This is a genomic window from Priestia sp. FSL H7-0729, assembly GCF_038005685.1.
Taxonomy (GTDB): domain Bacteria; phylum Bacillota; class Bacilli; order Paenibacillales; family Paenibacillaceae; genus Paenibacillus.
This window is the reverse complement of record NZ_JBBOTQ010000002.1, coordinates 402,620-517,962: the sequence shown is the minus strand read 5'-3', so window position 1 is coordinate 517,962 and position 115,343 is coordinate 402,620. Positions and strand designations below refer to the sequence as shown.

The 115,343-nt window shown below is 45.9% G+C and carries 100 protein-coding genes, 1 tRNA gene and 1 riboswitch (2 of these 102 running past the window's edge); of the genes, 19 read left to right on the top strand and 82 right to left on the bottom strand.

The window, feature by feature from the left end; translation table 11 throughout:
- From MHH93_RS08835 to MHH93_RS08800, 8 genes are all read right to left on the bottom strand, one after another.
- On the bottom strand, nt 1–1,825 hold the 5' portion of the coding sequence (locus MHH93_RS08835) for a discoidin domain-containing protein (RefSeq protein WP_500053720.1). 350 nt of this gene lie to the left of the window's left edge; the window shows 1,825 of its 2,175 coding nt (coding positions 1–1,825); it begins with the start codon at nt 1,823–1,825; its stop codon lies off the left edge, out of view.
- A 3-nt stretch (nt 1,826–1,828) separates the two neighbouring features.
- Complete coding sequence (locus MHH93_RS08830; RefSeq protein WP_500053719.1) at nt 1,829–2,515, bottom strand: hypothetical protein; 687 nt, start codon at nt 2,513–2,515, stop codon at nt 1,829–1,831.
- Nucleotides 2,516–2,519: 4 nt separating this feature from the next.
- Entirely contained in the window at nt 2,520–3,092 is a 573-nt protein-coding gene (locus MHH93_RS08825) for a hypothetical protein (RefSeq protein ID WP_500053718.1), read from the bottom strand.
- Between the two features lie 30 nt (nt 3,093–3,122).
- Nucleotides 3,123–3,743, bottom strand: coding sequence for a hypothetical protein (locus tag MHH93_RS08820; RefSeq protein WP_500053717.1), 621 nt, complete (start codon nt 3,741–3,743; stop codon nt 3,123–3,125).
- Between the two features lie 64 nt (nt 3,744–3,807).
- Nucleotides 3,808–4,350 carry a hypothetical protein gene (locus MHH93_RS08815; RefSeq protein ID WP_500053716.1) on the bottom strand — a complete coding sequence of 181 codons (543 nt, stop codon included), beginning with the start codon at nt 4,348–4,350 and terminating at the stop codon, nt 3,808–3,810.
- Between the two features lie 20 nt (nt 4,351–4,370).
- A complete protein-coding gene (locus MHH93_RS08810; RefSeq protein ID WP_500053715.1) occupies nt 4,371–5,132 on the bottom strand; it encodes a hypothetical protein in 762 nt (253 codons plus the stop codon).
- Nucleotides 5,133–5,278: 146 nt separating this feature from the next.
- Nucleotides 5,279–6,037, bottom strand: a complete 759-nt coding sequence (locus MHH93_RS08805) for a hypothetical protein (protein ID WP_500053714.1) — start codon at nt 6,035–6,037, stop codon at nt 5,279–5,281.
- Nucleotides 6,034–8,754, bottom strand: coding sequence for a hypothetical protein (locus tag MHH93_RS08800; protein ID WP_500053713.1), 2,721 nt, complete (start codon nt 8,752–8,754; stop codon nt 6,034–6,036). The genes MHH93_RS08805 and MHH93_RS08800 overlap by 4 nt, the downstream gene beginning before the upstream one ends.
- 269 nt (nt 8,755–9,023) lie before the next feature.
- Here MHH93_RS08800 and MHH93_RS08795 point away from each other — a divergent pair, with 269 nt between their 5' ends.
- Entirely contained in the window at nt 9,024–9,602 is a 579-nt protein-coding gene (locus MHH93_RS08795; RefSeq protein WP_500053712.1) for a hypothetical protein, read from the top strand.
- A 167-nt stretch (nt 9,603–9,769) separates the two neighbouring features.
- Here the strand turns inward: MHH93_RS08795 and MHH93_RS08790 are convergent, their stop codons facing one another.
- The gene (locus MHH93_RS08790) at nt 9,770–10,156 is read right to left on the bottom strand and encodes a DUF423 domain-containing protein (RefSeq protein ID WP_500053711.1); all 387 of its coding nucleotides are present in this window, start codon (nt 10,154–10,156) and stop codon (nt 9,770–9,772) included.
- A 284-nt stretch (nt 10,157–10,440) separates the two neighbouring features.
- Between MHH93_RS08790 and MHH93_RS08785 the strand changes: the two genes are divergently transcribed.
- A complete protein-coding gene (locus tag MHH93_RS08785; protein ID WP_500053710.1) occupies nt 10,441–10,911 on the top strand; it encodes a hypothetical protein in 471 nt (156 codons plus the stop codon).
- A 106-nt stretch (nt 10,912–11,017) separates the two neighbouring features.
- Nucleotides 11,018–11,866 carry a DegV family protein gene (locus tag MHH93_RS08780; RefSeq protein WP_500053709.1) on the top strand — a complete coding sequence of 283 codons (849 nt, stop codon included), beginning with the start codon at nt 11,018–11,020 and terminating at the stop codon, nt 11,864–11,866.
- 203 nt (nt 11,867–12,069) lie between these two features.
- On the opposite strand, the gene pdaA is transcribed toward MHH93_RS08780, so the two are convergent.
- A complete protein-coding gene (gene pdaA / locus MHH93_RS08775) occupies nt 12,070–12,849 on the bottom strand; it encodes a delta-lactam-biosynthetic de-N-acetylase (protein WP_500053708.1) in 780 nt (259 codons plus the stop codon).
- Between the two features lie 96 nt (nt 12,850–12,945).
- Complete coding sequence (locus MHH93_RS08770; protein WP_500053707.1) at nt 12,946–13,356, bottom strand: hypothetical protein; 411 nt, start codon at nt 13,354–13,356, stop codon at nt 12,946–12,948.
- Nucleotides 13,357–13,561: 205 nt separating this feature from the next.
- Here MHH93_RS08770 and cysC point away from each other — a divergent pair, with 205 nt between their 5' ends.
- Nucleotides 13,562–14,200, top strand: a complete 639-nt coding sequence (gene cysC / locus MHH93_RS08765; RefSeq protein ID WP_500053706.1) for an adenylyl-sulfate kinase — start codon at nt 13,562–13,564, stop codon at nt 14,198–14,200.
- A gap of 161 nt (nt 14,201–14,361) precedes the next feature.
- Here cysC and MHH93_RS08760 read toward each other — a convergent pair whose 3' ends face one another.
- From MHH93_RS08760 to MHH93_RS08720, 9 genes are all read right to left on the bottom strand, one after another.
- The gene (locus MHH93_RS08760) at nt 14,362–16,182 is read right to left on the bottom strand and encodes an ABC transporter ATP-binding protein (protein ID WP_500053705.1); all 1,821 of its coding nucleotides are present in this window, start codon (nt 16,180–16,182) and stop codon (nt 14,362–14,364) included.
- Nucleotides 16,179–17,312 carry a nucleotidyltransferase domain-containing protein gene (locus MHH93_RS08755; RefSeq protein ID WP_500053771.1) on the bottom strand — a complete coding sequence of 378 codons (1,134 nt, stop codon included), beginning with the start codon at nt 17,310–17,312 and terminating at the stop codon, nt 16,179–16,181. The genes MHH93_RS08760 and MHH93_RS08755 overlap by 4 nt, the downstream gene beginning before the upstream one ends.
- 52 nt (nt 17,313–17,364) lie before the next feature.
- Nucleotides 17,365–17,847 (bottom strand): lasso peptide biosynthesis B2 protein, encoded by a 483-nt coding sequence (locus tag MHH93_RS08750; protein WP_500053770.1) that lies wholly within the window; start codon nt 17,845–17,847, stop codon nt 17,365–17,367.
- 4 nt (nt 17,848–17,851) lie between these two features.
- Nucleotides 17,852–18,151: a lasso peptide biosynthesis PqqD family chaperone gene (locus tag MHH93_RS08745; protein ID WP_500053704.1), complete on the bottom strand. Its 300-nt coding sequence runs from the start codon at nt 18,149–18,151 to the stop codon at nt 17,852–17,854.
- Entirely contained in the window at nt 18,148–19,095 is a 948-nt protein-coding gene (locus MHH93_RS08740) for an aldolase (protein WP_500053703.1), read from the bottom strand. Before MHH93_RS08740 ends, MHH93_RS08745 begins: the two co-directional genes overlap by 4 nt.
- A gap of 137 nt (nt 19,096–19,232) precedes the next feature.
- The gene (locus MHH93_RS08735; RefSeq protein ID WP_278296013.1) at nt 19,233–19,370 is read right to left on the bottom strand and encodes a paeninodin family lasso peptide; all 138 of its coding nucleotides are present in this window, start codon (nt 19,368–19,370) and stop codon (nt 19,233–19,235) included.
- 29 nt (nt 19,371–19,399) lie between these two features.
- The gene (locus tag MHH93_RS08730; RefSeq protein WP_500053702.1) at nt 19,400–21,331 is read right to left on the bottom strand and encodes an asparagine synthase-related protein; all 1,932 of its coding nucleotides are present in this window, start codon (nt 21,329–21,331) and stop codon (nt 19,400–19,402) included.
- On the bottom strand, nt 21,328–22,596 hold the full coding sequence (locus MHH93_RS08725; protein WP_500053700.1) for a sulfotransferase family protein: 1,269 nt from the start codon (nt 22,594–22,596) through the stop codon (nt 21,328–21,330). The genes MHH93_RS08730 and MHH93_RS08725 overlap by 4 nt, the downstream gene beginning before the upstream one ends.
- A gap of 431 nt (nt 22,597–23,027) precedes the next feature.
- Nucleotides 23,028–24,353, bottom strand: a complete 1,326-nt coding sequence (locus MHH93_RS08720) for an MFS transporter (RefSeq protein WP_500053699.1) — start codon at nt 24,351–24,353, stop codon at nt 23,028–23,030.
- Nucleotides 24,354–24,661: 308 nt separating this feature from the next.
- Here MHH93_RS08720 and yhbH point away from each other — a divergent pair, with 308 nt between their 5' ends.
- Both yhbH and MHH93_RS08710 read left to right on the top strand, forming a co-directional pair.
- Nucleotides 24,662–25,831 carry a sporulation protein YhbH gene (yhbH, locus tag MHH93_RS08715; protein WP_036609998.1) on the top strand — a complete coding sequence of 390 codons (1,170 nt, stop codon included), beginning with the start codon at nt 24,662–24,664 and terminating at the stop codon, nt 25,829–25,831.
- Nucleotides 25,828–27,264, top strand: a complete 1,437-nt coding sequence (locus MHH93_RS08710) for a SpoVR family protein (protein WP_249911246.1) — start codon at nt 25,828–25,830, stop codon at nt 27,262–27,264. The genes yhbH and MHH93_RS08710 overlap by 4 nt, the downstream gene beginning before the upstream one ends.
- A 107-nt stretch (nt 27,265–27,371) precedes the next feature.
- Here MHH93_RS08710 and MHH93_RS08705 read toward each other — a convergent pair whose 3' ends face one another.
- From MHH93_RS08705 to MHH93_RS08685, 5 genes are all read right to left on the bottom strand, one after another.
- Nucleotides 27,372–29,852 (bottom strand): EAL domain-containing protein, encoded by a 2,481-nt coding sequence (locus MHH93_RS08705; RefSeq protein ID WP_500053698.1) that lies wholly within the window; start codon nt 29,850–29,852, stop codon nt 27,372–27,374.
- A gap of 265 nt (nt 29,853–30,117) precedes the next feature.
- Nucleotides 30,118–32,940 (bottom strand): endo-1,4-beta-xylanase, encoded by a 2,823-nt coding sequence (locus MHH93_RS08700; protein ID WP_500053697.1) that lies wholly within the window; start codon nt 32,938–32,940, stop codon nt 30,118–30,120.
- 251 nt (nt 32,941–33,191) lie between these two features.
- Entirely contained in the window at nt 33,192–34,196 is a 1,005-nt protein-coding gene (locus tag MHH93_RS08695; RefSeq protein ID WP_500053696.1) for a LacI family DNA-binding transcriptional regulator, read from the bottom strand.
- 129 nt (nt 34,197–34,325) lie between these two features.
- A complete protein-coding gene (locus MHH93_RS08690; protein ID WP_500053695.1) occupies nt 34,326–35,333 on the bottom strand; it encodes a protoglobin domain-containing protein in 1,008 nt (335 codons plus the stop codon).
- Between the two features lie 241 nt (nt 35,334–35,574).
- Entirely contained in the window at nt 35,575–37,470 is a 1,896-nt protein-coding gene (locus tag MHH93_RS08685; RefSeq protein ID WP_440387912.1) for a PrkA family serine protein kinase, read from the bottom strand.
- 360 nt (nt 37,471–37,830) lie between these two features.
- Here MHH93_RS08685 and MHH93_RS08680 point away from each other — a divergent pair, with 360 nt between their 5' ends.
- Entirely contained in the window at nt 37,831–38,676 is an 846-nt protein-coding gene (locus tag MHH93_RS08680) for a DUF2161 domain-containing phosphodiesterase (protein ID WP_500053693.1), read from the top strand.
- Between the two features lie 109 nt (nt 38,677–38,785).
- Here the strand turns inward: MHH93_RS08680 and MHH93_RS08675 are convergent, their stop codons facing one another.
- The 3 genes from MHH93_RS08675 to MHH93_RS08665 form a co-directional block, all read right to left on the bottom strand.
- On the bottom strand, nt 38,786–39,412 hold the full coding sequence (locus tag MHH93_RS08675) for an FMN-dependent NADH-azoreductase (RefSeq protein WP_215076900.1): 627 nt from the start codon (nt 39,410–39,412) through the stop codon (nt 38,786–38,788).
- A gap of 189 nt (nt 39,413–39,601) precedes the next feature.
- Nucleotides 39,602–40,825, bottom strand: a complete 1,224-nt coding sequence (locus tag MHH93_RS08670; protein WP_500053692.1) for an aminotransferase-like domain-containing protein — start codon at nt 40,823–40,825, stop codon at nt 39,602–39,604.
- A gap of 137 nt (nt 40,826–40,962) precedes the next feature.
- Nucleotides 40,963–41,619, bottom strand: a complete 657-nt coding sequence (locus tag MHH93_RS08665; protein WP_278296026.1) for a response regulator transcription factor — start codon at nt 41,617–41,619, stop codon at nt 40,963–40,965.
- Nucleotides 41,620–42,057: 438 nt separating this feature from the next.
- Here MHH93_RS08665 and MHH93_RS08660 point away from each other — a divergent pair, with 438 nt between their 5' ends.
- Both MHH93_RS08660 and MHH93_RS08655 read left to right on the top strand, forming a co-directional pair.
- Nucleotides 42,058–42,468, top strand: a complete 411-nt coding sequence (locus MHH93_RS08660) for a hypothetical protein (protein WP_500053691.1) — start codon at nt 42,058–42,060, stop codon at nt 42,466–42,468.
- A complete protein-coding gene (locus tag MHH93_RS08655) occupies nt 42,465–43,529 on the top strand; it encodes a phosphodiester glycosidase family protein (RefSeq protein WP_253432883.1) in 1,065 nt (354 codons plus the stop codon). Before MHH93_RS08660 ends, MHH93_RS08655 begins: the two co-directional genes overlap by 4 nt.
- Nucleotides 43,530–43,866: 337 nt before the next feature.
- Here MHH93_RS08655 and MHH93_RS08650 read toward each other — a convergent pair whose 3' ends face one another.
- From MHH93_RS08650 to MHH93_RS08620, 7 genes are all read right to left on the bottom strand, one after another.
- On the bottom strand, nt 43,867–44,883 hold the full coding sequence (locus MHH93_RS08650) for a LacI family DNA-binding transcriptional regulator (RefSeq protein WP_500053690.1): 1,017 nt from the start codon (nt 44,881–44,883) through the stop codon (nt 43,867–43,869).
- A gap of 77 nt (nt 44,884–44,960) precedes the next feature.
- Nucleotides 44,961–47,126, bottom strand: coding sequence for a beta-glucosidase BglX (gene bglX / locus MHH93_RS08645; RefSeq protein ID WP_500053689.1), 2,166 nt, complete (start codon nt 47,124–47,126; stop codon nt 44,961–44,963).
- Between the two features lie 94 nt (nt 47,127–47,220).
- The gene (locus MHH93_RS08640; protein WP_500053688.1) at nt 47,221–48,513 is read right to left on the bottom strand and encodes a type 2 periplasmic-binding domain-containing protein; all 1,293 of its coding nucleotides are present in this window, start codon (nt 48,511–48,513) and stop codon (nt 47,221–47,223) included.
- 45 nt (nt 48,514–48,558) lie between these two features.
- Nucleotides 48,559–48,816: a hypothetical protein gene (locus MHH93_RS08635; protein ID WP_500053687.1), complete on the bottom strand. Its 258-nt coding sequence runs from the start codon at nt 48,814–48,816 to the stop codon at nt 48,559–48,561.
- 53 nt (nt 48,817–48,869) lie between these two features.
- Entirely contained in the window at nt 48,870–49,772 is a 903-nt protein-coding gene (locus tag MHH93_RS08630; RefSeq protein WP_289391845.1) for a carbohydrate ABC transporter permease, read from the bottom strand.
- An 18-nt stretch (nt 49,773–49,790) separates the two neighbouring features.
- Nucleotides 49,791–50,750, bottom strand: a complete 960-nt coding sequence (locus MHH93_RS08625) for an ABC transporter permease (RefSeq protein ID WP_017689585.1) — start codon at nt 50,748–50,750, stop codon at nt 49,791–49,793.
- 11 nt (nt 50,751–50,761) lie between these two features.
- On the bottom strand, nt 50,762–51,526 hold the full coding sequence (locus MHH93_RS08620) for an alpha/beta hydrolase (protein WP_500053686.1): 765 nt from the start codon (nt 51,524–51,526) through the stop codon (nt 50,762–50,764).
- 473 nt (nt 51,527–51,999) lie between these two features.
- Between MHH93_RS08620 and MHH93_RS08615 the strand changes: the two genes are divergently transcribed.
- Complete coding sequence (locus MHH93_RS08615) at nt 52,000–52,911, top strand: serine hydrolase domain-containing protein (RefSeq protein WP_500053685.1); 912 nt, start codon at nt 52,000–52,002, stop codon at nt 52,909–52,911.
- 106 nt (nt 52,912–53,017) lie between these two features.
- Here MHH93_RS08615 and MHH93_RS08610 read toward each other — a convergent pair whose 3' ends face one another.
- The 16 genes from MHH93_RS08610 to MHH93_RS08535 form a co-directional block, all read right to left on the bottom strand.
- The gene (locus tag MHH93_RS08610) at nt 53,018–53,272 is read right to left on the bottom strand and encodes an AbrB/MazE/SpoVT family DNA-binding domain-containing protein (RefSeq protein ID WP_500053684.1); all 255 of its coding nucleotides are present in this window, start codon (nt 53,270–53,272) and stop codon (nt 53,018–53,020) included.
- Nucleotides 53,273–53,438: 166 nt separating this feature from the next.
- Nucleotides 53,439–53,906 carry a tRNA (uridine(34)/cytosine(34)/5-carboxymethylaminomethyluridine(34)-2'-O)-methyltransferase TrmL gene (trmL, locus tag MHH93_RS08605; RefSeq protein ID WP_500053683.1) on the bottom strand — a complete coding sequence of 156 codons (468 nt, stop codon included), beginning with the start codon at nt 53,904–53,906 and terminating at the stop codon, nt 53,439–53,441.
- A gap of 139 nt (nt 53,907–54,045) precedes the next feature.
- Nucleotides 54,046–55,134, bottom strand: a complete 1,089-nt coding sequence (serC, locus tag MHH93_RS08600) for a 3-phosphoserine/phosphohydroxythreonine transaminase (RefSeq protein WP_074094319.1) — start codon at nt 55,132–55,134, stop codon at nt 54,046–54,048.
- 238 nt (nt 55,135–55,372) lie between these two features.
- Complete coding sequence (gene glnA, locus MHH93_RS08595) at nt 55,373–56,797, bottom strand: type I glutamate--ammonia ligase (RefSeq protein WP_074094318.1); 1,425 nt, start codon at nt 56,795–56,797, stop codon at nt 55,373–55,375.
- A gap of 409 nt (nt 56,798–57,206) precedes the next feature.
- Nucleotides 57,207–58,271: a 3-deoxy-7-phosphoheptulonate synthase gene (gene aroF, locus MHH93_RS08590; protein ID WP_036610039.1), complete on the bottom strand. Its 1,065-nt coding sequence runs from the start codon at nt 58,269–58,271 to the stop codon at nt 57,207–57,209.
- A gap of 280 nt (nt 58,272–58,551) precedes the next feature.
- Complete coding sequence (locus MHH93_RS08585; protein WP_017689593.1) at nt 58,552–59,505, bottom strand: 4-hydroxy-3-methylbut-2-enyl diphosphate reductase; 954 nt, start codon at nt 59,503–59,505, stop codon at nt 58,552–58,554.
- Between the two features lie 67 nt (nt 59,506–59,572).
- Nucleotides 59,573–61,033: a sensor histidine kinase gene (locus tag MHH93_RS08580; protein WP_500053682.1), complete on the bottom strand. Its 1,461-nt coding sequence runs from the start codon at nt 61,031–61,033 to the stop codon at nt 59,573–59,575.
- A gap of 1 nt (nt 61,034) precedes the next feature.
- Nucleotides 61,035–61,724: a response regulator transcription factor gene (locus tag MHH93_RS08575; RefSeq protein ID WP_036610048.1), complete on the bottom strand. Its 690-nt coding sequence runs from the start codon at nt 61,722–61,724 to the stop codon at nt 61,035–61,037.
- 174 nt (nt 61,725–61,898) lie between these two features.
- Nucleotides 61,899–63,566, bottom strand: a complete 1,668-nt coding sequence (locus MHH93_RS08570; protein ID WP_500053681.1) for a S1C family serine protease — start codon at nt 63,564–63,566, stop codon at nt 61,899–61,901.
- Nucleotides 63,567–63,713: 147 nt separating this feature from the next.
- Nucleotides 63,714–64,376, bottom strand: a complete 663-nt coding sequence (locus MHH93_RS08565; protein WP_500053680.1) for a response regulator — start codon at nt 64,374–64,376, stop codon at nt 63,714–63,716.
- Nucleotides 64,377–64,394: 18 nt separating this feature from the next.
- Nucleotides 64,395–65,420: a HAMP domain-containing sensor histidine kinase gene (locus tag MHH93_RS08560; protein WP_500053679.1), complete on the bottom strand. Its 1,026-nt coding sequence runs from the start codon at nt 65,418–65,420 to the stop codon at nt 64,395–64,397.
- Between the two features lie 3 nt (nt 65,421–65,423).
- Complete coding sequence (gene liaF, locus MHH93_RS08555) at nt 65,424–66,449, bottom strand: cell wall-active antibiotics response protein LiaF (RefSeq protein ID WP_500053678.1); 1,026 nt, start codon at nt 66,447–66,449, stop codon at nt 65,424–65,426.
- A gap of 196 nt (nt 66,450–66,645) precedes the next feature.
- Nucleotides 66,646–66,861: a hypothetical protein gene (locus MHH93_RS08550; RefSeq protein WP_036610057.1), complete on the bottom strand. Its 216-nt coding sequence runs from the start codon at nt 66,859–66,861 to the stop codon at nt 66,646–66,648.
- A 111-nt stretch (nt 66,862–66,972) separates the two neighbouring features.
- Entirely contained in the window at nt 66,973–67,758 is a 786-nt protein-coding gene (locus MHH93_RS08545; RefSeq protein WP_500053677.1) for a 3D domain-containing protein, read from the bottom strand.
- Between the two features lie 178 nt (nt 67,759–67,936).
- A complete protein-coding gene (gene thrS, locus MHH93_RS08540; protein WP_500053676.1) occupies nt 67,937–69,874 on the bottom strand; it encodes a threonine--tRNA ligase in 1,938 nt (645 codons plus the stop codon).
- A gap of 416 nt (nt 69,875–70,290) precedes the next feature.
- Entirely contained in the window at nt 70,291–71,244 is a 954-nt protein-coding gene (locus tag MHH93_RS08535) for a putative sporulation protein YtxC (protein WP_500053675.1), read from the bottom strand.
- 171 nt (nt 71,245–71,415) lie between these two features.
- On the opposite strand from MHH93_RS08535, the gene MHH93_RS08530 reads away from it, so the two are divergent.
- The 4 genes from MHH93_RS08530 (at nt 71,416) to MHH93_RS08515 (ending at nt 74,868) form a co-directional block, all read left to right on the top strand.
- A complete protein-coding gene (locus tag MHH93_RS08530) occupies nt 71,416–71,820 on the top strand; it encodes a hypothetical protein (protein ID WP_500053674.1) in 405 nt (134 codons plus the stop codon).
- Between the two features lie 293 nt (nt 71,821–72,113).
- Complete coding sequence (locus MHH93_RS08525; protein ID WP_278296048.1) at nt 72,114–72,608, top strand: cation:proton antiporter regulatory subunit; 495 nt, start codon at nt 72,114–72,116, stop codon at nt 72,606–72,608.
- 4 nt (nt 72,609–72,612) lie between these two features.
- Nucleotides 72,613–73,851, top strand: coding sequence for a cation:proton antiporter (locus MHH93_RS08520; protein ID WP_500053673.1), 1,239 nt, complete (start codon nt 72,613–72,615; stop codon nt 73,849–73,851).
- Between the two features lie 111 nt (nt 73,852–73,962).
- Complete coding sequence (locus MHH93_RS08515; RefSeq protein ID WP_500053672.1) at nt 73,963–74,868, top strand: YitT family protein; 906 nt, start codon at nt 73,963–73,965, stop codon at nt 74,866–74,868.
- 276 nt (nt 74,869–75,144) lie between these two features.
- On the opposite strand, the gene MHH93_RS08510 is transcribed toward MHH93_RS08515, so the two are convergent.
- The 6 genes from MHH93_RS08510 to metA form a co-directional block, all read right to left on the bottom strand.
- Entirely contained in the window at nt 75,145–76,158 is a 1,014-nt protein-coding gene (locus MHH93_RS08510; protein WP_500053671.1) for a zinc-binding alcohol dehydrogenase family protein, read from the bottom strand.
- The gene (locus MHH93_RS08505) at nt 76,155–77,132 is read right to left on the bottom strand and encodes an aldo/keto reductase (RefSeq protein WP_500053670.1); all 978 of its coding nucleotides are present in this window, start codon (nt 77,130–77,132) and stop codon (nt 76,155–76,157) included. The genes MHH93_RS08510 and MHH93_RS08505 overlap by 4 nt, the downstream gene beginning before the upstream one ends.
- Nucleotides 77,133–77,362: 230 nt before the next feature.
- Nucleotides 77,363–78,499, bottom strand: a complete 1,137-nt coding sequence (gene mqnC, locus MHH93_RS08500) for a cyclic dehypoxanthinyl futalosine synthase (RefSeq protein ID WP_500053669.1) — start codon at nt 78,497–78,499, stop codon at nt 77,363–77,365.
- A gap of 241 nt (nt 78,500–78,740) precedes the next feature.
- Nucleotides 78,741–79,913 carry a trans-sulfuration enzyme family protein gene (locus MHH93_RS08495; RefSeq protein WP_036669808.1) on the bottom strand — a complete coding sequence of 391 codons (1,173 nt, stop codon included), beginning with the start codon at nt 79,911–79,913 and terminating at the stop codon, nt 78,741–78,743.
- The gene (locus MHH93_RS08490) at nt 79,910–81,097 is read right to left on the bottom strand and encodes a PLP-dependent transferase (RefSeq protein WP_076330270.1); all 1,188 of its coding nucleotides are present in this window, start codon (nt 81,095–81,097) and stop codon (nt 79,910–79,912) included. Before MHH93_RS08490 ends, MHH93_RS08495 begins: the two co-directional genes overlap by 4 nt.
- Before the next feature lie 24 nt (nt 81,098–81,121).
- The gene (gene metA, locus MHH93_RS08485) at nt 81,122–82,039 is read right to left on the bottom strand and encodes a homoserine O-acetyltransferase MetA (RefSeq protein ID WP_500053668.1); all 918 of its coding nucleotides are present in this window, start codon (nt 82,037–82,039) and stop codon (nt 81,122–81,124) included.
- Between the two features lie 236 nt (nt 82,040–82,275).
- A riboswitch (SAM riboswitch) is annotated at nt 82,276–82,399 on the bottom strand.
- Nucleotides 82,400–82,850: 451 nt separating this feature from the next.
- On the opposite strand from metA, the gene corA reads away from it, so the two are divergent.
- Nucleotides 82,851–83,786, top strand: coding sequence for a magnesium/cobalt transporter CorA (corA, locus tag MHH93_RS08480; RefSeq protein ID WP_062833460.1), 936 nt, complete (start codon nt 82,851–82,853; stop codon nt 83,784–83,786).
- 70 nt (nt 83,787–83,856) lie between these two features.
- Here the strand turns inward: corA and MHH93_RS08475 are convergent, their stop codons facing one another.
- The 8 genes from MHH93_RS08475 to MHH93_RS08440 form a co-directional block, all read right to left on the bottom strand.
- Nucleotides 83,857–84,858, bottom strand: a complete 1,002-nt coding sequence (locus MHH93_RS08475) for an HRDC domain-containing protein (protein WP_500053667.1) — start codon at nt 84,856–84,858, stop codon at nt 83,857–83,859.
- 176 nt (nt 84,859–85,034) lie between these two features.
- Nucleotides 85,035–85,913: an ROK family protein gene (locus MHH93_RS08470; RefSeq protein ID WP_500053666.1), complete on the bottom strand. Its 879-nt coding sequence runs from the start codon at nt 85,911–85,913 to the stop codon at nt 85,035–85,037.
- Between the two features lie 76 nt (nt 85,914–85,989).
- Nucleotides 85,990–86,676, bottom strand: coding sequence for an MOSC domain-containing protein (locus MHH93_RS08465; RefSeq protein ID WP_500053665.1), 687 nt, complete (start codon nt 86,674–86,676; stop codon nt 85,990–85,992).
- A 30-nt stretch (nt 86,677–86,706) separates the two neighbouring features.
- Nucleotides 86,707–87,822, bottom strand: a complete 1,116-nt coding sequence (locus tag MHH93_RS08460; protein ID WP_500053664.1) for a phosphodiester glycosidase family protein — start codon at nt 87,820–87,822, stop codon at nt 86,707–86,709.
- On the bottom strand, nt 87,819–88,712 hold the full coding sequence (locus MHH93_RS08455; protein WP_500053663.1) for a 5'-3' exonuclease: 894 nt from the start codon (nt 88,710–88,712) through the stop codon (nt 87,819–87,821). Before MHH93_RS08455 ends, MHH93_RS08460 begins: the two co-directional genes overlap by 4 nt.
- Before the next feature lie 139 nt (nt 88,713–88,851).
- On the bottom strand, nt 88,852–89,217 hold the full coding sequence (locus tag MHH93_RS08450) for an arsenate reductase family protein (protein WP_338592954.1): 366 nt from the start codon (nt 89,215–89,217) through the stop codon (nt 88,852–88,854).
- Nucleotides 89,218–89,624: 407 nt separating this feature from the next.
- Complete coding sequence (locus MHH93_RS08445; RefSeq protein WP_500053662.1) at nt 89,625–90,608, bottom strand: RluA family pseudouridine synthase; 984 nt, start codon at nt 90,606–90,608, stop codon at nt 89,625–89,627.
- Nucleotides 90,605–91,180, bottom strand: a complete 576-nt coding sequence (locus MHH93_RS08440) for a cob(I)yrinic acid a,c-diamide adenosyltransferase (RefSeq protein WP_036610088.1) — start codon at nt 91,178–91,180, stop codon at nt 90,605–90,607. The genes MHH93_RS08445 and MHH93_RS08440 overlap by 4 nt, the downstream gene beginning before the upstream one ends.
- Before the next feature lie 149 nt (nt 91,181–91,329).
- Here MHH93_RS08440 and MHH93_RS08435 point away from each other — a divergent pair, with 149 nt between their 5' ends.
- On the top strand, nt 91,330–91,941 hold the full coding sequence (locus tag MHH93_RS08435; protein ID WP_500053661.1) for a DedA family protein: 612 nt from the start codon (nt 91,330–91,332) through the stop codon (nt 91,939–91,941).
- Nucleotides 91,942–92,023: 82 nt separating this feature from the next.
- On the opposite strand, the gene MHH93_RS08430 is transcribed toward MHH93_RS08435, so the two are convergent.
- The 7 genes from MHH93_RS08430 to MHH93_RS08400 all read right to left on the bottom strand — a co-directional run bounded on the left by MHH93_RS08430 (nt 92,024) and on the right by MHH93_RS08400 (nt 96,281).
- Nucleotides 92,024–92,566 carry a bifunctional adenosylcobinamide kinase/adenosylcobinamide-phosphate guanylyltransferase gene (locus MHH93_RS08430; RefSeq protein ID WP_500053660.1) on the bottom strand — a complete coding sequence of 181 codons (543 nt, stop codon included), beginning with the start codon at nt 92,564–92,566 and terminating at the stop codon, nt 92,024–92,026.
- A 37-nt stretch (nt 92,567–92,603) separates the two neighbouring features.
- Nucleotides 92,604–93,155 (bottom strand): hypothetical protein, encoded by a 552-nt coding sequence (locus MHH93_RS08425; protein WP_500053659.1) that lies wholly within the window; start codon nt 93,153–93,155, stop codon nt 92,604–92,606.
- A gap of 168 nt (nt 93,156–93,323) precedes the next feature.
- Entirely contained in the window at nt 93,324–93,545 is a 222-nt protein-coding gene (locus tag MHH93_RS08420) for an aspartyl-phosphate phosphatase Spo0E family protein (protein ID WP_190945119.1), read from the bottom strand.
- A 188-nt stretch (nt 93,546–93,733) separates the two neighbouring features.
- A complete protein-coding gene (locus tag MHH93_RS08415) occupies nt 93,734–94,942 on the bottom strand; it encodes an aminotransferase class I/II-fold pyridoxal phosphate-dependent enzyme (RefSeq protein ID WP_500053658.1) in 1,209 nt (402 codons plus the stop codon).
- Between the two features lie 13 nt (nt 94,943–94,955).
- Nucleotides 94,956–95,456 carry an Lrp/AsnC family transcriptional regulator gene (locus MHH93_RS08410; protein WP_024628343.1) on the bottom strand — a complete coding sequence of 167 codons (501 nt, stop codon included), beginning with the start codon at nt 95,454–95,456 and terminating at the stop codon, nt 94,956–94,958.
- Nucleotides 95,457–95,616: 160 nt separating this feature from the next.
- Complete coding sequence (locus tag MHH93_RS08405; protein ID WP_500053657.1) at nt 95,617–96,012, bottom strand: spore coat protein; 396 nt, start codon at nt 96,010–96,012, stop codon at nt 95,617–95,619.
- Nucleotides 96,013–96,047: 35 nt separating this feature from the next.
- On the bottom strand, nt 96,048–96,281 hold the full coding sequence (locus tag MHH93_RS08400) for a hypothetical protein (RefSeq protein WP_339240841.1): 234 nt from the start codon (nt 96,279–96,281) through the stop codon (nt 96,048–96,050).
- Between the two features lie 98 nt (nt 96,282–96,379).
- Between MHH93_RS08400 and MHH93_RS08395 the strand changes: the two genes are divergently transcribed.
- On the top strand, nt 96,380–97,606 hold the full coding sequence (locus MHH93_RS08395) for an NAD(P)/FAD-dependent oxidoreductase (RefSeq protein ID WP_500053656.1): 1,227 nt from the start codon (nt 96,380–96,382) through the stop codon (nt 97,604–97,606).
- Between the two features lie 77 nt (nt 97,607–97,683).
- Here MHH93_RS08395 and MHH93_RS08390 read toward each other — a convergent pair whose 3' ends face one another.
- The 4 genes from MHH93_RS08390 to MHH93_RS08375 form a co-directional block, all read right to left on the bottom strand.
- A complete protein-coding gene (locus MHH93_RS08390; RefSeq protein WP_500053655.1) occupies nt 97,684–98,898 on the bottom strand; it encodes an MFS transporter in 1,215 nt (404 codons plus the stop codon).
- Between the two features lie 131 nt (nt 98,899–99,029).
- Nucleotides 99,030–99,596 (bottom strand): hypothetical protein, encoded by a 567-nt coding sequence (locus MHH93_RS08385; protein WP_500053654.1) that lies wholly within the window; start codon nt 99,594–99,596, stop codon nt 99,030–99,032.
- Between the two features lie 120 nt (nt 99,597–99,716).
- Nucleotides 99,717–100,157 (bottom strand): DUF350 domain-containing protein, encoded by a 441-nt coding sequence (locus tag MHH93_RS08380; protein WP_253432772.1) that lies wholly within the window; start codon nt 100,155–100,157, stop codon nt 99,717–99,719.
- Between the two features lie 50 nt (nt 100,158–100,207).
- The gene (locus tag MHH93_RS08375) at nt 100,208–102,574 is read right to left on the bottom strand and encodes an endonuclease MutS2 (RefSeq protein ID WP_500053653.1); all 2,367 of its coding nucleotides are present in this window, start codon (nt 102,572–102,574) and stop codon (nt 100,208–100,210) included.
- Nucleotides 102,575–102,761: 187 nt separating this feature from the next.
- On the opposite strand from MHH93_RS08375, the gene MHH93_RS08370 reads away from it, so the two are divergent.
- Entirely contained in the window at nt 102,762–103,121 is a 360-nt protein-coding gene (locus MHH93_RS08370; protein ID WP_017689637.1) for a phage holin family protein, read from the top strand.
- Nucleotides 103,122–103,337: 216 nt separating this feature from the next.
- Nucleotides 103,338–103,727, top strand: coding sequence for a cupredoxin domain-containing protein (locus MHH93_RS08365; RefSeq protein WP_500053652.1), 390 nt, complete (start codon nt 103,338–103,340; stop codon nt 103,725–103,727).
- Between the two features lie 104 nt (nt 103,728–103,831).
- Here MHH93_RS08365 and MHH93_RS08360 read toward each other — a convergent pair whose 3' ends face one another.
- The 6 genes from MHH93_RS08360 to MHH93_RS08335 all read right to left on the bottom strand — a co-directional run.
- The gene (locus MHH93_RS08360) at nt 103,832–106,540 is read right to left on the bottom strand and encodes a cell division protein ZapA (RefSeq protein WP_500053651.1); all 2,709 of its coding nucleotides are present in this window, start codon (nt 106,538–106,540) and stop codon (nt 103,832–103,834) included.
- Nucleotides 106,541–106,678: 138 nt separating this feature from the next.
- On the bottom strand, nt 106,679–109,132 hold the full coding sequence (pheT, locus tag MHH93_RS08355; protein WP_500053650.1) for a phenylalanine--tRNA ligase subunit beta: 2,454 nt from the start codon (nt 109,130–109,132) through the stop codon (nt 106,679–106,681).
- 108 nt (nt 109,133–109,240) lie between these two features.
- Entirely contained in the window at nt 109,241–110,275 is a 1,035-nt protein-coding gene (pheS, locus tag MHH93_RS08350; protein ID WP_047842255.1) for a phenylalanine--tRNA ligase subunit alpha, read from the bottom strand.
- Nucleotides 110,276–110,688: 413 nt separating this feature from the next.
- The gene (gene abc-f, locus MHH93_RS08345; protein WP_500053649.1) at nt 110,689–112,581 is read right to left on the bottom strand and encodes a ribosomal protection-like ABC-F family protein; all 1,893 of its coding nucleotides are present in this window, start codon (nt 112,579–112,581) and stop codon (nt 110,689–110,691) included.
- A 535-nt stretch (nt 112,582–113,116) separates the two neighbouring features.
- A tRNA-Gly gene (locus tag MHH93_RS08340) sits at nt 113,117–113,187 on the bottom strand.
- A gap of 149 nt (nt 113,188–113,336) precedes the next feature.
- A protein-coding gene (locus MHH93_RS08335; protein WP_500053648.1) for a bifunctional diguanylate cyclase/phosphodiesterase crosses the window boundary here: on the bottom strand, nt 113,337–115,343 show its 3' portion. Its footprint extends 120 nt past the window's final position; only the last 2,007 of its 2,127 coding nucleotides appear in the window; its start codon lies off the right edge, out of view; it ends in the stop codon at nt 113,337–113,339.

The following is a 115,343-nucleotide window of genomic DNA, read 5'->3' as shown; positions in this document are numbered from 1 at the left end:
CTGCATTACCACTTGCACCTCGCCCTGTTCTGTTTGCCGAACCAGCGGTATTAGTTGTGGAAGTCCATGAAGATCCACCACTATAATTCCACACGTTGTCGTCACCAGCAATGATCGTTCCATTCAGTGTTGAGTTAACAATATATTTATCCCATTCATTGTCCTTATCTGTTGTGTTAATACCGCCTGTGAGAAGTCTAAGAATTGGTGAATCTAAACTTGGTATTGAGTCCTTTACGATCAATTGGAACATATCAACTGCCATCGTTCGAACGTATGCTCCACCATTATTTGCAGTGAATACTAGACGATACGTTTTATAATTATCTTTATTCGTGAAGACATACTCCCGATATTCTCCTGTTGACCATGATGTTTGATTGGTCTTGGTTTCAAGCACAGTCCAATTAATTCCATCATTAGATCCTTCGAATCTCCAACTCTTAGCGCTATCCGTACTTGTATTAGAATTCGGTCCTTTTATGCCATATTTATTAATAACTGTTGGTTGCGGGAATGTATAGCTGATCCATGCTCCGTTCCACTTGCTATTCTCCATGAGCCATCCTGCATCTGCGGTATTTTTATCAAAAGCCTTCCATGCTTCAAGGGATGCACTGTAAGTTGTGCTTGCCGCCGCTACACCTTGGGGAGTTGTATTGGATGTCATTGCTGGAATCATGCTAATATAGTATCCTTTCTTCGGAAGTGGAGCTCCACTACCCGAAGCAACACCGCTTGCATTTATTGTATCCCAACTAATACTATGCTGAATGTTTCGATCTGCAATAAGTTTCAATCGACCAGCACGATCTTTGTCTACACAAATAAAATACAAGTCTCCACCTGCACCAGCAGAAGTTCTAATAAATGGCGCTGTCTCTTGACCAAAGAACGCAAAATTCCCCACCACTCCATTATTTGTAGAGTAGTAACAGCGAATCCGTTTGCCAATAGTGAGATCTATCGGATCAGTTACTTCATCAGGATGAAACATTCGTCCATCAAGGTCAATGTCTACAGCATCTATTCTGATGTTTTTGGCTTCAGGAGAATATATTTCAATTGTATGAAGAGAATTTTCAAGCCCCGTTTTTTCGAAAACAAGAACTTGATTTATAGCCGAATTACTATAAAAAGAAACATCGTAAGGAGTACCATCAATAGATATTTTTCCGATAGTGGTTGAGTCTGAATGAGTCATAGTTATCAATCTGAGCTTAGTTCCTTTAAATGTAAAGGTAGCTTTCTTGTTAACTGTATTATTGGAAGCACTGAATGAATTGTTGTAGGAACCCGTTTGTCCTGAAGGATATCTTAACCATCCATCATATTTGATCTCTGAACTTGAATCATCATACCTCTTCCATTTATCTTCAGGGGCAGTTAGAGTATAACCATGAAGATAACCTGTTTCATCAATATCTATAGCATCCATAATAAAGTTAGTACGATTATGCCCTACTGTAATTGTAACTTTGTGAAATCCAAGAGGTAAGTTCGTTTTTTCATAAACGATTGCATTTAATACAGCAGTTCCCGATTTATATGTATTAAATGATTCAGTGACACCATCTACAGTAATCGTATTATCAGAATGTCTATCTTGTGCAATGTCAGATATGATCCTGACCTTCGTTCCATAAAAACTAAATGAAACATAGTTGTTATCTGCGGCTCTGGTTGTTACATTCACACTGCCATTGAAATACTTATCCCCAGTTACTTTGTACCAACTTCCTGTATAATTCAATCCCGCATGTGTATCATCATAACGTCTCCATCCTGATTCTGGTAGTGCCAGCTGGTCTCCTACTGTAGCCATATATTACACCTCCCTGTATTCAAATACTGGACGAAAACCTATATAATTCTGAGATGCTGCGCTTCCTGTAAAAGCAACACCTCTATTGTCATCTCGTTTCTCAAACCCTCGCACTATTCTGCTTGTTGAATTCGCTGTTAAGGTTGTCCCTTTGTTCGTAGTCCATGAACCAAGAACAGGCGTTTCCTTTGCCCAACAAAACACATTATGGTGATGCCAAACATTATCGTCATTAGGTGTAGCCTTGCCACCTAAATTGGACTTCATAATATATTTGTCATATTCATTATTATTGGGGAATGCTCCTAATCCTAATTCCTTCATACTCAGTTTTCCATCCTTGTCTGCATATCCTACTCCACCAGATATACTGCGTACAACACCTGAGACACCACCAAAGGTTTTTGGCAACCCTTCGATAATCTTATTTGCATTCATTGAATCCCAAGTGACAGTATGATGTCTAATGCGATCAGAGATTAAAAGACCTTTATCTACTTTAATAGCGTACCAGTAGTAGTTGTTTAAACTTGTAGTACCCACCAACCCATTTACAGGTATTTCGTTTATTCCTAGAGTGCCATCTATACATTGCTCTCCAGAAGAATCATATCTCCATACAATATAGTCGCCAATCTCCATATCACTTATATTCGATCTCAACTGCCCTGTAGTCGCTGGAACTGCCATAAAATCACCCCTTACTCACTCTTATTCTATCTACTTTCTTAAATTTAGATTTTTCAACCTTTTGACGTAGCACTCTCCCTGTTGGAGTATCCGCTACTCGTTCCATGTTCAATTGATATATTTTCTTTAAGCCTAGTGAACCAGAATCACTTTCAATAAAAGGATTACTGTATTTATCCTTCTGGTTAAAATCGTCTATGTAAAAGTTCGAATATTTCTTTTCTGCAAAAATCTCAATTTTCACCTTGGCATACTTTGCTGGAGATTTAGGACCAGTCACATCTGCTATGATTTCCTCATACGCCCCCCACTCAAAGCCATCCTCAGATGTAGTCCAGTAGATTTTGTATGATGCTCCCCCTACTACATCTACCTTTGCAGCCACACCTTTAAATGATGCGATCTTATCCTGAATCCGGATAGGAGTGGACTCCCAAGACCCATTAGCTGGATAGATTGAATTTCCGTCCGCATCTTGGCTCAACTCTCTTAATTTCAACTTTTGATCCTCAACTACCGTATCTTGAAAATCACCAACTGATACATCTATCTCCAGTGCAATTTCTTGAATCGCCATATTCCCACCACCTATCTCATATCAAAAATCTCAACGAATGTCCCAGTTTATGATTCCAGCATGATTTGCCTTTAACGGGGCTACAATTTGATCTATGACAAAGCCATTTTTACGAATAACCAATTCCCCTGGAAGATTCTGGTCTGAGGTGATTTTAATTTGGAGAAAAGCATTTCCGCTCAGCGGCAGGGAACACACACATTGAAAGTTAATCTGCACATCATTCAAATTCATTGTTTTTTTGTATCCGAAGTTAAAACATTCAATCGTATTATTGAAAGCCCCTGAACTCCCAGGACCTGAGTGCCCACTCATGTTCACATCTGAAGTAACATTCTTGAATTGAATGATGTCATTGTATAAAAAGGTCCTGCCCGTTAGCGGGTATTCTTGCTCTTCACATACGTAAGATACAGAGTACCGATCCGCATTGATATGAAACACACCGTTGGCAACATTGTGATACACGTGAGATCCTTGCCCGATCAATCCAAAAGAGACCAACTTTTCCTTGTTAATATTATAAAAACTGTTTGATTGATGTGTTTGCAAATCAAATTCGCTTAAATAAGTTCCATCATAATAATCTGCAATCCATACATAAGCTTGAGATACAGGTGAGCGCGTAAATTGTGTATTACCTAGAATCACAGGATTTCCCCCTTTTAATAAAAAGGACAGGCTGCAATAGCCTGTCCACATCATTGTTTCTTTTTTACACGTAACGATAGGAGATACGTTTCTTGAACTGTTGCTTGCCACTTTTCGCATTCAGCGGTACTACACATTGAATGGATAGGGTCACATAGTTACCGGCCGCATCTTGAGGATTTCCATTATTACTCACGCCCAAGATTTCTTTCGGCCCGGGTGCAAATGGTGCTGCATAAGCGGTTCCTGTATGGTCTTTAGTTGTCTTGCCTGTTGTTCCGATGGGTTTGGAGAAATCCTTGCCAATACGAGAACTTTCTTCTTCCAGGTCTGTCTCCCCCAAGGAGTCAACCTGAACGTGGAACCAGTTATTCTTCACCACTTCTACATCATGAGCCTCTGTGTCACCAGTACCACCAGTCATATCTCGCGTTGTAATCGTGCAATCTTCCATTTTAGATACGTCCGAAGCACCGTTCTTATTGTTCCATACATTGAAAATAAAAATATCACTTTTGCTATCTGCATCAATAACCTTGTAGTCGAACGGTGCACTAATCTCATTACTATGTGTAGCATCCATCCATGAAATAATCGGTTGTGTCATTATAATCCATCTCCTTTGATTTATGTTCTGATTGTTAATTGAATTGTAAGATGTTGTATATTTGAACCTGCTTCGATGATGTTGATTCTGAAGATATCTCCAGCCTCCACTTTTTTCATCTCAAATGTAGCCTCACCGTCATCTTGATGTTGAAGTGCCTCAAACTTCAGTGGACTTCCCATCACATCCTGCCAGTGAATGAGATCCTTGGATCGTTCAATCCTTATTTCAGTTGCGGTATCTCCAGAAACTCCACAGTAGCCTTTTACATGTAAAATCTCGCCATCGAATGGAAAGGGGGCTAAAACTCCCAGTACTTCCGAATACACCCGAGATTCTTTGCAAAAGACCATAACGCGATCCTGTACTTCCAGCGGAATTTCATTTAATTTGAGATGTTCAGCTGTACTCATGAGCCCATCCACATCGGAATTAACCACCTGAAGGTTTTGACCAAATACATCAATCTCAACCCATGTCTTACCATCATAACGATATCTCTTACCATCCTTATACGTCTGTACTGTCCAGCCTATTTCAGGAGAAGGGTACTGCATACGTAACTCCTCAAAATCAGCAACTGGACTCTGATACACAAGTCGAGTCGTCTGATAAGCCTCTTTTGCTTTTCCGGCAGCCTGTAAGGCTTCGCCAGCAGCCTCCAGTGCACGTTTGATGGCGAGTTCGGTTTCCCCAGGATCTCCAGGCTGTCCAGGACCGCTATGTTTCACCGCTTCTCTAATTAAAGACTCTACATGTGCTAAAGTTATCCCATTTGACATAATTCACCTACCTAAGCGTTATGTAGCATATCTTCTTTATAAGACGGTTTCAAAGTTGATACCTCCCCCATAACTAGGAAACCTGTCTCTGGCTTATCATTAAAGAAATTCTTGAACAACCATGCGAAGCATTGCTGTGTCTAGCTTTAGAGAAGTTTTCTAATTGGACTAATGCCAGCTTTTTTGCACTCCTTGCAGTATTTCATTCGGTTCGATTTTGCCAGCATCCGTTTTCCGCATACGGTACAATTTTTAATATTTTCTCCTTTCCAGCGAGAGTACTCCAACACAAAATCATCGAAGCGAACTAACTGGAAGGCAACCTCACCATGCTCCGCAGCGAACAAAACCTGTACATTCGTTGAATCGACGCGTTTACTTTCTTTGAGATACCCTAACTGAATAAGTTTGTGCACCAATAACCCCTGATCTTTTTTGCTTACCGCCATTTGGGTATCACCATAGATCTCTTTCCATTGATTATTAATCCAATACGTATCATTTTCATTGATTTGATTGTTGATCTTACTATAGACCAGTAAAACAAAGGCCAATTTCTCAAGTCGTTTACTTTTAAGTTGTTTGATCTTTTGAAGTTCTTCGAGTGTTACAGTTACATGATCAATTTCGAGTAGGGTGCTCTGGTTGGCAACCTCCCTTATCTTGATATACTTCTGTGACTGCTTAATGATCCGATTGAGGAATGTATCCCACTGGACAGCATTGTAGTCTGGGTAGTATTGTGTCATGAACTGATTTAATAACATGTACGTATGTTCGGCGTTCTTCCCCTGTTCAAGCCCATATTTAGCTAAACAAATCAACGTTTTGGTTGGCTTCTTATCCATGATCCCATGTGCGATGGCCTGCTCGGCATGATGACGTTCATTCAGAATGATTTTCAAGGGCGCTGCTCCTTCACATGCATTTGGGTCATTTTAAAGGTTCTCCCGGCATATTCAATATCGCCGTCCGGGTCTCTAACCGGATAATGGATGATGTGATCATTGCGAAGCAAAAGATTCCGAATAATCTGATCTCCCGACACATCCCATACAAATTGCTTTGATTTCTCCGTATTTCGATAACACATGTCCACAATCATATTGCACAAATCTTCTTCGTTATTGCAGATCTCCAGCGCCTGCTCCTTAAAGCGTGAAACAAACAACTGCCATCGGGCTGATCTTTCTTCCTTTTTCACCTTGCTCTTACGCAGATTGGTCATATAGCTACGTAACTCTTCGTTATGCATTTGATACAAGCGTTGAATCTCTTTATAACGAACTTGAGAGTATTTTTTGGTACTCATCAATATCGTATGATCAAACAGCCTTGCGGTCTGTTTTAACTTCAACTTGTTGAACTCGTCTTCCACTTGATGGCATAATCGGTTCATCACAGAAGGTGCCTTGGATACAGGCATTCTCTCTTCATACTGTGCCAGGAACAGTTCCTGATTCGGTGATAGCTCCTTCTTTGAATACAATTCATCAATAGTCAAGCCAAATAACTGCAAACACTTCTGACTCGTTTTTTCTACATAGGTGGTATATTCTTTTTTCTGCTCCGGGTCATTGTATATGAAAAAATAAGGCTTCTTGTGTGCTACCATTTTCAAGGCAGACTCGTCCGTTACCGCAGCGCGAATATCATACCAGTGCTTCGGCATCTTTTTACATTCAATCCCTTTGGCCTGGTCAATGGCATTTTGCTGATAATGCTGCCCACACTGAATTCGATACATCATTTCCTGATATTCTGCACTATGCTCCTCATAGTTGGCTAATACATCGAACATGGATGTGATTTTGTTCGTTGTGAAACCGATCAGGTCACCGAAGCTGTCTTTGTTGGCCTGAATCAGATCCTTTTCATACGGAATTTTTTTGGCAGAGGTTTTTTGTACACACACAATCGCATCTAACTCCTGAATTGCCCCAAGAATCGTTTTGTTATCCGTAGTTAAGATCTGATCACTATCCATATCTGCACCATTCAGAGAATGCGTTGTCGTATCCCATGAATTTAAGATCGTGACCGTCTTCATATAGCGATACCAATGCTGCATTTCATCCGTATTCTTGAAACGAAGTACCTTGATATTGTTATGACAAGTCATTGGAGCTCTGAAGCAAGCCACGCTATTAACATGACGCTCATTCCAATAGCTGGAGTAAAACTCACCTGAACTCAGCAGTCCAGTTAAAGGCATACCAAATATGCTCTGACACAATGTATAGGGATCGCCAGATATAATGCTAAAATTGCCTTTGACTCTCAGCACACCGATCTTTGCTTCATTCATTTGTTTGCGTATTAAGGTATGGATTTTGCTCCGTACAAAAGGATCATCTATAAGTCGTGGGTCTGCCATCAGCCCTTTAATATAATCATCCGGACTATTTCTGTAATCATTCTCATGAATATGAATCCCTTTGAGAAATAACAGTGCTTTGCGGTGGTCCTCACCCAGCACATCTGTAATCGAGTCAATTGTGGGACGAATGAGTTCACCAATCTCTTTATCATCCAATTGAAGCGATTGAATGAACTGGTAGTTTAAATGACGCTCGTCCTCCAATTCTTCCGGTGTAACCTTCGTTACACTGAATGTGTAGCCATAATACCCGCAACATAACAGGTAATCGTCAATACTGTTATACGAGCTCCATAGTTTGAGCATGGACGTTGTCAGAATTAAGTCTACTTCTCGAATATCCACAGGGTTACCCCAGGCATCATGCACCATATACTTGCCTGCAACTTGATCTGCAAATTCGTGATAATTAAATGTAAATACCATCCCTTTACAGAAGCTATTACGTATACAAAATCCACTCGGGATATATGCATGTCCCAGTTCGGATGCCCATCGTTCACTAAGTGAAGGAGAGATAAGACCGAATCCGTCACTCATATTCATCTGAATAAGCTCATTTTCCCTACTCTCAATGCGAGGGTACTCGGTCTCGGTGTCATCAATCTGAATGATGTTTGCACCAAATTCGGTTATGCAATCTTGAACAACCAATACAAGTTCGGGATGTGACACAGGTGTACTAGTACTACAAGCCAAGGCCTTGTATGCCTCCAGTTTTGCAGGAACCAACTCCTTATTTGGATCTCTGCCGTTATTCAATCTTTTCTCCAAAAGCGAATGAATATCTTCACTCACATAGATGACCGTCGAACTTTTGGCTCCACCCGTAGTAGCCAATAGACGCTTGTATTTCTTGCCGTTGATAGAGAAGGCTTTTGATGAATTCAGTCGGTCATAGTCTTTATTATTTTCAATGACTACCAACAAATAATCCTCGGCAAATTTCAGATTATTCAGTTCTTCATGCAGTTTTTTCATTGTTCTTTTATGTTCAGCATTGGTTTTCAAGGCCTTTAATTGTTGGATCTCCAGCTTGATTCTAGCCAGATCTTCTTCCCTCTCCCTGTAGCCTCGAATACGATCTATAAAACGAAATACTTGATGATTTCCAATAGATGCCATTTCTCCATTTACGGTTGCTTCTTGATAAGTAAGATGCAGATCATAATTCGCTTTTCTAATTCTGGAAGATGTAATTTTATAAACGTATCTCAATCGATCCTGATATGCATTGCCCATTCCCGATTCCCCCTGTTGCTTCCTGTCCTGATTAAATAAATTATAGATTAGACCCGCACGACTGACGCAGGCAAAGAGGTTGATCAGCGGATGAAAAAGGAAGAATATTTGTTCTATTATGGGGAGAAATTAAGGGGCACTTCGGGAGTTGATTCATTTCGAATCTGCATATTTATGCGCCTCTAGCACTATGATAATTTCATTTTTAATGATATAGTGGATTGAAGCGTTTTTTTAAGCTGACATATCTTTTAACGGGGCTGGGATGAATGAAAGAAACCTTATCCAATCAAGAGGAAATCGGCTTTTTATTTAATGTCGATATACTTATTAAGAGCCGCTCAAATGCATTGGCACTGCAGTCCCTGTTGGAGTTCATAAACAAAGAGGAACAAATTGCGGACTTTCGGATTCAATCCGGCATAGAGCTAGGCAAAATTATTGAAGCGACACTCCAGTCCAAGAAGGACTCTTTCGTCACACTTCACAATGAACGTAAAAAATCACAAGTGAGCGCAGCACAGAAGGCGTCCACTGCAACTCAGACACCTACCTCACCTGCTCCAGCCAAAACACAGAACAAGCAAGAGACACCTGCTAGTGAGAAAAAAGCCTCTTCCCAAACATCCAATGTTTCCGATGGAAACTCGTTTGATGCATGGATTGACACGCTTATTAAAGAAAATCGACTAACCCGGATTGTTGTGAATAACAAGAACGGTAAACATCAGAGCATTCCTTGCCGTATTTTAAATTTTGATCGGGATACCAGCGTGGTGAGCATCTACCATGTAGATGAAAAACAAGTATATACGTTCCGAACTAATGAAATTGATGAGTTTCTGTAGCCTGAGTTTAAGTAATCCAAATCCTTTAAAAAGCAAAAAAAAGCAACTTGTGTGGGGAATTTACATAAAATTCTCACGCAAGTTGCTTTTTTAGTTCATGATTACGAATCACGATATAACGTTATCTTCATATATCCTGATTGGGAACAAAGTGACTCTATGCCTAATCAGGAGCGATCCTTACCTCGTTGCCACACATCGAATGCCAATAACAACCATCCGGCAATGAAGGCTACCCCACCAATTGGTGTAATTGCACCCAGAATCTTAATACCAGAAATACTAAGCACATATAAACTACCCGAAAACACGATAATTCCGATAAACAACAACCCTGCTGCCCACTTAAGTTTCGTCGATGCCCCAAGCTGACCAGCCGTCAAACCGATAATGAGCAAGCCCAGTGCATGAATCATGTGATATTGAACACCCGTCTCATATGTAGCTATGGCCGCTGGCCCAATCGTATCCTTGAGCATGTGAGCACCAAACGCGCCGATCGCCACCGATAGCATGGTCATTACTGCTCCAAGCATCATCCATCTTCGTTGCATGTAAGTTCTCTCCCTTATTTCAACTGCACTTCACTCCTATTATTGTAGCGAATCCACTCCTCCTTTACCAGTCGGGGCGAAGCTTCCAAGATCATATGTCTGTTTGTACTTAACCCACGTACCTTTACCCTATAAATTGTTGAAAACAAGCGTAAATCCTTGATTTTTATCGGTATTTATGGAAAAGTAAACAGGTATGTAATCGTTGTATTTAAGAGATGATCATTACTCTTCGATTAGGTTAATAACACTCATAAGATGTTTAAGGGAGGCAAGTCACAATTATGGATAATCGCGATTCCTATAATTCAGGTTATAACAACACGGATCAGAACCCTGGCCATGCAGATCCATACAATAACAACAGCTATGATGCATACCCTTCAGATCATGAGAGGCATCCGATTGTACCAGTGAAACATTCCGGACCTGGAATCGCCAGTTTTGTTATTGGATTGGTTGCCATCTTGGGTTACATTCTGATATTCTTTATTGCCACCATGGCTATCAACGAGTCCATCGGAGTTCTCACCCCGATACAGGCAGAAGAGATTGCCTTGCATCCAGCAGTGATTCTGGCTTCATTAGCCATTCTGGTCGGCCTGATTCTCAATCTGGCTGGAGGCATTCTCGGAATTATTGGTCTTGTCCTCAAGAATCGAAAAAAAGTTTTTGCCATAATCGGGACCATATTAAATGGAATCATGCTTCTGTTATTCGTTGCACTTATTTTGGTAGGCATGACGCTGATGTAACGGTTTGCATCAGCGTCATGTTTCCTTATAATTAAAATGAATGGGTCTGCACATAAGTATAATTTATATTTTCTTCTAAAAATCATTGTTTTCAAAGGAGATTGACATGTCACGAATCAAAATTTTTGCGGACAGCACAAGTGATCTGGCTCCAGAATGGATCCAGCAGCACGATATCGGCATCATCCCCTTATATGTGGTGTTTGGTGAGGAATCATTGAAAGACGGTGCTGAGATTAAGCCAGAGCAGCTATATGAACGTGTTAGCCATGATGGGCGTCTTCCCAAAACAGCTGCACCTTCCCCCGCTGATTTCATGACGGCATTTCAACCTTACATAGACCAAGGGGATGAAATTTTATATATCAGTTTATCCTCTGAACTTTCTTCTACTTACCAAAATGCACGACTTGCAAGTTCCGAATTTCCGGAAGGTCGCATTTCCGTCATCGACTCAAAAAATCTTTCATCAGGAATTGCTCTTATGGTGATGAAAGCTGTGTATGCAGCCGAAAAGGGGCAGACGCTCAATCAGATTACACACCTGATTGAGGCGATGAAACCAAATGTACGCACCGAGTTTGTCATCGATACACTGGAGTATCTGCATAAAGGTGGACGCTGCTCGGGCATGCAGAACCTGATTGGCAGCCTGCTCAAGATCCGTCCGGTCATCCGGGTAACGGATGGTAAGATGGCACCTGCCTATAAAGTCCGCGGGAAACGGGAGAAAGCTCTGGAGCAAATGCTGAATAATACACTCAGTCAGAAGGATCAGATTGATCCCGACCTTTTGATTGTGGTGCATACCATGGCTGAAGAGGATGCGCTGGACTTGAAGAAGTCTTTACAAGAGCAGACGGGTGCCCGAGTTGAATTGACCACTGCTGGATGTGTTGTATGCAGTCATTGCGGCCCGAAAACGATTGGAATCATCTATAACACGGTTTTATAGTATTACACACAACATCGTATCGTATGACCCCCTCCTTTCTTCTGGATCTGTACGTGGTTACATCCAGTACTTGGACTGGCATACGATATATACGATACAACCAAAAAGGGCATTCCGAGCTTAATCGCTCAGGATGCCCTTTAATATTTTGCTACACTTTAGAATGACCTACATCTGACCCATTGTTCTTTATGTGACGTGAATCAATAACTTTTGGTCCGCAAATCATCCAGACTTTTAAACACGTATCCTTGCTTGCGTGCCTCATCGATAATGGAGCCGAGTGCTTCCGTGTTATCTTTGGATACGGAGTGAAGCAAAATGACAGCGCCTGGATGGAGTTGTTTCAGCACCTGTTGATGTGCATATTGTGCACCACGTTGCACATTGGTATCCCAGTCCTTGTAGGCAACTGACCAGAACACATTCACATAACCCTGAGCATGACTCTCAGCAAGCGTACGATTGTTAAAAATCCCACGTGGTGGGCGTAAAAAGGTGGCTTGTTGACCTGTCAGCCGATTCACCTCCGACTTGACCTTCTCCAGTTCCACTCTGAGCTTTTCATTGGAGATGCGGGTCATATCCGGATGACTCCATGAATGATTACCGACAATATGACCTTCAGCCGCCATGCGTTTAACCAGCTCAGGCTGATCTTTCAGATAATGACCTGTCACAAAGAAAGCAGCTGGCACCTTCTTGGTACGCAAAACATCCAGTATGGCAGGCGTGAATCCATTCTCATACCCGTTATCAAACGTGAGATACAATTCCTTTTGCTTTGTATCCCCCAGGAAAATGGCATCGTTATGTTGTAAAATCGATTTAAAACCTTCCTGATCAATGGAGGGCAGCTGACCGTTTTGACTTTTTTTGAAGCCAAAGTGATACGCTCCGGTAACCGGTGATGCTTCAGCCTGTGCCGGTACCATACTGATGGATAACAGTGCCAACAGTATATATAGAATCATTCGCTTCATTCTATCCGCTCCTGTTCCTGAAAATTCGGTTAGTCGTTTGCACACACGAACACCTTCAGGTAATATGCCACAGGAACAGTTAATGTATGTAAATCCTCAACGATCAAAACGTTTATTTTCAGGTTGCGGCGGAGATTGATGGAACAATTCAAGCAAGGTCTGGGGTTTGCCACTCGAAGCAAGCCATTCCCTCACGGTCTGTATGGCACGAGTCTGTCCATCTCCCCGATCACGCCATGTCAACAGCTCGATTACTTTGATTATCAAGGCGGACATATTGTGATTATCCAGTTCAGACCGATCTGCTCTCAGCTTGTGATACAAAGCCTCCTGTTCCCAATCCAGTAGAATTTCATCACCAATGGTTGGTTTCAAGAGTGTATACGCTCTGTCACAACCTTGACAACGAACCGTGCTAACCTGTTCATCTATAAACTCCGCTCGGACATCCTGCTGGCAATCCGGGCATTTAAATCCCACTTGTATGTTTTTTAGGTTATCGTTCATAATATTGTTCCTCCTGCGATGTGGCATTTACATCATTCAATGCAAAATACGCCTTGCTTATATGCATAATGCTTATGTATGTACTACATCTATACCCGATATTTTGTCGATTCACGCTTATTTCGTAGAAATCCGTAAGGTGCTATAATCTTGTAAATATGTTAAAATATTATACATATCATGGTAGGGAAAAGGCGGGATACTCATGTCAAAGGAAGAGCGCAATATAACCTGGCAATCATCCAGCATCAACAGACAAGATCGGGAGAAACATAATGGGCACCACAGTCGTGCCATATGGTTTACCGGATTATCAGGCGCAGGAAAGTCATCCCTTGCATTTGCCCTGGAGAAGTACCTCTACGACCAAGGCGTACGCTGTTATGTGTTAGACGGAGATAATGTACGTCATGGACTGAACCGTGATCTCGGTTTTACAGCAGGGGATCGTCAAGAAAATCTGCGGCGAATTGGTGAAGTATCGAAGTTAATGGTAGATGCCGGGTTGTTTGTCCTTTCGGCTTTTATCTCTCCTCATGAACAGGATCGGGAGATGGTTAGACAGTTATTTGAACCGGATGATTTTATTGAAATCTATGTGCGCTGTTCAATTCAAGAATGTGAGCGTCGTGATCCCAAGGGGCTATACAAAAAAGCACGCAACGGTGATATCCCGCATTTCACAGGCATTTCCGCTCCCTATGATGTACCAAAATCTCCTTCATTCATCATTGATACAGAGCAATCATCCATTGAGGAAGCCGTGCTAGAGATCGTACAACATTTGGAACAGATCGGTGCTCTCCAGCTTCCGATTCCTTCAAATACAGCACTCGCTCATTAATCCTAATTCATTATACTAACTACTTTACATGAAAGGCGCGCCCATAGTGGCGCGCCTCTTTACGTGATACCATGGCTAGTTATACCAGCGATAAACGAACAAACAGAAGAAGATACAACTACTCTATCCTCCCGCTTGAACGTTTTTTGATGTCTACTTACTTACTGCCCTACAACACCCGCTTGCATATTCAGAAGTTTGCTGAACGTCCCTACCGGATCAGTAGATAACTGCTGGTACCCTCCCTCTTGAATTACCCGACCTTCATCGAGCACAATGACACGATCTGCTGTCCGGATCGTAGACAATCGGTGTGCAATCACGATAATGGTCACATGTCCTTTTAGCCGTTCCAGCGCCTCATGAATGTACTGTTCATTCTCACTGTCGAGCGCACTTGTTGCTTCATCCAGTACCAGTACCGAAGGATTCCGAAGCATGGCCCGGGCAAGCACCAATCGCTGACGTTCGCCCCCGGATAGACGGATACCCCGATCACCAATAATCGTATCCAGACCCTGAGGCAGCTTCCGAACAAAAGCCGCAGAGGAGGAAAACTGCAGAGCCTGCCACATCTGTTCTTCACTTGCATTGGGATCAACAAGACGCAGATTCTCACGAATACTGGTATGAAACAAGAAGGGGTCCTGGGAGACATATCCGATAGAACTTCTCCAGCTTAATAAGCGTTCTTCTGACAGAGGAACACCGTCAATCAGAATACGACCGCTCTCTGGCCTTACAAGGCCCATAATCAGATCTATTAGTGTGCTCTTGCCTGCTCCGGATTTACCTACAATCGCGGTCATGCCCCTTGCGGGAATCGAAGCATGCACATTCTTCAACGAGTACATATCACTTCCCTCATATCGATAGCAGACATCCTCACATGTAATCGATTCCTGAAGTATCATTGGTTGAATCACATGAGACCCAGTCTCTCCAGCTGAAGCAACTTCTTCACTAATCTCACGACTCTTCGCCGTCTGCGCTTGCAGTTCTCTTACCACACGAAACGCAGGCAACATGGAACTGATGTACTCCAGATTGGACTGAATCGCTGTAAACCTTGGCCATAAACGGGAAAAGATAAGGATGATGAGCAGCAGACTTGCAGGAGGCACCGTCATGACACGGAGAGAAAGATAGATAAATGCCGCAATAATGATCGCCGCAGACATCCGATGAATAAGTTGTGTTCCACTGTTTAATTGGCTAAACTGAATGACATTGCGTTCAATCTGTCTGCACATGCGCTCGAACCAGCTTATATGTGAACGCTCAAGCATGTTGCTCTTGATATCCTTAATGCCGTTGAAATGCTCGGTAATACCATTATAATAACTTTGCGAGAATTCAGAGGTTTGGTCTCCGATCTGCTTGGCCCGCTTGACGAATTTTCTCAAGACAATAAATAATAACAATCCACAGACCAGCACTAGTGCTGTCAATTTGGCAGACAACCAGAAAGCTAGACCAATCTGTATCCCCGTAAAGATCAGGGAGGCTGTCATTTGCAGCACAATGCTCGTGCCTTGGCTCACACGTGCAAGCTCAGTCGTTAATATATGGTTAAAATCGGATTTTCGTTTTTGGAGAAAAAATGACCATTGCGCCATGATAATGGCACCATAGGTTTCCATGCGCAGCGTTCGTACAAATTGCTGCTGGATTCGCGTATTACGGATCGTCTGGAGACGCTGCATCCAGGCCTGTCCGTAGACAATCAACACAAAGGTGAACAGTACGAGTAACAATTGGCTATTTTCAGAAAAACGATTCAACCCTTCGCCAAGCCAGGGGATGTTTAAGCCTGTGGAGCCCATCTCAAATATGCCAATCAGACTCAGCATCGGAACAAGCATGTAGATGCCGATCCCCTCCATGAGACTGATACAGATCATTCCTAGCAGATTCCAATATAGAATGGGCCCCGTGACATGGTGCAGCTTTCGCATGAAGTACTTCAATTCCGAGATCATACTTTACCCCTTTCCGTCACCGTATACCTTTTAATTCGCCGCCAGAACCAGAGAAACGGACGCAACGGAAAGTATAGAAAAAACAACGAACGAGGAAGCGGGAATTGATCCACATCCCATGTACTTGGATACAAGCGTTCAATAAAGAAGAACCATTTCTGCTTCGTACTTCGAAGTTTAAACAGATACGATTGATAATTTTTCATATCAGCTGGACTTTCCAGCATGTCATTCATGAACAGTGCGCCTTCACTGGCTAATCGTTTACCTGTACGATCACTCAAGGACATCAAGGACCTGTACGCTGCATCCAGCGGTGTGTTAAATAAATCCGAGGCCAAGCAGAGCGCTTGCGAACCGATCAATAACCGTCCTTCCGCTTTCAGACGCCGTTCTATTTTCTTCACATCAAGTGGCATGCTGCGAATCATCTGGTCGATATCCAGCAACCAGCGTAGTCTGAACCATCCATGCCGCGCTCCATGAGTTACCAGATAAGCCCACAGATCTTCTTGTTCGAGCATGCGGACAGGAGTCTGTGTGTATGAGCTAAACCGGCTGCGTTTCCACAGCAATTCGAAATCCGTTTCTTTGCCCGAATCCGGGTTAAGCCGCCAATGAATCTCCACTTGAGTCTTCTTGACCGGATGGGTGTAACAGATATGATGTTCCCGCCATTTCCAACTACGAACCGTATGCGTGCGCTCCTCTTCCTTGGATACGTAACCTAGGGTGGCAAGAATACCTTCAGCCGCTTCCACATCATCGAATGGAATCAGAATATCCAGGTCTTTGGAGGTACGCATCGATACATCACCATAGAGATCATGTGCGAGCGCCGGTCCCTTTAGTGTAATATTGCGGATGCCGCGTTCACGAAAAGCTCCGCACACCTGCTCCATCTCAGCTGTCAGATGTAACATGCGAAACGTATTGGCCGTATATTGTTGTCTCAGACTCTCCATAACATCGGCAGGAATGATCACCGAGTTCAATTCTTTCATTTTCACGTAAAGTACAGAGTATAAGCGGTGATGATAGACCAGCCGCAGAAAGAGTTGCCAATCCGTTCCCTTCAACTGTGTCTTGAGTTCTTCAGGGGATAGAGCCGTCAGATCACCTCTAATCATGCTCAAAATCAGCTTAAGCTCCTTCGGAAATCCTGACGAATAGAGTTCACTTTCATGTATCATAGACAATCTCCCCAGATCCCTTCTCCGGACACCGTTTGCCAAACACGCCGACAACCGTATATTGGTCCATAGTATCAGCTCCGGTCACGATCAATTTACCACTTCGCAGCCAGGCATGAGCCATCATATGTCCTTGCTTATTCCGTGCAGTCCCCATATATAACGTACTTTCTATCTTGCGTCGCTCAAGCATCTTCATCCCGGCAATCGCCATCACCAGGCAGCGGCTTTCCCATAACGTATATTTGCTGGCGATCGAAATCGCTTTGGAAATATTCCGTATAGCGATGATCTCACTGCGATCGAGTCCTGTCATCGGCGTTTCAACCATGGGTGTACCTAGCCCTGGCGCGATTTTGGCAAATGGCATAGCCTTCTGTATGCGTGCCCAGCCAAGGAAGAGATAGGCCTCCCATACCAGTCGACGCATCGACCGCGGGAGCGAGAGATAAGCCTTTATTTTTCTCAACATCATGCTACACTCCGCGAGTAACGTCGATCAAATCTTCACGGGACAGATGTTCAAGAAACTGTACCACCTGCTCACGACACACATCCGGCTCAATCTCATATTCCGCAGCAAGTACCTCAACCACTTCTCCCAGCGTGCGTTCTTCTTCGATCAGATCCCAGATTCGACCACCGGTACTCCCGAGATTATAGTATTTTCCAGAGCTAATGCTCATCATGACTTTCTCACTGCCCATATCACTCACCAGGTTGCCTTCCTTCCGGATAACCCGATCTTCCACATTCATCGGCGTAGTCGCTGTCATTGTCCTGTATGCACTCCTTTACGTATATGATCTGTGATCCGATCCACCATCGCAAATGCTGTAAACTCATCACCCGTTCTGACCAATCTGCCAATCTCCACACTTGCCGAAAGTCTTGAAGCCGTCTCGAACAGCCACTGTGCCAATCCCTGTCTTGCAACGAGTCCACCGCGGAACGTATGCGAGCATAACAGATGCAATCGTTCTAGCCCAGTCACTTCAACCAGCTGAACGGATGAATGGTTTGCCTCCGGTTGTGGAGCAAGTTCGAATATCCCAGCTAGCGGTACAGCCATCTCATGAAAATAGTGTTGAACAGGGATCGCATACTTCGTAATCTCTGCGTGAACCGTTGCATAATCCTGTTCCTTCATGCCGAAACCATCCAGACTTGGCTGCCATAATTTCTGTTGTGGATAACCAGGTGATACGATGGCTCTTCCCCCGGCATCCCAAGTCAGTGCCACAACATCATCGGTAAGAAGCGGATATCCGCGTGATGCCAGTGCGGCCGACAGTGTCGATTTGCCTGCTCCCGAATGTCCGACAAATGCGTAAGCCCACCCATCAATAACCACTGCACTGCCATGTAGTGGAAGAATGCCACGCTGCATCATAATGACTGCCATACATGTGCCCAGGATGAATAATCTGACCTTTTTCTCATCTGCACCCGGTATAGGGGATACGACAATGCGCTTTCCTTGCTCCATTAGAAACAGACCTGTATCTTCGATTTTGAAAAAAAGGCTGCCCTCTCGCGCCACAAAATTGTCGTTGCCTACATCCCAGCACTCCCACAATGGCGCCAGATCTGAAGACTCGATGTGTACATCCACTCCATCAAAATCAGCCTCCGCATTCTTGGGTGCGACCTGTAGTTCAGGCATTCGAATCTGGCTCGACCAGCGCAGACCATACGCTACATAATGCACAGGCAACAATGAACGACGCCTCCTTCGTAATAAAATGGAAAAAAAGCCCTTATATTCATGTTGCTCAATATAAGGGCGGAGGCGAAAGCTGGATTGATTCCATTTCCGCCCTTTAAGTATGATGACACTTCATAACACTTAACAACTTAGGAAGTTGGATCGTACAGATCCGCATCGTGAACGGTTACCCAGTCAATTTGTCTGTAGCCAGTACCGGCCATCGTTTGATTGACTTCCAACACTTCAAGAGCTGGAGCTTGCCATTCTTTCTTTTCGTTTTGCATTGTATTCACCTCCCTTCATGTGCACATGGTCAAAATTTGCGAATAAAGCGGTACACAATCAGACTGTGCATCATCAATCGCAGATCGGGATGTGAAGCAAGCTCTGGTCTCGGACTCGGAAAGTTGGCTAGAGCAGATTTGATACGCTCCGTGTTTAATATGCCTGCCACCTTGCTGTCAGAACACAACGCACGCAACTCGGCCGTAAAGGCATCCCAATTCGGAATGATACGATGCAGCCAATCTGCCGGCTGTACACCCCGTACTCGCTGATTCAGCCTGACCTTGTCAGGCAGTTCTGGCGAAGTAGCGCGGCGAATTAATGAACGATCGGTCCCTTGTTTCACATATTGCTCAATCGGTACGGATAAGCAGAATCGAATGACTCTCACGTCACTGGTCGGGTCACGTTCCCAAGCCCGATAACGGAGAGAACATTTTGTAGCTACTGCACCATTTTTGTTCGCAATGGCCAGATTATTGAATTTCTCAGCACGGACCTTGAGGGCATCTGCCTGGGCACCGCCTTGTAGAACTATAATGGATTTGAGTCGTTCCAGCACACCCGTTCTTTGCGCAAAATCAGGATGGATTAACTGCACGGATGCGGCTTGGCTGGCTCCTTTGGCCTGAGCCTTGAACCAATCCGGATATGCCTTTCGCCCTGTGATCTTGGCTATACGGGAGAAGGGCATGCCGGTCCGTTCACTATACTGCTGCATCTCACGGAACCAGCGATACCAACGGCCACCTTTCAGCAGACTGGCGTAATAATCCAGAGCCGGCCCCCAGGAGATGGTGAAATTGCCACGTGCCCCTGTGAGCAGGATGCCTGCATCTTGCTGGCTCGCTTTTTCATAGAATCCGCGAATCCAGAATGAATTTTCAAAGTATTTATAAGGCATCTCCATAATATCGAGCCAGGTATCTACTTCACTAAGTGGACTTCTGCCTTCAAAATCAAGGTAGTTCTCCGTGATATTACCGACGTGATTAATCGTGGAACGTATGAAGGGCCTCTCGTCGGCCAGCAACGTTTTCGACGTATAATCTGTGAAGTCCGGTACGGGAACATAACTGTATGCTTGCAGCCGTTTGCCCTGACTTCGGAGTGTTCCGGAAGCAAAACCAACCACGGCTCCCGAGTCCAATCCCCCACTTAATGCAGCAGCCACCTGCCTGTGGGTTCGGAGTCGTGATCCAACCGCCTGCCCAAAGACCTCACGAAACGCTTCTACATACTCACCATCCGATTTAAGCCTTAGAGGTTCCACTTCATTCCAGCGATGATATTGCTTCAGCTCGAGTCTCCCATCCCGGAAGACAAGTGTATGTGCAGAAGGCAGCTGGCTTATTCCCCGATATACGGTAGAATTGATATCTGCTGAATCATGCATGTCGGGAATGGCAAGGAATTCGGACAGCCAGGTCTCATCAAGTTCTTTATGTACCCCTTCAAGCCCAAGCAACGGATTCATGAGTGTGCAGAAAGCAAATCGTGAACCATCATGTCGGTAATAGAAAGCTCTCATGCCGGTAATGTCTCTCGCTGCATACAGTTTACGATTCCGCTCATCCCATATGGCGAATACAAAATCCCCCAGCAATCGGACAGCCACATCGTCTCCCCAGCGCTGATAGGCACGCAAGATCAGTTCACTATCCGCCAACATAGCAAGTTCAGCTCTGGATATCTGTAATTGATCAGCCAGTTGTTCCCGATTATCCAGAATGGCATCTGCTGTGATCGTCAGACCACTTTCCTCATCAAATAAAGGCAATTTCTCGCTAACCGATTCCGGTGTAATCCATTGGGCATGACAGCTAAGGAAAGCCTCGTTGCCTTTCCACACTCCTGTTGTATCCGCAGGGATATGCCCAAGGCTTGCATACAAGCGCCAGCTGTCTTCCCATAGCGCCTGCTGACCATCGTTGTGAACAATTCCTGCTATGGCGCTCATGACTTGCCTCCCCGTAGAATTTTGCGCTGTGAAGCCCAGGCGCTGATCTGATGACCAAATGGTACCCATGATTTGATACGCTGTATTTTGCTCTGAGCAGAAGCCAGCTGTACTTTCAAGCGTTCTCGCTCACTGTATCCCCGCTCCAGACGATGATCTGCTGCCCTTAATGCGGCTTGCAGCTGTCTGATCGTTACCAGCGCAGCCAGCGTGGGGTCTGTTTTTTCCGGTTCTTCGCCAACGTGGTCATTAAGATTTCCAGGCATATCATGAACAACAGAATCTGTCGGCTGCATTCGGTATTGCGGTTGCCACTGGCAACCGGTCGCTACTGTCAACTGATGCGTGATACGGTCGATGACCTCTTGATCAGGACTTGCATCATACTGTACACCCGTCCATTGTTCGGCCTCTGCGAGCTGTTCGCTGTATCCCATCCGGTGGAACAGATCTGCCCCCATCACACGACAATACAGTTCAACTTCATGCGGTTCCAATATGTTTTTCCAGTTGTTAACCGAATCTCGGTGTGCTTTTTGATGCGAAGAGAGGAAGGGATCACCCACGCCCATACTGTAGAACATGTCAGACTTGGCACTGTCCAGAAACTGTCCATACTGCTCCATACCTTGTTCATATGAGATTCCCAAAAACGCGCATAGTTTCTCAAGTTCTTCCTGAGGACGGGACACTAATCGTTCATATTGCAATTCATATGCATTGGGATGTGGTTTGGCAAAATATTCATTCAAGCGGAGCATTCCAAGTGTGAGATCCACGGCTTTCATATTTAATTTGGAGCTCTGCAGACTATGAATCAGATCGAATCCTTCACCTGTGTGACGATTTACCTTTTTGAATGATGCAGCTATGGCCAGAGGATTACGCTGGAGATGAATGCGCTTGGACTCAGGGAACAGACGATCCAGCCATTCAAGCATGTAATAGTATCGTGGGGATTTATCAACGATGAAGTCTGCTCCGCTCCCTTCAAGGAATCCATTGTAGATCTCAAGAGCAAAACTTCTGCACGCCTTTTCGAAGACATCCTCGGATACCATGGCATTGTAGAACTGACGAATGATGGAGCTACCACCATAAGCGCGTGAATCAGCCTTGGGCAAATCGACAAGATTCATTAGAAACCACATTTCCTGGGTGGCAAATATACGACTATGATTTTGCAGCATGACGGTGGATAAGGAACTACCACTGCGGGGAACACATAGTAAGAAAACAAGTCCGTTACCTTGAGCATCGATCAATGGCAGCCTCTCCTCTGTTCATTAGTATAAATGTGTAGCCGGGATAGACCAGACTCTACCTTTGTGTTTGGCGAAACGAGTAATATGCACGCTATAGATCAGTATTTTGCAATATTCCGTCGGAAGCTAACCGGGTATGAAGCAAAACACATGGTTACATTCGACAACTTTTAGATACACTATGTATTTATAGCTTTACTCTATGATACAAAATGTATCATGTCAATCTTTTATTTTCACCTTTTCATAAATTGTTACTCTTTCACTGTATTCTGCTGTCTGTCGTTTAATCACTTCATCCTATCAATCTTAATAAAGTTGCATAAATGCGAATAAGCTTCAGACATGTTCTGTAAGGAACAATGCCTGAAGCCATGATTATTCCAACAAGAAGTTGGATATGACATCTATCAACAACTAACCAGTAAACCCTACATTTGGACTTTTCCCAGCAGAGTTCCGACACTCCCCTTACGCCCTTCTTCCTCATCTGCTAAGGTAGCATCCTGCAACCCCTGCTGCACGTTCACAGTTAACAATACAGCAATGCCCGCTACGAAAAAGAAGATAAGTGACAGAATTCCCCAACGTGTGGAACCTGTGATCTGCCCAACATAACCAAATACAAATGGACCGAAGATTGAAGAGAATTTGCCTGTAATATTCACAAATCCAAAATACTCACCTGTTCTGCCAGCTGGCATCAGATTGCTAAACAGGGAACGAGCTGTGGATTGACTTACACCCTGCACGACACCAACCAACCCGGCGAGCAGATAAAAGTGAATCGCTTGTGTCATGAAATAACCAAGAATTACGATACATATGTATACAGATAAACTAAAGATTAAGACCCGCTTCGCTCCCCAGCGCTGTGCCCAGGCTCCCAGTAACAATGTGCATGGGAAACCAATAAACTGGGTTAACAGCAGCGCGAGCATCAAGTCGGCTGTACCTATGCCTATACTTGTCCCGTAGATCGTAGCCATCAGAATAATGGTATTAATGCCGTCATTAAAAAACCAGAAAGCCACCAGCATACGGATTAACTGGGGAAAATGCCTCATCTGACGAAAGGTTTGCCGCAGTCTGCGAACTCCAACCGCAGCATACCCTTTCCACGAACCAGGCAGATCCGGTGATGCTGGCCGTCTCGGAGCATGGCGAAAGATCGGTATCGAGAACAAAAGCCACCACAGCGATACGGAGATAAAGGCTAGTCTTGTGCCTGCCAGTGTACTGTTCATCCCAAACCAGCCCGGTTGCTGAATCATCAGCATGTTCACCGCAAATAGCAAACCTCCTCCAATATAACCATACGCATACCCTTTGGAAGATATCATGTCTCTACGTTCCACAGGTACCAGATCCGGCAGCATGGCATCGTAAAAGGTATTGCCACCTGCAAAACCAATCGTAGATATGATCAGTAAGGCGGAAGCAAGTAACCAGTCCCCTTCTCCAATTGCGCTGAATCCCAATGTGGCAAGGACACCAATGATTGCAAATACACGCAGGAAGTCGCCCTTTCGTCCTGACAAATCAGCCAGCGTACCAAGCAGCGGTGTTAGCAGAGCCACACACAACATGCCAATGGAATGGGTATAGGCCAGATAGGAAGCCGCGGTATCCGTATCCAGTGTTGCGGCAGCCACCGAAGCATAGAATACGGGCAGCACTGCCGCCAGTACAGTTGTCGCATAAGCCGAGTTGGCCCAATCATACATAATCCAAGCCTTGATCGCCTTTTTATTCACATAAATCCTTCCTTTGCATGCATCTCTATATTAGTGCGAGTTCAAGAAGTCCCAGTGGGCCCTTCGAACACCTCTATCAGATGCAAGATCGATGTCTTTCTCCTATTGTAAAGGAAGGATAGCACACTTGTTCACTGTTTATGTAAAAAATGGAGCCGTTCTGTTCTGACGACTCACCTAACCTCTGAGGTGAACTTGCGTAATTGTATCATTTTATATCCACTCTCATCACATATCGTCCTCGCCCGTGAATATACTTAATTACCGACAGGCCAAACTGTGCCGCGTAATCAATGGGGGGTGCCTACATGTCAAATTCACACCAGCCTTACTCGTTCGTCGTGTCGAAGGAAGATTGGTCGCTTCACCGCAAAGGGTACCAGGACCAACAACGCCATCAGCAAAAGGTGAAAGATGTCATCAAGCAGAATCTGCCTGATCTGATTACGGAAGAAAACATCATTATGTCTGATGGAAAACAAATCATCAAGGTACCAATCCGCAGTCTGGATGAGTACCGTTTTGTGTATAACTACCAGAAGCAAAAACATGTCGGTCAAGGAGATGGTGACAGTCAGGTCGGAGACGTCATCGGTCGTGATCCCTCTGCTTCGCAGAAACCCGGCAAAGGCGAAAAAGCCGGTGATCAGCCTGGTCATGATATTGTGGAAGCCGAAGTTAGTATTGAGGAATTGGAAGATATGCTCTTCGCTGAGCTGGAATTACCCGATCTGAAACAGAAAGATAAAGACCTGATTGAGACACATACGGTGGTATTCAACGATATTCGCAAAAAAGGCATGCAGTCCAATATTGACAAGAAACGTACCATTCTGGAGAATCTTCGTCGTAATGCAACAACCGGTACGCCGGGCATCCATCATATCAGTCCGGATGACCTTCGCTACAAGACATGGGAAGACAAGATTATTCCACAATCCAATGCCGTTATTATTGCCATGATGGATACATCCGGGTCCATGGGTTCGTTCGAGAAATATTGCGCGCGCAGCTTTTTCTTCTGGATGACCCGTTTTCTACGCCGTCAGTATGAGAAAGTCGAGATTGTTTTCCTCGCCCATCATACGGAAGCCAAGGAAGTAACCGAAGAAGAGTTCTTTACCCGTGGTGAGAGCGGAGGCACCATCTGCTCCTCTGTATATATGAAGGCACTGGATATTATTGACAGTCGTTATCCACCTTCAAGCTACAACATCTACCCTTTCCACTTCTCTGATGGGGATAATCTGACCTCGGATAACGAACGGTGTGTGAAGCTGATCGGTGAGTTAATGAAGCGTAGCAATATGTTTGGATACGGCGAAGTCAATCAGTATAACCGCAGTAGCACACTGATGTCGGCTTATCGTCATATCAAGATGGATCAGTTCATGTATTATGTGATCAAAGAAAAAGGCGAAGTGTACAAAGCTTTGCGCAGCTTTTTCCAGAAACGGGAAGGAGGCAGCGTTAGATGACAGATGAGATCCGCGACCTAGAATACGCTATTGCCGAGATTATGGAGATTGCCAATGGATTCGGCCTGGATTATTACCCCATGCGGTACGAAATCTGCCCATCGGATATTATTTATACATTTGGAGCCTACGGCATGCCAACCCGATTCAGTCACTGGAGCTTCGGCAAAACATTTCATAAGATGAAAATGCAATACGATTTTGGACTCAGCAAGATTTATGAGCTTGTCATCAACTCCAACCCTTGTTATGCCTTCTTGCTGGATGGCAATTCCCTGATTCAGAACAAATTGATCGTAGCCCACGTACTGGCACACTGCGATTTTTTCAAAAACAATGCCCGCTTCTCCAAATCCAACCGTAATATGGTCGAAAGCATGGCTGCTACGGCGGATCGGATCAGCAATTATGAGATGGAGTACGGAACGGAAGCCGTTGAAGCATTTATCGATGCTGTAATTGCCATTCAGGAGCATGTAGACCCACAACTGATCAAACCCCGCCATTTGGACAAACAACGTTATATGGAGATGAAAATGCGGGAGCAGCGCGGAGAGAAAGCACCACGGCCGGAAGGTCGCTATGATGATCTATGGTCACTTGATGACGTGCAGACGGAAGAAGCACCCGCTGAAGGTATTCAGGTCCATCACTTTCCGCCTGAACCGGAGAAGGATGTCATGTGGTTTATTCAGGAATTCTCAGAAGTGCTGACCGACTGGCAGCGGGATATCATGAGTATGATGCGTGAGGAAATGTTATATTTCTGGCCACAAATGGAAACCAAAATCATGAACGAAGGCTGGGCATCCTACTGGCATCAACGCATTATCCGTGAGCTCGATCTGAACAGTGAGGATACGATCGAATTTGCGAAGCTCAACTCCTCTGTCGTGCAGCCATCCAAACAAAGTCTGAATCCGTATTATCTGGGACTCAAGATTTTCGAGGATATTGAACGGCGCTGGGATAATCCAACCCGTGAAGAACAGGAACGTTGGGGCCGCAAACCAGGGCAAGGTCGTGCCAAAATGTTCGAGGTACGTGAATTCGATTCCGATACCTCCTTTATCCGCAATTACATGACCAAGCAATTAACCGAGGATCTCGACCTCTACGTATTTGAGAAAAAAGGACCGGACTGGAAAATCACCGACAAGTCCTGGGAGAACATACGGGATCAACTTGTGTTCTCACGTGTCAACGGGGGTTCCCCTTATCTGGTCGTGCAAGATGCGGATTATCTGCGGACCGGGGAACTCGTGTTGAAACATCAGTATGAAGGCATTGAGTTGGATCTGAAATATATGGAACGCACGCTGCCTTATCTGTATCGCCTCTGGGGACGTACCGTACATGTGGAGACACGTGTCGAAGATAAACCGATCTGGTTTACGTATGATGGTAAGAAACACCACCGCAAGTTTATGTAAGGTTATGATAAATGCTTATATCGTGAACGATATCATAAAAAGATAAGATACCAAAAAGCGGCAAGTTCCCGAGATACACGGGGACTTGCCGCTTGGCATACAAAAAATTAGGAAGGTAACGCTGGTGAACCAGTCCCCTGCAATCGCAGCGGCACAAAAAAATCATGCTCCACTTCACTTGCTGGCAGCGGACGACTGAAATAATATCCCTGAATCTCACGGCAGTCATTCTGCATCAAAATATCCAACTGGTCTTTCGTCTCAATGCCTTCAGCAATGACTTCCATCTTGAGATTCTGAGCCATCGATATAATGGTCGCTACAATTGCCTGATCGCTGTGACTCTCTGTGATGTCCGTCACGAATGAACGATCAATCTTGAGCTTATGAATCGGGAAATGCTTCAGATAACTCAGTGAACTGTATCCCGTACCGAAGTCATCCAGACTGATCTTGACACCCAGTGTCGTAAGTTCAGTCAGAATGGCCGTCGATACTGTTGCATCCATCATCATGCTCTCCGTAATCTCCAGCTCCAGATATCGGGCTTCCAGTCCTGTCTCATGGAGTGCATTCTTGACCTGCTCTACCAAGTTGGATTGATGGAACTGCTGGCTGGACAAGTTAACCGATACCGGAATAAGCGGTCCGCCACTGGCATGCCATAGCTTCATCTGCCTGCATGCTTCGCGCAGCGTCCAGTTACCAATCTCATAGATCAAACCTGTCTCTTCTGCTAGTGGGATGAACACATTGGGTGCGAGAAGACCTTTGAGTGGATGATTCCAACGAATAAGCGCCTCCACACCAATCATGCGGCTATCCTCGGTACGAATCTGTGGTTGATAGTACAGGACCATCTCATCGCGTTCCAGTGCTTTACGAAGATAACCCTCCAGCTCAATGCGTTCATAGAGTTCCGAATCCAATTGGGCGGTGTAGAATTGGAAACCGTTCTTGCCGTTCTTCTTCACTTCATACATGGCGGAGTCCGCATGTTTCAGCAAAGCATCCACGCCCACCCCATGATCGGGATACATTGCAATTCCGATGCTGGCGGTCACATAGAAGTCATTTTCCTTCAATCGATAAGGTAATTGAATGGCTTCAACAATCTGTTTTGCAAGTTCTGCCACACGCACTTCTGTCGCTTGATCCTGTGTCACAACAAGTGTGAACTCATCGCCGCCCATCCGGGCCAACATGACATTCTCCATAGCCAAGGGATCAGAATCTTCTATAGCTTTCATGATCCGGTTGCTGACTTCTCTTAGAAACACATCTCCAATGGAATGTCCCAGCGAGTCATTAATCATCTTGAACCGATCTATATCCATTACCATAACGGCAAAAGAATTTCCTTTTTCTTCTGAATCGTGAATCGTACAAGCCAGCACATCATCCAACTTGCGCCGATTGGGCAGTCCCGTCAACGGATCATGCAAAGCCTGGTGACGAATGTTCTCCTGAGCTTGCTTCTCTTCCGTAATATCCTTGATCAGAATGTGGCTTCCCACATGGTTACCATCAATGACTACAGGAACCACAACAATACTAAGATCCAGAAGTTCACCCTGTATATCTCTCATCTTAGCCATATAATGCGCCTGCTCCAGCTTATGATCATCCCAATCGATGGAATCGAATTCACTGATCCATTCTATATCGATCTGCTGAACAATCTCATCAATGGAACGATTCATGACCCTTGTTTCAGGATAACCAGTGATTGTCGTTACCGCAGCATTAATGCCTTTGACAATGCCTTCCTTGTCTACTGAAATGATCGCATCCGAATGATTATGATACAGAGCCTGATACCATTGCTCATTCTCATGAATCCGTTGATCCTTCTGAGACATTCGCTGATTGATATATATCCCGAATAACGTCAAGCCCAAGGCAATAAATGTGCCCGATGCGATCAAGTAGGCAAGAATGCCTGGCTCAATCTGCATCCCCGAACTTGCCATTGCGCCATGTGAATGATGGAACTGTGCAGCTGACATCCCGGTATAATGCATGCCAGAGATTCCAACCCCCATAATGAGACCACTGCCCATCTTGTAAACCCAGGTATGTCTGGATTGATGATAACGGAAGAAAAACATGAGCCACAATGCCGCAAATGAAGCAAGTGCTGCAATCAGAATGGATAACACCACTCTGCCTGGTTCATATGTAACCGGAGTCGACATCGCTGCCATTCCCACATAATGCATCGAGCTGATTCCTGCTGTCATCAATACTCCAGCAATCATGAGCTTGCTAAGTCTGCCCGCTTGTCTACCCGCGATGTTCAAGGCCACCCCCGATGCGACAATAGCAAGTAGAACAGATAAAACAACCTTACCGGTGGAATAGGAAACTTGCGTAGGCAGAACAAAAGCCAACATACCTACGAAATGCATGGACCAGATTCCCAGCCCCATCGAGACTGCGCCGCAGGTAAGCCATACATTCCGCGCCAACCCGCTAGCCTGACTTACACGGCCTGCAAGGTCAAGGGCAGCGTATGAAGCTAACGATGCAATAATATAGGATAAAATAACAAGTTCTAAGTTGTACGTACCATGTAGGTGCTCCACTCACTCTGTCCTTTCAACCGGGAATTGCCTCTTATGTATGCAAAAATGTAAAAAAGAAGCGAGTGCGCTGTCTGGATGACAGGCACTCCCTCCGCATCATTTGACTCTTGACCACAGGCTTGGTTGAAGCCGTTGCCATACATTGGAACCCGTTTATTTGAATGTATATAGTCTAAACGTCCTAGCCTTTAAAATCAACACTTATTTCCAGAAATACGCTGTTAACTAGCTGACATTCTCAAATTCTAATATACAGCTGAATATTCTATTTGCGCGTCAGGAACAGACTGCCAAATTCGGATGTATCTTGATACGAATTACCTGATGAATCACTCCAGATGGACACACTGCTTCGTTTGCCATCTCCCGCGCCATCATCATTGACTTGAAGATCGAATCCAATCCATCTTTGCCCATCGGCACGAACGCTATCTAGCGGGATTGCCACTTCAACTGTGTACCCTCCGCTTGTTAAGCGGGTAGCTGATTTGAAGCCTTCTTTCCGTGCATTTCCTCCAAAAGAAGTCTCATTATCAAAATTTACCCGATACTGAGCGTCATCCTCCTGATAGAACGTTGTCTGATCTTTGTTCTGGTCAATAAAAATCTCGATCGAATCCTGCTCATGTGCATTAGAACTTAATTTGCTTCGCAACGGATCTTTCACATCTGCCAACACGTAGAGGTATTTCTCATCCCACAACAGCTGTGCAGTCGCCGTTGCACCTGAGTTTCCAATGACCCAAACATCCGTTTTAACAGATGCAGCCTTTTTCCAGATGTCATCCTTTTTCGCATCAATTACGGGTTTGCCATACGTAACCTTGGTTTGTTTCAATACAGAACCCAGCTTCAGTTTCCCGCGGTTGGCTGGTTTGTCAGGCTGCTGATTGGAAATATCATTCCAAACAATGGTCGCTGTCTTTCCAGCAGCATATTCATCCGTAATCCGAAAATCCAGAGACAAGACCTGCCCTTCGGTAAGTAAAGCAGCTGACATAGGCAGTGATGCGTATACAACATAACCTGTTTTGGTCTCCTGTACGTTGTAAGTATTTTTATCTTTGCCTTTACCGCCATCCCGTTTAAATGTATATTGACCATTAACAGACGGCGGATTTTTCTTCTTGGCAGACAGATCAGCTTCAGAAATTGCATCGCCTGTCCCCTTGACTTCTTCCGCGAGGAAAACCTGCACCTGATCCCCTTTGCGACGTGTGGTATCCTTCACTTCCACTCGTAAATTCACCTTTTTGGCATCCCACATCATGCGAGCCTCACCCGTAACCGCAGATGTACCATCTGCCAGATGATTAATTTCGAGTCCTTTCACAGCACCCCAAAGAATATCTTCCTGTCCTTTGTGATTCGGGAAAGTAGGGCTGGCCTTAAGTGCTGTCCACTCATTACGATAGATCGGAAGAGTGGTAGCGTCCACCAGTGCCCAATAGGCCGGTTTTGCTTTCAATTTACGATCAAACAGCAACGGTGCATCTTTGCGTCCTTTGACTGGATGATTGTCAAGCCACGTCCCATCATCCGCAAGTCCCCATACAGTAACACTGTCCATTACGCCGCGTTTTCCCAACTCGTCGAACAGGTCGAACAGTTCACGATAACGGTAAGCTTGTTGCAACATTAATTCATCTGTGACAGGCATCTCCAGTTCAGAATTACTTGAATAGATCGAAACGTCCAGCTCTGTAACCTGTACATTCACACCAAGAGCAATCACTTTCTCAAAAGCCTCACGAATGAGCTTTACATCCGGTCCGTACATCGACACATGCATCTGGAATCCAACCGCATCAATTGGTGTTCCTTTGGCAAGCAGCTTCTCTACAAGCTTCACCATATCATTCACCTTGTTTCCATTGCCCTCCATTCCATAGTCATTAATCACCAATACCGCATCAGGGTCAGCCTCGCGTGCATATCGGAAAGCCAGCTCAATGTAATCACTGTCATCTCCATCGCCATCTACATCCCCTATAATGTCTCTCCACTTGGAATTACTGGCCTCATTCCGCAAGCCGCCTCCGTCCGAGATGACTTCATTGACGACATCCCATGTATGAACCTTTCCTTTATAATGAGTGACGATGGTCTGAATATGATTTTTCATCCGTGCAAGCAACTGTTCTCGCGTGGCAGGTTTGGAAGCATCATTCGGATCGGTAAAGAACCAGTCCGGCACCTGACTATGCCATAACAGCGTATGACCTCTTACCTCCATGTCATTGGCTTCGGCGAAGTTCACCAGACGATCCGCCTCTGACCAGACAAACTGCCCTTCCTTTGGTTGCATCGCATCCATTTTCATAAAATTTCCGGCTGTAATACTATTAAAATGTTTCGTCAACAACTGGGAATGCGGATCTTCTGCATCCAGTGCAGATTGGTCGATCGCCGCTCCCATTGCATAATGTTGTCCCACAACATCCACGAGATTCGGAATGTTCGGCTCAATTTCAATTTTTTCGGCTTCCGTAATCAGAACATCATCCACGTAAAAAGTAATCGTATCGGCCGGCGTCACTTCCGCTGACGTCTTCCATGGAGTCTCTGCATACATCCGGAATCCGGTGATGCCACTATTTTCCCCAGGGACCACCACATCCGCCTCGATTTTTTTCCACTGTCCTTTGTTCAAGGTAGCAGAGGCAAACGTAGCATATTCAAGACTTGAAGCGTCATTATTGTACTCTTTCTCCAGTGAACCGTTAATGACCTGACTGTCGGGTCCTTCATCGTACATGGCCCAAAATGAAATATGAACCGTGCTGCCCTTCTGTACATGGTCTATTATTTCAATTAAGGGTCCATGGAACGTTTCGGTACGGGAAGAGGTTCTCAGACTGCGTGTGCTGTCGTGACCTACTTGCGTTACAATCTCAAGCTTTTCACTCGCACGTGGACGCCATTGTCCCAACACACCATCTTCAAAATTAGCCTCAAACAGTACTTCATCTTCGCCAGTCTTAACGTCTGCCGCTTGAGCACGTGTCCCTCCTGTTCCCACACTCGGGAACAAACTGAGGATCAATACAGCCGACAAGCACAAGCTCCACCATTTTCTCAAATGCATCCGATCTCCTCCTTGGTTGGTTGTTTGTAGTCTGTGAAGAGTAACCTTTGTTCTGTCATGCGCCAGCCCTTTACAAGATCGTTGTGCAGGATTGGATAGACGTTATTAAATAAAAATTGTAAGCACTTTCATTATACGATTGCCAACAAACTTTGTTTACCCGTTAAACTATAGGACTTATTCTAAAATCTTCAGAATAATGTAGAACGGCAAAAAGCACAGCTTGTCAGCTGTGCTCCGTGTCAATGTCTCTACACTTTTAAAGGTGCTGTCGTCTGACGAATCACCAGATTGGAAGGTTCCGTCACAACGGGAGGAGAATAAGCCGGATTTTCAATCATGGCAATCAGATATTCGATGGACTTAATGCCAATAGAATAGATATTCTGATTCACCGTAGTTAATCCAGGTTTAAATACCTCAGCATAATATGTGTTGTCGAACCCGACAACCGAGATATCTTCTGGCACACTCAGTCCATGCTTTTCAATCTCATGAATGGCTCCAAAGGCAGACATGTCTGATGCACAGACAATCCCTGTTGGTTGATCCTCAAGTGCCAGCAATCGCCGGGCAGCCTTGCTTCCCCCGTCGAATGAATAATCGCAGACCTCCAGATATACTGTAGAATATGGAATGCCGCATTCTCGCAACCCTTCCCTATACCCTTCCAATCGCAGATTAGCTACGGCGGGGCCAAGTGTCCCTGAGATATAAGCAATTTTGCGGTGCCCAAGCTCATGCAGATGTCTGACACTCATCGAGATCCCGTTGGCGTTGTCCGTAGTAATGTAACCGGCACGCTTGCCCAACAGGTCCGTATCAATAAACATCGTTGGAATCTCTGCATCCACCAGTTCCTGAATACTCGTATTTTCTCTGCCTTCCCCGAATACCACAACGCCATCCACATTACGACTGCGGCAATGTTTGATGAACGAGTACGCCGGATCATCGAATCGAGTAGACAATCTGACAAGATCATATCCACTGTTCTCCAGCGCAGTCTTGATCCCTTCAAGTAATTCCGACACAAAAGGGTTGGTAAATGGGACCGTCAACAGTACGCCTACCGTCCATGAACGGCGTTTAACAAGTCCACGTGCGACCACATTGGGTTGATATTTCAATAATTCGATGGCTATATTGACTTTTTTGCGTGTTTTTTCACTTACATCAGGATAATCGTTTATCACTTTGGAAACGGTTGCAACAGATACTCCCGCTTCCTTGGCCACATCATGGATAGAAGCCATCTGATCACCTCAACCTCTTTCAAATCCCCTGTCTCCGGCTGCATTTTCTATAACATCGGCAGGTTTGTCTACCCATTATAGCTTAAAACAGCCTGAAACGGTATGGAAGGTTCCTATTGCTTTTAACGTCTATTCCTGTTGTTCCAGATTCTTCAAATCCAGAGACAGTTTCTCCATCGTTGTTGCAAATACAGCGAGTTCAGCCGAGCGTGAAGCTTGACTACGTGCTCCACGAGACGTATGATCCGACTCCTGCTGCACACTGCTCAGTTTCTTCATGATCTGCTCCAGATTAGACTGAATCTTACCTTGGGCGTCACGGGAGCTGGCTGCAAGCTTGCGCACCTCACTGGCGACGACTTCAAAGCCACGTCCGAACTCTCCTGCATGTGCAGCTTCAATCGCTGCATTCAGACCAACAAGATGACTCTGATCCGATATCTCACGAATGAGTTCACCCATTTTACCGATCTGCTGGATCTCCCCCGTCAATTCCGTGAGCAGAACTTGAGCCTGATCTTGGGAAGCAGCTGTTTCTTTGGCTACATTCGAGATGGCCAGCGCATTTTCATTCAGTTCACTAATCATGCCTGTAAGCTCTTGGGTAATCTGCGTGATCGCCAGTAAGGTATGTTGTTGATCATCAGCAAGCTGAGATAATTTTTCTTTTTCTTTCTTCTCATAAGCCTCAAGGACAAGCTGTGAATCCAGATTGAACATTTTACTGAGCGCCTGAATGACAAGATGCCAGGAATCAGGGATTACCTGCTGGAATATGCTCGTTGCAATATCAAGGTAAACCATATAGGTACCCAGATAATAATCTTCGGACAGGCCAATACGGGAGTGCACAAGCCCAATTGCAATACGCTGCTCAATATATGCGTCGTCCACGATTCCATCCGTCATCGATAACCAGTACATCTTCTGCGTCTCTTTTAAACGTTCAATGGAAGAGAATCTTGCGATGAGATCTACAAGATCAGGATAATTCCCTACATGATTGTAGAAATGATCCACCACTTCATTCACGACTTTTTTAAAAACAGGCCGATGATCGGCAAGCAGTGCCAGATCTCCTGCGGTTAATCCCATGTAATCAAGTTGCTTCTGTCTTGTTGCGGAAATACTGCTCATATCTGGTTCAGTCAGCTCCTTAATAAACACCATTACTTTAAATTGTAAATATATGTATTGATTATAGACTAAAATACCTAAACGTACATATACCATTAGAACTAATTCACCGCAAAATTAACCTTATTTGTCAGCATTTTAGATTAATAAGATGCTTATGGAACTAAAAAGGCCCTGACTCTGCTGTGAAGGAGCCTCACAGCAGACATCAGAAGCCTGATCCGGAATGGTTCGTTGCCGATTAGCGATTAAGCAGACTGCCCACATAGCGTAGCAGTTCATTGGCGCTGGCTGCGGTATATCCATGTTCTTCAATTAGGCGTTTGATCACTTCATTCATTCGTTTCAATTGGGTTGCATCTGGTGTTTTGGTTGAGGTTGTAATCTTGACGATGTCTTTCAGATCGGTAAACAACTTCTTCTCAATCGCTTCACGCAGACGGTCATGGCTGCTGTACTCAAATTTGCGCTCCTTACGGGAGTAAGCCGAGATTCGGATTAGAATCTCTTCCCTGAACGCTTTCTTCGCATTCTCGGAGATGCCGATCTGCTCCTCGATGGAACGCATCAGACGCTCATCCGGGTCCAACTCTTCATCTGTGAGCGGATCACGAATTTTGGACCAGTTGCAGAATGCCTCAATGTTATCGAGATAGTTCTCGAATAGTGTTCTTGCCGACTCCTCGAATGAGTACACAAAAGCTTTCTGTACTTCCTTCTTGGCCAGTTCATCATACTCCTTGCGTGCAAGAGCAATGAAGTTCAGATAACGCTCCCGCTCTTCTTTCGTAATCGAAGCATGTTGGTCCAGTCCGTCCTTAATGGCTCGCAGAATGTCCAGCGCGTTAATGCTTTGAAGATTTTGCTTGATCAAAGCACTGGAGATCCGGTTGATGACATACCGCGGGTCAATACCAGACATCCCTTCATCCAGATATTCATTTTGCATCTCGCGGAGATCGGCTTCTTTGTAGCCTTCCACCTCTTCACCGTCATACATCCGCATTTTTTTAACGAGATCCATGCCTTGTTTCTTCGTTTCTTTCAAGCGGGTAAGTATGGAAAAAATGGCTGCAGTCCGCAATGCATGCGGTGCAATATGAACATGCTTCATGTCACTTTGCTGAATGAGCTTGGCATAGATTTTCTCTTCTTCGGATACTTTCAAGTTGTACGGAATCGGCATGACAATCATCCGGGATTGCAGTGCCTCATTCTTCTTGTTGGAGATAAATGACTTATACTCCGATTCATTCGTATGCGCCACAATCATCTCATCCGCACTGATTAAGGCGAAGCGTCCTGCTTTGAAATTCCCCTCCTGTGTGAGCGACAATAGGTTCCATAGGAATTTCTCATCACATTTCAACATCTCCTGGAACTCCATCAATCCGCGGTTCGCCTTGTTCAACTCCCCATCAAAACGATAGGCACGTGGATCGGATTCGGAACCAAATTCGGTGATGGTGGAGAAGTCGATACTACCGGTCAGATCGGCAATATCCTGCGATTTTGGATCAGATGGACTGAACGTTCCTATACCCACGCGATTATCTTCGGAAACAATGACCCGTTCCACCGGCACCTTGCTAATATCACCGCCATATTCGGTACGGAGTCTCATTTGGCAAGATGGGCAAAGGTTACCCTCAATACGGACTCCAATTTCCTTTTCCACTTCAGGACGAAGCTCGAGTGGAATCAAATGCAACGGCTCCTCATGCATCGGGCATCCATCAATGGCGTATATGGCACCTTTCTCTGTCCGCGAGAATTGTTCAAGACCCCGCTTCAGCAACGTCACCAACGTCGATTTACCCCCACTCACGGGACCCATAAGGAGCAAGATCCGCTTACGTACATCCAGACGGCGTGCTGCTGAGTGAAAGTATTCTTCGACCAACTTTTCAATGGATCGATCCAATCCAAAGATCTCCTGCTCAAAAAACTTGTACCGCTTATGCCCACCTACTTCTTCCACGCCAAACGATTCAATCATTTCATATACTCTGGCGTGAGCCGTCATTGCCGGAGTCGGGTCCTTTCTCAGCAGTTCAATATAATCTTCAAATGTTCCGTTCCATGTCAAACGGTCACTCTCTGCCCGATGTTCCGCAACGCGTTCAAAAATATTCATGCTTGGTACCTCCCATGGCTCCTTTAGTGTGATTGTCAACCATTCCGAATGGTATGAAGAATCAATAGAATTGCGGCTCCTGCTTGAATACCAATCTCGCGGTCCTGTATAGTCCCGCCACCCTCTGTCCAAACATCTTGTATTGTTGTGAAAAGTGTATTACATACCTATGCGGCAATTCGGATAAGTTGACCTCTTTTTTTCAATCTACGGCTTCGAATTTTGGCTTTTCCCTGTTCTATCAGACATCTTGTGCCTTCAGAAAAAAAAGAACGAATATGATATAATGAGGGTTCTAAATTCAGGAAACCGGACAACACATGGTCAGAAACAGGCCACTTCAGGAAAGGAGTACGGACGATGGCAGTGCAATACGAAACCGAATTATATTCGCCTGTGAAGACTTTCTTCGAGCAACGTGGCTTCGACGTCAAGGCGGAAGTAAGACACTGTGACCTCGTAGGGGTCAGATCGGACCAGGAGGAACCACTGATTGTGGAGATGAAAAAAACATTTAACCTCTCCCTCTTGTTGCAGGGCATGCAGCGCTTGAAGCTTAGCCCGTTCGTGTATTTGGCCGTCGAGCGCAATCGCAGCAAACGTGGAGCCGTGAATCAACGCTGGAGCGAACTGACTGCATTATGCAGTCAGCTTGGTCTGGGTCTGCTGACAGTCACATTTTACAAAACCAAAGCTCCTCTGATTGATGTATTGTGCGAACCCTCCGCCCAGCTCCCCCTCACTGGCCGCAATCAGGTTGCCCGCAAAAGCGGTGTTCGACGGAAACGCCTGCTGAAGGAATTCGACGAACGCAGTGGAGATTACAATACAGGGGGCAGCACACGCAGACAGCTGGTCACCGCATATCGTGAGAAGGCATTACGGGTCGCATCCGCGCTGCGAACAAACGGAGAAGCCTCTCCCGCCACTCTCGCCAGACAGACTGGTGTAGGTACTGCCGCGGCGATTCTGCAAAAGAATTATTACGGCTGGTTTGAACGCCTCTCCCGCGGGAAATACATCCTGACCATTAAGGGAGTACAGGCGTTAAGTGAGCATGCACACATGCTTGAGGATAATGATATGATTGAACGAACCATTAATGAACCTGATGTAACGTATTCTGTACCTGGTGAAAATAAGGACGACCTAGCGCACATTGCCGAAACGGTAGAGCAGTACCTAAAAAATACAGGCCACATCTGATAAGAATTCATGGAAAGTAACGGATATGAAAAAATGAGAATGCAAAAACACCTGTCATCTCCAGTGGAGACAACAGGTGTTTTTGTATGTTCTATATAGAAGAATGCTATTAGAAGCTTGCTGCTACTTCGGAAGCCAATTTCAGACCTGCAGTAACGATTTCTTCAGCACGATCTGCAGAAGCATTATGTCCTTCAACGATAACTACTTCTGGGTTTTGGATGCCCCACAAGCCGAGAACTGTTTTCAGGAAGTTCAAGGACATTTCAGCAGCTGCCATTGGGCCTTCGGAATATACGCCACCACGTGCGTTAAGCAAAGCTACTTTTTTGTCGCCAGCAAGTCCTACAGGACCTTCAGCAGTGTATTTGAATGTTTTACCAGCTTGGCTCAGGTAAGCAATGTAGTTTACCAATGGAGCTGGAACAGTGAAGTTCCACAGTGGGAATGCAAATACCACTTTGTCAGCTGCAAGGAATTGATCTTGCAATTGTGCTGCAAGTGAAGCTGCTTTTTGCTCGTCAGCTGTCAGTTCAAAACCGTTAGCTGCTTTGTAAGTACCTGTGATTGCAGTGTTACCATAGAATGGGAATTCTGTATTGTAGAGATCCAGCTCAGTAACTGTGTCACCTGGGTGGGACTCTTTGTATGCGCTCAAGAATGCATCGTACAATTTAACGCTGACTGCTTGATCTGCAGGACGGTCATTTGCTTTAACGAATAAAATATTAGACATGTTGAATTTTCCCCCGTTAGATAAAATATATGAGTGCTTATTCTGAACTGGCCACCATTGTAGCTTATATAAAGAAACCAACAACTCATTAATTCATATTATATATAAAAATGTTAGTGGATGCAATAACGTAATCACTTTGGTCATAAATCAATTTTAATTTTTGCTACAATCTATTTTGGTTCTGACTTAGCTACGAGCCGTAAATTCGGAAATGGCCTCACTAATCAGATTCATGCCCAGCAGCAACTCATCCCGGCCCGGATGGCTAAAGTTCAATCGAATGTAACGTTGATCCTGCACACCTGTAGAGCATAACGATCCAGGAAGAAAAGATACACCTTTGGGCAGAGCAGCCTTAAGCAGAGCGCCACTATCCAATCCTTCTGGCAACTGTATCCACAGATACATTCCGCCCTCGGGAATGTTGTACTGACACCCTTTCCAGCCCGGTCTCTTCAACAGTTCAAGCATCAGTTTGAGTCTTGTCTTATACTCCCGATTCAACATGGATAAGTGGTCACTCCAACGAAAAGGGGAATGGGCAAGCAATTGATACAATAGCCTCTGATTCATCGGACTGGACTGACCATCGGCAATCCGTTTAACGGAGGCCATGGCCTGAATCAGAGCCGGATGTCCAGCGGCCCATCCGGTTCGTAGAGCGGGCGCTACCGTTTTGCTGAATGAACCAATGTAGAGAACATGTCCACCCTGATCTGCAGTATCCAATGCAAAGAGTGAGGGGTATCTACGATAGAATTCAGTTGGCTCAAGGCCATCGAAATGGAGCTCCCCGTAAGAATCATCTTCCACAAGCAGAACACCATAGCGCGAACACAGCTCCAGGACAGCCTCCCGACGTTCCATACTCCACAAGGCACCCGTGGGATTCGAGAAACTGGGAGCAGCAAAAAGCAGCTTCGGTCTGACCTGCTGCATGTGATGCTCCAAATGATCTGGCAGTATGCCGTCCCGATCACCCATTACGGGAACAATCTTGGCTCCTTGCATCTCCAGAACCTCAAGACAGCCTGGTGACGTGGGATGTTCAACCAGTACAGAATCTCCTGGTTCAAGCAATAGACGCATCACGAGATCGATGGCCTGCTGGGTACCTGTGGTCAACAGAATTTGCTCGGGCACCGTTCGTATGCCTTTGCGGGCATTCCAGTCTTTGTTCAACCACTCTCTTAGGGGGGTGTAGCCTGCTGGCTCTCCATATTGCAATGCGGAGGGGCCTGAACTAAAGACAGACACCGCTGCTTCTTCCAACAATTTGAAAGGAAACAACTCCTCCGCAGGCAATTCTTCTGCCAAAGAAATGAAATAATCCCTGCCAGACATCTCACGTATATCCCTCAGTGGTGATGACAAAAGCCTGTTGGTACGGGAAGCAAAGAAATATTTCATCGATCCGTCCCCTCTCATCCCTATTCCGAAGCTGTACTCGCAGTCCGCAGCCCTACAACCTATTCGTGCTCGCCATCGAATATGACCGGATAGTTACCCGGACCAGTAGTGATCATGGGAAGAACCAACCTGTTTCGTCAGGACCCCGTCTTCACTTGTCTTGCATGCAAGGCATAGCGTTCAATGGCCTGTGCTCTGCTGCTTACTTCCAGCTTCACGTATATTTTACGCAGGTAATTATCAATGGACCGTCTACTAACGTTGATCTCATTCGCTATTTTATCATAGGTTACACCCTGAACAATTCTTTCCATGATAAAAGTTTCAGTTTCTGTTAATTCAATTACACGTGCTTCTGTCGGAGACTCCACTGGTTGCGCCCACTCCGCACTGTTTAACCACGACAATGGAATGGATACATGGCCCTCACGTAACCCAGAGATCAGATGAATCAGCTGGCTAGGGGAAGCCTGTTTGGATAGCATGCCGCTTGCACCAAGACTCATCAGATGACGAAACAGCTTCACATTGTCTTCATCCGTCAATATGATGATGTGACTGTGAGCTGACAGATTCTTCATCTGGGCAATATATTGATCGGCCTGGCCCTCCGGAAGACGATAATCCATCAGAATCAGATCAGGCTGGTATGTATTCACCAGATCGAGCCCTTCTGTCCCGGTCGAAGTCATGCCACGTACCGTCAGATCTTGCTGCTCTTCCAAAATCAATTTTGTACCGAGCATGCTGGTGGGGTGGATATCTATGATGACCACCTGCCATACTTTTTTCATTGTTGTTCCCCCTGTTATGTATTGGACATATAACTTTTAGCTTCTGTCATGATGATCTATCATCTGTGCGACAGTCCGAGTATAGAAGAAGCATAGGTCGGATTATGTCGAAAAACAGAAAAACATAGGATGCAGCCGTTAAAAAAGCTCTATTTTCACCGTATTTTGTTATAAAAACACCATGGTGTCCATCTTCCCATCCTCGGAAAGGTCAAAATATAGTATAAATTTCCTGCATTTCTATCTAAAAAAGTCGAAAAACCTGCCCAAAGTTCCTACTTATTGCATCTATAAGAAATTGTATCCTAGGACTTCCTTCCGATGCAATCTCTTTTTACTCTATTAAGTAAAGAATTTCATTTTTGCGTAATCAATAGGGGCATGATAGAATGAGGACTGGAAATTTTTTTATACCTATAAATGACCAGGAGTGATGACATGAAACCATCTACCCCGCCCTCTGACATCCATCACACCCGGAGCGCCAAAGGCAAGGCCGGATCTTCAATCAAGCTGTTTCTAGTAATGTGGATTGTTCTCATTGCACTAGGAATCGTTGGAACCTACTATTATAGTAACCATCTCCAGCAACAGATGATCAATCAGCTTCAGGCCCATAATCAGCAGCAGATTGCAGCGCTAAAAACCGACTACGAAAATCAGCTAACAACGATATCGAAGGAAGTAGAAGACCTGCAAGGACAAGTTCAATCCTTCAATGAATTGCTGACTTTCACCAAGGATAATGCAAGTGACAAAACGGATAACAGCAACAAACTGTATACCCAGCTGAGCGAAGTCAAAAAACAACTGGAGACACTCCAGAAAAAGATGGACCTGCTCAAATGATTACACCCGTCAAACAGGTTAATCGTTTTTTTATGCTTGCACTCGCTCCTTTTGTTGGATTGATATTATGCCTGCTGCTGCTTCGTCCTCCTCTTGAACCCGGAGGATTGATTCCTACCGAACTGTCAGAGGACACGATTACCCCCCGGACCCAAGCAATCAGCCAAGAGCTCGCCGGGGCAAAAGATGCTGCTGTTCAGACTTCTTCTTCTATTAAAAGAACGACACAGCTCTATAATAAAACAACCAGTACGATGTCTACACTTGTACAGAAGGCTTCCGCCCAGGCGGATCGTCCGGAAACGATCTACAACAAACGGATTACATCCAAGCTTGGTGTGCCATTTGAAAGGGTAGACAGTGACCGGTTAACAATTGAACTGTACAGAGTGAATCCTGGCAGCTATAAGGGCTATGCCATGAAGATTAAGCTAAAAGACCCTACGGCCATGCAGATGGCTCTAGACAGTGAACCTGGGCGTTCTGAGACAACCATGCAGGCTGTAAAGCGTAACGGCGCAATTGCTGGGATCAATGCAGGTGGATTTGCTGACAGTGGCGGCAAACGTTATCCACTTAGCACAACTGTCATGGACGGGAAATACGTGAACGGTTTTCAGGCCAGTTTCAAAGATCTGTTTTTTGTAGGACTTAATGATGCCGGCAAGTTGGTTGGAGGCAAGTTCTTCGACAAAAACTCACTGGATCGCCTGCAACCGCAATTTGGGGCTACGTTTGTTCCGGTACTGTTACAGAATGGGCGGAAAACAACAATTCCCGACAAGTGGAAAGTATCCCCCAAACGAGCACCACGTACAGTCATTGGCAATTATAAGGATGACCAGTTGTTGATCATTGTGGTCGATGGTTATAATGAGGGCGGAAGTTCCGGTGCTACCCTTGAAGAGTTACAAGGACGGTTGTACAAGCTTGGGGTCATCGACGCCTATAATCTGGATGGCGGTGGATCTTCCTCGCTTATTCTGAATAACCGGGTCGTGAATAACCCTTCAGATGGCAGCCTCAGACCGGTACCTACACACTTTTTATTTTACAAATAATAGGGTGAAGCATTTCTTTTCTACCTATAATGGTTATAATAGAAGAAAATGAGCTTGTGCAGGAGGTGCGAAGAGTATGTCATTTTCACTGACATTCTGGATTATTGCAATTGTATTGACTCTCTTCATTACAGGCATTCTCACTTCATCCTACAACAATGACAAGACAAAAGGCTTGTAAAGGCCAAGCCTCTCTCCGGAGAGGCTTTTTCTTTTGCCTCATCCTCGATATAGCAAGAGACAAGGCTTAAAAGAATGATTCGATTCTTCTAAGCCTTGTCTCTTGCTGTACCAGTTGTTCTACGCACCAATCCTGTCAGGAGTCTCAAATTCGGGATCAATAGCTAACCGCCCGTTCATTCCGCATGGATATAACCGAATCAGACGGCACAGGTCCACTTACCGACCCACCCTCAACTAATGTCACATAAATTCGTTCATGATCAACGGGTTCTCCAGCAATAATTTTGATCAATTGTTCAGCAGCAAGCGACCCCCACTTACGTTTGGAGTAATCAATGCTTGCCAATCTCGGCTGGACGTATTTGCTCAATTCAATATTGTCGAATCCGATGACATCAATCTCGTGACCAACGCCAAGTGCACTGTCTGCCAGACGATCACACAAGCCAATAGCCATCTCATCATTGAGGCAGAATACCGCTGCGGGTCCATCATACACCTGCACAATCTGATCTGCGGCCCGTTCTCCGCCACTCTTCTCAAAATCTCCCGTAATCTCAATCCATTCCACATCGGCTTCACGTTCTGCCACCTGTCTCACAGCCTTTAAGCGCTGCACAGAGTCAAACGAACCTTCCGGTCCTGTCACCACGTAGATTTTCTTATGTCCCCGTTCAATAAGATGTTCCATCGCAAGTGTCGCCCCGGCCTTATTATCCAGCAAAACCTGATTAATGTTGGGATGATCCATCTCACGGTCCAATACAACAATTTTATGCCCACGATCGGCATATTGCATCAGTTCCTCACTTGCAAACGTATGATCCAGAATAATTGCACCATCAATCATCCTCTCTGGAAGCATGCGATGGGATTGCTTACCACTGCACACGATCAGATCATAACCTTGAGCATTACATACTGCTTTCATGCCACTCAGCAAGTCTCCATACACATCTCCGCTAAAATCGGTCAAGAATACACCTAGAATTTTGGATTCCCTCTTCTTCAGTGTTCTTGCAGCGGCATTTGGAACATAGTTCAGCTCTTTGGCAATGGCCAAAATTTTGGAACTCGTCTCATCGGTCACTTTGTTGCTGCCATTCAGCGCATATGACACCGTAGAGATGGAAACCCCCGCCTGTTTGGCGATATCCTTGATACTGACCACATTCTTCGCTCCCCTGTTATGTTTATCAGACCTTCCACAACGAAAGGTCTGATACATTACTTTTTCCATGCACCGGATTACACGAGTCTGAATGATTTCTTCTGAGTGTCCCGACTGTTTGCACCCACAAGAATATGGAACTCACCTCGATCACTGCGATGGCTTAAGTCCGAATGGTGATAACGAAGCTGTTCTTCATTTAACGTAAATGTAGCTGTACCACTCTCGCCTGGCGCCAGTGCAAGCTTCACATAACCTTTCAGCTCACGCATCGGACGAACGACTTCACCCGTTACATCACGAACGTACAACTGAACGGTCTCTACACCTGCGCGCTCACCCGTATTCGTTACACGCACTTGGATGCTCAAGGTCTCTTCGGCAGTCATTTCGTTACTTGATACTTCAAGATCACCATAAGAGAATGAAGTGTACGAGAGACCATAACCGAACGGAAGCAAAGGTTCATTTGGGCTGTCAATGTATTTGGAGACATAACGTTCTTCTGTCTTCTCCGGGTTCAGTGGACGACCTGTATTGAAATGGTTGTAATAGACCGGGATCTGACCTACGGACTGCGGGAAAGACATCGTCAGACGTGCAGATGGATTCACTACACCTGTCAGAACATCTGCGATCGCTGCTCCACCTTCACTGCCTGGGAACCAGGCTTCAAGAACGGCATCCGATTCATCGATTACCCCATGCAGATCCAATGGACGGCCGTTGAAAATAACGCTCGCTATAGGTTTCCCCGCTGTTTTGAGCTGTTTAACCAATTCCAATTGGGCTGCTGGCAGACGAATATCCGTGCGCGAGCCACCTTCTCCACTCATCTCGGAGTCTTCACCCAGAGCAAGGACAATCAGATCCGCTTTGCTTGCCACTTCCAGGGCTTCAGCAATCTGCTCGGCTGTAATCGTGTGAACATTGCTACCTTGAGCAAATTGAACTTTCCCATTCGTCAGGCGTTCTTGCAGAGCTGTTCCGAGCTTGACTGCATCTTCCTTAACGCCTTCACAGGACCACCAGCCCAGAATATCAGGACTTTGTGCAAAAGGACCAATAAGGGCTATATTAGCGTCAGGTTGAAGCGGAAGCACGCTGTCATCATTCTTCAACAGGACAGCCGATTGGGTTGCCAGTTCATACGCTACCTGACGGTGCTCTTTGGAGAACACAATCTCACGTTCACGAACCGGATCAGCTGCACGTAGCGGATTGTCGAACAATCCCAGCTTCTCTTTCAGTTGCAGAATCCGCAGAACGGCTTCATCAATGAGCTCCTCTTCCACTTCACCACTCTCAATCAGCTCAGGCAAATGATGCACATAACAAGGTGTCATCATCTCCATGTCTACTCCTGCACGAATAGCACGATATGCCGCTTCACGATCATCTTCCGCAGCGCCATGCGCAATCATTTCGCGAATGGAAGCCCAGTCCGAGATCAATACACCATCAAAGCCCCACTCGTCACGCAAAATGCCACGCATTAACTTCTCATTGCCACTTGCCGGAATACCGTCAACCGTATTGAACGATGTCATAACCATCTCCACACCCGCATCCAATGCTGCTTTGTACGCTGGCAAATAGTACTCACGCAGGTTACGCTCGGACATGTCCACCGTATTGTAATCCCGACCACCCTCAGCCGCTCCATATGCCGCAAAGTGTTTGACACATGCCGCAAGGCGATCTGGTTCATCCTTCAAGCTATCGCCCTGATATCCACGTACAAATGCAGCCGCAAACAAGCTGTTCAGATACGGATCTTCTCCGGTCGTTTCCATCACACGACCCCAGCGCGGGTCACGAACCAGATCCACCATTGGTGCAAAGGTAACATGCAAACCGGATACAGCTGATTCACGTGCTGCAATTTCAGCACTTTTCTCAGCCAGTTCTGTGTCCCATGAACAACCGATCGCCAGTGGAATCGGAAAAATGGTTTTGAATCCATGAACGACGTCAGCCATGAACAAAAGCGGAATGCCCAGACGGCTTTTTTTCAGATAAGCTTGCTGTACATCAATGATGGCTTGTGCACCGGACAGCCCCAGAATGGACCCACTGGCATCCACTGACTGCTCCGTAATTCCCATCTCTTCCATCGGTCCTGTGATCTGACCTTCGACATTAGTTCCCTCATAGAAGTTGGCAGTCAACTGAAGAAGCTGAGCTGTTTTTTCCTCCAACGTCATCTGTTTTACCAGGTCTAGCAACTGCTCGTTATTCATCAATGTATCCTCCACTAAGTTGTTGAAATAAAGAACCCGGCTGCGTTCGGGGAGAGACCGCGCACCGGGTTCAAAATTAATGACTGAATGATTACTAGAATTTATCGTTTAGCTCATCCAGATAAGGTTGAACCAGGGACATTTTACTGTTTACCCATTCTTTCCAGTTTGCCTCTAGATCTCCGTTTTTGAGGATCAAGTTGGCATATTCATTCTGGTAGTCGAATGAAGCCTGGCTCTTAGCTTTGGAATCGTACAGGTTGACATCCCAATCGTATGTTGCAAGCGATTTTCCTTCTGTACCAAGTTTTGCTTTTTCTTGGAACAATTCCACGGCTCTGTCACGGTAATCTTTTTTGATTGCAGGGTTTACAACACTGAAGTCGTCACCGAGCAGGTATAGACCTTCGAAACGTGCTGGATACTTATCTTCCAATACTGTTCCTTCTGGCAACAAGCTAACCAGTTCTTGGTTCTCATCATATTTCCAATCGGTTCCTTCAAAGCCCATGTTGATGAGCAACTGTCCTTCTTTGGTTGCGGAGTAATCGATCAGATCCATGATCCGTTCGAATTTCTCGTCACTGATGTCCGGATTGAAGATCAATGCCGACCAGAAGTTGGCTTGCTCCATGTTACGGTATTTACCGTCATCGCCTAGTACGATTGCTGTGTGTACCAATTCATCACTATCTACACCTAGATTTTTTTTCATATCCGAATCCAGACCTTGTCTGTACGAAGCCAGTCCACCCAGACTTGTTACAGCAGCTGTTCCTGTTACTTTAAAGTTGTTTTGACCTTCATTGTTTTTCCATGTGTAGAACTCCGGATTGAGCAACCCATCTTTATAAGCTTTTTGCATCAATTTAAGTCCTGTCAGCGTTTCAGGATCTGCCGGTCCCCAGTGAAACTTACCATCTTCACCTTTGTAGAACGGTGTGTCAGTCATGGCATGTACACTGTTTGGCATAATCATGTTTGTCATTGCGTCAGCAGCATTGTAGGACAATGGTACAAGTTTGTTACCCACTTTGCCTGGATCTTTTTCTTTCACTAGCGCAGCATATTCATTCAATTCGGTTGTTGTATAAGCATTTTTCAGTTCAAAACCAACCGCTTCAGCCCAGTCTTTACGAAGCGCAATGACACCAATTTGGTTCGTCAGCGGATCAGCCGGTTTGTTTTCGAAATAGATTGGTCTTGGCAGGACATATGTTCCACCCGTCAATTCTTCCAACTTGTCTCCAAGACCTGTCAAGTTGTAAGCTGCCGCCACGTTAGGCCAGCGTTCTTTCCAGTCATCCGGGAATTTGTAGAACAAGCCTTGTTCAATGCTGTTAATGGCATCGCCATGTACGTAGTTCCATACCGCTACATCCGGCAAGTCGCCAGAGTTGATCCACAGACGAAGCTTCTCGCCCCATGAATCCTAATCGATATAGTTGTAGTCCCATGTTACATTGAATTTGTCTGTCCAGAACTTGTGGAAGTCATTATCCAGGTTCCCGTTTTTGATTTCTGTCAGGTTAGCTACAGAGATGGTCAGGTTATCTTTGTAATTTCCCTCTGCATCTTTTTCGTTACCACCTGAAGCCCCTTGGCTGGAACAAGCGGTCACCATCAGCATAACTACACTAAGCGTGATGGCAAAGAGAGCTCTTACTGACAACTTTTTGTTCGTTTTCATGTTTTACCCCCATGTTTTTAGTGAAATTTGATTGCAAAATCCTATACGTATGATCAGGTCTTGATTGCCCCTGTTAATACCCCTTTGGCAAAATGTTTTTGCAGCATTGGGAAGAAACACATAATGGGTACCATGGTGACAAATACGGCTGCCATCTTCATGCCCATGGAGAAGTTGCTTGCCTGTGCAGCATCCACACTGGATGCATTGGATGCATTCGTCGTAGATGTCACGATAATGTTTCTAAGTACATTCTGAAGCGGTAACTGATCCGCTTTTCGCAGGAATATCATTGCATCGTACCAACTGTTCCAGTAAGCCACCCCGTAGAACAACGTGATTGTTGCCATAATTGGTGTAGCCAGCGGAAGAACAACAGAGAACAAAATTCTCCACTCTCCTGCTCCATCCAGTCTCGCCGATTCCATCAGCGATTCAGGCAAGGTGTAGAAGTAGTTCATCATCAGAATCATGTTAAACGCGCTGAAACTTCCCGCCAGGATAACGGACCACAGCGTACCTGTAAGATGAAGGGATTTCATGATCAGGTACAGCGGTACGATACCACCATTAAAGATCATGGTGAACAGTACCAGGAAAAAGATAAATTTCTTAAACGGGAATTTGTTGCGACTAAGGCCATATGCCATGCTTGTTGTCAGGAACAAGCTGAGTGGCAAACCGATGACTAGCAATATAATTGTATTTTTGTACCCCGACAGAATCGTTCCGTCAGCGAACAACGCCTTGTAGGAATCCAATGTCCATTCTTTAGGGAACATCAAAAATGGATTGTCAGCATATTCTTTTTGTGTTGCAAACGAGATCATGATGACATTCCAGAATGGAATCAGGATCATCAGGGCAAGCACGAGTAATACGGCGAAAATAATGTAATCGAGAAGTGTCATTTTTTCTGTACCAATTCTCGGTTTTTTGTTAGCTTTCTTGCTCATCTCATTTTCCCTCCTCTCTTATCGGAACAAACCGTCTCCGCCAAGCCACTTGGCAAATCTGTCAGCAAGAAGCAGCAAGGCCATATTCACCAGGGAACGGAACAAGCTGACCGCTGTCGAGAATGAGAAATCGGTTGATGACTGGAACGTAATCCGATAGATGTATACATCGAGTACTTCCGATACATTTTTGGTAGCGGCATTTGCCAAGTTGAAGATCTGGTCAAACCCGGAAGACATCAATCCACCAACCGACAGAATAAACATGATTGTGATGGTTGGAAGGATGTTCGGCAACGTAATTTTGAACATCTGTTGCATACGGGAAGCCCCGTCGATCTGCGCTGATTCATACTGATCCTGGTCAATACCGGAAATGGCAGCTAGGAATATAATCGCGCCCCATCCACTTGATTTCCAAATATCAGTCAACAGCAACATCGGTACAAAGTTGGATTCGGATCCCAGGAAGTTAATCGTTGGCAATCCGAGTAATCCAAGCGCGCTGTTTACCAGACCGTCATAGGCAAGCACATTGATAACTACGCCAGATACGATGATCCAGGACAGAAAGTGCGGGAATGTAAGAACGGTTTGGAACAATTTTTTCCCTCTGCGCATCCGCAACTCATTCAGCAACAACGCCAGAATGATCGGGAACGGGAACTGAATAATCAGTTTCAGAATATTGATGTACAGCGTACGCCATACCGCGTCAATAAAGGTTGGATCACGGAAAACATATTTGAAGTTCTCGAATCCGCTCCATGGACTTCCCCAGATGCCCAGGTTGGCCTTGTAATCTTTGAATGCCAGAGACAGGCCACCCATCGGCATGTAGGCAAACAGGATTAGCCAGACAAGCCCCGGAATAAGCAGGGTGTATGTCATTCGGTGCTTCCAGATTTCAGTCCAGAGCGAATTGCCCTTCACGTTTCCCTTCAGCTTTTTGCTAGGTCCTTCGGCTGCAGGTTTCACATTGCATCTCCTCACTCTACTTTGGTCTTGTCGTTGTACAGAAAATCAAACATCGTTCTCAGGTGGTGCTCCCAAAATCTCCATTCATGAGCCCCCGTCGTCTCCACATACCGAAAATCAAAAGCAGTCCCCTGCATGTATTTCGCGAAGTCGCGATTCATCTCTACGAAGGGGTCATGATCGCCGCAGCAACTGAGGATATCCGGTAAAGGAACGCCCTGTTCCAGCAACTTGGCCGACAGTGCGTAAATATCCTGATCGGCTTTTACCTGTAAACGTTCTCCAAAAACCGCTTTCATTTCCCTGATCATGGTCGCTGGCATATGGGGATCTTGAAGGCGTTTCTGAATATCCGTTACGCCGGATAGAGACACTACTTTGCGGTATTTCTCTGGATAGGTTAGTCCACATTTCAGTGCACCATATCCACCCATGGATAAACCGGCGATGTACGTTTTCTCCGGATCAGGATTCAGATTGAGTAGACGCTTGCATACTTCAGGTAACTCCTGAGTGATGTAGTGGAAGTAATTCAGGCCGTATTCCATATCGGTGTAATAGCTTCGATTCGCTTCCGGCATAATGATGGTACAGCCATACTGTGCTGCATACATCTCAATGGTGGTTAACCGCTGCCAGGTACTCGCATTATCGCCTGCCCCGTGCAACAGATATAGTGTACCGCCTGAAGTCTCTCCGGAGTCGCTGGACACAACATGTATGCTGGTATTCATGCATAAGGTTGGCGATCCAGTTTCGATCGTTATATGTGCCATAATGTAACCCCTCTCATCATCGCCTGCTGTCTTTACTCATTGGGTTTCTCTGGCGTTGGATTGCAGGCTGTTGTAGATTCCCTTGTATTACGATGGGTTATCGAAACGATTTTCTCGAATCGTTTCAAAACATAGCCAACGTTGATTCACTTGGTCTTCATTACAACACATTTGATGTGGAAGCGATTTCTTCGAATCGTTTCGAATAAATCATAAGCCCGATGAGTAAATCCTGTCAATAACCTTTTTACAAATTTCGCGTTATTTTCTCGAAAAAATGCTTTTTCACGTCTAAATTTGCGCCGAAAGACACTATTATTACGAAAAAATGAAATTTAAGTCAGTGTTATTACAACTTTAATTGACACCAAACCAGGTTTATACTAACATGGGTTCTGGTTTTGCAATCAAATTACGGAAACGTTTCACCAACCGATTTTACTCAGGTTTCGCCTGATATTAGGGAGGTTAATATGTCTGAGCAACTCGAAGGTTTCATTCAAACGATTACGGAGCAACAACTGAACGTTTTCTCCATTCGCATATTACAAAAAGGGCATCTGCTTGCCCACTGGGACAGGGATAGGGATCAGCGCCGTGTACAACATTCCATCAGTAAATCCTTCACGTGTATGGCCGTTGGTCTTGCGCTTGAAGAAGGTCTGTTACATCTGGATGCCACACTTGGTGATTATTTCACACATAATCATATATCGAGTGCACATTACAATCTCCCATCTCCACGGGAATTGAAGTTACGCGATCTCCTCCGGATGTCTTCCGGTCATGACTCGCCTCCTCTTTGGGCTGATGAACGAGCTTCATTGACCGAGAAAGATTGGGCGAAACATTATATGTCTCTCCCCCTGGACCGGATACCCGGAGAACATTTCACATATAGCAGTGGGGATACGTTTATGATCTCAGCCATGCTACAGGCAGCTACCGGCCAAACCGTGAAAGATTACCTGACTCCACGATTATTTGAGCCGCTTGGCATACATGATGTGGAATGGGAAACCTCTCCACTGGGGGTAACACTCGGCTGTGCAGGTCTTTGGATAAGCAATGAGGAACTGAGTCGATTTGGACAGTTACTGCTGCAGGAGGGCCTTTGGGAAGGTACACAGCTTGTACCTGCGGATTGGATCAGGCAAGCTACCTCCCAGCAGATCGGAACGACTGGAGACGGAGATTGGGGAGAAGGATACGGATATCAGTTCTGGATGTGTTCCCATGGTGCTTACCGCGCCGATGGCGCCTATGGTCAGTTATGCATCGTCCTTCCCTCAGAGGAAGCTGTCATATGTATCAACAGTGAGGAAGAAAATATGCAAGGCATCCTGAATGCCGTATGGGATAAGATTTTACCTGTAATCATCTAACGTTAGATTTCATATTCTTCTTTTGTTCATAGGGAACTGTATCATACGCCGGATACTGGAAACAAAAAAAACGCCACGGGGTTAATAAACCCCATGGCGTTACTTCTTATCCGTGCTGTGGAAGCTGAGTCATTTCTTCTAAACATTGTGCGCATATGTAACGCTCTTTGAACTCGTTGACTTCCTCGATGGATCCGCAGAAAATACATTTTGGACGATATCTCTCCAAGATAATATGGTCCCCTTGTACTAAGATTTCTACAGGATCTCCCTCATTCATTTGATACCTTTTACGCAAAGATTTAGGCAATACGATCCTACCTAATTGGTCAACTTTGCGAACTACTCCAGCTGGCTTCATAGCTACGGCACACCTCTCCTATCTTACTCTAAATTTCTAGGTACATTTGTACTATGTTTAAAGATTCGCCAAGATTTTGTCGAATCCTGCTGGAAATAAACATTTTTTGTCCTTTTTTTTGAAAAATGTTTTTTTTCCGAATTCTAGCGTCATTTATAACCTGAATTTATCCTTCTAACCCCGGAAAATTGAGCTGACGCAACGCTTCATATACAATAATTGCTGCCGAATTGGACAGATTTAATGATCTGACATCACCAGTCATAGGCATTTTCATGCATGTATCGGGATTCGCAGCAATTAATTCAGGTGGCAGGCCTTTAGTCTCTTTACCAAAAACGAGGAAATCCCCATCCCGAAAATTAAAGTCACTGTAGCGGTTCTTTGCCTTCGTAGTTGCGTAGAAGAACCGACCTTCCGGATATTTTTCCTGAACCTCTGCAAAGGAGTCGTGGTATTCAATATGAACGGCATGCCAGTAATCCAGCCCTGCCCGTTTCAATGTAGCATCATCTGTTCGAAATCCAAGTGGACGCACGAGATGCAGATGGGTACCGGTTGCCGCACAAGTGCGCGAAATATTGCCTGTGTTCGCGGGAATTTCTGGTTCAACCAGAACGATGTGTAAAGCCATATGTGTTCAATCTCCTTTTCATTTCATGTTGACGACAACCCTCTAATCTTAAAGAAAAGCCCTCCACACGTCAATGTGGAAGGCTCTGGTAAGGCACAGAATTTGACCCGAAGGTCCATAACACCGTACCTATACTTAATTATCCATTTGTCTTCTGGAAGTGGCTCATGAAGTCTGTGAGTGCCTTAACACTCTCATAAGGAGCAGCATTGTAAATCGAGGCACGGAGACCACCCACACTGCGATGTCCTTTCAAACCTACAAATCCTTCTTCCTCCGAAGCCTTGATGAACTTTTTCTCCAGTTCTTCAGAAGCAAGACGGAAGGTTACATTCATCAGGGAACGATCTTCTTGTTCCACACAACCACGGTAGAAATCACCGGAAGCATCAATTGTGTTATAGAGCAATTCCGCTTTTTTCGTATTTTTTTGCTCAATACCAGCCAGTCCGCCCTGTTCTTCAATCCATTTCAATACTTCATTCACCATATATACGGAGAAGGATGGCGGCGTATTGTACAGGGAGTTGTTATCTACATGTGTGCTGTAGCGAAGCATGGTTGGAATCGTTTTAGGCGATTCGCTCACCAGTTCCTCACGAGCAATTACAACTGTAATTCCGGATGGACCCAGGTTCTTCTGTGCACCCGCGTAGATCATGCCGAACTGATTAAGATCAAATGGTTTACAGAAAATATCACTCGACATGTCCGCAATCAAAGGTACTGAGCCGGTATCCGGGAAGGACTTGAATTGCGTACCTTCGATCGTTTCGTTGGAAGTGAGATGCACATAAGCCGTACGTTCCGGCAGGCTCAGATTCGAAACATCCGGCAATTTCATAAACTTCTCTGCTTCCGAAGATGCAGCAACATGCGTCTCGCCGATCAATTTCGCCTCAGACAGAGCCTTCTTGGCCCAGCTGCCAGTCATCACGTAACTTGCAGTCTGCCCTGCCCCGAGCAGGTTCATTGGCAACATCGCGAACTGAGTGCTTGCACCGCCCTGCAAAAAGAGAACCTTGTATCCTTTAGGATTGCCTAGAAGCGACAACAAGCGCTCCTGAGCTTCATTATGTACCGACTCGTACACCGCTCCACGGTGGGACATCTCCATAATCGACATGCCTGTGTTACGAAAATCTACAAATTCCGCCTGTGCACGCTCCAGTACCTCAAGTGGCAACGCCGCAGGTCCTGCATTAAAATTATACGCTCTTTTTGTCACAAAATCCCCCGCCCTTTCCATCCGTAACTGACATATTAAGTGAATATTATCGCAATGATATCAGTATTCTCTATCTGCTTCAAGAGCAATATGCACTGAAGTGTCCATTTCAGCCCATCAAATTCCTTTATCACCCTGCAAAGTTAAAGCACTACATTGTTTAATTCAAGGAAAAGCCTCCGAGAGCGTATCCCGGAGGCTTTGAGTTGGAACAACTTCTGTTCCGAACCCCGACCGATTAGCAGTCGAAGTAAAGGCTATACTCGTGCGGATGAATGCGGATCGCTACTGCTTTCGCTTCATCACGTTTGAGGTTGATGTAGTTTTCAATGAATTCTTTTGTGAATACGCCGCCTTCAGTCAAGAACTCGTTATCCGCTGCCAGTGCATCAAGTGCTTCTTCGAGGGAAGCTGGCACACTGCGGATGTTTTCTTTATCTGCATCAGACAGGTCATAGATGTTTTTGTCGAGCGGACCATATCCAAGCTCAGTTGGGTTGATTTTACGTTTGATTCCATCCAGACCAGCCATCAACATTGCAGAGAATGCCAAGTATGGATTAGCTGTGGAGTCTGGTGTACGGAACTCGATACGACAACCTTTTGGTGTCACAGCTGCAACCGGGATACGAACTGCCGCGGAACGGTTACCTTTGGAGTAAACCAAGTTTACTGGTGCTTCGTAACCAGGTACAAGACGTTTGAACGAGTTTGTACTAGGATTAGTCAAAGCGATCAGTGCCGGAGCATGATACAGGATACCTCCGATGTAGTGCAGAGCCATTTCACTCAGGTTAGCATATCCCGCTTTGTCATAGAACAATGGGGAATCACCATCAAAGATGGATTGGTGAACGTGCATTCCGCTACCATTATCACCGAACAATGGTTTTGGCATGAATGTTGCTACTTTACCATATTGACGTGCAGTGTTGTGCACGATGTATTTGTATGCAAGCAGGTTATCTGCTGTTTTCTTCAGTGTATCAAAACGGAAGTTGATTTCGGCTTGACCCGCTGTCGCCACTTCATGGTGATGACGCTCGATCGACAGGCCTGCTTCTTCCAAAAGGCGACACATTTCGCTACGGATATCTTGTTGTGTATCCACTGGTGCTACTGGAACATATCCACCTTTAGTGCGTACTTTGAAGCCCAGGTTTCCGCCTTCTTCTTTGCGGTTCGTGTTCCATGAAGCTTCTTCGGAATCTACGTAGTAGGAAGAGCTGTTCGTACCACTCTCATAACGTACATCGTCGAAGATGAAGAACTCGGATTCAGGTGCGAAGAATGCCGCTGTACCTACACCGCTTTCTTGCAAATAAGCTTCTGCTTTAACAGCGATGCTACGTGGGTCACGCTCATAACGCTCGCCGTCTGGAGTGAAGATATCACACATAACATTTAATGTAGGGTGTGCAGTGAACGGATCGACATAAGTCGCTTCAGGGTCTGGCATCATAACCATATCGGACTCTTCAATTCCGCGGAAACCTTGGATAGAAGAACCGTCAAAAGCTACTCCATTTACGAACGTGTCTGCATCAACAGCCGAAGCTGGCAAGGAAATGTGATGTGCACGACCAGCTAAATCTACAAAACGAAAATCTACCCACTCGATGTTGTTCTCTTGAATTGATTTCAATACGTTTTCAACCGACATGTATTCGTCCTCCCAAATATTCCGAACATTAAACAACCCCACTAAGAAAATGTCTAAATTCGAATTTTTTTCTGTCGTCATTATAAATTTTAAAACCTGACATCGTCAATACTTATGTAAGGTATTTTTTGCGAGTATGTTAGCTATACTCACATTTTATAAATAACGTAAATTCATATAACAACTATTTTCATATACATTTAACTGGTTTAATGCGGTAAAGCGACCCCTTTTTTATCCTAAATCATGGAAAAAATCTCACATCATAAATGTTTCTTATCACTATTGATTAATAAATACGTTCAAAACTGCAAAATATGCAAAAAACCGAGCATCTATCTGATTTCTTCGCAATGAACGAGAACAGATGATGCCCGGCCGACCAGCTAGACCTTGACTATGAATTCTATTAAACGCCTACACGTGCCGGGAAAAATTCTGCCGGTTGTTTGGCTGTACTGAATGATTTACCCACGATTGGTGCCAATTTCTCCAGATCCTGCAACAGGTTGGCGAATTGGTCAGGGAATAAGGATTGCACACCGTCTCCTGTCATGGAGTTGTCCGGATCGGTATGCATTTCAATGATTAGGCCATTGGCACCCGCAGCAACGGAAGCTTTTGTCATCGGCTCCACCAGTTCACGTCGTCCAGTACCATGGCTTGGGTCTGAAATAACCGGCAAATGGCTCAGAGACTGCAGAACAGGGATCGCAGACAGATCCAGCGTATTACGTGTATAAGATTCAAACGTACGAATACCACGCTCACACAGCATGACATTTGGATTACCACCCGCAAGAATGTATTCAGCCGCATTCAACAGCTCATCGTATGTCGCACTGAAGCCACGTTTCAACAATACCGGTTTGCCACACTCGCCCAATTTGCGGAGCAGGTCAAAGTTCTGCATGTTACGTGTACCTACTTGCAGAATATCTGCGTACTCAGCGCAAATATCCACATACTCAGGTGTCATGACTTCTGTAATCGTCAGCAGGTCATGTTTCTTGCCTGCTTCTGCCATCATGATCAATCCCTCTACGCCCGTTCCCTGGAAGCTGTAAGGACCTGTACGCGGCTTGAATGCACCCCCACGTAACACTTGCCCACCAGCAGCTTTCACAAGGCCTGCAATCTCATCAATCTGTGCAGCGGATTCAACCGCACAGGGTCCGCCCATGACAACAAGTTCTTTTCCGCCAATATCTACACCTTTGATGGAAATCACTGTATCTTCAGGATGGAAGTCACGGCTTGCCAATTTGTATGATTTCGAGATTTTCACAACATTCTCGACACCTTTCATTTGGCGAAGATGCTCTTGCATTTTAGGTTCAACTTTGCCAATCAAACCAATGATCGTACGATCCTCTCCGCGAGAGATATGCACCTGAAGCCCTTCTTTTTCAATAACTGCAACGATATCCTGAATCTGTTCCTCCGGAGTAGCCTTGCCTGCAATAACGATCATATTAATTCCCATCCTTCCTTGTATGAGAGCACAATTTTCTTAGCGTGCGTCTGATTAAATATATAAACTCTGTCGCGCTTAAACGCTTGTTCGCTTTTAAGCTTTTATCCGTTAAAGTGAATATATCATAGATCTCCTGTTGCGTCAAGGTACACATTCTTTATCCTTTATCAAAAAGAACCCTGCTCCACAGCACCGAATTCGATTCTGCATAACAGGATTCTTCTTATTCACAAGTCGTTTGCAATTCACATACACTTAGACTTACATTTCCTTCGCCCTACGGTGTACGTGTTTTTTCTCTGACCGGAGGCAGCAGTTTGCTCATGTTCACGGTACGCTTGATCTCCCAAGTCTCCGGCTTGTCATGCTCATACTGCTCCAGGTAAAGGATGACTTCCTTCGTAATCGGTGTTGGTGTTGATGCACCCGAGGTAACCGCCACCTTATTTACACCTTTCAGCCATTCTTGCTGAATCTCGGAGACATCGGATACACGGTAGGCGGTAACACCTGCAATCTCCTCCGAAACTTGTGCCAGACGGTTAGAGTTATTGCTGCGAGGATCACCCACAACGATAACCAGGTCCGACTGTCCCGCCTGTTCAGCGACCGCTTCCTGACGAACCTGAGTTGCGAGACAAATTTCATTATGAATCTCAGCGCCAGGAAACTTCTCCAGCAGCCGGCTCATAATGTGTTTGATATCCCACTGGCTCATTGTGGTCTGATTCGTAATAAGGATTTTGCCTGAAGGTACGTTCAGTTCTTCGATCTCTTCTTCCTTCTCGATCAGATGAACGAGATCTGGTGCAACGCCTACAGCACCTTCCGGTTCAGGGTGATTCTTTTTGCCGATATAGATGATCTGATAACCCTCAGCCGTCTTCTCCCGAATAAGATCATGTGTCTTGGTGACATCAGGACATGTTGCATCCACTGTTGTCAATCCTTTATCCCTTGCCAGCTTACGCACTTCAGGAGATACACCATGAGCTGTGAAAATAATCGTGCCACTCTCCACTTGGCTCAAAATATCCATCCGGTTCGGACCATCCAATGTAATAATACCTTCATCTTCAAAGGAATCCGTCACATGTTGGTTATGCACAATCATACCCAATATATAAATAGGTCGTGGTAAATCCAGATTGCGTGCCGCTTGACGCGCGAGCACCATCGCATCCACAACGCCGTAACAATATCCTCGCGGCGAAATTCGTAGTACTTCCACTTGGTTGCCACCCGCTTTCTTTCTCGGCAACATTGCCGATGTAATTGCAGTCCTGTCTATTATACCTTTATTCGATAGGCGGAGCAAAGACAACCGGCAACCAGATAATAAAGGTGGTTCCTTCTCCACGTCTGGTCACTACCTCAACCGATCCGTGGTGTTCCTCAATAATCCACTTCGCAATCGAAAGTCCCAGACCTATGCCCGGTGTCGCCCCACGGGACTCGTCTGCCCGATAGAACCGATCAAAGATGAACGGCACTTCGTCCCGATCCATCCCAATACCGGTGTCGCTGATGCGCAGTCCAACCTGACCTTTGTATAATACGGTATCCAGCGTCACAGAACCTTCAGGTGTATATTTAAACGCATTTTCAATGAAAATAAATAACATCTGTTGCAGATAGTCCTTGCTACCGTTCACATAAATGCCGTTAAGGATGGAAAAATCTCCTGGAAGCCATTCTGCCTCACGATCCAGAAATTGTGCTCTGCGTGCCACTTCCTGTACGAGAATTTGCAGCGGGATCGGATTCAGTTCAATTTTCTGACCCGTATCCGCTCTTGCTAGGGATAACATGTCGCTGATCAACCTGCTCATACGTTTTCCCTCGTCCGCCATATCTTCAATGGCTTCCAGCGACATTTGTTTGACGGTCTCCTCATCCAGATTCGGTCGGTCGGTTCCCTCCTGATCCCATAACTTCTTCAGAAAGTCTACATTCCCGCGAATCGTGGTCAGCGGCGTACGCAGTTCATGCGATGCATCAGATACAAAGCGGCGCTGAGCTGCATTCGTCTCCTCCAAACCACGGAATGATAATTCGGTACGTTCAAGCATATTATTAACCGTTTCAATCAGACGCCCGATCTCATCCTTTGGCCCCGCATATTGAATGCGTACACTTAAGTCATCTCCCGATTGAATCTGGTTGGCAGCATCAATGACATTCACGAGCGGACGCATGGACTTGCGGGCCAGAACGAGACCTGAGGTAATAGCGAGGGCCATCGCTACCAGCCAGCCAAAAACCAAAATATTAAGCAACGCTTCCAGCAACCGCTCTTGTGAACTTACATTGGCTCCTACCTGAAGAATTCCACGTACTTCATTGGTACCTTGAAGAGAAAGGGGAAGCTGATTCACCAAAAACGGTGTCCCATCCACATAGATCTTGGATATCCCCCGCTCTTTAAGGATCTCATTGGATTTTAATACCGGAAACTGGATGCCTAATTTCTCCATATTCCCGGAAATTCTGCCTGAACGACTCTGATAATCCCAAAGTTGAATATAGATTTGAGCCTCCTGAAGCTGGCTCTCTGTAAATGGGTCCAGATCCAACGACTGTGAAAGAGGATTAACTCCAATTTGCTCTGTAATCCGGGCACTCTTCACCTTCAATTGCTGTTCAACTTCCTGGTAGGAGTTAAAATAAACAAAGGCATAGATTACAACGCCCCAAAAAATAAGCACAGCGGCCAAAATGCCAGAATACCATGCGGTTAGTCTTAACCGGATGGACATATCAGGAGTCACCTCTCAGAATATAGCCGGCTCCCCGGATGGTCTGAATTAGACGTTTGCCACCGTATTCTTCGGTCTTCTGTCTGAGCATGGCAATGTACACTTCAAGCACGTTAGACTCACCGCTGTAATCATAACCCCAGATTTTATCCATAATCAGATCACGGGAAAGTACCCGTCTTGGATTTTGCATAAACAGATTCAACAACTCGAATTCCTTGGCAGTCAGCTCCAGGCGTTGCCCATCTCGGAGTACTTCACGTGAATCATTGTCCAAAATGATATCTTCATACATCAAGCGGTTATCCGGGGTACCCGCGCTATCTGACTTGCGGCGCAGCAGTGCACGGACACGTGCCAATAATTCTTCCAACGCAAAAGGTTTTACAAGGTAGTCATCGGCTCCCGTGTCCAGTCCAGTTACCCTGCTCTGTACTTCATCCTTGGCCGTCAGCATTAGCACAGGCACTTTGCTGCCTGCTTCTCTCAATCTGCGGCATACCTCAAATCCGTCAATCTGCGGCATCATCACATCCAGCACAACGATGTCCGGCTCCTTGTCCATCAGTTTACTGAGGCCTTCGGCTCCATTGGAAGCAGTCTGTACCTCATATCCTTCAAAAGCCAGCCCCCGGCGGAGCATGGATACAATTTTTTCGTCATCATCCACAATCAAAATAGTTGAGCGCATGGTCTTTCTCCTTTATCCTAACGTTTTATCCCATTGTAACAGGCAGAAGCACAATCTGCATCTTCAAGTAGGCGTCCCCAATTCGTCCCTGGTCCCTTGTAACCCTGCTTTATCAGGGCAAAAAAAACGGAAGGGCCTTCAAACCCTTCCGCTCTTTCAATCCTTACCCAATATTTATGGTTGCTGCTGTTGGGTATCTGTTATTTGGGAAGTATCAAAATCATTTTTGTTGCCAATTTTGATTTTCAGATCCATTTTCTTACCGTCACGCACTACGTTCAATGTCACTTCACTGCCGATTTCCTGTTTCTTGATAAAATCAATCAGATCCTGACTTGTGGCGTACGGCGTACCGTTGGCACCTGTGATGATGTCATATGCACGAAGGTCTGCTTGGTAAGCAGGTGATTGGAAGATCGTGCTGGCTACCACTGAACCTTCGGTTATGTCTGTACCCATTTGTTTAGCAACTTCAGGCGTGAGAGCCATCAGAGATGCACCGATAAATGGTACTGGCTCTTTGGGAACTTCTTTATTCTCTTTGAGATATTTAACCGCTTCAGAGATAACGCTCGACGGGATGGCAAAACCAATACCCTGTGCATCGGCGCTTACTGCAACGTTCATTCCGATAACTTCACCATTCAGGTTAAGCAAGGGACCACCGGAGTTACCCGGATTAATCGAAGCATCTGTTTGCAGCAAATGGCTGTACTCACGTGTTTTTCCTGTTTCTTCATCTGGAATGCTGATCGTACGTTCTTTGGCACTCAGCACACCTGCTGTAACCGTGTGTTCGAATCCTTCAGGGTTACCAATCGCTACAAGCCACTCACCGACCTGAGTACTATTGGAATCACCCAGTGGAGCTACAGGGAACGCATCGTCACCACTGTTTTTCTCAATTTTCAGTACAGCTAAATCCAGATCGAAGCTGCTTCCCAGCAGTTTAGCTTCATAAGGCTTACTGTTGTTTTCCAGCGTTACCTGGATTACGTCTGCACCCTGAACTACGTGTTGATTCGTCAGGATATATCCTTCTTTGTCAAAGATAAATCCGGAACCAATGCCTAGTGGTACCAACTGATTACTGCCTTGCTGTTGTTGCTGGCTCTGGCCTTGATTACCTTCCGTTCCGCCCCCATTACCGAAGAAGTATTGGTACAACGGATCACTTGTATTCGATCCACCCTGACCCATTCCTGTACGGGAGGACTGCTTCGCGAGTGTTTCGATTTTGACGACAGCTGGACTTGTACTCGTCACTACGGAAGAAACATCTTCTTTGCCGGTTGGCAGTAACGATGCTGTCACATTGTTGCCTCCGCCTGTGTTGGTGGACGCTTCCTGTCCCGAGCTTTGATTACCTGTGTTCGTAAGTGCGGTCTCCGGTGTGAACATGTTTGTTCTATCGGCTGTGTACATGAGAACGGTAATGACCAGCATGCCGGCAATAAAAGAGAACAACAGTGATCTTACGGAAGAACGAGGCTTGCGGTTATTATAGTTCCAGTTGCCTTTGCCGCCATTCCCTTGATCTCCACCGTTACCTGAGCCGTTTCCGCCGCCCCCTGATGATCTTTTCGCTTGCTCGGATGATTCACTATTATAGTAAGTAGGTACGGGTCTCACCGGATCAGGTTTTGTAATCTCTACATTTCCTTCTTCACGCTGATTATTGCTTCCCATGTGATTTGCTGTATCTTCCTGATTCACGGACTGAAAAGGTCCATAAGAATAATAATAGGAGGATTCGTCCGTTCCGGAAGAATTGCGATTCTCCGTTTGTTTGATTTCATTTTCCTCGTCTTGACGGTTTGATCTATAATTGCGTTCGTCCATGCCTCTCTACCTCCCAATCTCTTATTCCGAAGAGATATTCTTTAACTGTCCTTATTTTGTACTTTAAACCTTAACCGTACCTTAAAAACAATTAAAAAGGAGATAAAAGCAAGGAAAAATAGCTTGTTTTTCCCGTCATGGCGGGATTTACCCTTTCGTTTTCACCCAGCCCTGACGATGCGCATAGATTGCCAATTGTGTACGATCGTCCATCTCGCATTTCATCAGCAGGTTACTCACATGTGTTTTGACGGTTTTGATACTGATATGTAGTTCTTCTCCAATGTCTTTGTTGGTCTTTCCCTCTGCAATAAGTAATAGCACTTCCTTCTCCCGCTCGGTCAGACCTGATTCACTCTCTCTAGCTGTACGTTGTCTGATTCCCCGAGTTAATGCCTGCGACACATCACCTGTCATAACAGGCATGCCTCTGTAAGCGCCTTGAAGAGCATAGATCAGTTCTTCAGCAGAGACAGTCTTCAGTACATAGCTAACTGCACCCGCTTCAATCGCTTGTACAACCAGATCATCCTCCAGGAAACTGGTGAGCATCACAATCTTCATCCCCGGAAATTCAGTCATGATGGCTTGAGTTGCTTCAGCGCCATTCATTATGGGCATCATCAGATCCATGAGGATTAAGTCCGGCATGTCACTATCATTTAACTTACGCAACTGATCAAGCGCATCCTGCCCATGGCCCGCTTCTGCCATCACATGAAAAGTAGGTTCCAACATCAGATACGTTTTCAACCCCATTCGTACCATGTCATGGTCATCCACGATCATTACGTTTATTTTCCCACTCATTCCGTCTCCCCCTTTAGTTCATTCAGAAACATTCGGAAATTTCGGGATCAATACCCGTACCGTCGTTCCCGCTCCCGGCTTCGATATTATCTGAACTTGCCCCCCAAGCTTCTCGGCCCGTTCACGCATGGTAGATAACCCATATGAACCCGGACGCTCTGCTTGATGCAAAAATCCCTGACCATCATCGCTGATGCTCATGCTAATCTGATGTTCACTCTCCCGTATGGACAGACTGACCACCCCTGCCTCTGCATGTTTCACGACATTGGCAACCGCCTCCTGAATAACAAGAAACAGCTGGTGCTCAATGGCATCCGAGATTCCGCCATCCAGTTCCAGCTCTTTCACACCTTTAAGACCATTCTGCCTGCAATAATCAGGAAACCAGCTATCCAGTGCCGCAGTGAGATCACGCCCTTCCAGCTCCACTGGTCGAAGTTGGGCAATAAGTCCTCGCATCTGACGCTGAGCAATATGAGACATCTGAATCAACTGATCCAGTACCTTACCGCCGTGTTCCGGATTCATCTCCAGCAGACGCGGTAAGGACGAGGCCGACATATGCATCGCAAACAGCTGCTGACTAACCGTGTCATGGAGGTCCCTTGCCATTCGTTTGCGCTCTTCAATCACTGCGCGCTCCGAAGCTTGCTCCTTCTCAATAACTTCCTGCTCACCAAGGCGCTGAAGCAGTCTCATCTTTTTCTCAATTGAATCCATCATGACATTGAACTCCTGATAGACACGTCCAAACGAAGCGTCATCCGCTTCTGGCATGCGCACCGCCAGATTACCCTTGGACACTTTCAACATGTTAAGATCAAGCAGATCGATCTTGCGTTGAAGTCGCAATGCAGCGATATATCCGGTGATAACAGTGGCCAGTACAACAACGGCAACATAGGTCCATGCCCGTTGACGACCAGCCCCCATTAATACCTCCCCATATAATAGATAGAATCCGCCCAGCGTAATCAGACCCGTTAGTGCAAAATACATCATCAGTTCCCACTTATTGGCCTTGAGAATTGTTCGAATCATGCATTAACCCACCTTATTAACTTTGACGTCTCCGATAAACACACTTACAATAATCCGCACCTTCTTGCTTGCTTCCCGATAATGAGCAGTTTCAGCCTGGGCGCTACTCAGGAAACCGCCACGTTTCTGATTCAACAATGACATGTCTCCAATGAATGAATTCGTCGTCACCGTCACACCCATGTCCATATCTTCTGGTACAAATACTTTCACATCACCGATAAATGAAGAAATGACAATCTTTGTCTCGCCGTAAGGAATCTGAGCTTTGGTCAGATCAATCACGGTATCCCCGATAAAGGCCGAGAGATTCATCGGTTTCAGCGGGAATACTTCATGTCCCATATACAAGTCACCAATGAACGCTGATTTATTAATGGTATTGCCGCTGCCATAATGCCCATAACCCTCATCATAATGTTCTTTATATCCGTTATGATCGGTATTACTTGAGTTATACGATTGATATTTATTCTTATATTGATGCCCATGTGAGGATGAATCTGTTGATCCTGTGAAATGAGGACCATGTGCATCATTCTTCTGTTCCTGTTTCGGTTTGCCAAATGTTTTCTCGAACTGTTCGTCAAATGACGATGGCATCTCCAGATCCTCAGGAGACAACGGTTTATACGGCTGTTCAGGTGCTGGAGGCGGCTGCATCTTATCATGATGTTTCCGATCACGACGTCGTGGCCCAATCAGTACAAACAATCCTCCGCCAATTAGCATTACCGGGATTAGATAACGGATGAACTCTCCCATGGAGTAATCAATCCATCCCAGGTTACGGGCAAGAAAGTAACCACCGATGGCCAGTACGATTACTGGTCCAATAAAAGCATAACCCCCGTTGCGACGAATCTCGGAGATTCCTTTGGCCCCCCACCAGATTAGAAATAACGGCCAATATGTTCTGAAAATATATCCTACATCAATGTCATATCCCAATTGTCTGAACAAGATCATCGCACCAATAGCAATCAGAGGTATGCCAACCCACCAGCGGTCACGCGTAGATCGTTTCATCGCTCATGTCTCCTTCGTCAGTATTATGTATCCAGTGTAACTCAGACAAGGCAATGAGAACAGCGGCGGCAGGTGGAACACATCTCGGTCTCGAGACTGAGATGTGAGGATATTTTTGTAAAACATCGCATATGTAAAACACCCCGGAGCTGTAGCTCCAGGGTGCTGAATCATCCCTTAATTCATGAATCTTCAATTATTTTTTGTATTTTGATGCTTTGCCTTGCCCTTGGCCAGTTTGGCCTGTGTTTTCTACACCGAACTCGGCATTGTATTTTTCATCAGGTGTTTGGAAATTATCTTGTACTTTGTTTTGAGCGGATTGCTTCACTTTAGCTGCTGCATTCTCTTCTCCAAACTCTGCATTGTACTTCTCGTTCGGCGTTTGGTACCCTTGTGATTTTTTAGCCACAACGAATCACCTCTCTCTTCATATTTACAGTGCATTGCTGCACCGCGGGGTTCGTCCCCAGTCAGTATTATGTGAAGAGAGCCGTTCTGTTATTCATATTCACATGTGAAATTAAATGGCCTTGTCCAACCAAGAGTCCGGTACAGATTTGTACACATCGATCGCATCCGCCAACTCGCTGAGCATCTTTTCTGTACACTTTCCAGCGCCTTGCCTGATCACCTGTACCTCCACATCCTTTTTGCCCCACTCTTTGTACACTTGCTTGGTTGTCGGAAAATACAGGTCAATTTTATTGCCTTTGATCGCCGAACCGGTATCTGCAACAATCCCGTATCCATAGCCCGGGATATAGAGAATGGAGCCCATTGGAAATAACTTCGGATCAGCTGCAATCGTGGAGACCGTTTCTTTATCACGGCGTACTTTGACACCGGAATACGTAATTCCGTATTGTGGGTGTTTGGGGCCTTTTCCTGTAGACTCCACACCTGCTGTATATCCCGTTGCTGTCACCTTCTGTGTACCCAGCACCTGTTCTGAACGTGGAGCAAGCACAGGCATAGACGGATCAGCCACTTGTTTCTCTGGAAGCTCAGCTCTTGGAATGACCATCGGTTGTGGTGACCACAGTAAAGCCATGTACACCATGGTTGTCAGCTGGGCCTCCCCGCTGTATTGATCACTGATCTGTTCAGGAAATTCCTGATTAGACTTGATTGAAACATCAGTAATCGGATCTTCACTGCTTCTGCTCTCGACATGCAGTACTGCACTTTCTTCTTCAAATGTATACGCAGCCGCCTGGTTCAGGCTGATCATTATCCCGGCGAACACCACACAGCCAATCAGTATACCCCGTATATGTTTCTGCTGAATAGAGAATTGCTTTATCATTGTATAACCTCCCCCTCACTGCAAAGGTTTTCCAAAAAGCAATTAATCTATACTTTTCATTGCAAAAACTACGAAAAAACGCCTGAATAACATAGGTTTATCCCATGTTATCCAGGCGTTATTCAAATGGATCAGCGCAAAATTATGAACTGGTTATCTGATTCAATCTTTGATTCATTTACACCAAACGTGTTGCAATTTCCTCTTTCAACTGAGCAATAATTTCATCGACCGGTTTCATGCCCAGATCGCCTTCTCCACGCTTACGCACGGACACCGCTTCTGCATTACGCTCATTCTCACCGACAACAAACATATAAGGCATTTTTTCAAGCTGCGCCTCACGGATTTTATACCCAAGCTTCTCATTCCGCAGATCAGCTTCAGCAGAGATTCCCGCACGTTTCAGCTTCGCTTCCACTTCACGCGCATAATCGTCGAAGTTTCCGGATACCGGGATCACTTTTGCCTGAACCGGAGACAACCACAGTGGGAAAGCTCCTGCAAAGTTCTCCAGCAAAAATGCTGTGAAACGTTCCAGCGTACTGATTACACCGCGGTGAATAACGACCGGACGATGTTTCTGTCCGTCATCTCCCACATATTCAAGCTCAAAGCGCTCAGGCAACAGGAAGTCCAGTTGAACCGTAGACAGTGTCTCTTCTTTGCCCAGTGCTGTTTTGATCTGCACATCCAGCTTCGGACCATAGAACGCCGCTTCACCTTCTGCTTCATAGAATGGAAGGTCAAGCTCTTCCACAACTTCACGCAGCATACGTTGGGACATCTCCCACATCTCGTCGTTCTGGAAGTATTTCTCGGTATCCTTCGGATCGCGATAGGACAGACGGAAACGATATTCGTTAATACCGAAATCCTTGTACACCGTCTGAATCAACTCGATAACACGAGCGAACTCTTCTTTGATCTGATCCGGGCGTGCAAAAATGTGTGAGTCGTTCAGTGTCATTGCACGTACACGGTGCAGACCTGTTAACGCTCCCGACATTTCATAACGGTGCATCATGCCAAGCTCAGCAATACGGATTGGCAGATCACGGTAGCTGTGCATACTGGACTTGTACACCATCATATGGTGAGGACAGTTCATTGGACGGAGAACGAGTTCCTCGTTATCCATAACCATTTTCGGGAACATATCTTCCTGGTAGTGCTCCCAGTGTCCGGATGTTTTGTACAATTCCACGTTACCCAGAACCGGTGTGTATACATGCTGGTATCCCAGGCTTTCTTCCAGGTCCACAATATAACGCTCCAGCGTACGGCGCAGCTTCGCACCGTTAGGCAACCAGATTGGCAGGCCTTGTCCAACCAGTTGGGAGAATGTGAACATTTCGAGCTCTTTACCCAGCTTGCGGTGATCCCGTTTGCGAGCTTCTTCAAGGAAGTGCAAATGCTCGTCCAGCTGTGCTTTTTTCACAAAAGCCGTACCATAGATACGTTGAAGCATTTTGTTTTTGCTATCTCCACGCCAGTAAGCACCAGCGACATTCATCAGTTTGAACACTTTGATTTTGCTCGTCGATGGTACGTGAGGACCACGACACAAGTCGAAGAATTCACCTTGCTCATAAATCGTGATTACACTGTCTTCCGGCAAGTCACGAATCAACTCAAGTTTGTAAGGGTCACCCACTTCTTCGAACGTTTTGATCGCGTCCTCGCGGCTAACTTCCTTACGTACAATTGGCAGGTTCTCGTTTACAATACGCTCCATTTCCTTCTCGATCTTTTGCAGATCTTCAGGGTTGAGCGGGTGTTCGAGGTCCATATCATAGTAGAAACCATCTTCGATAACCGGACCAATACCAAGGCGTACCTCTTGGTTACCAAATAAACGTTTCACTGCTTGAGCCATCAAGTGAGCTGTACTATGACGCATCACTTCAAGTCCTTCTGGTGAATCCAGAGTTACGATCTCCACCAATGCTCCTTCATGAAGCGTTGTGGACAAGTCCACCACGATACCATCCAGCTTGCCGGCCACGGCATTTTTGCGCAATCCGCTGCTAATCGAAGCGGCTACGTCCTCAATAGTGCTGCCATCCGCGTACTCACGTACCGAACCATCTGGTAATTTAATGTTCACTGCCATTTCTCTCATACCTCCTGTTAATGTAACCTTTACGTCCATAAGTTCATGGACTGATGATATATTGCTATTCCAGTCATTATGCAAAGGAACGCAAAAAACACCCGTCCCGGCAAAGGGACGAGTGTTATATACTCGTGGTTCCACCCTAATTCAGCTGATTCATTCCTATTCGGAAATACAGCCCTCATTGGCATGACGATAACGGGCATGACCCGGCAGATCCTTACTCGCGGATAATCCCCCAATAAAGGCGATGTTCTAACTCCACTTTCAAAATTGCAGCTACAAAGGGGTAAACCATACGTGATATCCGGAGGAAATTTCAGCCTAGGTTCCTCTCTCTGCACCGATCTTGCGTGTGGTCGTTGTCTTTGTCAACGCTTTTGGTTCAATGGTTCACATGAAAAAATCATGGATCAACAGTTATTATAATTGCCGAGATCACTTGCGTCAAGACCTGTCAACAATCCTGAACGCAGCACTTCACATTCCGGGCAATGATGGCATATTTGTACCTTGTCTTCAAAGATCTGGCATATGGTCGAGATGATCGGCAGATCCGGGGTACGTGTATGCAGCATAACTTTTTCAGGAGAGATCGAGATAAGTGTACTTACAATCATATCTTCAATATCCATCTCCAGTTCCAGACCCGGCATTTCCACAACAACCTGTTCATCCTTTTGTACGGGTAACAGATTAAGTCCAGCATCCAGGACCTGAAATTCATGCATTCCCTTGTGTACAAGATGAACCAGAGGTACTTTGGCTTCTTGAAAAAACACAAAATATTTTAATAGCCCCATAAACTCCTCATACTGCCGATCCATCCAGAACTCATCCAGCGCATACTCCACCAATTCCTGAAGCTCCTGCTTATATGGCCGTATGCGGAAGTTGATCATGCCTTCAAGGTAAAAAAAGTGAACATCCTCCAAATCCTGCCTTAGTCCACTGGCCAATGTAGTACGGCGTCGCTCCCGAAGTCCGGGCTGATCCAGATCACCATTTAATAGAAGTGGCATGCAGATTCGGTTAACCTTCTCCACCTCATGCTCATCCATGACAGAACATGCCTTGGCGATCATATCCTCCACCATGTTCCGTTCTTGTGTCTCCATAATGAAGTCGGCGAGTCCAAGGGAGAGCAGATCACTGATTCGGGGAAGCCATTGCTGGAAGTCTTCGTGATTCTCATTCCCTCTGCACACCCAGGTTGCTCTTCCATCATTATGTTTGAAGGTGAGCCGAAATCCTCTTTTACTTATATGTAAACCTTTGGTTTTTTCCTTGACACAACGATAAAATTGATCCGCTTCCTCCTGCCCCGATACATCGGTCCATACAGCAAACAGTTCCACAAGAATCACTCCTTTCCTTCCTGTTCAAAGTATATGGCAAGGCCGATGGGGATATACGAAGCGGATTGATGGAAAGCGTGTCATGATTTCTCAGTATATTATGAAGAGGTTTGGAGTTAAGACAAAAATGTGTTATTATTTTAATAACAGTATGTTTCACGGAAAAGGAGGGAAGCCAAAATGAGACAACAACCTAGAATACTCCACTACACGATTATTATCATTTTGTGCGTTTTCCAAGCCTTGTGCTTCCCTATTCCGATGCAGTCCGAATCTGCCGTTGGGGTGTCTGTTGATGCAACTTCCAACAAGGAAGTGCTGTCGCAAATACCCGAATCCCAGCAGAAACCTGTCATTCGCAAATACCCACAAGTCATGTCCAAGCTGATTGCGGTTACGCATAATAAGCCTGTCTTTCTTGTCCTTGCATTATTATTGATGCTGCGAATCCCTACAACGGGTCTGTCCTTTAAACCGTGGTATTGTCTGTTTAAACGCAGATTATTTCTGCTACCTATTAAGTTTACCAGTATGTATGTATCCCTCACCCCTATAGCACCAAAATACGCGAACGCTCTTCACTAGCCGTTACGGCGTATTAACAGGTTGCTTTTGCATGGAGACACCTCGGAATCGAAGACGGTGCGCTTGTGCATAACTTATAACCCTTTTAGCACATGTTAAATAAACCCATGTTTATGGCAGTACCTATTTTTGTTGTACCCACACCGACAAATTCAAATCATATGGCTGTGTCAGGAATTTCTGGCTCTGTTTACCCGCATCTTTTGATGTTCCTTTGAGCAGCAGATTATTCATTTTCGGGAAATAAGCCTGTCTTCTGTGGCCAGCCCCTAATTATAAGGAGGCAACAATCCATGGATGTACGCGAAACAGACTTGCCGGGAATCGGCAAAAAATTTCAAGTTGAAACAAGCAGCGGTGATAAAATTATCATTATTATTCACGATGACGGTCGTCGGGAGATGTACCACTTCGAGTATGATGATCCCGATCAAAGCATCTCGATGATCACGCTTGACGATTACGAAGCACGACAAATTGCTGCCATTGTTGGCGGATTAACTTACAAACCAAAGCAGCTTGAAAATATTGAAGTCACGTTTGACGACCTGATTATCGAGTGGTACAAAATCGAACCATCCTTCGGATGTATCGGTAAATCCATCGGTGAATTGGACGTACGTCAAAACTCTGGGGCAACGGTTATTGCCGTTGTAGAGAAAAATCACAAAAAACATATCAGCCCAGGTCCGGAGGTAGTTATCAGTGCAGAATCCACGGTGGTAGCCGTTGGCGAACGCAATCAGCAGAAACTGTTTAAATCCCTCCTCCTGACTGGAAGGGGGTAAATAGATGGATCATTTGATATTCGAAGTAGGTCTGGCCCTTGTGCTCATTGCGGCAGCCGGCCTTTTATCGGCAAAACTAAGATTTTCGGTCGTTCCGTTCTATATCCTAATCGGGATGGCTGTTGGACCTCATGCTATGAAAATCTGGCATCTGGACTTCCGCTTCATTGAAAGTCAGCCTTTTATTGATTTCATGGGTCGCATCGGTATTCTGTTCCTTCTCTTCTACCTTGGGCTTGAATTCTCGGTAGGTCGTTTAATTAAATCGGGTCGCTCTATTGCAGTTGGCGGCTCGATCTACATCGGAATTAACTTTACGCTGGGATTAATATTCGGTTTTATGTCCGGTTTCCCAGTTGCAGAAGCACTTATTATCGCAGGTATAACAACCATCTCTTCCAGTGCCATCGTAGCCAAGGTACTCGTCGATTTGAAACGAACGGCCAATCCCGAAACCGAGATGATATTGGGGATTATTATGTTCGAAGATGTTTTCCTCGCTGTATATATCTCGATCTTGTCCGGACTTGTGCTTAGTGATTCATCCTCCATCGGAGGCGTCATCATGTCCGCACTTATTGCCCTCGGATTCATGCTCATTGTGATTATCTTGGGACGTAAAGCAACACCATTACTAAACAAAGTTCTTAAAATTCGATCGAATGAGCTATTCTCTCTCGTTGTATTCGGAGCCTTGTTCCTGGTAGCCGGTTTCTCAGAGACCATTCATGTTGCTGAAGCGATCGGTGCATTACTGGTCGGACTTGTGCTTGCTGAAACAGAACATGCGAAACGGATTGAGCACTTGATTCTGCCGTTCCGTGACTTCTTCGGAGCAATCTTCTTCTTCAGCTTCGGATTATCCATTGATCCGTTGTCCCTCGGTGGCGATGCCGTGTGGTTGGCTCTGATTGCAGTTGTTATTACTTTGTTCGGTAACTTCCTGGCAGGTATGATGGCTGGACGCAGTGCAGGACTATCGCCCAAAGCATCGGCTAATATTGGATTGACCATTGTATCCCGGGGTGAATTTTCCATCATCTTGGCCAACATGGGTAAAGCCGGAGGACTGTTGCCAATGATTCAACCGTTTGCCGCGCTGTATGTCCTGATTCTGGCCATTCTGGGTCCTTTATTAACCAAAGAGTCCAAACATGTATTCCGTATATTGGATAAAATATTCAAGTTCAAAGATCCTCGGAAAAAGAAAGAAGAGCCGAAGGTTCTGCAGAAAGAAGGATAATGCCTATGTCTGTGCAGAACAGACATACTATCGTACTTCGCGGCTCTACGCCGATCTTTCTGTGACTAACCCAGGGGGATGGCTCGAAAGCCGCACTAAGGAGGATGACCTATGAAAGCACCTCTGATATCGGCTAATCCGGTGCCAAACACCGCCAAGACCAGAATATCGTCCACCCGCCGCTGGTTAAACCTGTTGCTTGTCATTGTCGGTGGAATTCTGGCCTCCGTGGGACTTGAATTGTTCTTACACCCCAATAAGATCATTATTGGAGGCATTACAGGCATTTCCTCCCTATTCGCCCACTGGACCGAAATGAGGATTGGATTATTCCTATTTTTATTCAATGTTCCGTTCATATTTCTGTCTTACAAGATTGTGCAGAAGAAATTTGTACTGGTTACTGTTCTGGGTCTGGTTGTCTTTTCGATCGGTGCCATTGTGCTTCATCCCATGCCGCCACTTGTAGAGCATCCGCTGGCTGCCGCCATGTTTGGCGGATTATGCCTCGGACTCGGAATTGGGCTCGTCGTGCGGTATGGCGGGACACTGGATACGCTGGAAATCGGTGATCCGTCTTCCCGTCCACCTGAACGTGTATTTAGCGGAAAACGGATGCTTATCGAAAAAATAATCATGCTGCTTAACTTGTTGATACTGACAGCCGCTGGTGTTGTCTTTGGCTGGGACCAAGCGATGTATTCCGTAATCGCCTACCTTATTGCTTATGAAATGGTGTACATTGCGTTCAGAGGATTCTCTTCCAAACGCAAAGTATGCATTTTGACTACACAGAGCTCTCAAGTTGAAAAAGCTGTACGCAAACGGCTGCGCCGTGAACCTGGAACGCTGGAAGCAGCTTCTGACTCAACACAACTCGCGATGGCGGAAGGATGGATCAGGCAGATCCCGGGTGCCCTTTATTATGAGGTACATGTTCTGGAGATGATCTGGTTGAAGTCCATTGTGCGTCATATTGATCCACATGCGGGCATTGTGACGAATCCGGAAAAATAATATCTCATGTAAGTTGCACTAAAGATATTTACACTGACACTACGATGACAGAACAACCTTCCAATCGCTGTTATCCCCAGATTTTTTTGATTTCCCTTTTCTGAAGGAAAAAATCTGGGAATAAAGGCGAACGCTTCGCTTTTTCAGGTTTTTTCTGTCCTCTTCGTTATCATGTAATTCTAATCCAACTTACAAAAAACGCTCTCTTCCCCTATGGATGGTATTGTCCACCAAGGTAAGAGAGCGTTTTTTTTCTGTTATTATAATTAATTGTGATTATAGCTCAACGATGGCTTTGACTACATGTGAATCTGGCAATAGCCATTGGTCCATTGCAGAAGGTAACGCATCAAACTCCACTCGGTGTGTGATATAACCATCCATGCTTAATTTCTTTTGACGCAACGTTGATAAGACCTGTTCAAAATCTTCGCGGGTGGCGTTTCGACTGCCCAGCATGCTCATCTCCCGCTTGTGAAACTCAGGATCATGGAAGGTAATATCCGCTTTCACCAGTCCCACGAAAATGAGTTGACCACTATGCGCCACGTATCGAATGGCCTCATTCATGGAATTCACGTTACCTGTTGCATCAAAGACAGCCGTAGCATAGTCGCCTCCGGTGATCTCAGCCACTTGTTGCACCGTATGTTCATTAGCTTGCACCAGATCATCTGCCCCTGCCCAAGTCCGGCTAAGCTCCAGCCTGTCCAGATTACGATCAACGGCAATAACACGGGCTCCCGCCTGTTTGGCAAATGCCATCACGCCAAGTCCGATAGGGCCAGCTCCAATAACAATCACATGCTCACCAGGCTTGATTCCCGCTCTTCTGACGGCATGGGCTCCAATGCTTAATGGTTCTACCATTGCTGTCTCATCCAGTGTCAGACCTTCTGCTAAGAGCAGATGTGAGACAGGCACACTGATTCTTTCTCTCATACCTCCGTCTACGTGCACACCCATGACTTGCATGGACACACAACAATTGGTTTTTCCACTGCGACATGCAATACAATGACCACAATGCAGATATGGAATAATGCTTACCTGATCCCCTGGCTGTAACCCTGCATCGTTCGGACCGATCTCTTCAATCACACCTGCCAGTTCATGACCGAGTACGCGAGGATAGGTAAAGAATGGCTGATTGCCTTTGTACGCATGCAGATCCGTTCCACAGATCCCAATCCGCCGGATCGCAATCAATGCCTCCCCTTCTGCTCGTTCCGGTTGAGGCAGATCTTGCAGCTCCAAACGGTCTATTTCTTCACATACAATGGCTCTCATCGTTGTTCCCCCTTGGATGTTTCTGAAGTCGTATTGCTGCGCTTCGTATTATATTCAGGACGTCCGCTTGACCACGTCTCATTATGCAATGGTGCCAGAATGCGCAGCACTTCCTCCAGTAGACTCTGATCCAACGGTTCTTCGATCCATGCTGCATTGTTGACGATATTTTGCGGACTGGCACTGCTCACCAGTGTTGTAGGAATACGTTCATTCGCCGTAGAGAATTGCACGGCCAACTTGGCAATGTCACTGCCTTGTTCTGCACAGAAGCGGGCAGCTTTCAGGCAGAGCTCTTTCACCCGTTCATCTGCCGGATGCCAGGCAGGAGCACCTCGAGTACTTAACAAGCCCATAGAAAGAGGCGAAGCATTCACAAGGCCAATTTCTTTCTTTTCCAACAAAGGCAACAAAGATAACAATGAGGTATCGTTCAATGAATAATGACAATATGAGATGATCGCATCCGCATTGATCTGTGGCAGAACCTTCTCGAACAATGGCAAGGGCAAGCCGCAAATCCCAGCATGACGAATAACTCCTTGCTCTTTCAGACGCAACAATGTTGGAAAAGCTTCTTCGATAATAATCTCTGCTGGTACAAATTCAATATCATGCAGGAATAAGATATCTATATAGTCCGTATGCAGTCGATTCAGGCTCTCTTGCACACTATCCAGAATCCGCTGACGTGAAAAATCAAACTCATTTTCCCCATACCGTCCGGCTTTGGTTGATAACATATATGAACTGCGCGGCAAGCTGCGGATGGCTTCACCCAACACCGTCTCTGCCTTGGTCAACCCGTAGTAAGGCGAAACGTCTATGTAGTTCATCCCCGCATCTACAGCTGCATGTACAGTGCGAATCCCTTCATTCTTGTCAATGTCACGAAATACAGAACCGAGGGAGGATGCTCCAAAGCTTAATACAGGTACGTCCAGTTCTGTCTTTCCAAGTATTCTTCTCTTCATTGGTTTGCCCCTTCCAGCATGTCTGACTACACAAGTTCCCTTTCATTGTAACAGTTCAATTTCAATATAAAATATCGCCAATTGCGTAACATGTACTGTTTGATGACCTCGAACCGCAGAAAGATATCAAAAAGCCCGCCGTCTCTCCAAACGGAGTAGTCAGCGGGCTTGACTTCATAAATACTTATCTAACGATCAGCATTTATGGAAGCAGTATTAAATAATCAGAATTAGTTCTGCATTACGAAATCTTCATGCACGGCATTCTCTTCATCGAACATGCGCAAGATGTCATATCGGGTGTTACGTTGTGCCGGGATATAACCGGACTCCCGAATCAAACGGAGAATGGATTCAATGTTAACTTTATATGTTGCACCAGCAGCAGATACAACGTTCTCTTCAATCATCGTGCTACCGAAGTCATTACAGCCAAATTCAAGCGACTTCTTACCGATCTCAGGACCCATCGTTACCCAAGAGGATTGAATGTTCTTGATATTATCCAGCACCAGTCGGCTGATGGCTACAGTCTTCAAGTACTCTTCCGGAGTCTGACGCTCCAGCTTAAGGTTGGTATTGTCTGGTTGGAAAGTCCAAGGAATGAATGCCAGGAAACCTTCAGAATCATACTTGTTCGCAATACATTCGTCCTGAGCTTCACGTACACGGAGCAAGTGCAATGCACGCTCTTCCATCGATTCACCAAGGCCGATAACCATCGTTGCCGTGGTGTTCATGCCGATGCGATGTGCCGTTTGCATTACGTCCATCCAATCCCGCCATGAACCTTTCAAGCGGCTGATTTTCCGACGTGTGCGGTCATCCAGAATTTCAGCGCCGCCGCCAGGCAAGGAATCGAGTCCTGCTTCGTGAATGGAACGAACAACCTCTTCCAATGTAAGACCATCGGAAACTTCAACCATTTTCATAATCTCAGCAGGTGAGAAAGAATGCATAGTGATGTTCGGGAAACGCTCTTTGATGGCTTTCAACAGGTCTGTATAATAGCTGAAAGGCAAGTTTGGATTCGTTCCACCTTGCATCAAGATCTCAGTACCATTCACATCTTCCGTTTCCTGAATCTTTTGGAAAATCACTTCGTCCGGAAGCACATAACCTTCATCCGAACCAGGTCTGCGGTAGAAAGCACAAAAACGGCAGTACACATCACACACGTTCGTGTAGTTGACGTTACGCCCAATTACAAATGTTCTGTATGGTTCAGGGTGCATGCGTTTCATAATAACATTAGCAGCTGCCCCGATTTTGTCCACTTCATCGGATTCAAATAGCTGAATCGTGTCTTCCAAGTCCAAACGTTCGCCCCGAAGGGCTTTATCTAAGATACGGTCTACCGTACTCATCGTAAAAAAGCCTCCCTCATGAAGAGAAATTATATAACGATCCGTCCCAACTTGTTCAAGAGAAGCAAGTTCTGGTGGCAACATCGCATTTCTGTACTCCACATATCGTAACACAGGTTACATGTGAAAAAAAGCACCTTATGTACAGGTGCTTTAAAAATAAGTAAAAATTTTTACATATAGAATGGAATTGATTCGAACTTAAGTGATACGGATAGGCGTATTTGGTCACTCACTTTTGCTAGGATTCCTGAAGTGCTTGTTCCAAATCTACAATCAGATCTTCAATATCTTCCAGACCTACCGAGAAACGCAGCAACCCATCTGTAATGCCACGATCCCGGCGAACCTCAGCCGGCATTGCTGCATGAGACATCATCGCTGGGTAGGACAGAATGCTCTCCACAGCTCCCAGGCTTACAGCAACAATGGGTAGCTTCACCCGGTTAAGAACCGCTTTTGCACGATCTCCTGAACCGACATCAAATGAAACGACAGCTCCATATCCTGTTGACTGGCGCTCATGTGCCTCGCGGCCCGGATGATCCTCCAGTCCAGGGTAGAAGACAGCGGTGATATCACTGCGCTCATTAAGCCATGCCGCCAGTTTGGCTGTGCTCCGTTCACTATGAGCCATGCGAGCCCCCAAGGTTTTCATCCCGCGCATCAGAAGCCAGGATTCTTGTGCCCCGAGTACAGTTCCAAGTCCATTTTGCAACTGTTTCAGTTGTACACCAAGTGATTCCGTGCGAGCAACGGCAAGGCCCGCTAACACATCACTGTGACCCCCAAGAAACTTGGTAGCACTATGTACGACAATATCCACGCCAAGCTCAATTGGACGCTGATAGTAAGGTGTCATAAAAGTGTTATCCAGAATCGTGATCAGGTCATGTTCCTTCGACCAGTCAGTTACGGCCGCGATATCCGTAATACGCAGAGTTGGGTTGGACGGTGTTTCCATATAAACTGCCTTGGTGTTTGGCTTGAGCGCCGCTTTTACTTCATCTATATTGGTCATGTCCACAAAGGTCGTCTCAATCTGCATACGGCTTAATATGGAAGTAAGCAACCGATACGTGCCTCCATATACATCTTCCGTTACAATCATGTGATCCCCTGCGGAGAACATCATGAACACGCTGGAGATCGCAGCCATCCCCGATGAATAGGCGAATCCTCGTGCCCCGCCCTCCAGCAATGTAATGTAATCTTCCAGAGCCTGACGTGTCGGATTACCCGAACGACTGTAATCATGTTGAGGCGGATTGAAGATATCAAAATGATGGAATGTTGATGCTTGATAGATCGGTACACTGGAGGCTCCAGTTGTTTTGTCGATTTCATCACCGAAATGAAGCAATTTGGTATCAAATTTCAACTCGGAGTTGGGCTTATTGTTGGACTCACTCATGAGTGCACGCCTCCTTCAACTTCCTGCTGTGCAGCTGTCAGCGCATTGCCAAGATCCGCAATCAGATCATCCGCATGTTCAATGCCTACAGAGAACCGGAGCAGTCGATCATCCACACCTACAGCATCACGAATTTCAAGCGGAATATCCGCATGCGTTTGTACTGCCGGGTAGGTCATGAGTGATTCCACTCCACCGAGACTTTCGGCAAAAGCGATCAGTTTGATATGACGCAGCAATGGTTCAACATAACGTGCATCTTTCACTTTGAAAGAGAAGATACCTGTGTTTCCCGTGGATTGTTTATTCTGAACTTCATATCCCGGATGATCCGACAGACCTGGATGATAGACTTCACCCACCGCTGGATGCTCAAGCAAGTATTTGGCAATGGTAAGTGCATTGTACTCATGACGCTCCATGCGAAGAGCCAGCGTTTTCATGCCTTTCATCAACTGGTAGGAGTCACTCGGAGACAAAACCGCTCCAATGGAATTATGCAAGAACGCCATCTCTGCAGACAATGCCTCACCCTTGGTAATAATTAGTCCGGCCAGCACATCATTGTGTCCGCCCAGATATTTGGTAGCGCTATGAATGATGATATCGGCACCCAGTTCAATCGGACGTTGGAAGAATGGAGTCAACAACGTGTTGTCAACAATGGTCAACAGGTTGTAACTTTTCGCCCAGGAAGCAACGGCTTCCACATCAGTGATCATCATCAGTGGATTGGTTGGTGTCTCAATAAATACCGCTTTGGTATTCGGCTGACGAACATTTTCCAGTGCTGCGAGGTCATTCGTGTCCACATAACTGGCAGTTACGCCGAAACGAGACAGGATGCGTTCAAGCAGACGATAGGTTCCACCGTATAGATCCAACGATACAATCAGATGATCCCCTTGACCAAACATGGCAAAGATCGTTTGCAGTGCAGCCATACCCGAGCTACAGGCAAATCCTGCATCACCAGACTCCAGCGCTGCGGCTGCTTCTTCCAATACTTTACGGGTTGGATTCGTCGTACGAATATAATCAAACCCCGTGCTTTGTCCTAGCTTCGGGTGGCGAAACGCAGTGGATTGATAGATCGGAAAGTTAATGGCGCCTGTTACCGGTTCATTGATGGACCCAATTTGTGCTAAGCGGCTTTCGATTTTCAACTTGTTGTTGTCTTCCATTGCTGCATCCTCCTGTAATCTCGATTAGATTTGCGGGCCAATATCGTAAGGTGTTTCCTGATACACATAGTAATTAAGCCAATTAGAGAATAATAAGTTCGCATGAGCTCGCCAAGTAGCCGGTGGTATACGCGAAGGGTCGTCATTCGGATAATAATGTCTAGGTAGTGCGATATCCATCCCTTTCGCTGTATCTCGGTCATACTCCCACTTTAATGAGAAGGGATCATACTCGGCATGTCCTGTGGCAAAAATCTGTTTGCCGTCTTTGGTAGCAACCAGGAAAATACCCGCTTCCTCGGATTCAGCCAAAATCTCTAACTTCTCATTCTTTTCAATATCTTCACGTCGCACTTCCGTATGACGGGAGTGTGGGACGTTGAATACTTCATCGAATCCACGCAACAATGGAACATGTGGTTTATTAATGGTGTGCGGGAAAACGCCAAAACACTTCTCATCCAGTGCAACTTTAGGGACGTTAAAATGATGGTATAAACCTGCCTGGGAAGCCCAACATATGTGGAGGGTGGATGTCACATTGGTTTTGGTCCATTCGAAGATCTCCTGGATTTCATTCCAATAGTTCACGTCTTCGAAATCCATCTGTTCCACAGGGGCACCGGTAATAATCATGCCATCGAAACGGCGGTGTTCAATCTCATCGAAGGTTTTATAGAACAAATCCAGATATTCCTGAGATGTATTCTTCGATGTATGAGATTTGGGATGTACGAGAACAACATCCACTTGAATAGGCGTGTTTCCCACCAGACGAAGCAATTGTGTTTCGGTCGTTTCCTTTGTAGGCATCAGGTTTAATATAGCGATACGGAGTGGACGAATATCTTGCTGGTAGGCAGAAGTTTCATCCATGACGAAGATATTCTCTCCTTCAAGTACTTCTTTTGCGGGTAGCGTATCGGGTATTTTGATTGGCATGGTAAGTCTAACTCCTCCTTGTGCATAGATAGATGCAGCTAACGCTGGCTTGATGTCTTCACATCAATACAGTTATAGACTGCCTTGAGCTTGTAAAAACATTGAATTGCTCTTCATATCCAACGTTACATACAACCTCAAGTTCCTTAGCGAAAATCACTGCTGAGAAGTCGGGGCATATGACAAAGACCTTCCTCGGATTTCGAGAAAGGTCATATGTAAATAGATATGCGCCTCTCTCATCTCTCAGTTACAACAGTGCCACTTGACACTTGGTCGCTGCAAGAATTAGCACCGTGCGGTATACCGCCGGTTGCCGGGTTTCATCGGGCCAGTCCCTCCACCTACTCTTGATAAGATTTCGCTGTATTAGATTGTAATTTAATATGGTTCACCGTCTACTTTATTACATTAATGCCCTCACGTCAAGTTGCAGTTCTATGTCTGCTGTCCAGATCGGAACCGTTCATCATCCGTTGTCATACACTGCCTCAGGGCGCGAAATAGACACATTTTTGCGCTTGAAAGCACCTTGTACCAGCGGTATACTAAACAAGGTGTTATAAACCCTTATGTGAGAGGTGACATATTAAATGGATGGCGACCCGAGGCCTGACTGGCAGCCGAATTCCGACAAACTGCATAGAGAATTGACATCAGCATGCCGGCAGCGGGACGTGACTTCCGTTTGATCTTATAGTGAACGCAGCCCTGATCTCCAGGCTCCGCTGCCGACCGGCTGATTTGTTCTTTTTGCGCCCATAATGATAATATCCGCCAAGTTGGCGGGTGCAGAAGGAGTAGATTAACGATGAAAATCCGGTTGGTAAACAACGGTGTATTTATTCCGGTGGACGACATTCAGCAGGCGCTGACTCCACCAGCGGAAGGATTTTACTGGATTGATGCAGACGTAGACGATTTGGCGGTACTTCAGCCGCTGTTCTTGATGCATGATCTGGCTGTGGAAGACTGTCTTAGTGACGAAGAACAACGTCCGAAGATTGAAATTTATGAGAACCATTATTTTATTGTGATTAATAGCATTCGTTTCGATGATGAAGAGATATTTCTGCGTGCAGTCAACCTGTTCCTCGGCAGACATTTCATCATTAGTGTTACAAAGCAGAAGGTCAGCGAATTACGCACACTGAAACCAATCCTGTGGGAACAGGAAATCAGTACACCGGACCGTCTGCTGTATTTGCTGGTTGACTTGATCGTTGATAATTATTTCACCGTAGGTGACCGGATTGAAGCTCGGATCGAGAAGCTTGAGGAAGACATTCTGATGCATACCAAAAAGTCACATCTGAATGAAATCATCGGGCTGCGCAGTGAGATTCTATGGTTGAAAAAAGTGCTTGGACCTCAGAAAGAGGTCATTAATACACTGAACAAAAAAGATCTGCGTCTCATCGATGATCAACTGCAAAAGTATTTCAGTGACATCTATGAGAATGCTGTAAAAATATCGGAGACCTTTGAGACGTATCGGGACTTGATGGGCAACTTACGAGAAGCCTACCAGTCCAGTATTGCGAACCGGGCGAATGAGATCATGCGTGTGTTTACCGCCATTACAACGGTTTTCATGCCGCTTACGGTCATTACCGGTATATACGGCATGAACTTTACGAATATGCCCGAGCTTAACTGGAAATACAGCTATTTTGTTGTAATTGGCCTGATGGTTACACTGGGCCTGAGCATGTTCTTCATTTTCCGCAAAAAAGACTGGGTATGAACTCTTGTGAAATAACAAAGACGAAGCGCTCCACTTGGAGATCCGCCTCGTCTTTGTTAATATCCTAAAACTAACCTACGTTCCGCTCTGTCTCTGCATGCCGACGAAAGCGGATTCGAATCATGCGCAGTCTTTCATAGACCTGCTCCAGACTTCCTCCGTCGGGCTTATCTCCTCCATACACCTTATGTAATACTGGCTTCAGGAAGGTATCTCCCAGCTCCTCATACGCACTCCATACAGCCTCTTGTTCGTTCTCTGGCATCACCGCCAGCTCCACATCAAGAAGACAATCGGTGTCATAACCTTCGTGATCCAGTGCCTCTAACAGCTCAATTAACTCGCGTCGGGATAATCCGGATCGTTGAACAATCTCCTCTAACGTATACCCTTCCTTCATGCCTTCAAGCACCTGCTTGCGCGTGGTGAACTTATCAAGTTCCTGCTTGTACTTCTGCTCTCTCTGCTTATATAACCAGCTCTCAAACTCTTCTTCCTTCAGCGCCGTGTATACCCATTCCAGCGGGAATGTCGTTGAACGCTCCAAACCGTTCGTAATCTCCATCCATTCCGCACCATAGTCGGTTGCTTTGCTCTCCCCTACACCCGGCAGTTGCATCAGTTCATCCATCGATTGCGGAACAAAGGCACTGATCAAACGCAGCAGACGATTCGTTGCAATAAAATACGGTGCCTTCCGGTCAGATACGGCTCTCTTCCTGCGCCAGGTGCACAGATCCGTATATAACTGCTCATTACCGTATAACTCACTGTAACAATGGAGTCGCTGTCCACCATAACTGCGTGACTTCAAATCATCATTCTCATGAAATAGGCCCTGTAACTGCGGTCGGTACCCCTCACTCATCTGGGTGGCAAGCTGGTGACGGTAAATATGAAGCAGTTCCTCCCAAGAAGTCCCTTCATACCAGATGTTGTCCTCACGATCTCCTTCCTCGTAGCGACTCCATCCCAGCTGCCAACTATCTTCCTCTTCCCCAATCCATAGCTGTGCATACTCTGCATTCTGATCTGACATTCTGGACAATCTGTTCATGAAAATGACTTCCATTTTCCGTTCCCTCCCTATAACTTTTCAGCCTACACGATTTAATTATTCTACCTACAGGCAGCACAAAAAACACCTCTCCTGCAAAATCCATGCAAGAGAGGTGCTTCCTCATTAACCGTGCTATGCTGTTGCCCATATCATACCACAATGGTAAAATTCGTCAATCCCTTAATAATTTACTTATTCAATGCCAATTTAGCAAGCGCGAGCGAACCACACAGCCCTGCATTGTCACCAAGTCCTGGTGAAACAACATACTGGTCAATCTTGGATTGAAGTGCAGGATGCTGAACGTATCCAGCCAGCAACTCCTGCAGTTTGCTACGAACCATCGGGAAGAGGTGCTCCTGCTTCATCACACCGCCACCCATGACGATTTTCTGTGGAGAGAGAATGAGAACATAATTCATCAGTGCATGTGCCAGATAATGCGCTTCAATCTCCCATGCTTTATGATCTGCAGGCAGTTCATAAGCAGGTTGCTCCCAACGTTTGTTAATGGCCGGTCCTGCTGCAAGGCCTTCGAGGCAGTCGCCATGATACGGACAGAAACCTTCGTATGTATCCTCCGGATGTCTGCGTACAATGATATGTCCCATCTCTGGATGTGACAATCCATGGACCATTTTACCGCCAACTACAGCACCTGCACCAATACCTGTACCCACAGTGATATACAGACAGCTCTCAAGACCTTGTGCAGCGCCCCAGGTTGCTTCTCCAAGTGCCGCACCATTCACATCCGTATCGAATGTCATCGGTACATCAAAATGCTCCTTGAGCTTGCCAATCAAGTTATACTGTCCCCAATGTGGTTTTGGCGTTGTAGTGATATAGCCATACGTCGGGCTTCCTTCAATCGGATCAATTGGACCAAATGAACCTACGCCCAGAGCTTCAATGCCTTTGCCTTCAAAAAACGAAATCACTTGCGCCATGGTTTCTTCCGGTGTCGTCGTGGGAAAACTCACGCGTTCCAGAACCTCTCCATTTTCTGTGCCAATGCCACATACAAATTTGGTTCCGCCTGCTTCAATTGCGCCTAAGATCGTCATGTTAGTCACACTCCCAAGTTAGTTTAAAAAAGAAATAATCATTCGTGCGTAACTGGATGGTACTATAATTACCCTGCTACTTGTTCTCCAGCTTGGACAATCGTTTCATTAACGTTTGCCTCCAGCTATCTGAAAGCGAAGGAATGGCCAGCAACGCCTGGATACCATAGATATTTTCTTTCCCCTGATGCATAATCCGATTGGCTTCAAGAATTGTCATTGATGTTGGGTCGGTGCTGATCCGTCGCAATATGGATGAAGGCTTAACCTCACCTTCTTGCAGTACACGAAAGTAAAAGCCGGTATGTCCACTCTCCTGAAAATAAGCAGGCAGCTCCTTATAATCATACCGCGCGCCCAGCTTGAAGCAAGGTTGTCTAGGCTGACTGACCTGCACTGTGGCTTCGCCCAACTCGTAGACATCACCAATCCGAACGACTTCTTCGGCACAGCCTTCAACCGTCAGATTTTCTCCACAAGCTCCCCAGTCCAGCTTGCGATCCATCAACTGTTCCAGCTCCGGATAACGACTGTAATCGTATACACAAACGGCCTTGTCAGGGCCCCCATGATGCACCAGATCCGCCTGCGCATCCCCTGTCATTCCAGTGAATGACAGGAAAACCGCGTCGGTTACAGGGTGTTTCACAATGCCGCTCAGCACTTCACGCTTCTGCCCAGGGAGCGGTTGTGGCAGTCCTACATTGATGGCTAGAACAGCTGTACTGCCCTCCTCCGGCTTTCGATCAGATGTGAGTGTCATTTGCGTCATCCCTCCCATTATCACTTACTTTTAACGAACAGAGCCACCAAATACGAGTGTATTACTCAAAAGTCGACCTGGTGAGGTCAGCATTTTACCCCCGGCATACATGCCTGAGGATGCGCCACCATCCAGATTCATGGCCTGCTTCGCACCAAGCTTTTGCATCACCGCTGCCCACTCCTTGATTGTTGCTCCGGAAACGGTAGCCAGCATAACAGAACCATCCGCCATGATCGCGATACCACTTCTGGCTCCGGAAGCATTAAGAATCTTGGCATCCTTGAAACCTTCACTCGTCGGATTTACAGCTACCTTGCCGTCTTTCACCAGACGCGGACCTGCTCCCACAGCGGTCACCACATCTTGCCAAGGAATCTCTTTACCTGCTGCGTTCGTATATTTGTAATTCATTTCTACGGTTGAACCAACGGTGAAACGATCTGAAGAAGACTTTTGGTTGCCTGTGAAGACCAATACGGAGCCATTCTTAGGAATGGCTACATTGGTGTTAGGCACTTTTTTGGTCACGATGCCTTTCTCCATGACTACTGCAGTGCCACCTTTGAACCCAACTGTGGCACCTCGTTCAGGGGTATACAGCATCGTAATGCTGGCATTCGCAGAGGGTGTTCGATTAATAAATGTCGCATACCAACTGCGTGATTTGCCTTTTGTATCCGTTACTTTACCTGTCAAACTCACCTGAAGTGAATCCATAATTGCCGAGCCATCTTCCTTAAATCCGATGGATGTTCCATATCTTCCAATATGTATGACCTTACCATTTGCTATTAACATACCGTATGGATCTGGTGCTCCGTTATATGCTTCGAAAAATGCTCCGTTAATGGCTGCTTGTGCACCATAGGCCTTCACAATCGATGGCAATGTTGCCGTCTGGCCCACTTGCTTCTTCGCGATTCCCACGGTAACCGGTGTTCCCTTCGGAATCGAAACGGTCTGTACGGTAAAATTACGTCCTGCTGCTTTTACTTTCTGTACTTTGGTGCTAATTGCTGCTTTGGCATCCACTGTCTGTGGCGCACTTACTGCTCCCGAAAGAATTACGGGCAAGGCCAGGACGAGGGCCATAGCCCCTGTCCACCACTTTTTGCCTGTTCGTACGTTCTGCTTGTTGCTCACCCTATTGCCACTCCCATCCAAGAGCCTAGGCTCTTCATCTCAAGTTGTTCAAACTTGTCCATCACCATATCTGGATCAAGACGCAATTCACAGACATCCAGCGCACAGGCAACCGGAACAGCACAATGAATCTCTGCCAGTTTGCGGGACAGATGAAGCATGTCCAGATCATTCTCAATCTTGTTACGCACCGAAGGGGTCAGTTTATCCATGTTGCTCAAAATTCCTTCAATGGAGCCGTACTCCTGTACAAGCTTCAACGCTGTTTTCTCACCAATTCCCCGTACTCCGGGATAATTGTCACTGGCATCTCCCATCAGACCCTTCATGTCAATCACTTGACGAGGTGTCAGTTGTTTCTCGGCCATGAGCGTTTCAGTGTTATACACCATGTAGTTGCCATGGCCTTTTTTCATAATAATGATACTCGTGCGGTCATTGATCAGTTGCAACATGTCGTGGTCACCCGTCAGTACCATAACATTCATATCGGTCTCTTCGGTATAATACTTAGCAAGCGTCCCGATGCAATCGTCGGCTTCGAATCCTTGTGCACCTATATTCGGAATACCCAGGCTATCCATGACTTCACGAATCAGAGCAAACTGGGGAATCAGGTCATCCGGAGCTTCGGCCCGGTTGCCTTTATAAGCTGCATATTCTTCACCGCGGAACGTCTTACCGCCCATATCCCAACAACATACGACATGACTTGGCCCAAAAGTCTGAACCGCATCCCAGAAATAACGGATAAATCCGTAGACTGCGTTGGTAGGCAATCCTGCCTTTGTACGTCTGATATATCCGCTTGCAGATGTCGCATAAAAAGCACGGAACAACACCGCCATACCGTCTACCAGCAACAAAGTAGGTTCATTACGTTGATTCACTTGAATTTGTTCTCTCCTATCTAAATCTATCATATAAAATATCGAAACTAATTTTATCATTATAGCATAGTTCCGCCAACCATCGTTCAGGCAAAAAAGCCCTGAATTTTGAACAATTCAAGGCTGATATTCAGCACGTTTACGCGTTATTCCATTCCTGCTCGTACGTTTCTTCCTTGAATCCAACCGTCACCTTTTCTCCATCCGTAACAATCGGACGTTTGATCAGACGACCATTGGAAGCCAGCAAACGAATCTGTTCATCAGCGGACATGCCTGGCAGCTTGTCCTTCAGTTGTTGTTCTTTGTATACTTCCCCGCTCGTATTAAAGAACTTCTTCACCTCTAGCCCACTCTTTTGGATCAGTTCTGTTAGTTCAGATTCTGATGGCGGTGTGTCGAAAATGGGGATTAGCTCCAGCTCATGTCCTTGCGCTTCAAGCCATTTTACAGCCTTGCGGCATGTGCCGCATTTGGCATATTGATATACTTTTAAGTTGCTCATTGATTTACCTCCTGTGGCTCCGGTGTGGCTCCGGTTTCGACTTCTCGCTTCCCTTGGTTTGCTTCGCAAATCCAAAAGTCGCTCCAAATCGATACCATCGCCATGCAATTTTACTGACTTTTACGAATGAGTTCAAAAACACACATTCGCTATATTTTCGGGTCAAAATCTTAAAGCTTTTATATTCTAAAAAGCTTTCGAGATTTTAATTTTTGAAATATTTAACATGAGATTGGTAAACATCAATACATTAGACCATGAAACCATAAAGATTAGCCAACGGCATGTTGTTCGGGTGCATTAAGTCCCCTCACATGGAATAGCCAATCATTGTTGCTCCCAAGCAGGACGGGCCGTGCAAGAGACTGCGACACAGGATGCAGAACTAAGAGCCCCATCACAGCTTCCTACAGCTCTTCCCTGGGAGCTGCCTCATCATTCAAACGATTCTCCAGTGTGGCCATATCTGCTGGAAAAGGAGCCTGGAACGTCATGCGTTCTCGTAGAATTGGATGCTCAAACGTCAGCTCGCAGGCATGTAATGCCTGACGTTCAATCCAGCTATCCCGTTCTTCCCGAACAGCCCTGGTCTGCTCATCAATCTCATGCACAGGTAGTGTCTTGTACATCCGATCACCAATTAATGGACAGCCGATGGACGTCATATGTACCCGGATCTGGTGGGTTCTTCCACTTTCCAGCTTGAGACTTATCGCACTGGCACTGCCCCCTGACCAACGTGTTAAGGTCGTGTACAACGTTCTTGCAGCGTAACCATCAGGTGTTACAATTCGGCGGTGTGGCTCTTCAGGATCGCGGTCAATCGGTCCATCCACCGATCCTTGTTCCGGGACAGGGCTACCGTGTACAAGCGCGATATATTTCTTATCTACCGTCCCTGCAATCATCTGTTCAGATACGTGCTGGTGCACATAGGGATTCTTGGCTATCGCGAGCACACCTGACGTTTCCTGATCAAGCCGATGAATCGGTCTGAACCGGAAGCGCTCACCCTTGGATTTCCAGTAATGCACAACCCCATTCGCCAAAGTACCTGTGTAATGACCATGTGTTGGATGAACGATGATGCCCGCATCCTTGTTAACTATAAGCAAATGCTCGTCTTCATACAGAACGGTAAAGGGAATAGGTTCAGGCAAAATATCATCCGATTCCTCTTGCTCCATCCGAACTTCAACAACATCTCCCGCAGCTACCTTGACGCTAATGTATACTCGCTCTCCATTTAGCATGACACCTTGCTCCGTCAGCTTGATTTTGGACAAAAGCTTACGCGACACCAGCAGCCGGCGCTGAAGCACGGTCTTCAGCAGCCAGCCATCTTCTTGTTCGGTCACCGTGTAGACAAGCGGCGAATAATATTGGCTCATTCTTTGCGGCGGAAGACTTTTTTGCTCCGCACATATTCAATATCCGCCACCTGTTGTCTTGCATTGGCCGTCCGTGCAACCACGAAGAAGTAATCAGACAGTCGGTTTAGATACCGTCGCACAGACGGATTAATATCCGTATGTTGTCCCAGTGTTACCGTGCGACGCTCTGCGCGACGACACACCGTACGGCAGACATGAAGAGCAGAAGACAGCTGACTGCCCCCTGGAATAATGAATCGTTCCACTTTTGGATTCTCTGCATCATACTGGTCGATCCATTGTTCCAGACGTGTGACCATTTCATCTCTCACCTTATATTTGGTCTCACTAATCTTCACAAAGGCCAGATCCGACCCGCAATCAAACAGTTCCTGCTGCACTTCCAGCAGATGTTCACGCAGATCCTCGAACTCGCCCTGAGCCGAGTCAATAAGACTGATCGCCTGGCCAACAAAACAGTTCAATTCATCAATCGTGCCATAGGCCTCTACTCGGTCATCATCCTTGATGACACGTCCACCAATAACCGAAGTCTGACCTTCGTCACCTGTTCGTGTATATATGCCCATCGTTATCCCTCCAATTGTTAATATCATTAATGAATACGGGAATGCTATTTTTTCAGAAACCCGCCTATCGCTTTACACGTATATAAGAATTGGTGTGCTCTGCCGAGTATACGACAAATCGAAGGAAACCAAAAGTAAAGGAGACGATTATGCAAAACTGGATAACCGATTTCATGGAACAATACGGCTACATAGGCATTGCACTCATTATTGCTCTTGAGAACGTATTTCCCCCGATTCCATCCGAAATCATCTTGCCATTTGGCGGATTCATGACCACCTATACCAGTCTCACTCTTCCAGGAGTTATTATCGCTGCAACTATTGGTTCTGTCCTTGGTGCTGTTCTCCTGTATGGTATTGGGCTACTCATTGACGTCGAACGCCTTGAGAAAATTGTGGAACGCTGGGGCCATGTTCTGCGCATCAAAAAAGAGGATATTCACCGTGTCGATGCATGGTTTGACAAATATGGCATGTGGACCGTATTATTCTGCCGAATGGTTCCCCTCGTCCGTAGTCTGATCTCCATTCCCGCAGGCATGTCCAATATGAAATTTGGTTTATTCCTTCTCTTTACAACCATTGGTACATTGATCTGGAATGTCATTCTTGTCTGCGTTGGTGCTGCGCTTGGCGCATCGTGGGAGAGCATATTGCACTTTATGGACGTCTATTCCATCGTAGTGTATGTCATGCTGGCCATTATTGTCGTCGGATGTATCATCTGGTGGATCAGACGTAGCAAAAAGCAAAAATAAAAAAAGATTAATAAATAAAGCCTCCTCGCCACCAATTCGTGGTTAAGGAGGCTTCTTTATGTCACCCGTTTATCTCATCTCACTATCGTTCATCTTCATCTCGCATGCCCTGACTCTTAAGATCGATAGCCAATCCGGATACCAGCATGTACATCTTTTCAGCATGTACCTGCAGCATCCGGTTAACCGAAGCCATTCTCGCTGTAAATATTCGTTCTTCCTCTGTAGGATGCAACGTGCCATGCATTTCATTGGTAATCACAAGCAATTTTCCCTGATAAGACAATAACGCATCAAGCAAAAGCTGTGTCTCTGAACGCTGATGATTCAGATCCTCTGTTGCCCTGAAGCCGGCAGCCATCCAGGAGGTCAAACTGTCTACAATTAAAATTCGCTGATCCGCCAAAAACAGATTGGATTCCCGATTAATCTGGGTGATCACCTCTGTCAGATGCTGACCGTTCCCGGCATGAATGGCACGATAATGAGCGGATGGCAATTCGGGAATAACGGGATCATGATCACCAGTGGATAAATATACACCCTCCCGGCTAATCCCCGCTGCGTACTTCAGGGCAAACCGGGTTTTACCACTACCTATTCCGCCTGTGACCGTAATCAGCAATCCGCTTCCCTCCTTCCATAGCCATTCTGAATTTTCTTTACTCTGTCAGTGCCTTCAGTACTTTCTTAGATTCTTCGACATTGGAAGATGACACTGGAATGGTGGCGAACAGATTGCTCGCAGCATATTCTACATCTTTAAACATTTTCATATCTTCGAGCGGAATGCCGTAAAGATGTGATTCTTGCTTGATATCTGAACCCCCATCTCCTTCACCCGTCTCTACCAATACTCCACCCTCAAATACACCCCGTTCAAATTTCTTGGGATCAAACGTATCATCCAGCGGAATATTGGAGCCATTACTTCCGTATTGTTTCATGTCAGATTCAGGCAAAATGAAGATATCATGTCCTCCAGCCGCATACTCTACCATAATTTTCTGAACATCATACATCGCACTGGTGATCACTTCCACCTTGGGTTCCTCGCCCAGTTTCTGTTGCAGATTGGCCTGTAACTGTTCTGAGATTACAGATGGATTTCCTTGGTTATCAATGATAAAAATGGAAAAACCATCTTTACCTCCACAACCAGCAAGCAGAAAAACGATAGAAATGATCGCAGTAAGCCCCCAAAATCTCTTCATTCCAGTTCCCCCTTTAGTCTCCTATGTCCAATATATCACAATTGTTCCACGCAAAAAAATAACCTGTTTTATTGGGCGATCATCCTGCCTTTACACACAAAAAAAGAAGACCCTCTCAGGTCTCCCTTTCTAATTCGATTAATGAAACGTTTCAATCCAACATAAACGTTATTTTCCTTTAATCGGGTTAGCCTTCATATACTCATTAATCTTTAAATCCAGCAAACTGCTGATTTCAATTACAATATCGGATGTGAATGATTTCTCTTCGAGGAAGATCTGTTCCATCTTGAGACGAAGCATATGAATTTCATCTTCCAAGGAAATGTCATGCAAAGATGCGTTATCGGGTTTCACCGACCATCGGTCGCCATGATCGCCTTCTGCCAGAACGTGCCCACGATTCGTCGGTAAATCATATTCAACACAAAACAAAGCTAACCCCTCCTTGGAAAAATGTTTTCCAAATATATGAAAACTTATTTCAAATTGAAATTATATCACATTATTTTGTAAAAGAAAGTTATTTTTTTCCAACGGTAACAATGTCACATTTGTAAAAAGATTCTACTTTAGTATTAACCCTCTTTTTGCAATTTGTAAACAAAGTTTCCGATACGTTCCAAAGCTTCATTCAATTGGGTTACAGAAGTAGCATAAGAACAACGCAAGAAGCCTTCACCCTGAGGGCCAAAAACATTGCCGGGAACAGCAGCAACTTTATTCTCCGTTAACAATCGCTCGGCAAACAGGTCAGAACTCATACCTGTCTTTTGAATGCTCGGGAATGCATAGAATGCTCCCTGAGGTTCATGACAATCGAGTCCAATATCCCTGAATCCCTGTACAATCAAACGTCTACGCTGATTATACGATTCTACCATGCGGTCTTTCTCACCCAAACCGTTCGTTAATGCCTCAAGTGCAGCAACCTGGCCCATGGCCGGTGCACACATTACTGTATACTGATGAATTTTGAGCATGGCCGCAATAAGCTCAGGATGACCACACATGTAACCAATCCGCCAACCTGTCATTGCAAAAGCCTTCGAAAATCCGCTTACGAGAATGGTCCGCTCCTTCATGTCAGGAATAGCTGCAAAGCTAACATGTTTTTGCATATACGTCAATTCAGCATAAATTTCATCAGCGATCACAATCAGATCATGCTTTTTAATCACTTCAGCAATAGGCAGCCACTCTTCATACGTCATGATGGCCCCGGTAGGATTACTCGGATAACACAGAATAACCACTTTCGACTTCGGTGTGATACCAGCTTCAAGTGCTTCGGCCGTTAACTTGAACTGATCTTTCGCGTAGGTTTCAACACCAACCGGTATACCGCCACCGATTGAAGCGATTGGTGAATAAGCTACGTACGAAGGTTCAGGAATAAGAATCTCGTCGCCAGGTACGATTAATGCGCGCAAAGCCAGATCAATCGCTTCACTGCCACCCACGGTAACAATAATCTCATCCTTTGGATCATATTTGGTATCAAACTGAGTATCCAGATATTCACTAATGGCTTCTCTCAACTTCGGCATACCTGCGTTGGATGTGTAGCTCGTCATACCTCTTTCCAGCGAGTATACACAGGCTTCACGCATATGCCAAGGTGTAACAAAGTCAGGTTCACCCACACCCAATGTAATAATATCCTTGTTGTCTCCAACCAGATCAAAAAATTTACGAATTCCGGATGGAGGTATCTGCTGCACGAGGGGTGCCAGATAAGATGTCATTTTCTTGTTGTTCCCGGTTGTCTGTTCATTCACTATCATGACACATCTTCCTTTACGGCGAGATCATGAGACGGTTGTCTTCCTGATGGTCTTCAAAAATAATCCCGTCCTGCTTATATTTTTTAAGAATAAAATTCGTTTTGGTTGAAAGTACAGAGTCTATCGGAGACAGTTTCTCCGACACAAAATTAGCGACTTCACGCAGGTTGCCACCTTCCACTTCAACGAGCAGATCGTATGCACCTGACATGAGATATACGGATTTCACTTGCGGATAGAGATAAATGCGTTCGGCAATCCCTTCAAAGCCACGACCACGCTCCGGCGTGATCTGCACCTCAATCAGGGCCGTTACTTTTTCATCATCTATTTTGCTCCAGTTCACGACGGTTGCGTATTTCACGATGACGTGGTCTTGTTCAAGCTGTGCCACGGCGTTTTTGATCTTGTCTTCCGACTCCCCCAGCAGCGTCGACAGCAGTGCGGGAGTCCTTCTCGCGTCTTCCTTCAACAGATCCAGAACTTTTAGTTGCAGATCGTTCAAATCTTTCATGGTTTTCCCTCCAGCGTCATCCAGGTTCCTGAAAATGAATTAATACTTATATTACATGAATTTAACGTTGATGCATAGACAAAAGACCGCCTGCCTTGAATTCGGGCAGGCGGTGGTATGGTCCTGGAACGCTAGGTGCTTCAAACCTCTTTTGCAAAGGTTACATGTAATAAGGGTTACCGTAATTCGGCTGATGCTGAGGCACATTAGGAGCTTGGCTATACGAGCTGTTCTGCGTATTCTTTTCCTGAATGAATTGCTGACACTTCTGTTGGGTCTGGTGTGCAGACTGGATTTGCTTGTCCACATCCTGACGGAGTGCTTTGGCCGACACAGAATACATGTTGTTTTGCTGCATCAGATTGAACAGTTCTCCTTGCAATCTCAGGGTATCGTTTGTTAAATCGGTGAACATTCGACGTGTCATGGGGCATGAAGCTTCCGTAGTCGCAGTCGTATATTCACGCGAGGTTCGTCTTAAATCTGCAAGGATCGACTTTAGCAGATCCTGCTCCTGCATAAAAGAGCCATTAGATGATAAAGATTGAGAATACATGCGTTTTCCTCCTATACAGTTAGAGTAGTGTTCAATTACTGAGCTTGCGTCGGTGCAAGAGACTGATGTTGCTGAAGCGCATTGACAAGTGTGTTCAGATGCTGTTCATGTGAGCGAACATAGTGATTCAGTGCCTGTTGAATTTGTGGATTATGTGTGATGGAAGCTGTGGCTGCACACTGCTTAATCAGCAGTTCTTCATTGGTGATCGAGTCCGCAATATAGTTTAATTCCTTGGGACTTAATGCTTGCATCGTATGATTCTGCATGTTTCGCTGGCCTCCTCGGCATATAGTTTATGCGCAATTATTGTTAACCCGGTCACACAAAAGTATACAAATTTAAATTATAAAAGGAGATGTTTCTAATGGATCTGGTCTATGGCACACCTTTCTGGCCCTCCACTTTCAATTCAACATTTAATTATCCTGCTCTGCAAGAAGACATCTCTTGTGACTGCCTCATCATTGGTGGGGGCATGGGGGGCGCGTTGACATCTAAACTACTGACGGAGCAGGGCGTTAATACCGTTGTCATTGATAAGCGAGACATTGCTCACGGCAGCAGTTCTGCCAATACAGGTCTTTTACAATATACCAATGACAAAACACTAACCTCATGTATCAACACTTTTGGTGAAGCGACAGGCGTACGTTTTTATGAGCTGTGTCGTGAAGCCATGAAACAGCTTGCTCGAATTGCAGACAGTCTGGATACAGACCCCTGGTTTATTCCGCGAACAAGTCTTTGTTTTGCAAGCAGTGAAGATGATGTGGCCCAATTGGAGGAAGAATATCAGACCTTGAAGCGTTATGGTTTTGAAGCCGAACTGTGGGATGCCGACAAAATAAGCCAACATTTCCCCTTCAGCAAACCCGCTGCCCTATATACAATGGGAGATGCAGAAGTGAATCCCTATCGTTTTGTTCATGCCTTGTTTGAATCCGCAAATAATCTTGGCGCTCGAATTTATGGTCAGACCGAGATGATACACTGTGAGTACGATGAAGAAGGTGTATTATGCCACACTTCCAACGGTAAAATCCGTGCGAAGAAGGTCATATTTGCTGCCGGTTACGAGACACAGGATATCAAAAAGGATCGTGGAGCCTATCTGAAAACGACTTATGCGATTGCTACCAAACCGTTGTCTGATCTTAGTGAATGGTTTGAACACAGCATGATTTGGGAGACGGCACGCCCCTATTTATATATGCGAACAACACCCGACGGAAGAATCATCGCAGGCGGTTTGGATGAAGAAATACCTCGGGAGGATCAACGTGAAATACGAGCAAGACATCGGGGAAATACACTCCTGGAAGAGGTCCGCTCCTATTTCCCTTTAGATGATCTTGAAGTCGATTATGCCTGGGGTGCCGTGTTTGGTAATACGAATGATGGCCTCCCACTGATCGGTACACATCCCGATTATCCGCATTCATATTTTGTAGAAGGTTATGGGGGTAACGGGACTGTATACAGCATGATTGCTGCTTCCTTAATTGTGGATGCAATTGCCGGCAAACCAAACCCCGATATGGATCTATTCTCACTCACACGTACAAGTAAACCATCTCCTGCAGGAAAATAAATCAATACAAACAGGGTACAGCACACGGAAAGTTCTCTTTCCCGTCGCTGTACCCTGTTTCTATATTTGGAAACCTGCTAAGCCGAAGGCTCTCGCCCTTCCGTTCGGTTCAATAATTTGCGCATGAAGATCCATCCGATTAGCGGAGAAGCTCCGAGGACAATAATAAGCCAGGTTAACATACGTAGAGACGGATCATTTAAGACCGTCACAATGAATATGACCAATCCAGATAGTCTGCCAAGCATCAGGCATAACTCTCTCAAAACGACAAGTTCAACCCTTTTCTCCACATTTTCGCCACTTGTGCCCATCATGTCGAATCCCGCTGATATCATCGGCAGTACATACAACGGCATCGCAACAGCACTCCCAATTCCCATGATTAACAGGGTACCATAGGTGACTTTCCAGAGAAGAGGAAAGAGCACAACGAGCAGAATGAGGGCTCCAATGAACATGCCTTTCGATCTGAACTGTGGTTTGAACCATTTCCCGGCTGCCCAATAACTTACGAGTGCCACAGCTGAAGTGATGAGTGAGAACTGCCCCAATTTGTACTCCTGTTCCGTGGCCAAAAATACCAACAGTGCAATCAGGAAGGCAAAGACACCTTCCCTTGCGCCCTGAGCGAATAACCCCAAGGCTAAGGTTCTCCAGGGACTATTTGGTTTGGATAGCTGTATCCAGGGTTCAGACCAGCGGTATGTACCGCTCACCTTTCTTTTTTTCAGAAAAAAACTGAAGACTACCGCGATAACATAAATGACAAGCGATACCGTAAAGATCAGCCGATATCCTGTGTTGTCTGTCATGCGAGTAATAATTAGACCGGAGAACCAAGGACCTATAATTCCTGTCATCGAACCAAGTAACCCGACCCAGCCATTGAATAGATCCCTGTTTTCCCGATCCGTTATTTCAAAATACACAACATTAAATGCGATCCAGAATAGCCCCAGTGAACAGCCCAGTAGTATACCTAAAGGCCATATCCAGTCTACAGCTTTGGAACCAGCCCATAGGACGATCATATAAAATATGCCGGACAGCGCAGTACCTAGTCGTAGTGCACTCATTTTATTGTGTTCCTTGACCCATTTACCAGCAAGCCAGAATGTCAGTCCAATGGTCAGTTGCTGGCTGAGAGTGAACCATCCCAACATGGCATAATCCGGGCGGCTTTTCCACAGAAACACATTCAAAAAGGTTCCCGACAGCGCTCCGGCTAACGCAAACAATCCATTCACGCCCAAAAGCAGAATGGATTGTCGGCCTAAAGTAATCTTCATCTGCTCCTCCTTCATCCACCTGAAGTGAACTGTGTACAGGTAGGTCTTAGGGTTAACGTGCCCCAAGCAAGAAGAAAACATGATGAATCTTCAGGATTGCTTTGAAATTGTGGTTTGTATCTAGGAAACGCTTATTCCTGCGTACTCAGGTTCTGAATCAGACGCAGACGGTCTTCCTCAGACAGACTGTATTGAACTTGGAAACATCCCGAGCATATATAGGTCAGCACCTTAAAAGGTGGTGACAATAGTGACCCTTCGCCTGAAGCTGCGTTAGCAACGGGCATGAAGTTATCCTGCGTAGTAGATTTCGTACCTGCAAGAATCATGAACTCCCGGCAATTCGGGCACTCCGGTACTTCTTCCTGATGATCAAGTTGCTTCTGAACACCTTGTTCGTACTGAATGAGGTCATTACCTTCATCCGCATATTTGGTCAACGTTCGTAACTCCGGCAATTTGAGTTCAACTTCATCCCCCCACAGATCTGTAAGATCCGTAGTCTGTTCCTCATCTTTTACATCATCCACATCATAGATGTCGTCCTCTGCTTCATCGTTCTCTTCGTCACCGATGTTAATGTTGAGCGTTCGATACCCCTTCAATTCATTGTGGCAGTATGGACACTCTTCTTCAGGGCCGAGTTCCTCATCCCATACAATTTCCGTTTGACACCAAGGGCATATTGTTGTTTCCATATTCAATCAACCTTTCTCTTTCATATCATCATGTATTCATTACATAGATCACACCGATGGCAAAAAACACGATCGATGCCGCAAACAGAATCCGTATCAATATCTTCATGACCGGTCCCCCTAGATAATGCTCGCGCCAATAACAAACGACAGCGAGACTGAAATAATCATGGATATCAATCCGACAGCTCGGTTATCCGCTTCGATCTCCTTATCAATGGAGAACACGGGTGTCAGGAATTCGAACAAAAAATAGGCAATGAGCAGAAGAATAAACCCTACAAAAGACCACGTCATGGCTTCATATACCGAAGATTTGGCCTGTATGCAGAACCGCAGTACGTTGCAAATCCCGAAGATCTTGCCTCCTGTAGCCATCGCAACAGCCACATTGCCCTTCTTGATCTCAGTCCAGCATTTATACTTGGTCACCAGTTCGAAGCAAGCTAGAAACACAAGCAGCTCCATAATCGCTACCGAGAAAAAACCGAGTACCATCCCCAAAGGATGAGACAGCAATTGGTCAATGCTTTCTTTCACGCACCGTTCCCCTCTCCCCATCTGCGACCTTCATGAATAAGGCCGCAGAATATCATTGATTCATGGACCGGCTATTCCAATTCTGCGACGGTCACACCGTTTCCGCCTTCTCCGTAATTCCCCAGCCGGTAACTTTTAATATGTTTATGCTTACGCAGGTAATCCTGAATACCGGAACGTAAAATTCCTGTACCTTTACCGTGAATAATATAAACTTGGCCCAGATTGGCAAGAAACGCTTCATCAATGAATCGGTCTGTCTCCATCAGAGCTTCTTCCAGGTTGGTGCCACGCAGATCCAATTCACTTTTCACATTGTCATCACGGGTTCGTTTCATACCCGTTACCGGTTTTTGCTTCGGTTTGGCTGCGGGAGCCGATTGCTGTAGTTCCAGGTCATCCAGGGATACTTTCATTTTCATAATCCCCAATTGTACCATAGCGTCTTTGCTGCCCGACATCTCTACAACATGGCCTTTTTGATTCAAACTGTAGACAAGCACTTCATCACCAGGACCGATAGCACGAGTCTTCGGCGCTGTCGCCGTCTTCTTAACCGTTTTTCTGCGTTTCTCCGGTTCAGCCTCGTCCAGTTGTTTGCGGGCAGCAATGAGTTTGTGCTCCTTCACAGAAGCACCTTCTTCCATAGCCAACAGGCGAAGATCTGCTATAATCTTCTCCGCTTCCGCGCGAGCCTTGTCCACAATGCTGCGTGCATCTTCTTCTGCTTTTTCAATCCGGCGATCACGCTGCTGTTCCAATTTCTCAAGTTCCGTCTGATGACGGCTGCGTAATTTCTCCATATCCTGGCGCAAGTTCTCTGCCTTCTCACGCTCTTGTTCAGCCGTAAGACGGTTCTCTTCCAGAGAAGCGATCATGTGCTCAATCCGTTGATCCTCTTCCTTCACTTCGCCACGGGCGTAGTCGAGAATGTAACCTGGCAGTCCCAACCGCTCTGCAATGGCAAATGCATTACTTCGTCCAGGTACACCTACCAAAAGGCGATAGGTTGGACTCAATGTATTGATATCAAATTCCATGCTGGCATTAATAACGCCTTTACGCTCATATGCGTATGCTTTCAGTTCACTGTAGTGGGTGGTCGCAACCATGCGACATCCTGTCCGGTGCATATGCTCCAGCATGGAGATCGCCAGTGCGGACCCTTCAGCCGGGTCTGTTCCTGCTCCAAGTTCATCGAGCAATACCAGACTTTTCGGCGTCATGTTCTTCAGAATGCGAATGATGTTCGTCATATGGCTGGAGAACGTACTCAGATTCTGCTCGATACTCTGCTCGTCCCCAATGTCTGCATAGATTGCATCAAATACACATAGCTGACTTCCATCCTCTGCCGGAACAAATAAACCGGACATCGCCATCAGGCTCAGTAATCCAATCGTTTTGAGTGTTACCGTCTTACCGCCCGTATTCGGACCTGTCACGATAATGGATGTATAATCATTGCCCAATTCAATGTCGATTGGAACCACGTTTTCAATCGGTATCAATGGATGACGGCCTTTTTTCAGTTTGAGGAATCCACGGTCATTCATGCGTGGTAATGTTGCTTTCAGTTCACGAGCGAGACGTGCTTTGGCGAAGATAAAATCAAGTGATCCCAGCAAGTCGACATCATACAGCAGCCATTCTCCCTGTTCACTGACAAGTGCCGTCAATTTCTGCAAAATAATTTCTATTTCGCGTTCTTCCCGAATCCGGGTTTCGCGTAATTTGTTGTTCATTGCAACAATGGATTCCGGCTCAATAAACAATGTCGCACCCGAACCGGATTGATCGTGCACAATCCCGCCAAAGTACGAACGATACTCAGCTTTCACCGGGATAACAAAACGGTCTCCTCTGATCGTAATTAGCTGATCCTGCAGCATCTTGGATACGGTAGAGGATCGAATCATGGAATCCAGCTTTTCGCGAATCCGCGCTTCTCCGCCTCGCAGCTCACGACGAATTTGCGCCAATGTTACGCTTGCACTGTCGGCAACTTCTGCATTATCGTCAATACAGATTTTGATGACATCCTCAAGCGTTTTTTGCTCTGACAGTTGGTCACTGATATAGAACAGAGATTCGATGGGCTCATCTTCATGCAAAGTACCAATCTGACGTTTCAAACGCCGCGCTGCATAGGTCGTATTGGATATTCCCAAAAGTTCGTGAGGGTTAAGTGTGCCTCCAATCTCAGCACGTTTAATGGAAGCTGTAATATCTAAAATTCCCCCAAACGACGGGGAACCTTTCAGGCGATCAAATGTGAAGGCTTCATCGGTTTGCTGCAGCAATCGCTTCACTTCTTCAAGTTCACTGCTTGGTTCAAGTTGCTCCGCTTTCTTTTTTCCCATGGTCGTCTGGGCAAAGCTAAGCAATGTATTTAAAATTTTGCGATATTCCAGTGTGTGTAAAATTTTCGTGTCCAAGTGTACAACTCCTTCCAAACTATATCTGTATTATAACGAAAGAAACTTTCTTACGCTATTTAACGAATCCTTCCACACATAACTTATACCACAGCACCACAAACTACAGGTGTCAGGATTGTGCAACCTCTCCATCCTCTTGGAGTTGCCTTGCTCAGTTCAATCCGAATAAAAGGAGGTAAACACCATGAATTTCCTGGGACATGTCGTGCGATTTATCATCGCCGCAATTGTATTAATGGTGGTTAGCTGGATCGTTCCCGGATTCGCCGTTGGTGGTTTCTGGAGCGCCCTGCTGCTTGCTCTCGTCATTGCCCTGCTCGGCTGGATTGTTGAAGGCATTTTCGGCAAAAGGGTCAACCCGTTTGGTCGCGGTATTGTCGGATTTATCGTTAGCGCACTGGTGATTTGGCTTGGTCAATATGTTGTAGATCATGTTGAAGTCAGCCTGCTCGGTGCCATTCTAGCTGCGCTGGTTATCGGGATTATCGATCTTTTCATCCCGGTATCCACCCCTTTTGATGCCGGACGAAGCTCTAAGAGTTAATCTCCATTTCACCTTAACGTCCCCATGAATTTTCTTAAACCTCTGAAGGCCCCGTGCCGGAAGAGGTTTATTTCATTCGGGCAGTAGCACTCTCTGCCGTACACGTACAATTTTCAAAAAAACGACATACCCAGCGTGTACAGGCATCCACATATTGCGGTATGATGACTGGAGCAATCATTCAAATTTTATCCATATCACGCTTTAAGGAGGCACATGATGAAGAAAGGCATAACATGGCTCGCTGCCTGTATGTTAATTCTGGTCCTCACTGCATGTGGAGGGGCGAAACAGTCCACTGAATCTGGCAGCAATGGATCTGATGCTGAAGTTACAGCCAGTGAAGAACTGGTCATCAAGGCAAGCAACTACGAATTCGATCAACCTGAGTACCATCTTAAAAAAGGCGTTCCGGTTAACATTGTTTATGAAAATGTAAACGGAAATCACGGTATGCTTGTGCCTGAGCTGAATCTTCAACTGGATACCAAAAACAGCTCCAAAGTCATAACCCCGGACAAAGTTGGTGAGTTTGAAATGTCCTGCTCTGTCTTCTGTGGTTCAGGACACAGCAGCATGATTTCCAAAATTATTGTTGAAGAATAGGTTTCAAGACAAGGAGCCCCCGCAGCGACGGGAGCTCCTTCTTTAGTATAACAAATTGTACCAGAATACGTTGCCCACGAGCCAGTCCTGCTGTATTCATTCCTCTAGGTCTGGTCCTGTTCAATCAGTTCAATCCATTCGTTATATTCCGTCTGCAATTTCGTATATTCATCATGCAACTGACGATATTCCGTGTTTAGCTGCTCTGCCTTCTCCTGCTCCATTTCACGTTCAACCTGTAACAAACGTAATTGATTGGCCGCTAGTTCGTAACGCTCTCCCATCTCAAGCAGTTCGGTTTCCATGATCTCTTTCTCTTGAGTGGCTTCTGCACGCAACTTGTCCAATTGCTGTCGTTCTTGCTCAAGTCCCTCCAGCAATTCGCTACTTGCGGCACTTTCCTTCTTCCAAACCGTCAGTTCATTCTCAAGTGCAGCCCAGCGTTCCTGCCAGGATTGCTCCTGAGCCGCCCATTCATCTGCACGGCGTTGCCACACCTGGTCGTTCTGCTCTGCTTGCTCAACGCTTGAGCGCAGTTCTTCTTCACGTCTCGTCAACTGCTCCAGACGGGATGCCAACTCAGCCTGTTTCACTGACAGTTCTTCGTGTTTGATCTGCCACTCCAGTGCTTCTTCCTCGGTCTGTGCCAGTCGGCTCTCTTGCTGCGCGTAACGCTCCGAAAGTTTAGCTGAAGAACGTTTTTCTTCTTCAAGCGCGATCACAATTTCTTGCTTCTCATTGCGCAATTCATCAATTTTGGAACTGTAATTCTCTTCCCGTTGTAACGCATCACTGTAATCATTACGGATTTGTTTATAGTTATCCTGAAGTCGGTTCAGCTCTTCCCGAACAACATTGAGCTCAACTTCAAGCTCTTTGCGCTTCTCTTCTAAGAGCTCTGCATCCTTCTGATATTGCACAGCCTCTTCATGGTTGAAACGAGACTCTTCCTTCACTACGGACAATTCATCATGAAGAGATTGCACACCAGACTCCAACGTTTCATTTTGTTCAGCAACTTCGAGTATCTGATTCTCCAGATCCCCGATCTCAGCCAATCGCTGCTCGGCAAGGTCTTTCCAGGACTTTTCGCGTTCCGTAAGTGTGCCGATCTCATTCTGCAATGTACGCACGGCGGCATGAGCCTGTTCAAGCACCTTATGCAGTCTGCGCTGTTCCGCTTCCGACTTCGCTTCAGCCTCACGAAGGCTTTGGACTTCCTGTTCAAGCTGTGCATGTTGCTCCTGAAGTTTGCGCAGCTGAGCGGTGAGAGAGGTTTCTCTATCCACAGTTTCATTATACTTCTGCTTCCATTGTTCCTGTAAATCACGGGATTGCTGGGCAGCCTGTTCCGTTTCACGAAGAAGCTCCTGCAACTGGGAACGGTCCTCTTTCAACTGCTCGAGTTGCTGCTCCAGTTCCGTAATACGGCGAGTCTGAACTTCCTGCTCCTGTTTACGGACGTCATGCTCATGACGCAACGTTTCCAATTGACCACGCTCGTGCTGAAGCTGCTGTTCTTGCTCTGCAACCATGTCCTGTGCACTGATAAGCTGGGTCATCACTTCTTCCAATTGCTCTTCGACATCCAGCAGTCGAGTCTCCGCCTGTTTACGTTGTTCCTCAAGCTGCTGTTTGAGCTTGCCCCGTTCTTCTTGCAACAAGGCCTCTGCCGCCGCAGCGGCTTCCGTTGCCTGAGATTCTGCTGCTTCCTTGGCTTGTTGCAATTGTTCCTCGAGGGCTGCTTCTTTCTCCATCCATTCGAGTTCTGACTGTTCGGATAGTGCTTTGAACTCCGCATTTAATTGGTTAATCTGATTCAGGCGCTTCTGCTCCGCTTGTTCCTGCAAGGCAGCTCGCTCCTGATTTGCTTGTTCCGTCAGAGCCTGAGTCTGTTCCAGCGCTTTTTCTTCAGCCTGCTGGAGCTGAAGTTCCATCTGTTGCTGAAGTTCGTTATATTGCAGCGCCGCCTCTTCTTGAGCTTTCTTCAGGTTGTTCTCTGCCTGCTCCAACTCCAACAGGATGGCGGACTCGGCTTCTTCCTTGGCTGTCTGAACCTGCTGTGCTGCCTTGGCTTCAATTTGTTGACGTTCTGCAACGGCACGGCTTTCGGCTGCTTTTAATTGAGCGGCAGTCTTCTCCTGCAATTCCTTATATTGCGCCGCAGCTTTGGCCTGCGCCTGCTGCAATTCGGCGGCAGAACGGTTCTGAGCTTCTTTTAGCTGAGAAGCAGCCTGTGCCTGGGCAGTTTTAAGCTGATTTGCCGCTTTTTCTTCCATTTCCTTCAGCTGTCTCGTTCCCTTGGCTTCTGCTTCTTTCAGTTGTGCCGTAGCTTGAGCCTGCAATTTCTGCAATCGCTCCGTTGCCTGTGCACGCTCTTGCTCAAGCAATGCATTTAACTTGTCCATTTCTGCTTGCTTGTCCGTTTCAGCCTTTTGCAGCGCCTGCTCTGCTTCAAGCTTCAGCTTCTGCATTTCAGCAAGAGCCTGGTCACGACGTTCCAATTCTTTTTGATGTTCATTTTGTATGGCGTTCAACCGATTTAATTCATTTCTCAGTTCTGTACGTTCTCCAGTGAGCATCTTCAGTTCATTACGGAGCTCCTGAGTCTGAAGAGACTGTTCAGCCATATGTACAGCCGCCAGTACCGCAATACGCGGAGTATCCAGACGGGAATTTTGCTTGGAGATCGCGCTCATACGCTCATCTACCAGGTTAGCTACTTGTTTCATATAGTCGGCACTGCTGCCAACCAGTTTATAGGAAGTCCCGTAGATCTCTACGGTGACGCGTGTACGATCAGGTGTAGTCACAGTTGTGCCCTCCTTCAAGTCTGTATGTTGATTCTAAGCTGTAATCACAAAAAAGTCACATCGATCCTCTAATGCTAAGGATTCGATGTGACTTCAAACAATTCCTGCTAATCTTTGTTCAAAAAATGTTCTTCTGTCCTATTTACGCAATTCCGCTCCGAATTGCTCTTCCAGACGAGCCACGACACGGGCATGAACTTCAGTAACTTCCTCATCGGTCAGTGTACGTTCACGATTCCGGTACACCAGTGCCATTGCCACGCTCTTCTTGTTTTCGCCCAGTTTACTTCCAGTAAACACATCGAATACCTGTACGGTTTGTAACAATTCGCCCGCCGATTCACGAATGGTGCGCAGCATATCTCCCGCTTCAATATCCTCATTCACAACAACCGCGATATCACGTTCCATGGCTGGGAAACGCGGAAGTTCACGATAACGTATATCAGCGTCTGCTTCATTGTAGATCGATTCAAGTGCAATCTCTGCGATGTACACATCATTCAGATCATACTGCTGTTGCAGTTCCGGATGCAATTGACCCAATGTACCGATCAATGTGCCTTCCCCGCCATCCTTGCCATCCAGGTAAACCGATGCGGAACGTCCCGGATGGAATCCTTCAGGACTGTTTGCTACCAAGCGAATGCGTTGTTCAAGCCCCACATAGGCGAACAGTTGCTCGAGCGCACCTTTCAGATCGAAGAAGTCTACTTTTTCCGCTCCAACATTCCACTGCTGGCTTGCACGATTACCGGTGAGTAACAAGCCCAGTACCGGAATCTCATGTGGTTGCTTGGTTAACTGATCTTCTTCGGTGAAGAACACATTACCCACTTCGAATACAGCCAGTGAATCCTGTTTACGGTTCATGTTATACACCGCTGCATCCAGCATTTGCGGCAAAATACTCGTACGAAGCACACTGCGGTCCTCGCTCATCGGCATCGCGAGTTTCACGGCTTTACTTCCTTGTGTCAACGCTGGGAATAATGTCGCTTTATCCGGGTGTACAAAGGAGTAACTGATCATTTCTTGCCAACCGCTGCCTGAGAGCAATCCACGAATGGTGCGACGCATTGCTTGAGAGCGTGTATATGCCCCCGGAGTCGTCGGTCCTTCGATCCAGGTCGTTGGAATGTTGTCGTATCCATACAAACGTGCAATTTCTTCAAACAAGTCTACATCGAGGGTAATATCCCCTCTGCGTGTTGGTACTTCCACATCCAGCAATCCCTGATCTGCATCACCACATGCAAAGTGCAAGCGAGCGAAGATCGTTTTCACCTCAAGCAAAGACAGATCGGTTCCCAGATAACGATTCAGTCTGTCCAGCGACAATTGAATGACACGTTTCTCCGCAGCTTCCGCTCCAGCTTCCACGATGCCCTGATGCACTTCACCATCAGCATAACGCTGAATCAGTTCAGCCGCACGATCCAAAGCCGTAATCACCGCACCCGGGTCCACTTCCTTCTCAAAACGCATGCTTGCTTCGGAACGCAGCCCCAGTTGGCGCGACGTTTTCCGAACGGTTCCGCCATCGAACTTGGCGGACTCCAAGAGCAGATTCACCGTGCCTTCCGATACCTCGCAATTCTCGCCGCCCATAACCCCAGCGATGGCTACAGGTTTCACGCCATCCGTGATGAGCAACATGTGCGGCTCCAGCTTGCGCTCCTGCCCATCCAACGTAACGATCGTTTCGCCTTCGTTGGCCATGCGCACTTCAATATGGCCTTTTTCCAACTTATCCGCATCGAAAGCATGCAGCGGTTGACCGTATTCCAGCATGACATAGTTCGTGATGTCAACGATGTTGTTGATTGGACGAACACCTGCAGCCATCAGACGGTTTTGCATCCACAGCGGGGAAGCACCCAGCTTAATGCCCGTTACGTAACGAGCTGCATAGTGACTGCATTGCTCCTGCGCCTTAATCTCTACAGAGATATGATTCGTAGCCGGATCACCAACTTCAACCAGTTGGTCTTTGGGACTCGGCAGCTTCACTTCACGACCCAGAATGGCACCCACTTCATAAGCGGCACCACGCATGCTGAGACAGTCGGAACGGTTCGGTGTCAGGTCAAGTTCAAGCACATGGTCGTCGAGACCAAGAACTTGGCTGATTGGTGTGCCAACCTCTGTTTGTTCCGGCAGGACGAGAATGCCTTCCTGCTGATCTTTGGGCAGCAATTTATCGTTCATGCCCAGCTCTTTGGCGGAACAGATCATGCCAAGGGATACCACACCGCGTAGTTTGGCTTTTTTGATATCCAATCCACCCGGAAGCTTCGCTCCAACCAGGGCTACGACTACCTTTTGGCCGGCATCCACATTTTTCGCACCACACACGATCTGGAGATCTTCTTCCTGACCTGCATCGATGACACATACATTCAGTTTGTCTGCATCAGGGTGTTTCTCCTTGCTCTTCACATAACCTACAACAACTTTATTCACGCCCTTGTTGCGGTTCTCCACTACATCAATCTCAACACCCGCACGGGTGATTTTCTCCGCCAATTCCTGTGGCGTCACACCTTCAAGGGAAATATAATCAGACAGCCAATCTGTCGATACTCTCATGAACGTTCACTTCCTTAATCTATATATTTAGTGTTGCCGCTCAAGCATCCGAACGAATGATATAACATAGGTCATGGCTTGATCAGTTACTATCGTCAATCGTCAAAATTACAGCCGACCGAATTGCTTCAGGAAGGTCAGATCACTATTGTAGAAGTGACGGATATCATCAACACCATACTTCAGCATGGCGATACGTTCTACGCCCATTCCGAATGCGAAACCACTGTATTTCTCCGGATCATAGCCGCCCATTTCCAGTACTTTCGGGTGAACCATACCACCACCCAGAATTTCAAGCCAGCCTGTTTGCTTACATACCCGACAGCCGCTGCCGCCACATTGTACACAAGTTACATCCACTTCCGCACTTGGCTCCGTGAACGGGAAGAAGCTTGGACGCAGACGAATTTCCGTGTGGGATCCGAACATTTCGCGTACGAATTGCAGTAAAGTTCCTTTCAGATCACTCATACGAATGTTTTCGCTGATGACCAATCCTTCAACCTGGTTGAATTGGAAAGAGTGCGTCGCATCGTCGTCATCACGGCGGTACACTTTACCTGGGCAGATGACTTTCACAGGCACTTCGCCCTTCATGCTCTGCATGGTACGTACTTGAACCGGAGACGTATGGGTACGCATCAACAAGTCTTCAGTAACATAGAAGGAGTCCTGCATATCGCGCGCCGGGTGATTCTTCGGCAGATTCAATGCTTCAAAGTTGTAATAGTCCATTTCGACTTCAGGACCTTCCGCAACGCGGTATCCCATTCCGATGAAAATATCTTCGATCTCCTGTACCACTTTGGTCAGTGGATGCAGTCCGCCTTGACGTCCACGACGTCCTGGCAAAGTCACATCAATTTTTTCGGATTGCAGACGCTTCGCCGTCTCTTCCTTCTGGAACTGATCCTGCTTGCTGTCGATGACTTCCTCAATGGCAGCCCGAACATCATTGGCTACTTGACCAATAACCGGACGTTCCTCCGCACTAAGTGCGCCCATACCTCGCAGAATTTCAGTCAATGCACCCTTTTTCCCCAAATACTTCACACGCAGATCACTAAGCGTCTGCGGATCATTCACACCAGACAACTGCTCCAGCGCTTCGATCTTCAATGCCTCTAAACGTTCTTTCATGTGTAATTGCCCCCTTTTTGTGGTGTTTTTGCAACAAAAAAAGGCCTTCTCTCCCCTGAAGGGACGAAAAGACCGTGGTACCACCCTTGTTAGACATCCATTGCTGCACGGACCTTTTGGCCTGCAACTGGTTTTGTCTCACTTTGTACGGAATAACGACCGTTAACCGTTTGCCCCTACTGTTGCCTCTGTGTCTGCACACAGACAGGTTCAGGGAACCGCTTCGGAGTGAATTTCGGCAGCCTTGTTCTACAGAAACGCTCTCAATCTACGGCGCTTCCTCCCTGTCCAGAGGTACTGCTTACTTATCTCCATCATCACGTTTATTATTAGTTAAACCTATATCGATATAATCATCGATGATCGTTCATAATTATATGCAAAATAGATCGAAATAGCAAGCCGTCCATGTTCTAATTTATGCTTGCACCCTTATCTTTCAATTGTTTCAGGCGCTGCTGGATTTCGCGAATCTCAGCTGCCTCGACTGCTCGCTCATTCGAATGCTCGGGCTGTGTCAGACTGTCTTTTCCAACAGTACTCACAGGAGACAGCAACTTCGACAGACGCATCTCCAATCGTAACCGCTCGTCATCGGATTCCCGAGTCTCCAGCGCACGCTCCCGAAGTTTGCTGGACTGCTCCCAATCCGACACCCCTCCTTCAAACAGGGTTGCTGTGCCCCCAGCCTCCAGATCACACAATCGATTCGCGAGTGTCTTCGTGAGCATCCGGTCATGGGATACAAGCACCAAAGCACCTGAAGCCTGTTTTAATACATTCTCCATGACTTCCTGGGTATCGATGTCCAGATAGTTCGTCGGTTCGTCCAGCACAAGCAGATTCGCTCCGCCAAAATACAGTCTCAGAAATGCCACTCTGCACTTCTCCCCCATGCTCAAATCCCCAATACGCTTAAACACATCATCCCTGGAAAAGAGGAAACACCCCAAAATGGTACGAGCCGCACTTTGTGTCATGGATGGAAGGGTAAGCAAACTATCCAGCAGTGTTAGATTCTCGGGAAGCCCTTCCAGCTCCTGTGAAAAGTAACCGATTTTCAGCTGTGGATGCCGTGTGACCTTGCCTTGCGAAGGTTCCAGCTCACCAATCATCAACTTTAACAGTGTCGTCTTGCCCGTTCCATTAGGACCCCGTACAGCAAGCCGATCTCCACGTTCAACAGTGATTCGAAGGTTGCGAAGCACTGGATCGTTACCCGTATAAGAAAAGCTCACCTCTTCCAGTGCAAGAAGCTGGCGTGCAGCCAGTGGGTTCATCTGCAATTCCATGTTCAACTTTGCAGCTTCACGAGGTTTATCCACCCGTTCCCGCTCCAAACGTTCCAGCTGTTTTTGTTTCGCATGGTAACGTGAAATATTTTTGTTGGCTTTGGCCTTGTAGAAGCTCTGAGTGATCTTCACCTCCACATCGGTCGCTGAATTGTGCGCTTTATGGAACCATTCCTGGTAGTTGCGAATCGTTTCTTCCAACGCCTTTCGCTCCAACTCCTGCCTGCGGTAGATCGTTTCCTGTTCCCGTAATTCACGCTCTTTGTGGAGCTTGTATTCGGAGTATCCACCTTTGTATTTTGTCAGGGCATCTGCACTGAATTCAATCACTCCTGATGCTACCTGATCAATAAAGGTTCGATCGTGAGATACAAATAACAGCGTACCTTCGTATGAGGATAACCACTCTTCAAGCCAGCGCATGCTTCCCTCATCCAGATGATTCGTCGGTTCATCCAGGATCAGGAATTTGGGCTTGCTGACAAGCAGCCCCGCCAGGCGCGCCTTTGTTTTTTGTCCACCACTCAAGGAATGGTAGGGTCTGTTCCAATGCTCTGCGGATAATCCAAGACGTGTCAGTACCTTCTCTACCTCGGTCTCCCACATATAACCATTCAGCTGTTCATATTGCTCTAGGACTTGCGTATAGGCTGCAAGCAGCTCATCATTCGCTTCAGTGCTAGTGCTCAAACGTTGCTCCAGTTCTTCCAAGTTCCGTTTCACTTCATAGATCTGTCCGCTCTCTCGCCGGACCGCATCCAGCACATTCATGCCCGTCTCAATCTCCGAGCGCTGCCGCATGAACCCCCATTCCTGCTGCGGAATATGACGTTCAATCCGTCCACCACCATACTCTTCTCCCAAAATGATACGTAACAACGTCGTCTTGCCGCATCCGTTGCGACCCAAAATGGCGAGTCGTTCGCCCTCATTAATCTCCAAATTCAATCCTGTAAACAATTCAATACCGTTCCACTCTTTTGATACTTCATGTAAGCGTACCAATGTCATCATGAGGCCTCATCCTTCCTGCATCCTTTTTGGTGAACAAAAAAAACCGCTGGCATCAGCCGGCAGTTTGGCAATTCAGGGTTGGATCAAGCATTCAAAGACAGATCTAAGGTAAGTTACGGCATGAACAAAGAAACCCCAAACACAGGGTACACGTAAACCTTCAAGGCTTACTTGTTCCATACCTGATCCCATAGCTGAATTTGGACACACGAATCCCCTCATTGCTCAGCCGCTTTGGCTGACTGCGTTATAAAACCGTCTGCAGTTAACTGGGGTTCAATTCATGTGTTTTACTTCATGGGACGTATGGTTACCTCTCATTCATGTGTAGTATCCATTTCTCCGTTATTGTACCAGATCATTGTAAAAAAGCAAAGGTTATATATATTAAATCAAATAATACTTACTACTCGTCACTCCGATGACACAGCAGCCTCCTGGTTGCTTATATTCACAATTTTTTTTAAAGACAGAATTTTTTTAGACAGAAAAAAAGCCCTTGCATCGCAACAAGGACTCCGGTACTGCTTCGTTAAGCGGGTGATGGGAATCGAACCCACGCTATTAGCTTGGAAGGCTAAAGTTCTACCATTGAACTACACCCGCATGATTGTTAAGTTCCTTCAGAATTTAACAGTGATTTTACAAATAATAATATACCATGATCCTCTATAGCATGCAAGTCATATTTCCCATTTTTTTCATTATGCAAACCAAATTAAAAAGCAGGAGCACCCTCGCGCCCCCGCTGTCCACTATCCTGTAGGCTTATCCACATCTCTTAAAAACTGCATTTCAAATTCAGCGGCTTTAATCGGTTTACTGAAAAAATAACCCTGTGCCTCGTGACAGTGTTGATTGCGAAGAAAGACCATCTGATCTTCGTTCTCCACGCCCTCAGCTGTCACTTTTAGTTGTAAATGATGCGCCATTGAAGTAATGGTGGATACAATTGCAGCGTTATTGCTGTCCTCCATGACTTCATTAACGAATGATCGGTCAATTTTGAGCCGATCAATCGGCAGATCCTTCAGATAGTGCAACGAGCTGTATCCCGTTCCAAAGTCATCAATACTGATATGCACACCAATTTCTTTAATTTTGCGCAACTGTTCGAATGACCGGTCTTTGTCAAATGTCATGCTCTCTGTAATCTCCAGTTCAAGCCATACAGGCTCCAGCCCAGTTTCTTTGAGAATGCCATTGATATTGTCCAACAAATGCGAATGCCTGAATTGTCTCATCGACAGATTCACTGACACACACAGTTTACGATAACCGGCTTCCTGCCACAGTTTGTTTTGTGCACATGCTTCACGAAGCACCCATTCTCCAAGCGGTACAATGAGCCCACTCTCTTCTGCCAGAGGAATAAATTCCGCCGGAGATACCGAGCCTCGCTGCGGATGCTGCCAACGTACCAATGCTTCCATGCCAACGATTAACCCGCTTTGCAGATTAACCTGTGGCTGGTAGACCAGGTAGAACTGACCTCGATCCAACGCCTTGCGCAGATCATTCTCAAGCTGCAAACGTTCCTGTGCCTTCATCTGCATCGCATGGGCAAAACGATTCAGTTCCATCCCTTGTTCCTTTGCACTATGCAGAGCTGTATCTGCATTCTGAATAATCTCCTGTGGCGACTCACCATCATGTGGGAAAATGGCCATCCCGATTCCAAGTGTAAGATGATACTCATTACCATCAACCAAGACCGGCTTCTCAAAAAGCTGCAGAATGGATCTGGTCCGACGCAATGCTGTATCGGTTGAGCTGAAATCTGTCATCGTCAATGCAAACTCATCTCTTCCCAATCCAAAGACTTCTTCTCCTGGAAGTGACGAATGTTTCAGTCTTTGACCTACTTGACGCAAAACCCGGTTAGCTGCTTGCTGTCCGAGCGAATCATTAATGGTTTTGAACCGATTAATATTCAGCACGAGTACGCCGACAAGCTGTTCCTCCACCACGGCATCATCCATCATCTTTTTCAATCGCTGCGAAAGGCGTCGACGGTTTGGAAGACCTGTCACATCATCATGATGAGCAATATAGTTCATCTTGGCTTCCGCGACCTGCTGTTGCAAGAAAGGCGTATCCACTACGGACGTATACAGCCCTTTTTGAATGAAAAAATATGCCATACAATTACTAAGCAACCCTAACAGCAGATTGAAATCGTTCACTCCAGTTGCCGAAACAAAATAGCATTCTCCAAAGAAGAAACACAGAATGCCACATAGAATGGTTGGCAGGTCGCCGTTCCTGGTTTTTTTCCATTGTACAAACAGAAGAACGGCAATAACGCCATAGAGCAATCCGACCATAACATGAACTCGGGTGAAGGTCCCTCCAAGCACATCCCCATCAAGCATACTTGGCAACATGCTCCATTCCTGAATAGCCAGTATGTACAAAATAACAAAGGTGCCCAATGTCCCGCTGAACAGTAAAAATTTGCGCGGTAATGCAATTTCTTTCTCATTTAAGGTATACACGAGCAGTAAACCTACGGAACATACCAAAGATCCCATGGTTGACATCATTAAGGAGAACTCCGATTCCATCATGGCTCCATTTGGAATCTCTTCTGCAAATGAAACGATATGTACCAGTTCAAACAGCCCAATCAATAAAAAGAGTGTTGTTAATAATGCCCTCCGAAGCGTTAGCTTCTGTGTCCGAAACAACCAGCTTTGATTATAGATACCGATACAAGCGGCTGCCGCAGCGAATCCACCCAAGAGTGTCAAAACCGGGTA

Coding starts and splice junctions, on each gene's coding strand:
- MHH93_RS08830 (WP_500053719.1), bottom strand. CDS start 2,515: ATGGCAGTTCCAGCGACTACAGGGCAGTTGAGATCGAATATAAGTGAT.
- MHH93_RS08825 (WP_500053718.1), bottom strand. CDS start 3,092: ATGGCGATTCAAGAAATTGCACTGGAGATAGATGTATCAGTTGGTGAT.
- MHH93_RS08815 (WP_500053716.1), bottom strand. CDS start 4,350: ATGACACAACCGATTATTTCATGGATGGATGCTACACATAGTAATGAG.
- MHH93_RS08810 (WP_500053715.1), bottom strand. CDS start 5,132: ATGTCAAATGGGATAACTTTAGCACATGTAGAGTCTTTAATTAGAGAA.
- MHH93_RS08800 (WP_500053713.1), bottom strand. CDS start 8,754: ATGGGCAATGCATATCAGGATCGATTGAGATACGTTTATAAAATTACA.
- MHH93_RS08795 (WP_500053712.1), top strand. CDS start 9,024: ATGAAAGAAACCTTATCCAATCAAGAGGAAATCGGCTTTTTATTTAAT.
- MHH93_RS08790 (WP_500053711.1), bottom strand. CDS start 10,156: ATGCAACGAAGATGGATGATGCTTGGAGCAGTAATGACCATGCTATCG.
- MHH93_RS08785 (WP_500053710.1), top strand. CDS start 10,441: ATGGATAATCGCGATTCCTATAATTCAGGTTATAACAACACGGATCAG.
- MHH93_RS08780 (WP_500053709.1), top strand. CDS start 11,018: ATGTCACGAATCAAAATTTTTGCGGACAGCACAAGTGATCTGGCTCCA.
- pdaA (WP_500053708.1), bottom strand. CDS start 12,849: ATGAAGCGAATGATTCTATATATACTGTTGGCACTGTTATCCATCAGT.
- MHH93_RS08770 (WP_500053707.1), bottom strand. CDS start 13,356: ATGAACGATAACCTAAAAAACATACAAGTGGGATTTAAATGCCCGGAT.
- cysC (WP_500053706.1), top strand. CDS start 13,562: ATGTCAAAGGAAGAGCGCAATATAACCTGGCAATCATCCAGCATCAAC.
- MHH93_RS08760 (WP_500053705.1), bottom strand. CDS start 16,182: ATGATCTCGGAATTGAAGTACTTCATGCGAAAGCTGCACCATGTCACG.
- MHH93_RS08755 (WP_500053771.1), bottom strand. CDS start 17,312: ATGATTAGAGGTGATCTGACGGCTCTATCCCCTGAAGAACTCAAGACA.
- MHH93_RS08750 (WP_500053770.1), bottom strand. CDS start 17,847: ATGTTGAGAAAAATAAAGGCTTATCTCTCGCTCCCGCGGTCGATGCGT.
- MHH93_RS08745 (WP_500053704.1), bottom strand. CDS start 18,151: ATGACAGCGACTACGCCGATGAATGTGGAAGATCGGGTTATCCGGAAG.
- MHH93_RS08735 (WP_278296013.1), bottom strand. CDS start 19,370: ATGCAAAACGAAAAGAAAGAATGGCAAGCTCCAGCTCTTGAAGTGTTG.
- MHH93_RS08730 (WP_500053702.1), bottom strand. CDS start 21,331: ATGAGCGCCATAGCAGGAATTGTTCACAACGATGGTCAGCAGGCGCTA.
- yhbH (WP_036609998.1), top strand. CDS start 24,662: ATGTCAAATTCACACCAGCCTTACTCGTTCGTCGTGTCGAAGGAAGAT.
- MHH93_RS08710 (WP_249911246.1), top strand. CDS start 25,828: ATGACAGATGAGATCCGCGACCTAGAATACGCTATTGCCGAGATTATG.
- MHH93_RS08700 (WP_500053697.1), bottom strand. CDS start 32,940: ATGCATTTGAGAAAATGGTGGAGCTTGTGCTTGTCGGCTGTATTGATC.
- MHH93_RS08695 (WP_500053696.1), bottom strand. CDS start 34,196: ATGGCTTCTATCCATGATGTGGCCAAGGAAGCGGGAGTATCTGTTGCA.
- MHH93_RS08690 (WP_500053695.1), bottom strand. CDS start 35,333: ATGAGCAGTATTTCCGCAACAAGACAGAAGCAACTTGATTACATGGGA.
- MHH93_RS08685 (WP_440387912.1), bottom strand. CDS start 37,470: ATGAATATTTTTGAACGCGTTGCGGAACATCGGGCAGAGAGTGACCGT.
- MHH93_RS08680 (WP_500053693.1), top strand. CDS start 37,831: ATGGCAGTGCAATACGAAACCGAATTATATTCGCCTGTGAAGACTTTC.
- MHH93_RS08675 (WP_215076900.1), bottom strand. CDS start 39,412: ATGTCTAATATTTTATTCGTTAAAGCAAATGACCGTCCTGCAGATCAA.
- MHH93_RS08670 (WP_500053692.1), bottom strand. CDS start 40,825: ATGAAATATTTCTTTGCTTCCCGTACCAACAGGCTTTTGTCATCACCA.
- MHH93_RS08665 (WP_278296026.1), bottom strand. CDS start 41,619: ATGAAAAAAGTATGGCAGGTGGTCATCATAGATATCCACCCCACCAGC.
- MHH93_RS08660 (WP_500053691.1), top strand. CDS start 42,058: ATGAAACCATCTACCCCGCCCTCTGACATCCATCACACCCGGAGCGCC.
- MHH93_RS08655 (WP_253432883.1), top strand. CDS start 42,465: ATGATTACACCCGTCAAACAGGTTAATCGTTTTTTTATGCTTGCACTC.
- bglX (WP_500053689.1), bottom strand. CDS start 47,126: ATGAATAACGAGCAGTTGCTAGACCTGGTAAAACAGATGACGTTGGAG.
- MHH93_RS08635 (WP_500053687.1), bottom strand. CDS start 48,816: ATGAAAACGAACAAAAAGTTGTCAGTAAGAGCTCTCTTTGCCATCACG.
- MHH93_RS08630 (WP_289391845.1), bottom strand. CDS start 49,772: ATGAGCAAGAAAGCTAACAAAAAACCGAGAATTGGTACAGAAAAAATG.
- MHH93_RS08620 (WP_500053686.1), bottom strand. CDS start 51,526: ATGGCACATATAACGATCGAAACTGGATCGCCAACCTTATGCATGAAT.
- MHH93_RS08615 (WP_500053685.1), top strand. CDS start 52,000: ATGTCTGAGCAACTCGAAGGTTTCATTCAAACGATTACGGAGCAACAA.
- MHH93_RS08610 (WP_500053684.1), bottom strand. CDS start 53,272: ATGAAGCCAGCTGGAGTAGTTCGCAAAGTTGACCAATTAGGTAGGATC.
- trmL (WP_500053683.1), bottom strand. CDS start 53,906: ATGGCTTTACACATCGTTCTGGTTGAACCAGAAATTCCCGCGAACACA.
- glnA (WP_074094318.1), bottom strand. CDS start 56,797: ATGTCGGTTGAAAACGTATTGAAATCAATTCAAGAGAACAACATCGAG.
- aroF (WP_036610039.1), bottom strand. CDS start 58,271: ATGATCGTTATTGCAGGCAAGGCTACTCCGGAGGAACAGATTCAGGAT.
- MHH93_RS08580 (WP_500053682.1), bottom strand. CDS start 61,033: ATGTCCATCCGGTTAAGACTAACCGCATGGTATTCTGGCATTTTGGCC.
- MHH93_RS08575 (WP_036610048.1), bottom strand. CDS start 61,724: ATGCGCTCAACTATTTTGATTGTGGATGATGACGAAAAAATTGTATCC.
- MHH93_RS08570 (WP_500053681.1), bottom strand. CDS start 63,566: ATGGACGAACGCAATTATAGATCAAACCGTCAAGACGAGGAAAATGAA.
- MHH93_RS08565 (WP_500053680.1), bottom strand. CDS start 64,376: ATGAGTGGGAAAATAAACGTAATGATCGTGGATGACCATGACATGGTA.
- MHH93_RS08560 (WP_500053679.1), bottom strand. CDS start 65,420: ATGATTCGAACAATTCTCAAGGCCAATAAGTGGGAACTGATGATGTAT.
- liaF (WP_500053678.1), bottom strand. CDS start 66,449: ATGAAACGATCTACGCGTGACCGCTGGTGGGTTGGCATACCTCTGATT.
- MHH93_RS08545 (WP_500053677.1), bottom strand. CDS start 67,758: ATGATAAAGCAATTCTCTATTCAGCAGAAACATATACGGGGTATACTG.
- thrS (WP_500053676.1), bottom strand. CDS start 69,874: ATGGCAGTGAACATTAAATTACCAGATGGTTCGGTACGTGAGTACGCG.
- MHH93_RS08530 (WP_500053674.1), top strand. CDS start 71,416: ATGAGACAACAACCTAGAATACTCCACTACACGATTATTATCATTTTG.
- MHH93_RS08525 (WP_278296048.1), top strand. CDS start 72,114: ATGGATGTACGCGAAACAGACTTGCCGGGAATCGGCAAAAAATTTCAA.
- MHH93_RS08520 (WP_500053673.1), top strand. CDS start 72,613: ATGGATCATTTGATATTCGAAGTAGGTCTGGCCCTTGTGCTCATTGCG.
- MHH93_RS08515 (WP_500053672.1), top strand. CDS start 73,963: ATGAAAGCACCTCTGATATCGGCTAATCCGGTGCCAAACACCGCCAAG.
- MHH93_RS08510 (WP_500053671.1), bottom strand. CDS start 76,158: ATGAGAGCCATTGTATGTGAAGAAATAGACCGTTTGGAGCTGCAAGAT.
- MHH93_RS08505 (WP_500053670.1), bottom strand. CDS start 77,132: ATGAAGAGAAGAATACTTGGAAAGACAGAACTGGACGTACCTGTATTA.
- mqnC (WP_500053669.1), bottom strand. CDS start 78,499: ATGAGTACGGTAGACCGTATCTTAGATAAAGCCCTTCGGGGCGAACGT.
- MHH93_RS08495 (WP_036669808.1), bottom strand. CDS start 79,913: ATGAGTGAGTCCAACAATAAGCCCAACTCCGAGTTGAAATTTGATACC.
- MHH93_RS08490 (WP_076330270.1), bottom strand. CDS start 81,097: ATGGAAGACAACAACAAGTTGAAAATCGAAAGCCGCTTAGCACAAATT.
- metA (WP_500053668.1), bottom strand. CDS start 82,039: ATGCCAATCAAAATACCCGATACGCTACCCGCAAAAGAAGTACTTGAA.
- corA (WP_062833460.1), top strand. CDS start 82,851: ATGAAAATCCGGTTGGTAAACAACGGTGTATTTATTCCGGTGGACGAC.
- MHH93_RS08475 (WP_500053667.1), bottom strand. CDS start 84,858: ATGGAAGTCATTTTCATGAACAGATTGTCCAGAATGTCAGATCAGAAT.
- MHH93_RS08470 (WP_500053666.1), bottom strand. CDS start 85,913: ATGACGATCTTAGGCGCAATTGAAGCAGGCGGAACCAAATTTGTATGT.
- MHH93_RS08465 (WP_500053665.1), bottom strand. CDS start 86,676: ATGACACTCACATCTGATCGAAAGCCGGAGGAGGGCAGTACAGCTGTT.
- MHH93_RS08450 (WP_338592954.1), bottom strand. CDS start 89,217: ATGAGCAACTTAAAAGTATATCAATATGCCAAATGCGGCACATGCCGC.
- MHH93_RS08445 (WP_500053662.1), bottom strand. CDS start 90,608: ATGAGCCAATATTATTCGCCGCTTGTCTACACGGTGACCGAACAAGAA.
- MHH93_RS08440 (WP_036610088.1), bottom strand. CDS start 91,180: ATGGGCATATATACACGAACAGGTGACGAAGGTCAGACTTCGGTTATT.
- MHH93_RS08435 (WP_500053661.1), top strand. CDS start 91,330: ATGCAAAACTGGATAACCGATTTCATGGAACAATACGGCTACATAGGC.
- MHH93_RS08425 (WP_500053659.1), bottom strand. CDS start 93,155: ATGAAGAGATTTTGGGGGCTTACTGCGATCATTTCTATCGTTTTTCTG.
- MHH93_RS08415 (WP_500053658.1), bottom strand. CDS start 94,942: ATGATAGTGAATGAACAGACAACCGGGAACAACAAGAAAATGACATCT.
- MHH93_RS08410 (WP_024628343.1), bottom strand. CDS start 95,456: ATGAAAGATTTGAACGATCTGCAACTAAAAGTTCTGGATCTGTTGAAG.
- MHH93_RS08405 (WP_500053657.1), bottom strand. CDS start 96,012: ATGTATTCTCAATCTTTATCATCTAATGGCTCTTTTATGCAGGAGCAG.
- MHH93_RS08400 (WP_339240841.1), bottom strand. CDS start 96,281: ATGCAGAATCATACGATGCAAGCATTAAGTCCCAAGGAATTAAACTAT.
- MHH93_RS08395 (WP_500053656.1), top strand. CDS start 96,380: ATGGATCTGGTCTATGGCACACCTTTCTGGCCCTCCACTTTCAATTCA.
- MHH93_RS08390 (WP_500053655.1), bottom strand. CDS start 98,898: ATGAAGATTACTTTAGGCCGACAATCCATTCTGCTTTTGGGCGTGAAT.
- MHH93_RS08385 (WP_500053654.1), bottom strand. CDS start 99,596: ATGGAAACAACAATATGCCCTTGGTGTCAAACGGAAATTGTATGGGAT.
- MHH93_RS08380 (WP_253432772.1), bottom strand. CDS start 100,157: ATGGGGAGAGGGGAACGGTGCGTGAAAGAAAGCATTGACCAATTGCTG.
- MHH93_RS08370 (WP_017689637.1), top strand. CDS start 102,762: ATGAATTTCCTGGGACATGTCGTGCGATTTATCATCGCCGCAATTGTA.
- MHH93_RS08365 (WP_500053652.1), top strand. CDS start 103,338: ATGATGAAGAAAGGCATAACATGGCTCGCTGCCTGTATGTTAATTCTG.
- pheT (WP_500053650.1), bottom strand. CDS start 109,132: ATGAGAGTATCGACAGATTGGCTGTCTGATTATATTTCCCTTGAAGGT.
- pheS (WP_047842255.1), bottom strand. CDS start 110,275: ATGAAAGAACGTTTAGAGGCATTGAAGATCGAAGCGCTGGAGCAGTTG.
- abc-f (WP_500053649.1), bottom strand. CDS start 112,581: ATGATGACATTGGTACGCTTACATGAAGTATCAAAAGAGTGGAACGGT.